The organism is Streptomyces sp. A0642, assembly GCF_004795105.1.
Classification (GTDB): Bacteria; Actinomycetota; Actinomycetes; order Streptomycetales; family Streptomycetaceae; genus Streptomyces.
Map to the genome: position 1 here is coordinate 345,317 of NZ_SSBL01000004.1, position 110,253 is coordinate 455,569.

Below are 110,253 nucleotides of genomic sequence, written 5' to 3' on the forward strand. Positions count from 1 at the left end.
CATGCATGCATGCCGTTTGCAGGTCCTGCACACGGCGTATACGGAGTCCTCCTGTCGCTCTACCGTGGAGGATGGCCCCGGACCGTGGTCAGGAGGCGGGCATGCATTCGGACTCCGTATGGCACTCCGCGCAGGTACGGGACCTGCTGGCCCGTCATGACGCCGGCGGCCTGATCCGGCTGGGCCGAGAATCGCTGGGATGGCGGCAGCACGACTTAGGGGCCGTGGTCGGGTGTTCGGCCTCCACCGTCTCCCGCTTGGAATCACGCGGCAGCCGTGCCGAGCTCCGGCCGATCAGGCAGGCAGCATCGGCGGTTGGTATGCCGTCAAATGTCCTATCGGCAGCTCTGGGCCTATCAGCCTCTCCCGCCACTAGAGTTGCGTCGGCCGGTCCGCGACCCGAGGAGGACCCATTGCGCCGCCGTACACTGCTCGCCACCGCTGGGGCGGCAGTACCCGCAACCCTGCTCCTTGCGATGGATGACGCCCTGGCCGGTCCGCTTGTTCCGTCCGGTGAAAAGGCGCCGCTCGATGGCCGTCTCGCCACCGCGCGGGACCTGTTCAACGCGGGTCGGCATGCGGCTCTCCTCGGCCTGCTGCCGGATCTGCTGGGCGATGCCCACGACGCGGCCCGTTCGCGGCAGGAGCTCGACCACGCACGCTTGTCGTCCTGCTATGCGCTGGCTTCACAAGTCCTGATCAAGATCGGGCGGCACGACCGGGCCAGGCTCACAGCCGACCGGGCCACAACCTACGCGGAGCTGTCCGGATCACCCCTCGCGACGGCGGCCGCCGCACGGGAGCTGTCCATCGTGCTGCGGCACCAGGACCAGCCCGCCGCCGCTCAGCGCTTGATCCTCCAGGCCGCCGCCGGGGTCGAGTCCACCGGACTTGGCACCGCCCCTCAACGGGCGGCGTACGCACAGATGCTGTGCACCACGTCCTACACCGCCGCCCGCGCGGGCGACCGGACACAGGCCCTGGCCATGATCGAGGAAGCCCGCCGCGCCGCCCGCAGTCTCCCCGAGCAGCCCCCGCGTGGTCGGCTGTTCCCGCTGACGCCGGCCGCCGTCGACCTGTACGCGGTCGGGGTTCACTGGGCGCTCGGAGACGCCGGTTCCGCGCTTCAAGCGGGCAGGAATCTGCGTGCCGCGCAGTTCGCGACCGCCGAACGCAGGGGCCGGATGCATACCGACCTGGCCCGTGCCTGGTGGCAGTGGGGCAAGCCCACGGAAACCGCGCGGGAACTCCTGGCTGCACTGCGAGCGAGCCCCGGCGAGGTACGTGACCGGCCAGCAATCCAGCGGATCGTCACCGAGCTTTCGTCACGGCACCCACGCACAGCGGGTGTGCGCGAGCTCGCGGGCGTCGCACCCAATCCGTAGGTCGCGATCACCAGCAGCTGCCGAACGGCTCACCCGGCTCGATTCAGGAGACGCGGGCCCTGCGTCATGCCGGGGAAGTCCCGACCGATCCGAAACACAGTCGGGCCGCCCCGTACACCCGGGAACGGGGTGCGGGACGGCCCTTTGCCGTGTCAGGGGGCGCCGCACCCCACGGCAGGGTATCGACGCGGCACCACTGCGCCTTTCAGTCCCGTCGCTCTTCGGCGTACACCGGCCTCATGGCTACCCCTGTCCGACGTCTAGGCGTCCCGGCGCCGTAGTGCCCACCAACCGGCCAGCAACGCCGCACCGGCCCACGCGGCGGTGACGGCCAGCCCCGCCCACGGCCCGATGCTGCTGTCCGGATGCTGGTGCAGTACCAACTGCCCGGCGCGGTCCGGAAGATAGTCAGCCGCACCTCCTGCGACATCACCCACGACGAACGAGACGATCAGGATGAAGGGGATGAGCAGGCTGAGGACGGCAACCGCACTGCGCACAAGGACGGTCAGGCCGGCGGCGAGGAGAGTCATCAAGCCGAGATACATGCCGCCGCCCACAGCGGCTCTCAGCGCGCCGGGTTCTCCCAGCCCGATGGCGTACTCCCCCATGAACAACTGACCGGTCAGAAACGAGCTGAAGCTGGTGACAAGCCCTACGGCCAGGGCGCTCCCGCCGAGCAGCGACATCTTGACTGTGTAGAAGAGGGTGCGGCGCGGCACCGCGGTCAGCGACATACGCAGCGCACCGTTGACGTATTCCGACGAGACCGCCGTGGCTCCGAAAGATATGGCCGCGATCTGGCCGAAGTTCAGTGCGTAGAAGGCTCCGAAGACGAGATCCGCGTCCGCGTTGTCCGCCTCGGCCTGGCCGACGGTGGCGAAGCTGAGGACGGTGACGGCCATGGTGACGAGGAAGACCGCCGTCAGAGAGCCGGCGACGGAGCGCACCGATCTGATCTTGATCCACTCGGAGTGCAGGACTGCGGTGGGTGACATGGTCAGGCCTCCTGTCGGATGGCGGACGCGGATGCGGAAGCGGACGCGGACGCGGCGGTCCCGAACTCCGCAGCTCCTGCGGTGAGATCCAGGTACGCCTGTTCCAGCGTGGTCTGCTCGTCCATGAGCTGAAGAACCGGGAGGCCCAGCGTGGCGGCGAGCGCGCCGATCTCGTGTGCTCTCGCCCCTTCCACGGTCCAGCGCCCGCCTTCACCCTGCTCAGCCCGGTATCCGCTGCGGGTGAGGGCGGCTTCGAGCCGAGCAGTATCAGACATGCACACCCGCACCAGCACCCGGCTCCGGCTCCGGGAGTCGAGGAACTCCCGCATCGGGAGGTCGGCGAGGAGGCGGCCCCTCCCCAGGACGATCAAATGGTCTGCGAACGACGACGTCTCGTTCATCAGATGGCTGGAGACGAGCACCGTGCGGCCCTCCCTGGCCAGCCGCTTCATCAACTCACGTATCCAGATGATGCCTTCCGGGTCCAGCCCGTTCGACGGCTCGTCGAGCATGACCACGTCCGGGTCGCCGAGCAACGCCGCCGCTATGCCGAGACGCTGACGCATACCCAGGGAGAACGTCTTGATCCGCCGGCCCCCGACGTGGCCGAGTCCCGTCTCCTCAAGGACTTGCTCAACTCTTGTGCCACCCATCCCATTGCTCACCGCCAGCGCGAGCAGGTGATGGCGCGCCGTCCGTGAGCCGTGGGCGGCCTGCGCATCGAGCAGCGCCCCGACACGGTGCAGCGGATCATCCAGCGCCGCGTAGGCCTGCCCGCCAATCGTGGCGGTGCCGCCGGTGGGCCGGTCCAGGCCGAGGACCAGTCGCATGGTGGTGGATTTCCCCGCCCCGTTCGGCCCGAGGAAGCCGGTGACCCGGCCGGGGCGCACGCTGAACGTGAGGCGGTCCACGGCGCGGGTCGCGCCATGGTCCTTGGTGAGTTCGTTGACGTCGATGCTGGTCATGACCTCAGCCTGGCCTCAGCGCGGGCAGCGGTCCTCCCCCGATGGGGTGGATCATCTCCCTCGCTCGGGGGAGCCGTCGCACCGAGTTCGCTGACACGATGGCAGCATGTCCAGCTTCCTCCGCCGCCTGTTGGCCTCGCCGGTCACCTACACCCGGTGGCTGCATCTCCTTCTGCCCGGCGCCGCCGTGAGCGTCTGGCTGTTCATCTCGACGGACACTCCGTGGGTGCCGGTGGTCCTCGCGGCTCTCGTGGGGCTGATTCCCGGAATGCGCCTTGCCGAGGGGGTCCAGGCACAGCTGCTGCTCACGCCCGAGCAGCGGGGCAACCCCCAGGCAACCATCTCGGCCGCTCCCTCCACTTCATGGTCGGAGCGGTGGCGGACCTCACTCTGGCTGGAAATACGGCTCGTGTGCGCCGCGCTGGCGGGGATGGCGACGGTATGGCTGTCGGCCACGGCGGTCGACCTCATCCGCTCAGCGCTCGGGGCAGAACCGAGCGCCGACTGGTTCGCCGCCGGGCTGGGCTCGCACTGGTGGGCGGCGCTCCTCGCGCCGGTCCCCTTGGTAATGCTGCTCGCCGTCGTCGTGAGCTGCGGGGAGCTGATCACCGCTGCAGCCCGGTGGCTGCTCGGACCAACCCCGAAACAGCGGATGACCGCGCTGGAGGAGCGCACGGAACAGCTGCTCGAACGCAACCGGATAGCGCGCGAGTTGCACGACTCGATCGGGCACGCCCTGACGGTCGCCGTCGTACAGGCCGGTGCGGCCCGGGCGGCGCATGACCCGGAGTTCACCGAGCGGGCGCTGGTGGCGATCGAGGAGACGGGCCGTGATGCACTGGACGACCTCGAACGAGTGCTGCGGGTGCTGCGCGAATCGGGCCCGCCATCGGGGCAGCGGCCGTCGTTGAGCGAAGCAGACCGTCTGCTGGACTCCGCTCGCGGTTCCGGGGCAAAGGTCGATGCCGATGTGTCCGGGCCACTCGAACAGGTACCGGCGCCCGTGTCCCGCGAGGGCTACCGCATCCTGCAGGAAGCGCTCACCAATGTCCTGCGTCACTCGGGATCGGTTGCTGTCCGGGTCCGCATCACCGTTGCCGACGGCCGGCTCGAGCTCCAAGTGACGAACCCACTCGCCGGTTTGACCGGTGCCCCGGGGGGCGGAAGCGGGCTGAGGGGGATCAGGGAGCGAGCCGCCCTGCTGGGCGGCAGTGCCAAGACCGGACCGCACAAGGGGGAATGGAGGGTGCACGCGAGCCTTCCTCTGCACCCCATACCTTGACTGGGGGCGTCTGCCTGGCTGCAGGCACATACCTGACCGGAAGCCGCATACCGCGACTGAGATGGCACATATCCTGGCGCGATGCCGGTTACCGTTCTTCTCGTCGACGACGAACCCCTGGTCCGCGCGGGACTGCGCGCGGTCCTGGAAGCCCAGCCCGACATCGAGGTCGTGGGCGAAGCCGGTGACGGCGCCGCGGTGATCCCGTTGGTGCGTCAACTGCGTCCTGATGTGGTGGCGATGGACGTTCGTATGCCACTGATGGACGGCATCGAGGCGACTCGGGTGGTGCTGCGGACGGTGCCGGATCCGCCGAAGATCCTGGTCGTGACGACGTTCGAGAACGATGAATACGTCTACGAGGCGTTGCGAGCCGGCGCGGACGGCTTTCTCCTCAAGCGTGCCCGGCCGGCCGAGATCGTGCACGCGGTACGGCTGGTGGCGGAGGGCGAGTCCCTGTTGTTCCCGGCTGCCGTCCGACAGCTGGCCGCGGAGTACGGCACGAGCAAGGCGCGGGAGGCCATGGAGCGGGCTTCCCTCACGGAAAGAGAAGCGGCTGTGCTGCGGCTGATGGCCCGGGGCCTCTCCAATGCCGAGATCGCGGCCCGCCTGGTGGTGGGCGTCGAGACGGTGAAGTCCCACGTCAGCGCTGTGTTGGCCAAGCTGGGCGCCCGCGACCGTACCCAGGCGGTCATCGCCGCCTACGAGTCCGGATTCGTCGCCCCGAGCTGATGCGGAAGTTACCGAACCTGCCAGTTGCCGAAACCGGGAGTCCCCGAAAAAACGAGAGCGGCCGACGGCCGGAGTGGCCGAAGCCCGGAGTGGCCGAAGCCCGGAGTGGCCGAAGCCCGGAGTGGCCGAAGCCCGGAGTGGCCGAAGCGAGAGTGGCCGAAGCCCGGAGTCGCCGAGCGGTTTCCCCGTGCTCTCGGAAGGCCTGATCGCCTGGGGTCGCCCATTCCTCCGCGCTGGCACCGGGTGGCGCCCGGTGGCCATACGGGCTGAGGCCACGCGGTCCTCGCGAACCGACACAGGGTCGTGCCTGCGGCCTTGACGCCCACGGTCGCCGCGGCCATGAGCAACGAGTACGATCCGCCTGACATGCGCACGAGCTGGGAGGACACACCGTGGGCCGGCTGACCGGTGGGGACCCGTCGTTGCTGCGTCGGATCAATTCCGCGGTGGTCCTGCACGCCCTTCGCGGTGCGGAATCCCCGACCCTTACCGACCTGACCCGGATCACAGGCCTTTCCCGGCCCACGGTCGAGGGCGTCGTGGAAGGACTGTTCGAAGCCGGGCTGGTCGTCGAGTCGGCTCCGGACGGCGCCGAGGCACGGCGCCAGGGGCGTCCGGCCCGGAGATTCCGCTTCCGGGCGGAGGCGGGGCATCTCCTGGGCATCGAGATCGGTCCGCACCGGGTCTCGGCGTTGCTGTCGGGGCTGGACGGCCGAATCATCGGCGCCGGTTCACGCGAGGTATCGGAGACCGCCTGCGCGGACGACCGCCTCGAAAAGGTGCGGACCGTGGTCGCGGACGTCCTGCGCCGGACGGGCGTGGCCCGCAGCAGTCTGCGAGCGGTGGGCGTGGGCAGCCCTGGCATCGTGGAGGCCGACGGCACCGTCCGGCTGGGAACCGCTCTTCCGGACTGGACGGGGCTGGCACTCGGCGAGCGCCTGAGACGCTCGTTCCGGTGCCCCGTGCTCGTGGAGAACGATGCGAACGCGGCAGCGGTCGCGGAGCATTGGAAGGGGGCGGCCACGGAGTCCGACGACATCGTGTTCGTGCTGGCGGGTCTGAGCCCGGGAGCGGGTTCCCTGATCGGCGGGCGGCTGCATCGCGGGTTCGGTGGAGCGGCCGGCGAGATCGGCGCCCTGCACCTCCTCGGTCGTAGTGCCACGCCGGAGAGACTTCTGTCGACGACGGACACCCCCCTCGACCCCCTCGACGAGCACGCGGTCGCGGCGGTGTTCGCCAAGGCGCGACGTGGCGACGAGCAGGCGCAGGCGGCTGTCGAGCGGTTCATCCAGCGTCTTGTGCACGACGTGGCGGCGCTGGTCCTCGCGCTCGATCCGGAGCTGGTGGTCATCGGCGGCTGGGCCGCCGGGCTGGACGGAGTGCTGGATCCGCTCCGCGATGAGCTGGCCCGCTACTGTCTGCGGCCCCCGAGGGTGACCCTGTCGCTGCTCGGCGAAGCTGCTGTGGCCACAGGTGCGCTGCGGCTGGCGCTCGACCACGTCGAGGAGCAGCTCTTCGCCGTAGAGGGAACGGTGACGGCCCGCCGCTGAAGGCGACGGGCCGTACGGTGCACTCCCCGGCGCGCGGTCATCGGGTAACCGGGTAACCGGGTAACCAAGTGTCCGGCAACCGCCATCCCGAAACCGCCCTTCGGCATGGGGCATCCGGAATCCCGCATGCGGGATCCGGCACCCAGCCGGAGCGGCAGGGATCAGGGCGCGTCAGGATGCCTGGCGGGGCTTGTCCTGGTGGCTGATCTGCAAGTCGCCCGAGTCGCCGAAGGTGAGGCGGCAGGTGTCGGCCCGGTACGTGGCGACGGAGACGGCTGCTGTACCACCGGCCGCGAGGTAGCGGGTCGTCACGACGAGGACGGGGGCGCCCGGGAGCCGGTCGAGCTCCTTGGCGTCGTCCGCGCGAGCCGAACCGAGCTCGACGGAACGGTCCTGTCCGTCGAGGCCGAGCCGGTGCAGTTCACGTACGACACTGCGGGCCCTTGCGGGACCGGACGGGGTCTCTATGGCCGAGAGGTCCGGAACGGAGGCCGCCGGTACATAGAGCAGCTCCGCCGCGACCGCCTGGCCGTGCGTGAGGCGGATCCTGCGCACGATGTGGACGGGCTCGTCGGCTGCCACGTCCAGCATGTCGGCCACGACGACGGGTGCGGCTGCCGTCCGGCAGTCCACCGACTGCCACGCCTCGCCGGCACCGCCCCCGGTCCAGTCGCGCTGCGCGGTGGAGACGGAGACGCCCACGCGCGGCGGCGCGACGGTGGTGCCCACCCCGCGGCGGCGTTGGAGCCGGCCTTCGAGTTCGAGCTGCTCCAGTGCCTGCCGGAGCGTGGCCCGGGCGACGCCGAACCGGGCGGCGAGCTCGCGCTCGTTGGGGAGGATCTCCCCCACCGCGAAGTCCGAGTCGAGTGCCTCACTGAGCACGGTCTTGAGGTGCCAGTACTTCGGCTCCTGCACCGTTTCCAGCTGCGTGGTCCCCACCCTGTCCTCCGCAATCGCCCAGCGGCTTTTCCGCGACGTTATTTATTAAAGGTTCCTGTCTTAACGTGGAGACCATAGGACGGCGCACCCCCTTGGTCAAGACCAATCCTCGGGCTCTGGGCGCACGAACCGGCGATTTGCCGCGCAGCGTTCACAGGACGTTCGTCCAAGACATGCGCCCTGGCGGGCGCTGGACAGCGCAAAGCTCCACGTCCGGAGAGGGTTTGCGGGTTTCGCATTCACGGCTGACCGGCCGGCACGGCCTTCCGCCCCTGAGGGGGCAGCGTTCTGCAGGGAGCACTCGGCGGCAGCGGCAACCGCTCGCTCCGCTCCGCCCGGCCGACCGACGACCGAGGGACCGACGACCGAGGGACCGACCGATCTGCCGATCTGCTGATCGTCCGGCCGCCCGACTACCTACCTACCTACCTACCTACCTACCTACCGCCCGCCCGTCCATCCGAGCGACTACTCGCCGGTCAACGTGGTGAGCTTGTCAGGGTTGCGCACGATATAGACACATTGGATGGCACCGTCTCGCACATCCACCTGGATCACGGAGTCCGGCTTTCCGCCGGAGAGGATGAGCACCGCCGGACCGCCGTTCAGCTCCAGGAAGCGGACCTCCAGGTCGGGGATCTGCCCCTGCGCGACGCCGACGAGGAACCGTCCGACCTTGTCCGCGCTCTCCAGAATCCGCAGCGGCGCCTTCGACCTCCCGCCGCTGTCCCCGACGAGCCGCACGTCCGGGGCGAGCACCGCGAGCAGTGCGTCGATGTCGCCGCCGGCCGCCGCGGCGAGGAAGCGTTCCGTGAGGTCACGTCGCCGGGCGGGATCGACGTCGTAGCGGGGCTTGCGCTCCTCGACATGACGGCGGGCCCGCCCGGCGAGCTGGCGGACGGCCACCTCGGTCCGGTCGAGCGTCGTGGCGATCTCCGCATACGGAAAGCCGAAGGCCTCGCGCAGGACGAAGACGGCACGTTCGAGCGGGGACAGCGACTCCAGGACGACGAGTACGGCGAGGGAAACGGACTCGGCGAGCACGGCCCGCTCGGCCGTGTCGGGCACGGTGGGGCCGAAGTCGGTGACCAGCGGCTCGGGCAGCCACGGTCCGACGTACGCCTCGCGCCGGGCTCCGATCCGGCGCAGCCGGTCGATGGCGAGGCGGGTGACGATACTGACGAGAAAGGCGCGCGGCTCCCGCACCTCCTCCCGAGAAGCCGCCGACCAGCGGAGCCAGCCCTCCTGGACCACGTCCTCGGCGTCGGCGATCCGGCCGAGCATGCGGTAGGCGACTCCGATGAGTACGGGCCGGTGCTCTTCGAAGACGTCGGTCGCGGTTTCCGTGGTCACCGTCCCATCCCAGCCGACGCGTCGCAGCGTGTCCAGTTCCCCTCCCCCGCCCCCTTGAACTCCAAGCTACCTGGCGGTAATTGTTGCTGACGGAATGTCTAAGCCGCTCGCAGGCGCGGAATCCTCGTGTCTCATCACCCGGGAGCACCTCCATGACCACCACGGTCTCGTTCACCGTCGAGTCACCCCGAGGACCGCGCACCGTGTCCGTCGCGTACGAGCGGTCGGGTTCCGGCGAGCCCCTGCTGCTGCTCCACGGCATCGGCCACCACCGTCAGGCCTGGGACCCGGTGGTCCCGGTCCTGATGCCGGAACGGGACGTCATCGCGGTGGATCTCCCCGGTTTCGGCGCCTCCCCCGGGCTGCCCGAGGGCCTGGCGTACGACCTGCCGACCGTGGCTCCGCTCCTCGGGGCCTTCTGCGCGGCGATCGGAGTGGACCGCCCCCACGTGGCGGGGAACTCGCTCGGCGGGCTGCTGGCGCTGGAGCTGGGGCGCCAGCAGCTCGCACGCTCGGTGACCGCGCTCTCGCCCGCCGGCTTCTGGACGGATTCCGAGCGCCGGTACGCGTTCGGAACGCTCCGCGCCATGCGGCTGGCGGCGGAATCGATGCCCCTGCCCCTCATCGAGCGGCTGTCCCGCACCGCCGCCGGCCGTACCGTCCTGACCAGCACCATCTACGCCAGGCCCGGGCGGCGCTCACCGGACGCCGCCCGCGCCGAGACCCTGGCGCTGCGGCACGCGGCCGGCTTCCACCTGACCCTGGCCGCCGGACGGGACGTCCGGTTCACCGACGACGTGCCGGGGCTACCGGTGACGATCGCCTGGGGCGGCCGCGACCGGCTGCTCCTGCGGCGCCAGGGCGTCCGGGCCAAGCAGACCCTGCCCGGTGCCCGGCTGGTCCGGCTTCCCGCCTGCGGCCATGTCCCGATGAACGACGACCCGGCTCTGGTGGCGCGGGTGATTCTCGACACCAGCCGCTGAATCCGCCGCCCGATCGCGGCTCCGGCGGCTCAGGACGCCCGAGCCGATCGCCACCCCGGCCCCCACGAGGCAGCTGCCCGCCGCCTGCGCGAGGCCGTACGAGCCGGAGCCGACGATGGGTGCGGTGAGCGCGGCGGCGACGGGGATCAGCCCGAGGAACAGCGTGGCGCGCTCCGCCCCGATGCGCTGCAGCCCGCGGTACCAGCAGACGAACCCGATGACGGTGACCACAGCGGCCTGCCAGACCAGCGCGGCCGCCTCGCCGGGCGTGGGGACACGCACGAACCCCGTGCCGTCGACCAGCAGGCCGAGAACCGTCGACTCCACCGCGGCGACCGCGCAGACCGTGGCGGACAGCAGCTTGGGTCCCAGCGGACGCAGCACCGGCACGGCGATCAGGGCGAAGCCCACCTCACCGGCCAGCGCCCCGACGGAGAAGACGATGCCCGCCGTGTCGGTCTGACCCCAGCCCTGCACGGTGAACGCGCCGATGGCGACCAGTCCCGCGGCGCAGAGCACGGCACGCGTGGGCCTGCGCCGGGATGCCAGCGGCACGAGTACCGCGACCAGGATCGGCGCGCATCCGACGAACACGCCCGGCACGGCCGGTTCCGCCGACCGTTCGGCGGCCAGGACGGCCAGGTTGAAACCGACCATGCCCACGGCGGCCAGGAGCGCGAGCCTCCCCCACTGCCTGCCGGTGAGGGCTCGGAGCACATCGGTCGGCGGGGGCTCACCGGCCCTGTTCAGCAGAGGCAGGAGCAGCAGGGCGGCGAGGCCGTAGCGCAGTGCCTGGCCACCGGCATACGGATAGTCGCCGAGAACACTGTTCGCGGTGAAGGAGGCACCGACGAGGACGGAGGCGAAGGCGGCGAAGGACGCGCCACGCAGATAGGTCACATTCATGACATTCACGCTAGGCGGCCGGGCGGCCCGGTTTAAGGTCCACATCCATGACGTCTTCGGGGACCACTTCCACATCGGCCACAGCCGGCGGCGCCCGGAAGGGCGCGACATCGGCCCGACGCGGCAGCACGAAGGAATCCCCCGCACCCACAGCCGGCGGCGCCCGGGACACCGCGGCATCGGCCCCACCCGTCAGCACGAGAGAATCCTCCGCGCCCGCAGCGGGCGGTGCCCAGGCATCGGTGTCGGCCGCCTGGGAGCTGTTGCTCCCGGCCGCGTCGGCCCCCGCGCGCGGGCGTGGCCGGGCCCTGCAGTCCGCGCTGCGCGAAGCGGTCCGCTCGGGCCGTCTCGTACCGGGCACGCGCCTGCCGTCCAGCCGTGCGCTCGCGGCCGATCTCGGCGTGTCCCGCGGTCTGGTCACGGAAGCCTATGAACAGCTGACCGCCGAGAGCTATCTGCGCAGCGGACACGGCTCGGGGACCTGGGTGAGCGGATCGGTGCGGGCCGCGAGGGGCGGGGCACGCGATCTCGCCCCGCGCGCCCCCGGCACCCGCATCGACTTCCGGCCGGGCACGCCGGACCTGTCCCTGTTCCCGCGCAGCGCCTGGGTCGCCACCCATCGTTCGGTTCTCGGGCGGCTGCCGCACAGCGCGCTGGGCTACCCGGACCCGCGCGGGCTGCCGGAGCTTCGTGACGCCCTGGCCGCGCTGCTGACGAGGCGCCGCGGTGTGGTGGCCGATCCGGAGCGCCTGCTGGTCTGTTCGGGCGTCGCCCAGGCCACGACGCTGCTCGGCTTCGTCCTGCGCGGGCGGGGTCTCGAGACCGTCGGCGTCGAGGATCCCGGGAGCCCCGAGCACGCCGCCCTCTTCGCGTCGGCGGGGCTGGCCACGGCGCGGCTGCCGCTCGACGACGAAGGGCTGGCGGTCGGGCCCCTCGTACGCTCCGGCGTGCGCGCCGTCGTGACCACCCAGGCTCATCAGTTCCCCACCGGCATCGCGTACTCCGCCACCCGCCGCAGCCGGCTTCTGGACTGGGCCCGGGAGACGGACGGTGTCATCGTGGAGGACGACTACGACGGCGACTTCCGTTACGACCGTGCCCCCGTCGGCGCTCTCCAGGGCCTTGACCCCGAGCACGTCGCGTACACCGGTTCGGTGAGCAAGTCCCTGGCGCCCGGCCTGCGGCTGGGCTGGCTGCTGGCGCCGGCCTCGATGACGGACGAGATCGTCGACCGCAAGCGGACCATGGACATGGGCAACCCGGCCGTCGACCAGGCGGTGCTGGCCGACTTCATCGTCCGGGGAGGCTACGACCGTCAGCTGCGCCGCTGTCAGCGCGCCTACCGGGAGCGTCGTGACGTCCTGACCACGGCGCTCGCCGAGCACTTCCCGGGCACCGAGGTCAGCGGTATCGCGGCGGGACTGCACGTCATCGCCCGGCTGCCCGCACGGTACGGACCCGAGGGGGATTTCGTGAGCCGTGCGGCGGAGAACGGGATCGCCCTGCGGCTCCTGAGCGACTGCGGCGACGCACGGTCCACCGACGGATACGTGGGCCTGGTGATCGGCTACGCACATCTGCCGCCGGCAGACATCGAGCGTGGCGTGAAACTACTCGCCGCCTGCTCGGCCGGCGGCGGCTGAACGGGCTTCGATGCACGGCGGACCCGGTATTCATCCCCCGTTGGTGTGCCCGCCTCCGCCGGAGGCGAGGGTGGGCCGGTCGCTCAGCAGTCCGTACGCCCGAACCGCCGGAGGCTCTCCGATGCCGTACCGTCCACGAATCCCGTCCCCGGACCGCCGCACCCTGCTGCGCGGCTCCCTGGTGGCCACGGCCGCTCTCACGCTCCCCGTGGCGGGTGCGGCGGCCCCCGCCTTCGCACGGTCCGGCCGTCCCGACGCGTCCTGGGGCGTGCAGGTGGGGGACGTCACGTCGTCCTCCGCTCTCGTGTGGGTGCGCTCCGACCGGCCGGCCCGGATGGTGGTGGAGACGTCGGCGACCGAGTCCTTCCAGCGTGCCCGCGTCTGGCACGGCCCGCTGCTGGGCCCGGGTACCGACTTCACCGGAACGACGCCGCTGTACGGCCTGCCGCCGGGCGAGCAGGTGCACTACCGGGTGACGCTCGCCGACCCGGACGACCCGCGCCGCACCGGTCGGCCGGTGTACGGCGCCTTCCGGACCGCGCCCGCACGCCGACGGGACGGGGTGCGCTTCCTGTGGTCCGGTGACATCGCGGGCCAGGGGTGGGGCATCAACCCGGACATCGGGGGCTACCGGGTCTACGACGAGATGCGCCGCCTCGACCCCGACTTCTTCCTCTGCAGCGGCGACAACATCTACGCCGACGGGGTCATCGAGCCGCGTGTGACGCTGCCCGACGGACGTGTCTGGCGCAACGTCACCACCGAGGAGAAGGCGAAGGTCGCCGAGACGCTCGCCGAGTACCGGGGGAACTTCCGCTACAACCTGCTGGACGACAACCTGCGGAAGTTCAACGCGCAGGTGCCCTCGGTGATCCAGTGGGACGACCACGAGGTGCGCAACAACTGGTACCCGGGACAGATCCTCGACGACGTCCGGTACACCGAGAAGAACGTGGACGTGCTGGCGGCTCGTTCGACGCGGGCCTTCCGCGAGTACTTCCCCGTGTCGACCCTGCACGGCTCCCCGGGCGGGGACCGGGTCCACCGGGTGGTGCGGCACGGCCCGCTGCTCGACCTGTTCGTCCTGGACATGCGGACCTTCCGCAACGCCAACTCTCCCGGCCGTCAGCCCGACGACACCACCGGGATCCTGGGAGCCGCCCAACTGGAGTGGCTCAAGCGCGAACTGTCCGAGTCCCGGGCGGTGTGGAAGGTGATCGCCGCGGACATGCCCCTCGGACTGGTCGTCGCCGACGGCGCCACGGACTTCGAGGCCGTGGCGCAGGGCGATCCCGGGGCTCCGCTCGGCCGCGAACTGCAGATCGCGGAACTGCTCCGGTTCATCAAGCACCGCCGGATCACCGGCACGGTGTGGCTGACGGCGGACGTGCACTACACCTCGGCCCAGCACTACGCCCCCGAGCGGGCGGCGTTCAACGATTTCGCGCCGTTCTGGGAGTTCGTCACGGGACCGCTGGCGGCGGGCCAATTCCCTTCCAACGCCCTCGACGGCACGTTCGGCCCCGACCGGGTGTTCGTTCAAGCGCCCGATCGGGCGAACGTGTCGCCGATGGAGACACCGGCGCTGTTCGGTGAGGTCGACATCGACGGTGAGAGCGGCGAATTGACGGTGCGCCTCCGCGAGCAGGGCGGATCCGTGCTGTTCAGCAAGGCCCTTCAGCCCGGGCGAGTGGGGCAGTGAGCAGGGCGCGCCGGCATCCGGCCACGCGCCCGGCCATGGTCGCGGGCTCCACGCCCCCCACCGCCCCCATCTCGCTGAAAATCGCCTTGCCAACCGGCCAAAAACAGACGATAGGCGACTAGATCCACACTTAACCCATCGGTCACAAGGCGTTCGTGATCAGGCAACACCGCTCGGTCAGTGTGGGGTCATGACTGATGTGACCTCCGCGAAGAGTGCCCGCCGCCCCCACCACTGGCGGCGGGACCTCATTGAACTCGCCGCCCTGTTCACGGCCGTCGCCATCGCCGACGCGATCGCCAACCTGATCGGACACCAGCCGGGCGGCCCGTCCCTGCTCATCGCCGCGGCGGTGGCGCTGAGCGCCACCGCCGCGTTCCACACCTGGTGGGCGCGACGCCACAGCCACGCACCGCCGCCGCCGGATGCCGACGGCCCGGCCGCCGCGTACGAGCCCTCCGCGCAGAAGGTCACGGCGGCCGGCGCCCCGTCGCCCGGCTCCGCGGCCGACGCCGAGACGGTCCTGTGGCGGATGCGCACCACGGTCCGGGACGCGCCCGGCAGCCTGGCGGCGCTCTGCACCGTGCTGGCCCGCCACCGGATCGACATCCTGACCCTGCAGACGCACCCGCTGGCGGAAGGCACGGTCGACGAGTTCCTGCTGCGTGCCCCGGCCTCGCTGCCCGCGGCGCAGCTGACCCGGGCGATCTCCGAGGCGGGCGGCCGCTCCACCTGGATCGAGCGCGCGGACACCCATGATCTGGTGGACGCTCCGACCCGGGTCCTCGGCCTCGCCACCCGCACCGCCCTGGACGCCGCCGAACTCCCCCTGGCCCTGCGCCAGCTGCTGGGCCGGTGCACCATCCACTCGCTGCCCGCCGTGTCGGTCACCGGACGCGCCACCGGTGAGAGCGCGCCCGTGGAGGGGGTGCTGGAGGAGACGGTGATGCGGCTGCGTGACCCGTCGGGCGGCGTCATCACCGTCGAACGCCCCTATCTGCCCTTCACTCCGACGGAGTTCGCGAGGGCGCGCGCCCTGGTCGAGCTCGACGCCCGGCTCGGCCCCCGCGTCCCGCGCAGCGAGCACGTACTCACCCTGCCCGAGGGCAACGCGATCACCGTGCGCCGGGCGGACCGCGATGACCTCGAAGCGGCCCGGGCCATGCACGACCGCTGCTCGGAACAGACCCTGCGGCTGCGCTACCACGGACCGGTCCGCGACGCCGACCGCTATCTCGAACACCTGCTGAGTCCGCGCTTCGGGCGCACCCTCGCCGTGCAGACGGCCTCCGGCCGGACGGTGGCCCTCGGCCATCTCCTCTGGGACGGCGACGAGACCGAGGTCGCCCTGCTCGTCGAGGACGACTGGCAGCGCCGCGGCATCGGCTCCGAGCTCCTCGGCCGGCTGGTGGCGCTCGCCGTCGAGGCCGGCTGCGAGAGCGTCTACGCCGTCACCCAGGCATCGAACACCGGGATGGTCGCCGCGATGCGCGCGCTCTCGCTGCCGCTCGACTACCAGATCGAGGAGGGAACGCTCGTGATCACCGCCCGGCTGGGCGCGACTCCGGTACGTTCCCTGCCACCGTACGAGCAGGCTGAGCGCTGACCACCTGCCGCACGGGCGCCTCGCCGCTCAGGGCCTGGCACAGATCGGCCCACAGGTCCTCGACGTCCTCCAGCCCGACCGACATGCGCAGCAGACGGTCGCCGACCCCCGAGGCCTGCCGGTCTCCTTCGTCCACGATGCGGTGGCTGATGGAGGCCGGGTGCTGGATGAGTGTGTCCACACTGCCGAGACTGACCGCCGGCGTGATCAGGCGCACCGCGGCGATCACCCGGTGCGGGTCCCCGTACACCTCGAAGGAGACCATCGCACCACCCAGTTCCGGGTAGTGCACGCGGGCGATCCGCGGGTCGGCGGAGAGGCGGCGGGAGAGCTCCGCGGCGTTCGCGGACGCGGCCCGGACCCGCACCGGGAGCGTGGCGAGACCGCGCAGCAGCAGGTACCCCGCCATCGGGTGGAGCACCCCGCCGGTCGCGAACCGCACCTGGCGCAGCCGGGCCGCGAACTCCTCGTCACAGGCGACGACCCCTCCCATCACGTCCCCGTGGCCGCCCAGGTACTTCGTCGCGCTGTGCAGCACGATCCGGGCGCCGTGCTCGACGGGCCGCTGAAGGATGGGGGTGGCGAAGGTGTTGTCGACCAGCAGCGGCACCGAACCGCAGGAGTGGGCGACCGCCCGGATGTCCACTTCGGCGAGGGTCGGGTTCGCGGGGGTCTCGACGATCACCAGTCCCGTGTCGGGGCGGATCGCCTCGGCGATGCCCGCGGGATCCGTCCAGGTCACCTCCGTGCCGAGGAGCCCGGCACCGAGGAGGTGGTCACTGCAGCCGTAGAGCGGGCGCACGGCCACCACGTGGCGCAGCCCCATGCTCGCGCGGGCGAGCAGGACGGCGGTGAGCGCGGCCATCCCGCTGGCGAACGCCACGGCGCTCGCGGTCCCTTCGAGCCGGGCCAGGGCCGTCTCGAAACGGGCGGTGGTCGGGTTGTCGAGCCGCGCGTAGACGGGCGGGCCGTCCAGCCGGGCGCCCGTGGAAGCGAAGGAGTCGATCCGTTCCGCCTCCCCCCTGGAGTCGTACGAGGGGTAGGTGGTGGACAGGTCGATCGGCGGGGCGTGCAGGCCGAGAGCCGCGAGGTCCTCGCGTCCGGCGTGCACGGCTTCGGTGGCCTGCGCCCGGTACGGGGGTATCGCCGAGGGCGCCATCGAGGAGTGGTTGTCCATGCACCCCACTCTGAACAAGGACCGGCACGGGTGGTCCGAAGCCCGTGCTACGTTCGGCGAATGACCGATTCTGTCGCTCTCGACACGGTGGATCTGCACATTCTGCGGCTGCTGCAGAACGATTCCCGGACCACGTACCGCGAGCTCGCCGCCGAGGTCGGGGTCGCCCCCTCGACCTGCCTGGACCGGGTCACCAGGCTGCGCCGTACGGGCGTCATCCTCGGACACCAGTTGCGTCTCGATCCGGCCAGGCTGGGGCGCGGTCTGGAGGCGTTCCTCTCGGTGCAGGTCCGGCCGCACCGCCGGGAGCTCATCGGCCCGTTCGTCGACCGGATCAGGACCCTGCCCGAGTCGCGCGCCCTCTTCCATCTGACCGGCCCCGACGACTACTTGGTCCATGTCGCGGTGACCGACACCGCGGATCTTCAGCGCCTGGTCCTCGACGAGTTCACCTCGCGGCGCGAAGTGGCCCGCGTGGAGACGCGGTTGATATTCCAGCAGTGGGAGTGCGGTCCGCTGCTGCCGCCTTCGGCCCGGACGGCCGAGGGCGGTCCGGGTCAGGCCCATGGTGCCGATCGGTAGTGACGCGGAGGCCCTCCCCGTACGAGGATGTCCACATGTCAGACACTTCCAGCAGCGCGCTGCCCCGCCAGGTCGCCGACACCTATGTCGACGCGTTCATCGAACTCGACCCCATCTCCGGCACCTATCTGGGTGTCGCGGAGAGCTCGCGCCGCCTTCCCGACTTCTCCCCCGCCGGCCAGGAGGCACTGGCCGACCTCGCCCGCACCACACTCGCGCGGCTCGACCGCGCGGAGCAGCTTCCCGGCGCGGCCGACGACGCCGAGCGTCGCTGCGGCCGTCTCCTGCGTGAGCGCCTGACGGCCGAACTCGCCGTCCACGAGGCCGACGAGGCGTTGCGGGCCGTTTCCAATCTGCACTCGCCGGCCCACTCGATCCGTGAGGTGTTCACGGTGACGCCCACCGATACGGACGAGGACTGGGCGGCCGTCGTCGAGCGGCTCGGGGCGGTTCCGGCCGCACTGTCCGGCTATCGCGAGTCCCTCGCGCTCGGCCTGGAGCGGAAGTTGTACGGCGGTCCGCGCGCCACGGCGACCTTCATCGGCCAGCTCGACGAATGGGTCGGGGGCGACGGCACGAAGGGGTTCTTCCAGGACTTCGCCGCCGCCGGCCCGGACTCGCTGCGCGCCGAGCTGGACGCCGCCGCCGCGCAGGCCACCCGCTCGCTGGAGGAGCTGCGGGAGTGGATGCGCGAGGTGTACGCGCCCGCGATCGAGGGTGAGCCGGACACGGTCGGACGCGAGCGGTACGCCCGCTGGTCGCGCTACTTCAACGGAACCGACCTGGATCTCGACGAGGCGTACGCCTACGGCTGGTCCGAGTACCACCGGCTGCTCGCCGAGATGCGCACAGAGGCCGAGAAGGTACTGCCGGGCGCGGGTCCCTGGGAGGCGCTGGCCCACCTCGATGTGCACGGCAAGCACATCGAGGGCGTCGACGAGGTCCAGGCCTGGCTGCAGGGGCTGATGGACGAGGCGATCGAGGCGCTGGACGGGACGCACTTTGAACTCGCCGAGCGGGTCCGCAGGGTGGAGTCCCGGATCGCTCCTCCCGGCGGCGCCGCGGCGCCGTACTACACGGGTCCCTCCGAGGACTTCTCGCGCCCCGGACGCACGTGGCTGCCGACGATGGGCGAGACCCGGTTCCCGGTGTACGACCTGGTCTCCACGTGGTACCACGAGGGTGTGCCCGGTCATCATCTCCAGCTCGCGCAGTGGGCCCATGTCGCCGAGAGCCTCTCGCGCTACCAGGCCTCAATCGGCATCGTCAGCGCCAACGCCGAGGGCTGGGCGCTGTACGCGGAACGTCTGATGGACGAGCTGGGTTTCCTGCCCGACGCCGAGCGCCGGCTGGGGTACCTGGACGCCCAGATGATGCGGGCCTGCCGGGTGATCGTGGACATCGGCATGCACGCGGAGCTGGAGATCCCGGCCGACTCCCCGTTCCATCCCGGAGAGCGGTGGACGCCGGAGCTGGCCCAGGAGTTCTTCGGCAACCACAGCGGCCGGCCCGCCGACTTCGTGGAGAGTGAGCTGACCCGCTACCTCTCGATGCCGGGTCAGGCCATCGGCTACAAGCTGGGCGAGCGTGCCTGGCTGCTCGGCCGGGAGAACGCCCGCGCGGCGCACGGGGACGCCTTCGACCTCAAGTCCTGGCACATGGCCGCCCTGTCCCAGGGGCCGCTGGGTCTGGACGACCTGGTCGACGAGCTGTCGAAGCTCTGACCGGACCGCCGGCGGGCCCCGGACGTGGAGACCGGGCCCGCCGGACGGTGACGGCACCGGCCCGTTGCCGGCGACGGGCCGGGTCAGCGGGAAACGGTGCCGGCGAGGGACGGGTCAGCACCCGCAGTCGCCGGATGCCTCCGGTGCCGTGAGCGGGTCGGCGGTGCGCCGCTCGCGCCCCTCCCACGTCTCGAACTCGAAGCCCTCGCGCGCCCAGTACTCGAAGCCGCCGAGCATCTCCTTGACCTGGTAACCGAGTTCGGCGAGGGCGAGCGCTGCACGGGTGGCGCCGTTGCAGCCGGGGCCCCAGCAGTAGGTGACCACCGGCACGGCGGGGTCGAGGAGTCGGGGGGCCTGCTCGGCGATGAGCGCCGTCGGCAGGTGTACGGCCCCGGGAACGTGCCCCTGGTCCCAGGACGCCGCGGAACGGGAGTCGAGCAGGACGAAGCCTGGGTCCCCGTCGGCGGCCAGGGCCGCGGCGACGTCCGAGACGTCGGCGTGGAAGGCGAGCGAGGCGCCGAAGTAGGCGGCGGCCGCGGCCGGAGCCGCGGGCGGGACGCGCAGGACGGGGTTGATGGCGGGGGCGTGAGCGGCGGGCTGCGTAGTCATGGGGGAAATCTACGGTCGGCGGCTGCCCATCGGAAGGAGAGATCCCCGGCACATCACTTGATCTGCCGGGCTATCCCCTGTTTTCTTTTCGCATGACCGACTATTCCCCGGACGACACCGACTGGCGCATTCTGGACGTCCTGCAGGGCGAAGGGCGCGCGACGTTCGCCGAACTCGCGCGGGCCGTCGCGATGTCGCCGAGCGCCGTGACGGAGCGCGTCCGCCGTCTGGAGGACGCCGGGATCATCAGCGGGTACGCCGCGGTGGTCGATCCGGAGCGCCTCGGGCTGCCGGTGCTCGCGTTCGTACGGCTGCGGTATCCGAACGGCAACTACAAGCCGTTCCACGATCTCCTCGATACCACGCCGGAGATCGTGGAGGCGCATCACGTGACGGGCGACGACTGCTTCGTACTGAAGGTGACCGCCCGTTCCATGAAGCACCTGGAGGCCGTGTCCGGGAAGATCGGTGCCCTCGGGTCCGTCACCACCAGCGTCGTCTACTCCTCGCCGCTGCCGAGGCGGGCCGTCAGCCGCTGAGCCGCCGCCGGCCAGGGTGCCGGACGCCGGCCCTCACTCGCCGGCCCCGTCGGCGACCCGGTGCCGGACCGCCGACCCGTGCCGTTCCTTCACCACTTCGAGCTGGGCGGGGATGCGGCGGCGCAGATCGCCGACGTGACTGACGATGCCGACGCTGCGGTCCCGTTCGCGCAGCGAGTCCAGCACGTCGAGGACCTCGTCGAGGGTCTGTTCGTCCAGGCTGCCGAAGCCCTCGTCGATGAACAGGGTGTCCAGCCGCACGCCACCCGCCTCGTCGGTCACCACGTCGGCGAGACCGAGTGCCAGAGCGAGCGAGGCGAAGAACGTCTCGCCCCCGGAGAGCGTGGCCGTGTCGCGTTCGCGCCCCGTCCAGGCGTCGATGACGTGCAGCCCGAGTCCGGCCCGGCGGCCTCCCGCCCGGGCGTCGGAGTGGACGAGCTGGTAGCGGCCGGAGGACATCCGTCCGAGCCGGGCGGTGGCGGCCGCCGCCACCTGTTCGAGACGGGCCGCGAGCACGTACGACTCCAGCCGCATCTTGCGCTCGTTGTCCGCGGACGTGCCCGCGGTGAGTCCGGCGAGCCGAGCGACCCGTTCGTGCTCCAAGCGCACCGGCCCCAGAGCCCGCACCTCGTCGGCGGCGCGGCGGGAGAGCCTGGCGAGTTCGGCGCAGCGTTCCCGGGCCGCCGCGAGCGCCGCCGAAGCGTCCCGCAGCAAGCGCTCCGCCGTGTCGTACGCGCGCTGCGCCTCGTCCGGTGCGGCGGGCGGGCGGCGGGCGGCGGCACGGGCTCCGGTCTCGGCGAGCCGGTCGGCCACCGCGGCCGCCTCGGCCTGCCAGGCGTCGATACGGTGCTGGAGCGCGCGCTGTGCGGAGTCGGCGAGCAGGGTGTCCGCCGCGGCCTGCGGCGTGTCGAAGCCGGCCCGGAACGCGGCGTCCGCGAGCCGGTCGTCGGCCTCCTTGAGCCGCGCCGCCGCGGTCTCCTCCTCGCGCACCGTCGTGGCCGCCTCGACGAGCAGAGCGACCCGGTTCTGGAGCACGGCGGCGTGTTCCGTGACGCTGTCCGACTCGCCGCGCGCCTGCGCCAGCGCCTCGTGGAGGGCGGTCTGTTCCGCGTCGAGGCCCTCGCGGCGGGAGGTACGGGCCGCGGCCCGGCGCTCGGCCTGCTGCCGGTCCTCGGCCCGCTGGGCGTGCTCGCGTTCGGCCGCCGCCAGGGCCTCGCGTGCGGCATGCGTGCCGGCCGCGGTCCGATGGGTGTGCGCGTGCTCGCGGGTCAGTGTGTCCACGAGTGCGGCGAGCGCCTCGGCCGTCGGGTCGGCCGTCCCGCCCGCGTCCGGGTCCGCCGCGCTGTCGGCGCCTGCCGCCTCCACGGCCTCGGCCCGGGCCGCCGCGTACCGTTCGCGTACGGCTCCGAGGGCGTGCTCCGCCTCGGTGCGCGCCCGCTCGGCGCGCCGGTGGGCGGCCTGCGCGGCGTCCTCCGTCGCCTGGTCGACGTGGCCGTCTCCGGCGCGGGCCGGCCGCGGATGGTCGGCGGAGCCGCAGACCGTGCAGGGCCGGCCCTCGACGAGTTCCCGCGCGAGTTCGGCCGCGATGTCGCGCAGTCGTCGCTCCCGCACGTCGAGCCAGTGCTCATGGGTGTCCAGGGCCTGTTCCCGGGCCTCGCTCAGCCGGCGCTCGGCGCGGGACGCCTCTTCCGCCAGCGCGTCCCGCCTGCGGGCCGCGTCCAGACGTCGTCGGGCCGGGTCCAGCCGGCCGGCCAGGAGTTCGGCGCGGGTGGCGGCCTCCTGCGCCCCTTCGATCCGGGCCAGCAGCTCGCCGCGGGTGGCTTCCCAGCCGGCCAGCCAGCCCTCGGCGTCGCGGATCAGTTCGTCGTCCGCCCGGGCCTGGCGTTCCAGCGCGGCGCGTTCGCTGTCGATCTCCGCGCTGCGCCGCTCGGCGCGGCGTGCGGCGTCCAGTCCACCGAGCTCTTCGCGCAGTCTGCGTTCCAGAGCGGCCAGTTGCTCGGCGCCGGCGTCGGCCAGGCTGTCCGGCAGCCCCTTCCGGGACCGGTCGCGGGCCTCGCTCGCGCGCCGGTAGGCCCGTTCGGCTTCGTCACGGAGCTCCAGTGCCGGGGCGACGCGGTCCGCCCGGCGGGCGCGCGCGAGCTGTTCCCGGGCGTCCTCGTGTCCGGACCGGCCCGCCTCCGACGCGGCGGCGCGGCGCGTGGTCTCGGCGTAGCGCTGCTGGAGCGCGGCCAGTTCCCGTTCCGCGTCCAGGGTGCGCCGGGCGGCCGCGTGGCGGCTCTCGGCCGCGGCCAGCACCGCGGCGGCGATGTCGAGGCGTTCCCGCGCGCCGCTGCGGGCCGTCGCGGCCCACTCCAGCACGGCGTCGGCGAGCCCGGGCTCCCCCGGCTGCACGTGGGGCATCGGGGCTTCGCGCCCGGCGGGGCCGGCGGCCTGGGCGATCCGCTGGGCCAGGGCCAGGATCTGTTCGTCCCCCGCCCTGACCTGGTTCTCGGCGACGCGGCGCAGGTCGGCCAGCCGCTCCTCGACGGCGGCGAAACGACGGGTGTCGAAGAGCCTGCCCAGCAGCTTGCCGCGCGCCTCCGCGTCAGCCCGCAGGAAGCGCGCGAAGTCGCCCTGCGGCAGGAGCACCACCTGGCAGAACTGTTCCCGGCTCATCCCGATGAGCTGGGTGATCTCCTCACCGATCTCCTGGTGCGAGCGGCTCAGCGCCTGCCAGCCCTCCTCGGGGTCGTAGGCGCGCAGCCAGCTCTGTGCCTTCTCGGTGGTGTGGCCGCCGCCCCGCTTCTTGGGGCGGGGCTGGGCGGGGCGCCGGGTGATCTCCAGGCGGCGGCCGCCCACGGTGAGTTCGAGCCGGACCTCGGTGGGCAGGTCCGCGGGGGCGTGGTCGCTGCGCAGCGAGGTGCCGGGGCTCTGCCGGGCGCCCGGCACGGCCCCGTACAGGGCGTAGCAGACGGCGTCGAGGACCGAGGTCTTGCCGGCGCCGGTCGGGCCGTGCAGCAGGAAGAGCCCGGCTGCGGAGAGTGCGTCGAAGTCGATCTCCTGGGGGGCGCCGAACGGGCCGAAGGCCGTGATGCCGAGCCGGTGGAGCCTCATCGGTGCACCTCGCGCACGGCCTCGTCGACGCGCACGTGGTCGAAGGCGCTGCGCAGCACCGAGCGCTCCTGTTCGTCGGTGCCGTACCCGCCGCGGACATGGGCCACGAAGTCCTCCGCGATGCTCTGGTCGTCGCGGCCCCGCAGCCGCTGGGCGTAGGACGTGTGCGGGTCGTCGGGCGTCCGGTCCGGTTCGAGGACGAGGCTGAGCGTGTGGGGGAAGCGCTCGGTGAGACGGGCCATCGGTTCGGAGGGGCGGACGGGGTCGGTGAGGGTGGCCTCGACCCAGGAGTGCTGGTGCCGGTCGAGGGCGGGGTCGTCGAGGAGGGCGTCGAGCCTGCCGCGGAGCCGGGCGAGGGGGCGGGGCACCGGGCAGTCGACCCGCTCGGCGGCGATCGCGCCCGTGGCGTCGAGGTCGATCAGCCACATCGTCTTGCGGTGGGCGGCCTCCGAGAAGGAGTACGCGAGCGGGGAGCCGGAGTACCGGACGCGCTCGGTGACGGTCTGGCATCCGTGGAGGTGGCCCAGTGCGACGTAGTCGACGCCGTCGAAGACCCCGGCGGGGACGGCCGCCACTCCGCCGACGGTGATGTCGCGTTCGCTGTCGCTCGGCTCGCCGCCCGCGACGAAGGCGTGGGCGAGGACCACGGACCGGGTGGTGGCCGGCCGCCCGGCGAGATCGGCACGGACCCGGTCCATGGCGGCGGTCAGCACGGCTTCGTGCCCGGCCCGTTCCGCCTTGAAGACGTCCTTGACGAGTGCGGGTTCGAGATACGGGAGGCCGTAGAACGCCACGTCGCCGTGCGCGTCCGGGAGGACGACGGGGGTGGCGCACCGGGCCGGGTCGGTCCGCAGGTGGATGCCGGCCCGGCCGATGAGGCCCGCGCCGACACCCAGCCGCCGGGCCGAGTCGTGGTTGCCGGAGATCATCACGGTGGGCACGCCGTCGGCGGCGAGCCGGTGCAGCGCGTCGTCGAAGAGTTCCACGGCGGACAGGGGCGGCACCGCCCTGTCGTACACGTCACCCGCGACGAGGACGACGTCGACCTCCTGGTCGCGCACGGTGGCCACCAGGTGGTCGAGGTAGGCGGCCTGCGCCTCGTGCAGGGAGACCCGGTGGAACGACCGGCCCAGGTGCCAGTCCGATGTGTGCAAAATCCTCAAGATCCGGCTCCGACCTGCATGTTTCGCTTCCTCGTCCGCCGGGTCGGGTGCGCCCGCGCGTCACGCCGGTCCCGGCGCACGGCGACGGCGCCCCTCACCCCCGCGCTCCCCCGCCCCTGTTCCCTCACGCGCCACAGTCTCCCACCACCGGGGAAGCCGCCGGGGCCGCAGCCGGGAAGACGGCCCCCTCGGCTCCGCCTCCCCCGGCATGTGCGGACGACCGCACGGTCAGGAGTCCCCGTACGCCTCGTCGCCCAGTTCCAGTTCCGCCTCGCCCGCGGTGGCGTCGGCCAGCCATCGCCGGAATTCCTCGACCTCGGCGTCCGGCAGCCCGATCTCGATGGTCACCGCCTCCGCGTACCGGACCTCGCGCACGACGTGTCCGGTGGCGCGCAGTTCGTTCTCCAGCCGGCCTGCGCGCTGGTGCGCGACGGTGACCGTCGCGATCCGGAACCGTCGGCGGGTGAGCGTGCCGAGGGCGTCGAGCGCCTCGCCGACCACACCTCCGTAGGCCCGGATCAGTCCGCCCGCGCCGAGCTTCACCCCTCCGTAGTAGCGGGTGACGACGGCGACGACGTACCGCATCTCGCGACGGGTGAGCATCTGCAGCATCGGCACTCCGGCGGTACCGCCGGGCTCGCCGTCGTCACTGGCCTTCTGTACGGAGGCGTCGGCGCCGATCACGTACGCGAAGCAGTTGTGCGTGGCGGTCGGGTGTTCCCTGCGGACGCGGGCGACGAACTCCTGGGCCTCCTGCTCGGTGGCCGCGGGGGCCAGCGCGCAGATGAACCGCGACCGGTTGATCTCGGCCTCGTGCACGCCCGCGCGGGCGACGGTGCGGTACTGGTCCTGCATCCGGTCACCCTATGCGCAGCCGCGGGAATGGTCCGGAGCGGGCGTCCGTTGTGCGGATCATGTACGCAGACACGGAGACGATCCGCAGGGTTCTCAAGGAGACGGGCGACACGTGGGCGGTGGTGGGGCTGTCCGGCAACCGCTCCCGCGCGGCCTACCGGGTGGCCGAGGTGCTCCAGCGCTTCGGCAAGCGGGTGGTGCCCGTCCATCCCAAGGCGGAGCGCGTCCACGGCGAGGAGGGCTATGCCTCCCTGGCCGACATCCCCTTCCCGGTCGACGTGGTGGACGTCTTCGTGAACAGCGAGCTGGCCGGCGCGGTGGCGGACGAGGCGGTCGCGATCGGCGCTTCGGCGGTCTGGTTCCAGCTCGGCGTGATCGACGAGGAGGCGTACGCGCGCACCAGGGCGGCCGGGCTGGACATGGTCATGGACCGCTGCCCCGCCATCGAGATTCCCGCGCTGATCGCGTAGCCGGTGTGCTCGAAGCCCCATCCGGCGCCCTGGGGGCGGACGGCGACGCTGCGCCGGCACTCACCGGACGGCCCACCGGCGCCCGTTCACATGTGCGGGGTATCACACCCCGCTCCGGCCTGGGAGAATGACCGGCTGTGAGTGCTGCCCACGCCGCGAGCGTGTCCACCCTTGCGCACGACCGGCGCCGCCTGGCCGCCCAGCTGACCTCACTGGGCGTCGAGCGGGGCGGCGTGCTGTTGGTGCACGCGTCCCTGCGCGCGGTCGGAGCGGTGGACGGCGGCGCGGATACGGTCGCCGCCGCCCTGCGGGATGCGCTGGGCCCCGGGGGCACGCTGGTGGTCCCGGCCTTCACCCCGGAGAACTCGGACACCTCCGCGCACTATCAGGCCCGGGTCCGCGGACTCGGCGATCGGGAGCGGGAGGCCGTCCGGACGGCGATGCCCGCGTTCGACCCGGCCACCACCCCGGCCCCGTCGATGGGCCGGCTGTCCGAGACGGTGCGCCGGACTCCCGGCGCCGTCCGCAGCGCGCACCCGCAGACCTCCTTCGCCGCCTCGGGTCCGCTGGCCGGCCACGTGGTGGAGGGCCATCACCCGGACTGCCACCTGGGCGAGGACTCACCGCTGGCCCGCCTGCACGGACTCTCGGCCCAGATCCTGCTGCTCGGCACCGGTTTCGGCTCGTGCACCGCCTTCCACCTCGCCGAGTACCGCGTTCCGTCCCCGCCCCGCCGCACCTACCGCTGCGTCGTGCGGGACGGCGGCGGGCGCCGGTGGTGGGAGTACGAGGACGTGGCCCTGGACGACAGCGACTTCACGGCGCTGGGCGCGGACTTCGAACGGTCCGGCCACGGCACGGCCGTCCGCACCGGCCCGGTGGGATCCGCCCCGAGCCGCCTGTTCGAGTTCGCGGCCGCCGTCGAGTTCGCGTCACAGTGGTTGCCGGCGCACCGCTCCGGCGAGCCCGCTTAGCCGTCTAACGGGCGGGAGGGCAGCCTCAGCCTCCGACGCCGAGACCTTCGACGACCACGGCGCCCGGCAGCGCCGCCAGGGCCTTGCCCGGCATGATCAGCTTGCCCCGGCGGGTGCCGCTTCCGATGAGGACCCACTCCTCGTCGATGACCGCCGGGTCGATCAACAGCGGCCAGCCGTCCGGGAGTCCGACGGGTGTGATGCCGCCGTACTCCATACCCGTCTCGCCGACCGCCGTGTCCATCGGGGCGAACGAGGCCTTTCGAGCGCCCAGTTGCCTGCGGACGGCGCCGTTCACATCGACACGGGAGTGGGAGAGGACGAGACAGGCGGCCAGGCTCACCTCGCCGCCGCGCTTGCCGGCCACCACGACGCAGTTGGCCGACCGGCGCAGCAGACCGGCCCCGTGGTGCGCGACGAAGGCCGCCGTGTCGGCGATCTCGGGATCCGTGTCGACATGGATGATCTGCTCCGAGGGGACCCCGCCCCAGCCCTCTCGTACCGCCCGGGCCACCGGGGCCGTGAGGAGTTCGAGGCGGTCGGCGGCGGGGCGGGCGTCCTCGAAGGAGCCGATGGGGGCGCGCATGCGCGCCACGCTAACAGCGCGCGTGGCCCTGTCCGTCGGGCGTCTCATCTGACGGGCGGGCGGGTGTCTCATCTGACGGGCGGGATGGATACGGCCATCGTGGCGTCGACGGGCTCGGAGCCCTCGTTGCGGTAGGCGTGCGGGTGGTGCGCCTCGAAGGTGGCGGAGGTGCCGGCGGGCACGGTGTACGGGGTGCCGTCGACGACGAGGGTGAGGGTGCCCGCGGTGACGTGGAGGAGTTCCACGGTGCCTTCGGGGTGCGGGTCGGATTCGCTGCCCTCGCCGGGCATCAGGTGCCAGGACCAGAGTTCCAGCGGGCCCCGGGCGTCGGCTCCGACCAGCAGGGCGGTGGAGCTGCCCGCCTCGGTGGACCACATGCGGACGGCCTGGCTCTCGTCGACCAGGCGGACCGGCGCGCCCTGTTCGTAGTCGAGCAGGGTCGTGATGCTGATCCCCAGCGCGTCGGCGAGCTTGACCGTGGTGCCGACGCTGGGGTTGGTGCGGGCCTGCTCGATCTGGATGATCATCCCCCGGCTGACCCCGGCACGGGAGGCCAGGGCGTCCAGGGTGAAGCCCCTCTCGCCGCGCCAGCGCTTGAGGTTCCGGGCGAGGGACTGGGTCAGCTGGTCGAGATCCGTCACATTCAGTCCAATATTTTGTCTTGCAGTCGAAGATAATGAACTACGGTGTGGTGTACCCACTCGTTCATCGCACTGTACTGCGAGGCCGCTGATGACCGCACTGTTCGCCCTGGCAACCAGCCTGTTGTGGGGGCTCGCCGACTTCGGCGGCGGGGTGCTGACCCGACGCCTGCCCGCGCTCACCGTGGTGGTCGTCTCGCAGGCGGTCGCGGCGGTCGTGCTGGGCGTCCTCGTGATCGCGACCGGCGGCTGGAGCGAAGCGGACGGCCGGCTGTGGTTCGCCGTGGCGGCGGGTGCGGTGGGGCCGGTGGTGATCCTGAGCTTCTACAAGGCCCTGGCGCTCGGCCCGATGGGCGTGGTGTCACCCCTCGGATCGCTGGGCGTCGCCGTCCCGGTGAGCATCGGACTGGCCGTCGGCGAGCGTCCGGGACTGCTGCAGGGCGCCGGGGTGGCCGTCGCCGTGGCCGGCATCGTGATGGCGGGCGGGCCGCAGCTGCGCGGGGCCCCGGTGCAGCGTCAGGCGGTCCTGCTGACCCTGTTCGCGGCGTTCGGCTTCGGGGCCGTGATGTCCCTCATCGCGGAGGCGTCCACCACGGTGACCGGACTGTTCCTCTCGCTCTTCGTCCAGCGGGTCGTCAGTGTCGCGCTAGGCGGCGCCGCGCTGTACGTCTCCGTGCTGCGCGGGGCCCGCGCCCTGCCCGAGGAGGGCGGCGCCGCCGTGGTGGCCGCCGCGCTGCCGGCGCTGACGTTCGTGGGTCTCGCCGATGTCGCGGCCAACGGCAGCTACGCGATCGCCGCACAGCACGGGCCGGTGACCGTCGCCGCCGTGCTCGCCTCGCTCTACCCGGTGGTCACGGCCCTGGCCGCGCGGGGAATCCTCGGGGAGCGGCTGCGCGGGGTACAGGCCGCGGGAGCCGGGCTCGCCCTCCTGGGCACGGTGCTGCTCGCGACAGGATGACGGGCCGGGGGGAGCCAGAGGCCGCCGACGCGAGGGCGCTCTCGCTCGGCGCACCGCCGAGCGACCTCAGCTCGTGCGCGGCGGCACCACCCGACGGCCTCAGCTCTCCTCCAGCTCCGCCACGGCCAGCAGTTGTTCGGGGGTCACGCCCGCCGGGATCGGGATCGGGGCCGGCGTCCGCAGGGGAGGCTGCCATCCCTTCTCGGCGTCCCAGCTCCGTACGACCCGGGCGGGCGCCCCGGCCACCACCGCGTGGTCGGGCACCTCGCCCCGTACCACCGCCCCCGCGGCCACCACCACGTTGCGGCCGAGCGTGGCGCCCGGGAGGATCACCGCTCCGGTGCCGATCCAGCAGCCGGGGCCGATGGTCACGGGCTCCATCCGCGGCCACTGCTTGCCGACCGGCTGCCCGGGGTCGTCGTAGCTGTGGTTGGTCGAGGTGATGTAGACGTACGGTCCGCAGTACGTGTCCGAGCCGATCGTCACCGTGGTGTCCGCGACCACATGGCTGCCGCGGCCCAGCACCACTCCGTCGCCGAGCGTCAGGACGGTGTCGGATCCGAGGTCGAGGCCCGGCATGAGCCCCGCGGTCAGGGTGACCTGTTCGCCGATGATGCAGTGGGCGCCCAGCTCGATCCACGGCTCGCCGAACACCGTGCCCTGCGGGAAGGCCAGCCGGGTACCCTCGCCGATTTTCCTGAACCGCAGCCCGCCGGGACGTGCCGCGGTGATCGCACCCGTCTCCTGCACCCAGCGCCGGCACCGGTGGAAGGCACCGGACAGGGCGCGCCGCCGCCAGGCGGTCAGGGAGGAGAACGTGTTTCTGTTCTTCGGCACCCGCACACGGTAGTCGGCGGGCCCTGGGGCGGCGGCCGGACCGGCCTGTGATCTTCACCCCACCGGATCACGCGGCGGCTCCCGCGTCGCATACCGTTTGCCGGGCGGGCCGTACGACGGCGTTCGGACGGCCGCGATCCACGGCACCGGAGCTCGGAGGGACGCGCGATGGCAGAGCAGGCGTTGATCACGGCCATGGGCGGCAAGGAGCCGGTCATCGACGCGGATGCCTTCACCGCACCGACCTCGGTCGCGATCGGGGACATCACGATGGCCGCGGGATCCAGCCTCTGGTACCACGCGGTGCTGCGGGCCGACTGCGGCCCGATCGTCATCGGCGCCGACTCCAATATCCAGGACAACTGCAGCGTCCACGTCGATCCGGGATTCCCCGTCACGGTCGGGGAGCGGGTCTCGGTCGGGCACAACGCCGTGCTGCACGGCTGCACCGTCGAGGACGACGTGCTGGTCGGCATGGGCGCCACCGTGCTCAACGGCGCCCACATCGGCGCCGGTTCGCTGATCGCCGCCCAGGCCCTCGTCCCGCAGGGGATGCGAGTGCCCCCGGGCTCGCTGGTCGCGGGCGTGCCCGCCAAGGTCAAGCGGCAGCTGACCGAGGAGGAGCTCGAAGGCATCAGGTTCAACGCCGTCGGATACGTGGAGCTGGCCAAGGCCCACCGACAGGCGCACGAGGACTGATCACCCGGCCCCGGCCGGACGGCCGGGGCCCGCCCCCGTCAGTCGGCGACCGGTACGGCCGACGGTTCGGACGCGGCCTCGGCCGCCTCGGCCCGCGCGGCCGCCTTCTTGGCCCGGTTCTTGAGGATGAGCATCGAGGCGAGCCCGATCAGGACCGCGATCGCCAGCCCCAGGTACGAGAACCGCTTGAGCCAGGCCTCCGCGACGACACCCACCGAGTAGATGACGGCCGTGGTGCCGCCCGCCCAGGCGATCCCGCCGAGCACGTTGGCGATCAGGAACTTCCAGTAGGGCATGTGCAGCACGCCGGCGAGCGGTCCGGCGAAGATGCGCAGCAGTGCGACGAAGCGGCCGAAGAAGACCGCCCACATGCCCCACTTCTGGAACGAGCGCTCCGCCATGGCGATCTGGCTCTCGCCGAAGTGCCGGGGGAACTTCCCGCCCAGCCAGGCGAGCAGCGGCCGTCCGCCCTTGCGGCCGATGGCGTATCCGATCGAATCGCCGATCACCGCCCCGGCCGTGGCGCAGGCGCCCAGGATCCACGGATTGATGCCGTCGTGGCTGGCGGCCAGCAGGGCCGCGCTGATCAGCACGATCTCGCCGGGCAGCGGAATGCCCAGGCTCTCCAGCCCGATGACGACGCCCACCAGGACGTACACGCTGATAGCGGGGACGGTCTCCAGCCACTCCTGGATGTGCAACGCCGGTTCCTCCGTAGTGATGGCCTCATCGCCCGCCGGACCACTCCTCGGCGCACGCCGGAAGCCTACCGGTCGCCGCGTCGCGGCGGGCAGTGCGAAGGGCCGGTACGGGGTGGGCCCGCTGCGTCGCGGGCCCACCCCGTACCGGCCCTGCCGGCCGCCCCGTTCCCTCCCGGATGCGGAGCGGCCCTGCCCGGGTTCCGCGGTGTCAGGCGTGCGGGCGCAGGGTCCAGATCACGGTCATCTCACCGGTCACGGCGCCGTCCGCGCGCCGGATCTCGATGGCCACCGGGAATTCGGGGCGACCGCCGGCGTCGAGTTCGGCGACGACGTCGGCCACCGGACGGCCGAGGGTGGCGGTCGCGGTGACCTCGCCCATCGCCAGCTTCTTGTAGGCGATCTGGGCGTTCACCGCGAGCGGGACGGCCCGCGTCAGCTGCTCGCCGAACGCCGCCATGACGATGGCCCCGCTCGCCGACTCCGCGAGTGTGAACATGGCGCCGGCGTGGGGGCCGCCGACGTGGTTGTGGAAGTCGGGCTGGTCCGGCATGCGGACCACCGCGCGGTCGGCTGTGGACTCGAGGAATTCCAGGTTGAGGGTCCGGACCATCGGGACCGACGCGGCGACCATGTCGCCCGCGGTCATCTGTTCAGCGCTCATGGGCCAGATGTTACTCACGAGTAGTGGTGTTTGGCCATGTCTCCGAAGCGATGCGCCCGCGCCCCGCCCGCATCTCCTTCACCGTCCGCTCACGGGGGCGGCCGTAGCCGCCCGGCCGGCGCCCCTCTATCGTTACTCGCCATGTGGCCAGGACAGCAGCCGCCCGGGGGCGAGCAAAACCCGCAGGACCAGAACCAGAACCCGTACCAGCAGCCGGGTTACCAGCAGCCGAACCCGTATCAGCAGCCGGGTTACCAGCAGCCCGGTGGGGAGCAGCAGCCCGGGTACGGCTACCCGCAGCAGGGCCAGCCCGGGCAGCAGCCCGGGTACGGCTACCCGCAGCAGGGCCAGCCGGGATACCAGCAGCCCAATCCGTACCAGCAGCCGACCGTCCCGCAGTACGCGGTGCCCGGTCCGCCCGGAGGTCCCCAGCCCGGCAACGACAAGAAGAAGACGACCGTCGTCGCCATCGTGGCGGCGATCGCGGTCGTGGTGGCCGCGGCGGTCACCGGTGTCGTCGTGCTGAACAAGGACGACGACAAGAAGGAGGGCAAGAACGTCGCCGACGACAAGAAGTCGTCCGCGCCCGCCAAGCCCTCCGACGCCGCGTCCTCGCCCGAGGCGAACCCGCGCGGCACCGACGGCGACGCCAAGCCGCTGATCGCGGGCTGGAAGGTCGTGACCAACCCCAAGTGGGGCACGCAGTTCGACGTGCCCGGCGACTGGGAGGTCGGGTCCCCCGGCACGTTCTCGTACTTCGAGGACGACGCCAAGGACGACGGCTCGCCGCTCATCGGCTTCTCCGCCCCGGCGGACCTCAAGAAGAAGTGGTGCGTCGACGACTTCGACAAGGACGGCACCAAGGAGAACTACAGCCTCGCCGGCACCGGCACCCGCGGCGCGGAGGGCGCCACGGACGCCGCCCTGAACGCCCGGAACGAAGCGGGGACCTGGGCGTGGGGCGCGTACGCCCAGCACATGCCGAAGAAGACCATCAAGATCAGCAAGGCGAAGCAGTACACCACCAAGTCGGGACTGACGGGCAGCGTGGTCACCGCCACCGCCCCGAACGTCACGAAGAAGAAGAAGTGCGACAGCGACGGGAAGACCATCGCCTTCACCTTCAAGAACAGCAGCGGGGCCTTCTCCTCCTGGGTGCTGTACGCCGCCGCCGGTGTCGAGGGCGAACTGCCGGACGCGACGATCCAGAAGATTCTGAGCACCGTGAGGCTGGTGAAGATCACCGAGTCCTGACCGGACGGGGACGATCCCGCGGCGCGTCCCGGTGGGACTGACTGGCGGGAACGGCCCGGCGGGAACGCATTTGGCACAACGGGCCCGCTGCCGCGATAGTCCCTGAGTGACTGACGCAGCCGATCCCGCCCCCCTCCCGGACCGCCCCGCCCCGGCGGGCCGCAACTACCGGCTGCTGACCGCCGCCGCGATCATCACGGGCCTGGGCACTCATGGCGCGCTGATCGCGGCGGCGTTCGCGGTTCTGCAGGCGGGCGGGGACGGCGGGGACGTCGGTCTGGTGGCCGCCGCCAGGACCGCGCCGCTGGTGCTCTTCCTCCTGATCGGCGGCGCGATCGCCGACCGGCTTCCGCGCCACCGCGTGATGGTCGCGGCCAACGCCCTCAACTTCCTCTCCCAGGGCGCCTTCGCCTGGCTGGTCCTGGCCGGCGCCCCCCAGCTCTGGCAGATGATGCTGCTGACCGCTCTGTGCGGCACCGGGCAGGCCTTCTTCAACCCCGCGGCCGAGGGCATGCTGATGTCCAGCGTCAGCGGTGAACAGGCCGGCCGGGCCTTCGCCCTGTTCAGGATGTCCATGCAGGGCGCGGCCATCGGCGGCGCGGCACTCGGCGGGGCCATGATCGCCGCGATGGACCCGGGCTGGGTGCTGGCCGTCGACGCCGCGGCCTTCGCCGTGGCGGGTGCGCTGCGCGCCTTCCTCGACGTCAGCCACATCCCCTCCCGGGAACCGGGCGGCGGTCTGCTCGCAGATCTGCGGGAGGGCTGGCAGGAGTTCACCGGGCGCCCCTGGCTGTGGGCCATCGTGGCGCAGTTCTCCGTGGTCGTCGCCGCCGTCGGGGCGGCGGAGGCGGTCTACGGGCCGCTGGTCGCCCGGGACGAGCTCGGGGGCGCCCGGCCGTGGGGTCTGGCGCTCGCCGCCTTCGGTGTCGGCACGGTCGCCGGGGGCCTGCTGATGGTGCGGTGGAAGCCGCGTCGGCTGCTGCTCGCCGGAACGCTCTGCGTCTTCCCGCTGGCGCTGCCCTCGGCCGGGCTCGCCGTCCCGCTGCCGGTGACGGGGCTCTGCGCGGTGATGTTCGTCAGCGGGGCGGCCATCGAGGTGTTCGGCGTCTCGTGGATGACGGCGATGCACCAGGAGATCCCGGAGGAGAAGCTGTCCCGGGTCTCGGCGTACGACTGGTTCGGCTCGGTCGCCATGGTGCCGGTCGCCACCGCGCTCGCGGGTCCGGTGGAGTCGGTGGTCGGACGCAGTGCGGCCCTGTGGGGCTGCGCGGGGCTGGTCGTGCTGGTCACCGGCGCGGTGCTGTTCGTCCCGGACGTCCGCAACCTGACCCGCCGGACCTCGTCCACCGAGGTGCGGGCCGTGATCCCGCCGGTGTCAGCCGATGCTGAAGGCGCCGTCGGGCGGCTCGGGTGAGGCGACCGCCTCGTCGTCGCCGACGGGTCGGGCGCCCTTGAGGAGAGCGGCCACCGCGTCGCCGTACTCCACCCGGGCGGGAAACGCGTCGGCGGCGCAGCGCCGGGTCAGGGCGGCCGTGTCCAGGGGGGACCGCGACGCGACGAGGACGATGTTGCCGAAGCGCCTCCCGCGCAGCACCCCGGGCTCGGCGATCAGTGCCAGCTCACCGAAGACGGTCGCGAAGGTGGCCAGCTGTGAGCGCAGGAAGCCGAAGGGCGCGCCGTCCGCCAGGTTGGCCGCGTAGATCCCGTCCGGGCGCAGAGCCCGTGCCGCGGCCTGCGCGTAGGGCACGGACGTGAGGTGGGCGGGCACCCGGGAACCGCCGAAGACGTCCGCGATCACCAGGTCCACCGTCCCGGGAGCGGTCTCCTCCAGCTGCTTGCGGGCGTCCACGCCGTGCACGGTGATCCCGCTGCGGTCCGGCAGCGGAAGGTGCCCGGTGACGAGGGCGAGCAGCGCGCGGTCCGCCTCGGCGACCTCCTGCCGGGAACCGGGCCGGGTCGCGGCGACGTAGCGGGGCAGGGTGAGCGCTCCTCCGCCGAGGTGCAGGACGTCCAGCGGGGAGCCCGGTGCGGCCGCGCAGTCCACGACGTGGGCGAGCCGTCGCGCGTACTCGAATTCGAGGTGCTCGGGCGCGTCCAGGTCGACGTACGACTGGGGAGCGCCGTCGACCGTGAGGAGCCACGCGCGCTCCCGGTCCACGTCGGGGAGCAGCCTGGCGGTGCCGTGGTCCACGTCGCGCACGACGGGTATCGACTCGTTCACTCCCCATTGTGCTGGGTGGGGCCGGCTGTTCCCGACCGTGAGCCGGGCGGCAGCGACGCCCGCCGCCGTGCGCAAGGCGGCGGGGCCCGCCTCCCGTGGGTACGGGAGGCGGACCCGGGAACGGCCCTGCGCCTCAGAGCAGTCCGGTGACGGTGCCCGCGCCGACGGTGCGGCCGCCCTCCCGGATGGCGAAGCCCAGACCCGGCTCCAGCGGCACGTCACGGCCCAGCTCGACGGTCATGGTGACCGTCTCACCGGGGCGCGCGACCGCCGCCGCCCCGAGGTCCACGTCGCCGACGACATCGGCGGTGCGGATGTAGAACTGCGGCCGGTAGCCGGTGGTGACCGCCGTGGTGCGGCCCCCCTCCCGCCCCGACAGGACGTACACCTGCGCGGTGAAGCGCCGGCTCGGGGTGACGCTGCCGGGCGCCGCCACGACGTGCCCGCGTCGCACCCGGTCGCGCTCGACCCCGCGCAGGAGCAGGGCGACGTTGTCGCCGGCCTCGGCGGACTCCATCGGCTTGCCGAAGGTCTCCAGACCGGTGACGACCGTCTCGATGTCCGCGCCGAGCACGGACACCCGGTCGCCGACGCGCACGGTGCCGCGCTCCACGGCGCCCGTGACGACCGTGCCCCGGCCGGTGATGGTCAGGACGTTCTCCACCGACAGCAGGAAGGGCGCGTCGGTGTAGCGCACCGGCATCGGCACGTATGTGTCGACCGCGTCGAGCAACGCCTCGACGGCCGCGGTCCAGCGCGGGTCCCCCTCCAGCGCCCGCAGACCCGATACCCGCACGACGGGCACGGTGTCGCCGCCGTACCCGTGCGCGGACAGCAGCTCGCGCACCTCCAGCTCGACCAGGTCGGTGAGCTCGGGGTCGCCCGCGTCCGCCTTGTTGAGGGCGACGACGATGTGGTCGACGCCCACCTGACGGGCGAGCAGCACGTGCTCCGCGGTCTGCGGCATGATCCCGTCCAGCGCGGAGACGACGAGGATCGCCCCGTCGAGCTGGGCGGCGCCGGTGACCATGTTCTTGATGTAGTCCGCGTGGCCGGGCATGTCGACGTGGGCGTAGTGGCGGGTGCCGGTCTCGTACTCGACGTGCGCGATGTTGATGGTGATGCCCCGCTGCGCCTCCTCCGGGGCCCGGTCGATGCGGTCGAACGGGATGTAGGAGGTGCTGCTTCCGGCGCGGTCGCTGAGGACCTTGGTGATGGCGGCGGTGAGGGTGGTCTTGCCGTGGTCGACGTGGCCCATGGTGCCGATGTTGAGGTGGGGCTTGGTGCGCACGTATGCCGTCTTGGGCATGGTTCATTCCTTGCGATACGAAGCTGTGTGAGGGGACCCCGGGGCCCGGCCGACCCTCCCCTTGCGGGGTCCGCCGGACAGTCGGGGGAGGGTCAGCTTCGGGTGCCGCCGAAGGGCGCTGCGGCAGCGCCGAAGGCTGCCGCGACCACTGCTGCGAGAGGGCTCACGGCAGCCTTCGGCGTGTCCGCGACTGCGGACTGCGCTGCGAGGAAGGCGTACCGGAACATGGCTCGATCATGTCCGACGGCCGCCGGACCGTCGAGCGAATTTCCACGGGCGGTACGGAGGTTGGGCCCCGCCCGCCTGATCCCGGGTGCGGGCGGCCTGGTCCGGCCTCACAAGGAGCGGGCGGGGGCTTGGCGACGGACGGCGGAGCGCCTTCGGCACGCACGGTCCTGAGACCCGCTCCGGGACCGGCGGGGCTGTCCACCCCGGGGGGCGTGCCGGCGACGTGGCCGCGCGCGGGGCGACGCCTGAAGTCGGCCTGGCCCGGGCGGCCTCCCGTGGAAGCGGCGAGGCCGGCGCGTCCGTGAGCGAGCGAGAGCCGCGACGGCCGGCGGGCGTCGATCGTCACGGCGCGGGCAAGGTGGCCGGCACACCGCCGTCGGCGCCATGGGCGCACCCGGGTCCCCGGTCAGCTCCCCCACGGTCCTCGGACACGGCAGCACGTCGACTTCGATGGACAGGGCGCCCTCGCAGCACCGCCTCAAGCGCCCGTGTGACCGGGGCGTGCGTCACAGGACGCGTCGGCGGCGAGCGTCTGTCCCCCGTGGTCGTCAGTCGCGTCCTCGGCGCTGAGGGACCGTAGATCAGCGTCCAGCAGACGTATCAGCTCACCCACCCGTCCGCCGCCACCGGGCGGCGCAGGGAACCGCTTGAGGACGTCAACGACGACCGGAGTCGCCTGACTCACCGCCCGCCGAAGGTGTGCGGCACCCACGCTCCGGTCGTCGCCGGCGACGAGTTCGGCCGCTCTGGCCGCGTAGGCGCCGGCTCCGAGGATGTGCTTGACCTGGGTGGCTTTGGCCAGCGGATGCAGATAGGCGGCGCCCGCCGCAGACATCGCCGCCCACGCGGCCTCGCGCGCCGCCGCACTGCGGGCACTCTTGGCTGCCTTGAGGGCGGCCGATGCCGTGTCGCGCAGGGACTTGCCGCGCTCGCCACCCCGAGCGAACGCCCATGCGGCACCGACAGCGTCTCGGGGTCGCGCGTCATCCGGCTGTTCGGCCTCGAATATCCCGAGCGCCGTCCCCGCGCACGCCGCTGCGAACGCGGTGACCTCACGGAGGTCTTGCTTGCTCAGAACGATCTCGTTCGCTTCCCCTGTCATGGACCCATCCTCGGCCACTGCCCCGAGCAGGAAGGCGTCATGGCCCACAAGCCCGGCGGAGAGAGGCAGTTGCAGTTGCCTCTCAGCCTCCCGAGATGTCTCCGATGTGCTTGACGGCCTCTCGAACGGTCAGGGGCGCCAGCCGGTCCCGGGCGCCGTCGACGAAGTCCCGTACGGCCCGCGGGTCCGTCTTGGCGTACTCGCGCAGGGCCCAGCCGATCGCCTTGCGGATGAAGAAGTCGGGGTGGTCCGCGCGGCGCAGGCAGTGGGCGAAGAGCCGGTGCGCGTCGGTGGCTTCCCCGAACCGGAGCTGGTGCAGGAGCGCCGTGCGGACGAGCCAGAGGTCGTCGTCCTCGATCCACTCGTCCATGGCCGGCCGGAGCCCCGGGTCGGCGGCCACCAGCGGTCCCGCGACATGGGCGGCGAGGACGTCGACGGTGTCCCACCAGGGAACGGTGGTGACCAGATGACGCAGGACCGGTACGAATCCGGAGGAACAGCGCGCGACGTGGCGGCGCAGGTAGTCGGCGGCGAAGTAGTGGTATTCGCGCTCGGGCAGGGCCCAGCAGCGCAGCGCGATCGCGGTGCAGTCCGTCTCCCGGGGCCGTGCGGTGCCTTCGAGGACGACCCGGGACAGAGCCCGGCGGCGGGGCATGGGAATGCCGAGGAACGGTGCGACGTGCTTCATGTAAGCGGCGGCCGAGCGGGCGCGCGCGGGGTCGGCGGCCGTCGGATACAGCAGAGTCAGCCGCTCCAGGACCGTGTCGGCGAGAACGCTGCGGGGCGGTCCGGGGGCCGGTTCGGCACTGTGGCTCATCACCATGACATTACGGCGATCACACCCGGCTGTCGGTTAGTCTCCCCGAATGCTCGACCCCGTCCCCGCCACCCGCCCCGCCGGTAGCCTCGCCGTGCGGTGCACGCGCGTGCTTCAGTCGCCCTGGTCCCGGCTCTCCCTGCTCGTGGCGGTTCTGCTGGCCGCCGCGACGACGATGCTGCTCCTGGAGCCCCAGCGGCTGCTGACCTCGGGCTGGCCGGCCCAGCTGAGCGGCGGGACCGCCGCGACCGTGTTCTTCGGCCTCGCGTACGGCGTCTGCACGGTGGCCTTCGTCCCGAGACCCCTGCTGAATCTCGCCGCCGGTGCGCTGTTCGGCTCGCAGGCGGGGCTGGCGGCGGCTCTGGCGGGCACGGTCCTGGGCGCGGGCATCTCGTTCATGCTCGGCCGGGTCCTGGGCCAGGAGGCGCTGCGTACGCTGCTGCGCGGGCGCTGGATGCGGGCGGCGGACGGTCAGCTGAGCAGGCACGGGTTCCGCTCGATGCTGGCGCTGCGGCTGTTCCCGGGAGTGCCGTTCGCCGCTGCCAACTACTGCGCCGCGGTCTCGCGCATGGGGTACCCGCCCTTCCTCTTCGCGACGGGCCTCGGATCGATCCCGAACACCGCCGCGTACGTCATCGCGGGAAGCGAGGCCGCCTCGCCCACCTCACCGGCCTTTCTGGCCGCGATGGGGTTCATCGTGCTGACGGGGGCCGGCGGGGCCGTCGTCGCCTGGCGCCGGCGCCACAGGCTGAGCGCGGAGTGATGCGGGGGCAGTCGTCACTGCGTTCACATGGGGGCGATACGCTGCCCGCGACCGACTGACGATCTCGGGCCCGGTGCGGCCCTGTCACCACACGACCGCAATCCGCACGCCGCCGACGGCTCGACGCCGTCGGCCGATGCATGATCACTCCGGGATGGCCCAAGCCCCATGAGCTGGTTCGAATCGTTCGTCCTCGGCCTCGTTCAAGGACTGACCGAGTTCCTGCCGATCTCCTCCAGCGCGCATCTGCGGCTCACCGCGGCGTTCGCCGACTGGCACGATCCTGGGGCGGCGTTCACCGCGATCACCCAGATCGGTACGGAGGCCGCAGTCCTCATCTACTTCCGCAAGGACATCGTCCGCATCGTCTCCGCGTGGTTCAGGTCCCTGACGGACCGTTCGATGCGCGGCGACCACGACGCGCAGATGGGCTGGCTGGTCATCGTCGGCTCGATTCCCATCGGTGTGCTCGGTGTGACGTTCAAGGACCAGATCGAGGGCCCGTTCCGCGATCTGCGGCTGATCGCCACCACGCTGATCGTGATGGGCATCGTCCTCGGCGTCGCCGACCGGCTGGCTGCGCGCGACGAGACGGGCGGCAAGCACCGGGCCATCAAGGAGCGCAAGTCGCTCAAGGAGCTCGGCGTCAAGGACGGCCTGATCTTCGGCTTCTGCCAGGCGATGGCCCTCGTCCCGGGCGTATCCCGTTCGGGCGCGACGATCAGCGGCGGGCTGCTGATGGGCTACACCCGTGAGGCGGCGGCGCGCTACTCGTTCCTGCTCGCCATCCCGGCGGTGCTCGCCTCGGGCTTCTTCGAGCTGAAGGACGCGGGCGAGGGCCACGTGGCGTGGGGCCCGACGATCTTCGCGACCTTCGTCGCGTTCGTCGTGGGGTACGCGGTCATCGCCTGGTTCATGAAGTTCATCACGACCAAGAGCTTCATGCCGTTCGTGATCTACCGGATCGTCCTGGGCATCGTGCTGTTCATCCTGATCGGTGCGGGGTCGCTGAGCCCGCACGCGGGTGAGTCCGGCGGCTGAACCTGGGCGGTAAAGGTAGCTCTATCGAGCCTTTCCTAGCGCCTGATCGCAGCACCCCGCCATGATCCTCTCCCACTTGTCTCCCACCGGGGAGCCGGGATACGCCCCAACAGGACGCGTGCGTCCGCAACGTAGGGAAATGACGTGGAAGGGCCCGCACGGCCCTTGAGTTCTAGTGGTCGTCGGGACCGACCACACAGCGGCTCACCCACCGCGCATCGCAACCATGTTCACGCAGCTCCTGTCGGACACCCGCAGGGGAGCCCGGCTCGCCCGGCTGCTCGCCGCGAACGAGCTCCGCGCCTGGCACCTCGCGCCCGGGGGTCACCGAGCGTGCCGAGCAGATCGTCGCAGAGCTCGCCGCCAACGCGGTGCTGCACGGGCGGGTGCAGGGACGAGGCTTCCGGCTCCGGTTGCTGCTCAACGACAACCCTCGCGCTCTCCGGATCGAGGTCACCGACGCACGGGGCGGCCGTCCGCCGCTCCTCGCCGAGAGCGCCCCGCCGACGACGGCGGGCGGGGGCTGCTCCTGGTGGCCGGGCTCGCCGACCGGTGGGGGGGTCGTGCCGTTCCCGCCGGCCCGCAAGACAGTGTGGTCCGCTATCCACCTGGAATCCGATCCGGGTGCCGGTCTCAATGGGTGAGCTGGGCGTTCTCCTCCTGTTCGGCGAAGGCCGGCCCGCCGATCTCGGCATGCTTCCCATCGGCCACCCCCTGCCAGTAACCCGTGCCCTTGAACTTGGTCGGGCGCGCCTTGGCGAGCTTCGGGTAGCGGGCGGAGACCTGCGCCTCGACGACGGCCGAGCGGTCCGCGAGGACGAGGGCGACGCTGCGCCCGCCGGAGTCTGCCGGGAGCGGGTCGGCCTGCTGCTCGTCGGCGGCCGCCCGTGCCGCCCGCTGGGCCGCCCCGATGCGCGCCGTGACCTCACGCATGAAGCCGAGCATCCAGGACCGCTTGTACGCGCGCACGTCCTCGCCCTCGGGCCGGTGCAGGGCGTCCGCCGTGTCCGCCCCGCTCAGCATCTGGAAGCGCAGGCTCGTGAACAGGACCTCGGTGGCGTGGAGATCCGCGTCGAAGCCGAAGAGGTGCACCCGGTGACGATTGTCCTTGCCGCCGGGGTAGATCGCGTGGCACCGCATCTCGTGCGCGATCCAGCTGAGGAGCCGCCTGGCCTCCTTGACGTACGGAGGGTGCACGTCGACGACCTTGTCCACCGGCCGCCCCGGTTCGGAGACGTCGTCGAGCATGGCCTGTTCGATGCCGTACTTGGCCATGAGCTCGGTGGCCTTGTCGAGGAAGACGCGGGCCTCCTCCTCCGTGACGCCCGAGTTCTCCGCCTGCCGCAGCAGCGCCCTCACCTTGCCGAGCAGCGCGGCCGGCAGACCTCCGGCGGCCGGACTTACGACCGGTTCCTCGGATGTCCTGCCCGCCTCAGGGCCGTCGTCGTCCAACCGGTCGTCCCCGTCGCCGTCGCTGTCGCCGTCCTGCCGGGCGAGCGCGTCAGCCAGATCGTCGGGATCGGGAGCCAATTCCGCGAGCGACGCCAGCGCCCACCGCCGCCAGGCCAGGGCGTCCTCTTCCCGTACGCGTGCGAGGACCGTACGCAGCCGCTGAAGTCCGCCGTCGGCCCCCACGGTGAAGAACTGCAGTCGTGCGTAACCGAGTCGCGCGACGGCAAGGAGCGCACAGAGGTCGAAGGCGTTGTCGGCCGCGTAGCGGACGTCGATCCCGGGTTCGGGGTACCACTCGGGCTCCTGCGCCGGGGACGCGCCCCCGCCTGCATCCGCGAAGAGGTCGGAGGACTCCTGAACGGGTTCGGCCCCGGTCCTTACGCGCAGGACGGACGTCGACGGCTCACCCGAGTAGGCCTTCGCCGCCGCTCGCTCCTGCGGAGAGGTGACGATGTGGGACCAGACGGGCAGCGAGCCGTCCATCCCGTGCCAGGTGGGCCTGCCCTGCTCCACGAGGTCCGCTGCCTCCACGACCTCGGCGTCGTCCGGGGCTTCGCCCTGCCAGTCGAGGAAGTCGAGGAAGGCATCCAGATAGTCGGCGGCGGAGCGTCGAGGGCCGTGCCTGCTGTCGCTCAGGAGGGCGCGCTCGCAAGCGGAGAGCGCGCCGGTCACGGGATGGAGGACACCCGTCGTGTACCGCTTGACGGCCTCGGACAGCTCCGCGAGGAACGCCCTGGTGGCGTCCGAGCCGCCGGCCTGATGCGCACGCCGCCAGGCTTCGAGCGCTTCGGCGCACGCCTCCTGCTTGGCCAGCCACACCAGGTGCCCGGCGGCCTGCAGGTGCTCCTCGCGCAGGAGCACGGCGTCCTGAACCGTCGCGGCGGTCTCCGGAGCGTCGAGCACGGCTCGCGCGAGGAGTCCCACCGGCTCGGGCTCGTGGGCGAAGAACTCCGCCAGGGTGAGGAGCTCCCGACCGTGATGGCGCGGAGCACGCTCCGGGGTGTCGACGGGCCCGTTCCCCGGAACCTCCGCCGACCAGCGGGAGCCCCATTCGGCGAAGTCCCGGTCCATGTCTCCGGTGCCGGCCTGGTTACGCCTCCACCACCAGAGCAGCATCTGCTCCCAGACCTCGGCGTTCCAGGACCACAGGGCCGGCTCGTCGCCCGGGGCGAGACGGGAGCGCAGCTCCCGCACCGCATCGGTCAGGTCGTGGGGGTGGGCGCCCGGAAGCAGCCGCTCCAGCCAGTGGACGGTCTCGGCCACGGACCGGGCCCGCGCCCGGTCGGCCGCCACACGCGCGACCGTGGCGGCTGCCAAGCGGTGTTGATCGCCGAAGTCCGCCGGAAGCAGCCGGGACAACTGAGCTCCGTCGATCTCCAGCGCCTTGGCGAGGTCTTGGACGCGGGCCTCCAGCCATTCCCTGCGGATCTTCCTGAAGAGCCGCTCCGTCGGCGATGCCGGGCCCCAATAGCTCACATGATCCCCCTTGTTGTCAGTACGGCCGCCTAGTCTTCCGTATGAGATCGATGTCTACGGACGGGGAGGCCGTGACCATGGCCGAGGAGTATCCGGAGTTCCGCCTGCGGCTGCCCAACGGCGGGCCGTCGGCCGGCGGACGGCAGACGAACGAGATGGGGACGAACGGCAGCCGGAGGTTCACCGTCGGGCCGGGGCAACCCGTGCGCATGGACGTAGTCCCCTCCTTCCCCACACGCGTGCCATCCGCCTACCGACTGCGCGAAAGCCTGATCGAGGCCGGTGCGATCAGGCCCTCGGACAAGTGGCCCGATTGTCTGGAAACAGCGGAGGAACTCACCTTCAACTCCCCCACCGAAGCTGCGAACGTCCTCGTCGGCAGCAGCATCAATGGCTGGGTCGCTTGGAAGACCGAGGACGGCCGCCAGCTCGGAGACTTCATGCCCGGCGCATCGTGGGGGCCCAACCGCGCCTGGCTCGTCCGCGGCTCCCACGTCACCGGTCTCGACCTCGTGCGCCGCATGTGGCTGCCGGAGGAGCGGGTGACCCTGGCGGCCCCCCGGCTGCGCCAGGGCATCGAGCAGGGCGTCAGCAAGGACCAGGTGCGGACCTTCGTGGAGGAGGACTACGAGTCCACGGCGACGTACAGCCAGAAGCAGCAGCTGGCCGATGACGTGCACGCCTTCCTGTCCCGGATGAAGGAGGGCGACACGGTCTGCACCATCTCCGACGGTCGCCTCTACGTGGGTCAGATCACCGGTGAGGTCCAGCAGATCGATTCCGAGGACCGCCGGTCCAACCTTCGCCGGCCGGTGTCGTGGCAGGAGGCCGGACACCCGTACGGCGATCTGCCCGAGGAGCTCAAGCAGAAGCTCTCCATCCAGCACGACGTGGTGGAGCTGACCTCCGTTCAGGCGGTGATCGACGGGCTCGGGCTCACCGACGAGGAGCTGGCCGACGAGGCCGAGGCCATAGAGCGCGACCCAAGCATGGAGCTTCCGGCGATCACCGTGCGACGGGAACTGGAGCTGCCCGAGCCGACGGACGCGCTGGCCGCGGAACTGCTGGTCCACGACATGGACTGGCTGCGCGAGCTCCGTGATCTTCTATGGGACGAGCGGCAGCTGGTGCTCTACGGTCCGCCGGGCACGGGCAAGACCTTTCTGGCCCTCAAACTGGCGGAGTTCCTGGGCGGCGGGCCCGAGCAGGTGAAACTGGTGCAGTTCCACCCCTCGTACGCCTACGAGGACTTCATCGAAGGCATCCGCCCGAAGGAGGACCCCAAGACCCACGAGGTGGCCTTCCGCCTCACCGCCGGGCCCCTGCGGGACCTGGCCGACCTCGCCAACAAGGAGGGCAACCGGCACATCCCGCACTTCCTGATCATCGACGAGATCAACCGGGCCAACCTGGCGAAGGTCTTCGGCGAGCTGTACTTCCTCCTGGAATACCGGGACAGGGGGGTACAGCTGCCCTACTCCGGCGACGACTTCGCGCTGCCGCCGAACCTGTTCGTCATCGGCACCATGAATACGGCCGACCGTTCGATCGCGCTCGTGGACGCCGCCATGCGGCGCCGGTTCGCGTTTGTGGAGCTGTCCCCGCGGACCGAGCCGACCAGCGGACTCCTCCGGCGCTGGCTGACATCCCAGGGACGGGACTCAGGGCCCGCCGACCTCCTTGACGCGCTCAACTCCCGTATCGCAGACGCCGATTTCCGGATCGGACCCTCGTACCTGATGAAGAAGGGCGTGTACCGGGCCGGCGGCCTGGAGCGGACCTGGCGGACGAAGATCCTCCCTCTTCTCGAAGAGCACCACTACGGCGAAGGCGTCGACATCGAGCAGCGGTACGGGCTCTCCGCACTGCGGCAGTCCCTGCCAGCCCTTGCGGGGCCGCCCGCGTGAGCGTCACCGTCGAGCTTGTCGAGCACGCGCCCCCCACCGGTCACATGCTGCCGGACGCGGTGGGACGGGCGCTGGCGGCTTCCCGAATCGTGGATGCCTCCCCCGATCCGTACACGCCGGGCACCTGGCTACTGCGGGCCGGCAGCAAGGTCGGAACAGTCAGCGTCGACGGCCCTGGGCTCGGCTCCCCCGTCACTGTCCGGATCACGCCGAAGGTGCCCATCGCCAGATTGTTCTTCCTGCTCGGCTACAGCCGCGATCCGCGCGGCGGGTGGCGCGACGGCCAGGTCGACGTGGCCGAACACCGCGACCTGCTGCCCGCCCTGGCCCACGCGGTGGAGCGGCAGATCGACCGGGCGCTGCGACAGGGGCTGCTCCAGGGGTACCGGGAGACCGAGGAGTCCGCTCTGGTCGTACGGGGACGGATCCGGGAGACCGACCAGTTGCGACGGCATTTCGGTGTCCCGCTGCCCGTCGAGGTGACATACGACGAGTTCACCACGGACATCGCTGAGAACCGGATCCTGCGGAGCGCGGTGGAGCGGCTGTTGCGCCTGCCCGCCGTGCCACGGGACGTGCGGCACCGGCTGTCGCACCACCGGTTGCGGCTCGCCGACGTCACACCGGTCGTCCGGGGGCAGCTACTCCCCGCCTGGCAGCCGTCCCGTCTCAACGCCCGCTACCAGCACGCCCTGCACCTCGCCCGCGCCGTCCTCGACGACGCATCACCCGAACACGCCCCGGGCGGGCTGCGCATCGAGGGCTACCTGTTCAACATGAACACGCTCTTCGAGGACTTCGTGACGGTCGCGCTGAGAGAGTCCCTGCGCGGGACGGACCTCGGATGCCGCTTGCAGGACTCCCACCATCTCGACGAGGCGGCGGCCATCCGCATGAAGCCCGACTTCGTGCTGTACCGGCCGGACGCCATGCCGCTGGCGGTCGCCGACGCCAAGTACAAGGCGGAGAAACGCGACGGTTACCCGGACACCGACCTGTACCAGATGCTGGCCTACTGCACGGCTCTCGGCCTCCCCGAGGGCCATCTGATCTACGCGAAGGGGAACGAGCCCCACGCGGCGTACCGGGTACGGAACGCAGGGGTCGTCATCCACCAGCACGCCCTGGATCTCGGCCAGGCACCCGCCGCCCTGCTCGCCGACATCGCGTCCGTCTCCCGGTACATGCGGGCCGGCTGGTCCGTATGATCGACGGCGGAGCGTCCGTCCAGGGTGGGGAGTTCACTCGTACCGCAGCTCGCGTTCGCCAACAGCTTCTGGGAGAGTTACAACGCTCTGGAGCAGCCCGTCAAGGCCGACGTACGCAAGGCGATGGCGAAGTTCCAGCTCCTCACCGTCGCCGGACTCCACGCGGACAAGGGACTGCACTTTGAGTCCGTGGACAAGGCCCGCGATCCCCGTATGCGCACCATCCGCATCAACGACTTCTGGCGGGGCGTCGTCCTCGCCCCCGACGACGGCAGTGACGTCGTCCTGCTAGTCAACGTCGTAACGAACGACGACGCGTACACCTGGGCGGTCAAGCGGCTCTACACGACGAACAAGGCGCCGCGCGGTCTCGACGTGCGCAACGTCGTCGCGCTCGAACAGCTCACCCCTGCCCTGGAGAAGGCGGCCGCAAGCGCCCCGTCCCTGTTGTTCGCGGCGTACTCGGACACCGGGCTGAGGGATCTCGGCATCGACGAGAAGGTGCTACGGGCCGTGCGTACCGTCATCGACAGGCCGCAGTTGGAGGCGTTCGGAACGCTGCTGCCGGAGGACCAGTTCGAGGCTCTGCATATCTCGCCGAGGGGTTCGGCCTGGACGAGGTCTACCGGGATGTCGTCACCGTGCGCCGCCCGGTCGATGCCGGACCGGATCCCGACGAGAGTCGCGCCCTGGTCATCGTCAACACCGCGAGCCGCATCACCCTGGTCACGGGCCCGGACGAGCTGACCGAGATCCTGGAGAAGCCGTTCGCCGCGTGGCAGGTGTTCGGTCGCCGCAACCCGGCTCGGTACCCGCCCGTGGGGGCGCCCGGAAGACTTCTTCCGGGCGCCCCCACGGGCGGTGGTGCTTCGGCTTCGGCGTTACGGGCGGCGGTGACTGTGGTAGTAGCCGCCGACCTGCTCGTGGTACCCGGCATCGCCGACGTGCTTGTCCTTGTCGAACTCCGGGGAGTCCTTGATCTGGTCCTTGGTGAGGGCGACGAAGATCTTCCGTTCCGCCTCGTCGATGGCCTGCACGGTGCCGGCCGGCAGCAGGACGTGCTTGCCGAAGATCCAGACACCGGTGTCGACCACCAGGTACGAGGAGTTGACGTCGTCCGAGTGCTTGTCGACCTTGCCGATGCTTCCGTCGGTGGCCTCGACCTTGTAACCGATCAGGTCGGTGCCCGCGGTGCGGCCGACGGTCGGCTGGTAGCCCCAGATGTTGTCACTCATAAAACGGCTCCTTCATCAAATAGCTTCCCATTCCTCGGCCGAAGCCGTGAAAATGGCTGGGCGCCTCCGGAATCCCGGTGACGCGTTCTCAGGAACTCACCTGCCCGGCATCCTCGACCCCATGCATCCCATTTCCGGAATGGAAAGGGCCCCTCAGTGACCGGAGGCCCCCTCGTCGGAGGCCGTGGTTCGTGACAGAGTCCCCGGCCACGTTCCCCTGGTGCCCCGAAGTGCACCGGCCATGGCTGCCCCGCTCCCCTCGCCTGGGCCCGCAGCGGCAGAGGAACGTGCGGGTGGGCCGTGACGACGGTTCGTCACGGCCCACCCGCACACTCAGGACCCTGTTTGAGTGAGAGTCACCAGCGGTACCAGCGACCCCGCTTTCCACCACGTGCAGTCGGCCTGATCACGAAGCCGAGCAGCCAGACCACCAGCACGATGACGGCGATCCACCACAAAGCCTTCAGTGCGAAACCGGCACCGAAGAGAAGCAGGGCGAGCAGAAGAACAAGAATAATGGGAACCATGATTATCAACCTCCGAGACGTCGTGTGCCCCGGCCTCGCACGACCACACCCCCAATTCTTATGAATTCCCTACAGGGTGTGGCTCGGGTGCGGAGAGGAAACGACGCAGGGCCGCGCCGGCCGGCCCGTGGGCTGACGGCACCCGTCCGGTCACTCACGCACCCGCCTTGCGGGGGCCGATCGGCGAACCGACCGACGGGGCTCCGTGCCAACGCTCCCCTGGGCTCCCGGCTACGACGCCCGTGATCCGAAGGAGCATCCCTGCCCCGGCCCGCTCACGACGAAGGGCCGGTCAGATCGATGGTGAGTACGTCCTCGTCGCGCGTGGGATGCTCGATCGTGATCGAGCCCGAGGCGCCGTCGTAAGCTCCGGTACCTCCGGTGATCGCGAACACGTGGGACCACTGCCGTGCGTCGACCGGCGGCTCGGTCACGGCGGGAAGCGGCCGCTGGAAGGCAGTGGCAGCCGTGATCATTCCGTTGTCGAGGCTCAGCACGAGCGTCGCCACGACGAACGATCCGTCCAGTCCCACGGCGACGGGCAGGCAATGCGCGTTCTCGGTGCCCACACTGCGGCCCTGCGCGTCCGACAGGTCGTACCGGACGAAATAGGGCGTACCCGTTGTGAGCACGTCCGGGATGTTCGCGCCCGTGCGCCTGCCCCTCAGAACGATCTGGCGAGCGGCCTCGGGCGCCGCGTGGGCGGCCCCGCCCGTCGCCCCCACGAGCAGCCCTCCGGCCATCGTCGCCGCCGAGGTCAGCTGCAGAAGGCTCCTGCGATCCATGTCGGTCATCGCCTGTTCCACGCCCTTGTCCGTCGTACGTCCACGTCCGGGCGCGTTCGCGCCCCACGGGTAACCCCTTCTCGCGACGGAACGGATCGCCCCGCGACCGTAATTCGCCGGAACGGAGGAGCGCACGGAGTACACGGGGTAGCGGACGGAACTGCGGCACCTCATCACCGTGCGGGCGCTGACAGGCCCACCAGCGCCTCGCAGCGCCTCCGCGCGGAGCGGGTCCGGCAGCCGGGCACAGGGGCGCGCGTATTGCCGCGCCGCCCCTGCGTCACCCGTTGCGGCCCGCAGAGTCACCGCGTGGCAACGCTGCGGGCCCAGCCGACCGGCGCGCCTCCGCAGCGTCCCCGCGAGTGCGCCGTCGAGGCGCCGGCCGTGCGGGAGGCGACGGAGACGCCCCTTTGCCCCGATGCCGCCCTTGCGCGAGCCGGGGGGCGCCGCGCCTGCGGGACCGGTTCGGTCCTCCGGGTGCGCATCCGTTCAGTCCTCCGGGTGCGCATCCGTCTTCAGCGCCCACGCGCGGCCCGCACAGCCCGCCGGAAAGGGCGGGAAGCGGTGGCCCTTCACGTCCGTGCTCCAGTGATGGCCCGCACCGCAGTCACACTCGTAGATGCCGCTCTCGGGCACGATCTCGCCCGAATGCCATGTGGTCCGGTCTTCGCTCATACCTTCTGTGTACGTCCCCCGGCGACCACCCGCGACCCAGGAAGGCCCTGCGCCCGCCCGAGTCCGAACCGGATGCGCGCGGGAGCGCCCGGGGCCACGCTGGATGTATGGCTACTCCCCCGATTGTGATCCACCGACCGACCCCGTCCGGCGCTCGGCTCGTCACCGTGCACATCGCCGGCCGCGAGGAAAGACTCGGGCTCGCCCACAGCGATCACGATGTCATCGTGTTCCTCGCCGACGCCGGGATGGCGGACCCGGCGCGGGCCCTCGACACCCCGTCCCTCGTCGAATGGCAGGGCGCCGCCGCCCATGACTTCGCGGCCGCCTGAGCCGCGGGGGGGGAGCATCGGATGCCGCGCTGCCCCCGCCCCGCCTGGGCGGGTACGGGGGCAGCGCGGGCCTCGACTCGGGTGGGGTCACTCGGTCTCGACGAAGGGCGGAAGATCGGGTTCGACGAAAAGCCCCTGGTAGCGCGGTGTCGGCATGGCCTCGACACGGCCGGGGGCCTCGGACGCCGAGCCCGCCTCGCTCTCGTCCGAGCGCCGCTGCACCTGGCGGGGCGGGGTATCAGCCATCGGGTCTCCTGTTGCTTCGCAGTTGCTTATGAGGGCCCCGGGGACGCCGTCCGGAACTCGGAACGCGGCGGCGACGGGGTAGGGCACCGTCCCGGCCCCACACCCACCAGGGGCACCGGTATCCGACGAGCCATGCTGAGGGTATCCGCTGCGCCGGGCCGAGCGTTCGGCACCGTCGCCCGGGCCGCCCGCCCTTCGCCTGCTCAGCCGCGTCAGCGGGCGTCCCTGTCCTCCTGCCACCGGGCGTAAGGGACGCGGGAGATCTCCCGCACGCCTCCGAAGGTGCCCCACTCGTCCTTGCCGAGCCTGGTCAGCGGGCGCAGCGCGGTGACCTCCGGATGCCCGTCGGTCATGACGTCCTCGTCGACCGCCGCGTGGAGCACCCGGCCGAACACGACCGTGGAGTCGCCGAGCAGGACCGTGCTGTGCAGCTCGCATTCCAGCGCGACCGGCGATCCGGCCACCCGCGGCGGCTTCACCCGGAGGCTGGGTTCCTGTGCGAGGCCCACGGCCTCGAACTCGCTGACGCCGCGCGGGAAGTCGGTCGCCGTGGCGTTGATCTGCTCGAAGAGGTGCTCCGGGGCGAAGTTCACCACGAAGGAGCCCGTCGCCTCGATGTTGCGCAGGGTGTCCTTGCGCCCGACCGAAGTGAACTGCACGACGGGCGGGCTGACGCAGGCGATCGTGAAGAAGGAGTGGGGGGCCAGGTTGGCCGTCTCGCCGTCCGGGGTGACGGTGGAGATCCACGCGATGGGCCGGGGGACGACCACAGCGGTGAGCAGCCGGTAGAACGTGCCGGTATCGGTGGCCCCGGGGTCGAAGTCGATGCGCATGACGCCGAGTATGGCGTCCGGCCCGCCGGGCGGCCCCACCGCCCTCCTACACCTCCGGCTCTCCCGGGTCCCCCGGTCCCTCGGCGCCGAACTGTTCCGCCCGGAGGGCGAGGTCCTGGAGCACGTCGGCGGACGACACGTCCGTCTGTCCCGAGTCGTGCACCTGCGCCAGCATCGCGAACGCCAGGGTGAACGCGCCGACGAGTTGCTCGACCGCGCCGCCGACCTCCCGGCCGACCAGGACCACCACGTCCTCGATCGTGGCGCCCTCGGGGATCGCGATCCGCGGCATCGTCTCGTTGAGAAGGGCGGTCACCACGGTCGAATCGGTGCTGGGGTCGTCACGGTCCGGGTCCTCCTCCAAGAGGCGGCGCATCTCGCCCGCTTCGGTGAGGATGCCGATCACACGTTTCACGACTTCGCTCTGCTCCATTACGCGAGCATAAGTGCAGGCGCACCGCCCGACGAGGACAACCGGCCGCCACCGGCCGCCGTGCCGGGCACCGCACGCCCCTTGGCCCCTGGCGTCCGTGGGCCCACACTGACCCGATGACGCAGCGTGTGGATCTCTCGACCGTGATGGACCGGCTCTCCATCGATGCAGTGATCACCGGCTACGCGGTGGCGGTGGACGACGGTGCGTGGACGGATTACCAAGCCCTGTTCACCGCGGACGGCCGCGCCGACTACCGCACCGCGGGCGGCATTGAGGGCCCCGCCGGGGATGTCGCGCAGTGGCTGTCCGAGACGATGCGTATGTTTCCCGTCCGGCAGCATCTGATCGTGAACCGGCGCCTGGACCTCCAGGACCTCGGCGGCTATCCGGGCGACCGCGCCCGGGTACAGGCCGACTACGTGAACCCGATGCGGCTCGTGAGCGACGCGGACGGGGGCCGGAGCGGGGGCGGCGGCAGGGACGGCCGTCCTGCCGCACCGAACTTCGTGTCCGGTGGGCGTTACGCCTTCGAACTGCTGCGTACCGACGGTGGCTGGCGCGTCCAGGGCGTGACGGTCCATGAGAAGTGGCGGAACCGGTCAGGGGCCCTCGCCGAGTAATCCGCTCCCGCCCGGCGTGGGCCCTCGCCGGGCGATCCGCTCCGGCCCGGCGTGGGCCCTCGCCGGGCCGTCCGCTCCGGCCTGCTTCGGTTGCCCCACACTGGGGGAACAAGAGCGGGAACTGGTTCCGGATGATGCCTGCCGGCCGGCAGGACGAGGAGGGGCGCTATGCCGAGCGGTTCCGTGGGGCACGCGTGGGGTGAACGGATACTCGGCTCCGCCCTGTGGCGCGCCGGCGCCGCGCTCCTGGCGGGCGCGTTGCCCGCGCTCGCCTTCCCCGCACCGGGGCTGTGGTGGCTCGCCTACGCCGCCCTGGTGCCGTTGCTTCTGCTGATCCGGTCCGCCAATACGGGGCGCAGGGCGGCGCTCGACGGCTGGCTCGGCGGGACGGGCTACATGCTGGCGGTCCACCACTGGCTGATGCCGAGCCTGCACGTGTTCATCGTGGTGCTGGCGGGCCTGCTCGGTCTGCTGTGGGCCCCATGGGGGCTGCTGGTCTCCCGGCTCCTGCGCGGGCGGCCGTCCGGGGCGGGAGTCGTAGCGGCCGTGATCGTGGTCCCGTCCGGGTGGCTGATGATCGAGGCGGTCCGGTCCTGGGAAGGGCTCGGGGGCCCCTGGGGACTCCTCGGCGCGAGCCAGTGGCAGGTGACGCCTGCGCTCAGGCTGGCCTCGGTGGGCGGGGTGTGGCTGGTGAGCCTGCTGGTGGTCGCGGTGAACACCGTCCTGGCCCTGCTGCTCACGGCTCCGGCCGCACGCGCGGTGGGCGTCGGCACGCTGGTCGTGGGCGCCGTGGCCGTGGGAGCGGTGGGGGTGTGGGCGCCGCAGCCCGAACGCTCGGGTACGGCCCGGATCGCCGTGGTGCAGCCCGGTGTCGTCGAGGGGCCGGGCAGCGTGCAGCGCCGTTTCGCGCGGAGCGAGGAGCTGACCCGCTCGCTGGCGGGCAGGGAGCTCGATCTGGTCGTGTGGGGGGAGAGCAGCGTCGGCGTCGATCCGGTCCGGCGGCCCGACGTCACCGCACGGATCGCCGCACTGGCGCGCCTGGTGGGCGCGGACGTGCTGGTGAACGTGGACGCCCGGCAGACCGACGCGACGGGCCGGACCGGAATCTTCAAGAGCGCCGTGCTGGTGGGCCCCGACGGGCTGACCGGGGACCGTTACGACAAGATGCGCCTGGTGCCGTTCGGGGAGTACATCCCCGCCCGTTCTGCGCTCGGCTGGGCCACCTCGATGGGCAAGGCGGCGGGCGAGGACCGGCTGCGCGGCGCGGGGCCGGTGACGATGACGCCGCCCGGCGCGCACGGACTGCACATCGGTCCGCTGGTCTGCTTCGAGTCCGCGTTCCCCGACATGAGCAGGCGGCTCACCCGCGACGGAGCCCAGCTCCTGATCGCCCAGTCGTCGACGTCCTCCTTCCAGAACGGCTGGGCCCCCGGCCAGCACGCCTCGCTGGGGGCGCTGCGCGCCGCCGAGAACGGCCGCCCGATGGTGCACGCCACGCTGACGGGCATCAGTGCGGTCTACGGGCCACAGGGGCAGCGCATCGGTGCTCCCCTCGGTACGGACGCGAGCGCGGCCGCGGTGTACGGCGTACCGCTGGCCCGTGGCACGACGCTGTACGTCCGGCTGGGCGACTGGCCGCTGTACGGCGCGCTGGGCGTGCTGGCGGCCTTCTGTGCCGTCGAGGGCCTGCGGGCCGTGCGCAGGCCCGGGGACGGGCCGGTGGGGGCGGCGGGGGCTCCAACCCCGCCGCTCGCGGCCGGCGGTCCGGCGGCGCTGGGCTCCACCCCTGCGGCCGAGGCCAAGGAGACCCCGACGGAGTCGGCGCCGCAATGAGCGCGGCTCGCTCTCGGGCGCGGTGCGGGATCCCGGCGTGCGGCATCCCTGCGTGCGGGATCCCGGCGTGCCGTTTCGGGCTCCGGGCCGCGGGCCTCAGAACCTGAGACGCACAGCACCCGGGACCCGCAGGACCCGAGACGGCAGAAGCCGGGACCCCAGAACCCGAGCCCCGCTACGCGCAGTCCAGGTCCCGCAGCACGCGCTCGCACAGTTCATGCGTCTCCAGGGCGTCCCGGGCACTCAGCAGCTTCCCGGCCCGGACGGCGTCGAGGAACGACAGGACGCTCTGCTCGATACCGCGCTGACGGGCCACCGGCACCCAGTCGCCGCGCCGGCGCAGGCTCGGCTGGCCCTTGTGGTCGATGACCTCGGCGAGGTTGACCACTTCGCGCTTGGAGTCCTGGCCGGAGACCTCCAGCCGCTCCTCGGTCGAGCCGCTGAGCCGGTTCATCGCGCCGATGGCGGTGAAGCCGTCCCCGGACAGCTGGAGCACGACGTGATGCATCAGGCCGTCGCGGATCCTGGCCCGTACGACGGTGTGCTCGACCGGGCCCGGCACCAGGAAGCGCAGGGTGTCGACCACGTGGATGAAGTCGTCGAGGACCATGGTCCTCGGGTCCTCCGGCAGCCCGACGCGGTTCTTCTGCATGAGGATCAGCTCGCGCGGGTGCTCGGCGCACTGCGCGTAGCCGGGCGCCACCCGGCGGTTGAAACCGACGGCCAGGGTGACACCGCGTGCCTTGGCGAGCTCCACCAGGCGCTCGGACTCGGCGAGTTCGTAGGCCAGGGGCTTGTCGACGTAGGTGGGGACACCCGCTTCGAGCAGCCGGGTGGTGATCTCCGGGTGCACGGCGGTCGGGGCGTGCACGAACGCCGCGTCCAGGCCCTGGGCGAGCAGCGAGTCGAGGTCGGTGTGGCATTGCCCGGCGGGGATGCGATGGGCTGCGGCGACCGAGTCCAGGGTCGCGGGGGTGCGGGTCTGCAGATGCAGTTCGACCCCCGGCAGGGTCGTGAGCACCGGCAGGTACGCCTTCTGCGCGATGTCGCCGAGCCCGATGCAACCGACCTTCACAGGGTCTCCTTCTCGCTGTTCAGCGCGGCACGTCGCGGTTCTCCTCCATGGAGACCGGCCGCGGCCGGATCTGCGCATCCTTCGTCCGGGCAGCATACGTGTGCTGGGGCGGGCGCCAGTCGGCGATGCCGTCGAAGGTGCGCAGGACGAGCCCCGGGCCGAGCCGGGAGAGCGTGGACATCGCGAAGTCCCGTGCGGCGACGGCCGGGGCGGACGTCAGCCGCATCAGCCGGCCGACCTGTGCGGCCTTGCGGACGACGGCCGTGGTCCGCGGCAGCCGGTCGGCGGTGTATGCGGCCAGGCCCGCGCCGAGGTCCGCCCCCGGTGCCGCGTGGTGGGCGAGGACGATCCCGTCCTCGATGGCCTGATTGCCCCCCTGCCCCAGGGTGGGCGCCATCGCGTGGGCGGAGTCGCCCAGGAGGACGGTGCGGCCGCGATGGTGGGAGGGCAGCGGCCGGGTCATCTCGTACACGTCGTTGCGCAGCACGCCCCCGGGCCGGGCGGCGGTGATGATCTCGGGGACCGGGGCGTGCCAGTCGCCGAAGCGGCGCAGCAGTTCCGCCCGTTCGTCGGCGGCGCGTTCCCCGGCCGGGGCGGCGGCCGCGGCGTAGGCGTAGATGCGGCCGTCCTTGAGCGGCTGGGTGCCCCAGAGGGCGCCGCGGCCCCATGTCTCATGCGGGGCGAAGGGCTCGGGGGGTGCGGGGACGACGACGCGCCAGGTGGTGAATCCGGCGTAGGAGGGGCCGGGGTGGTGCGGGAAGAGAGCCCCGCGTACGGCGGAGTGGATGCCGTCGGCGCCGACGACGAGATCCGCCTCGATCGTCCCGTCCGGCGTGCGGACCGTCGCGGGCCTGCCTCCCGCGACGCCCGGGTCCACGAGAGAGGCGGGGCAGCCGGTGCGGAGGGAGGATCCGGGGAGCCCGGAGACGAGGCAGTCGATCAGGGTGGCCCGGTGGACGAGGACCAGCGGGCCGCCGAACCGCTCGGCGGCGGCGGTGCTGTCCGTCCGGGAGAGCCAGCGGCCGTCGGGCCTGCGCATGCCTCCCTCCCCCTGCCAGGCGGCCAGGGACCTGATCGTGTCACCGAGCCCGATGACGTCGAGCGCGCGCTGGGCGTTGGGGGCGAGGCCGATGCCGGCCCCGACGGGCGCGAGCGAACCGGCCCGCTCCAGGACCGTGACCCGCCAGCCGGAACGGTGCAGCGCCACCGCTGCCGTGAGGCCACCGATTCCACTGCCGATGACGACCGCGCGGGGAGCGTCCATGGCTCCTCCTCCCGTGAGCAACTACACCTGTAGTGACACGGCCACGCTACTACAGGTGTAGTCACGGCGGTAGGTTGGCCCCATGTCCCCACGCACTCCCGCCGGTTCCTCCCGGGTCACGCTCATCACCGACGCCGCACTCGCGCTTCTCGCCGAACGCGGCATGCGAGGACTTACCCACCGAGCGGTGGACGAGCGCGCGGGCCTCCCGCAGGGGTCGACGTCCAACTACGCCCGCACCCGGCAGTCCCTCCTGGAGGCGACGGTGCGACGGCTGGCCGAGCGCGAGGCCCAGGTGCTCGCACCGGGGGATCTCCCGGTCCCCGGCGAGCGGCGGGCGGCGAGCGACACGGCGTCGGGGGCGGACGGCACGGCCGGGATCGCACGGGGACCCGCCGCCGCGGCCACGCCCGGCGATCCGGCCGCACCGCCCGCCACCCCGGGCCCCGACGCCCTGGTCGCCGCACTCGCGCTGGCCCTCCACCGCTATCTGACCCACCATGCGGACCTGCTCGTCTGCCGCTACGAGCTCGCCCTGGAGGCCACGCGCCGCCCCGGACTGCGCGCGTTCTACGACGCCACAGGCCGCCAGTTCCGCGAACCGCTGGAGGCACTCATGGCGGCGGCCGGATCGCCGGAGCCGGAACGGCACGCACTGTCCCTGGTGGCCTGGTGCGAGGGGCTGATGTTCTCGTGCGCCGCGGGCGCCTACCACCGCTCCGTCCCGACCGAGGCGGAACTGCGCACCGGCTTCGGCGAGCTGTTGAGCGGCATGCTGGGCGCCGCCGACGCCCCCGGCCGGGCGGAGCCGCCCGGGGCCGCGACACGCGAGGCGTCACGCTGACCGGGTCACTCGTGCGGAGCAATCCGGGCTCACCGGTTCGCCCGACGGCCCGTCCGCACCCCAGAGTGGATCAGGTGCATCGAACCAGAACCACCGTGAAACTCCTGGTCGGCGTGGCCGTCACGGCCCTGTCCGGGTGCGTCTCCGTGCCACCGCAGCCGAGCGCACCGCCGCGCCCGGAGAGCAGCCGGCCGGCGCAGGACCTGGCCCCGCAGGTCGTCCGGCCCCCGGTACGCGACACCCTGGAAGCGCTGCCGGAGCCGAAGTCCTCGCCTTCGGCCTCCCGGAGGACGGCCCAGGCGCCTCCCGCCACACGCCGCGAGGGCCCGCGGCCCCCGCGGCAGCCGCGCCCCGGCCAGATCCGCCCGCAGCCGCGCCGGGCCGCGCCGCCCGTCCCCGCGCCCGCGTTGCCGGCGCCCGTCACCCCGGGGGAGGTGTGCGCGCTCGGCCGCGGGTACGGGCACTGGCCCGCGGGCAGCCCGCAGTCCCGGATCTGCGACGACACCTACGGCCGCCGCTGAGACGGCGGGCCGGCAGATCCGCGGGCGGAACCCGGGCGGGCCACCGGTCAGAGCTCCCGCAGCCGCCGCTCCAGCCGTCCGATGGCCGCCCGGACGCCTCCCCCGTACCCGTCGTCCATGCCGTCGTGTGCGAGGACGTCCGACGCCGCCCGGGCCCGCTCCAGGTGGATCCGGGCGGCGGCGGGACGCCGGAGCTTCACGTAGTCCGCCGCGAGGTTGAGGTGCAGCGAGGGGAAGAAGGCCCGCACCGCGAGCGCGTCCCGGTGCCGGGCCCTGCCCTCACCGGTCAGCACCTGTGCGGCCGAGAAGGCCCGCAGGTCCCAGACCAGTTCGTCGCACGGATCGTCCTGGGTGTCGGCCATGTAGTGCGCGAGAGTGCACCGGTGCAGGGCGTCGCCGCTCTCGCCGATCTCCGCCCAGAGCGCACCGAAGCGGTTGCGGGCCTCCTCCCGGTCACCACCGTGGAGCAACATGATCGCCTGGCCGATTCTGGTCATGACGACGTCCTGCGACGCCTGCTGCTGCTCCGTCACGCGGTCTCCCTCGCACCTGTCCGCCCATGACCGGCCGATCGGTTTCGGCCTGCCCCGGCTGACCACCGGCGGAACCGCACCATGTGTGACGATTCCGCCCGGTCGCAGCCGGTTCGACGCTAGTCTCCGTGGCGGACATCCGCATGCAGGCTCCGGCGCGCCCTCAGCCCAGGTCGGGGATGCGCCAGTCGATGGGCCGGTGCCCCTGCGCCGCGACCGCCTCGTTGATCTGCGTGAACGGGCGCGAGCCGAAGAACTTCTTCGCGGAAAGCGGCGAGGGGTGCGCACCCTTCACCACCACGTGGCGCTCCTCGTCGATCAGCGGAAGCTTCTTCTGCGCGTAGTTGCCCCAGAGCACGAAGACCGCGGGGTCGGGCCGGACGGCGACGGCGCGGATCACGGCATCGGTGAACTTCTCCCAGCCCTTGCCCTTGTGGGAGTTGGCCTCGCCCGCGCGCACCGTCAGCACCGCGTTGAGGAGCAGCACGCCCTGCTCGGCCCAGGGCATCAGATACCCGTTGTCCGGGACCGGCAGGCCGAGCTCCTCCTTCATCTCCTTGTAGATGTTGCGCAGGGAGGGCGGCGTCTTCACACCCGGCCGCACGGAGAAGCACAGGCCGTGCCCCTGCCCCTCGCCGTGGTACGGATCCTGGCCGAGGACCAGGACCTTCACCCTGTCGTACGGGGTCGCCTCAAGAGCCGCGAACACCTGCTCCCGGGGCGGGTAGACCGGCCCGTCGGCCCGCTCCTTCTCGACGAATTCGGTGAGCTCCCTGAAGTAGGGGCTCTCGAGCTCCTCGCCGAGGACGCCGCGCCAGGACTCGGGCAGCGGGTAGGTGTCGGTCACGTCAACAACCTCCGGTAAGCAATCGTTTCCTGCCTCAGAACCTACCGGGGGCCACTGACAACGGACTCCGGGGAGCCCGCCGGGGCGGGGAGGGCCTGGCCGCGCCCCGACCCTCGGCCCGCTACCAGCTGGCCTTGCGGTACAGCTCCCACATCTGCATCACCGTCTGCGGGTCCAGGGCGCGCTCGCCGCCGCCGATGTCCTCGCGAGCCGCGACGTAGAGCTTGCCCTGCCACAGCGGCAGCAGCCGGACGTCGTCGACCAGGATCGCCTGGGCCCGTTCGAACTGCTGGCTGACCGCGCCGCGGTCGCTCTCCTTGCGGGACTGGGGCAGCACCTCGTTCGTGATCTCGTTCTTCACGTAGGGCATGCCCGTGACGCTGTCCTTGCCGACGAACGGGGCGATGAAGTTGTCGGGGTCCGGGAAGTCCGGGAACCAGCCTCGGCCGAAGACGGGGTACTCACCCTTGGTGAAGCCTTCCTGGAAGGTCTTCCACGGCTTGCTCTTCAGGGTGATCCTGAACAGTCCGGAAGCCTCCAGCTGGCGCTTGAGCTCGGCGAACTCGGGCGCCGTCGACGAGCCGTAGCGGTCGGTCGTGAACCAGAACGTCAGGGCGACGGGCTCGGTGATGCCCGCCTTGGTGAGGATCTTCTGCGCCTTCTTGCGGTCCGGGTCGCCGAACGTGTCGAAGAAGCTGGTCGTGTGCCCCGCGATGCCCTTGGGGACCATGGAGTAGAGCGGCTCGGCGGTCCCTCGGTAGACCTTGGCCACCAGGGCGTCACGGTCCACGAGCTGGGCTATCGCGCGCCGGACGGCCGGGTTCCCGGCCGCCGGGTCCTCCGGGTTGAACACCAGGAAGCGGATGTCGGCGCCGACCGTCTCGACGAGTTGGAGATCGCTGTTCTTCTTCTTGTTGTCCTCGAGATCGACGACCTCCTCGGCGGACAGCCCGCGGTAGGTGGCGTCGATCTCGCCCTTCCTGAGGGCCGGGACCAGAGCGGCGGAGTCCTTGAAGTACCGGATGGTCACCGCGTCGTTCTTGCGGTCGGCGAAGCCCTTGTAGTCGGGGTTCTTCACCAGCTCCGAGCGGTCCCCCGGCTCGTACGCGTCCAGCAGGTAGGGTCCGGACCCGGTCACCTTGCCGTCGTCGCGGATCTTGTGCGCCGAGTAGGCGCTGGGCGCGACCAGCGACATGGCGGGCGTGGCCAGCACGAACGGGAAGGTGGCGTCCGGCTTGCTGAGGTGGAAGATGACGACGTCGTCGCCCTTGGTCTCCACCCGGTCGAGCGAGCCGAGCATTCCGACCGGGCCGCCCTTGACCGCGATGGACCTGATCCGGTCGATGGAGAACTTCACGGCCTCGGCGTCGAGCTTGTCGCCGTTGGAGAACTTCAGCCCGGCACGGAGCTGACAGCGGTAGGCGGTGCTGGTGTTGTCCGTGAACCGGCAGTTGTCCGCGGCGTCGGGCTCGGGGCTCGTGCTGCCGGTGGGGAAGCTCACCAGAGTCTGGAATACGTTGCGCATCAGCTCCCAGGAGCCGTCCCAGGCCGCGGCGGGATCGAGCGTGGACGGCGAGCTGGTGGTCCCGACCGCCAGCTTCTGTTCGACGTCCGAACCACCGCCGGGAAGCAGACCGCATCCGGCCAGCAGAGAAAGGGAAGCAAGGGCTGCAGCAGCCTGCAGACTGGCCCGGTAGAACACGCGCACGCTCCTCGATCAGCCATGGGTCGGCAGACCATACCGCAGTGCCCCGCCGGGTCAATCCGGTGGCCCGACGGGGCACTTGAGTCAATCAGGGCCAAACCGGCCCAGGCCGATCTCAGCCCACGCCGGCATTCAGGAAAATCCCGCCGTCGACCACGAGGGTCTGGCCGGTGATCCAGTCGGACTGGCTCGACGTGAGGAAGGCGGCGGCCCCGCCGATGTCCGCCGGGACACCGAGCCGGCCCAGCGGGTAGGCGGCCGCCGCCTCGGCCTCGCGGCCCTCGTACAGCGCCTGCGCGAACCTGGTCTTCACGACCGCCGGGGCGATCGAATTGACCCGGACGACCGGCGCGAACTCGTGCGCGAGCTGCAGGGTCAGATTGACCATGGCCGCCTTGCTGATGCCGTACGCGCCGATGAACGGCGAGGCCGAGAGACCCGCGACGGAGGCGATGTTGACGATCGCCCCGCCGTTCTCCTTCTGCCACGCCTTCCAGGTCTGCTGCGCGAAGCCGAGCGCCGAGATCACGTTCGTCTCGAAGACCTTGCGGACCACCTGGAGATCGAGCTCGGCGATCGGTCCGAAGACCGGGTTGGTGCCGGCGTTGTTGACCAGGAAGTCGACCCGGCCGAACGCCTCCATCGTGCGCTCGACGGCCGCCGCCTGGTGCGCCTCGTCGTGGGCCTTGCCGGGGACGCCGATGACCCGGTCGGATCCGAGCGCCTCGACGGCCTCCTTCAGCGCGTCCTCGCCGCGTCCGGTGATGCATACCCGGTCGCCGCGTGCGACGAGCGCCTCGGCGATGCCGTAACCGATCCCCCGGCTCGCACCGGTGATCAGCGCGACCTTGCCACTGTCCTGCACAGTCATGATGTCCGCAGCCCTTCGGGTCAGTTGAGCGGTCCGCCGGCGACGTACATGACCTGGCCCGAGACGAAGCCCGCGTCGTCGCCCGAGAAGAAGGCGATGGCGTTGGCGATGTCCTCGGGGAAGCCGACGCGCTGCACCGGGATCTGGGTGGCGGCGGCGGCCTGGAACTCCTCGAAGCCCATGCCGACGCGGGCCGCGGTCTGCGCGGTCATCTCGGTGACGATGAAGCCGGGCGCGACGGCGTTGGCGGTGATGCCGAACTTGCCGAGCTCCTTGGCGAGCGTCTTGGTGAAGCCCTGCAGACCCGCCTTGACGGCGGCGTAGTTGGCCTGGCCGCGGTTGCCGAGGGCCGAGGAGGAGGACAGCGAGACGATCCGGCCGAACTTGGCGTCCACCATGTGCTTCTGGACGGCCTTGGCCATCAGGAACGCGCCCTTGAGGTGCACGTTCATCACGATGTCCCAGTCGGACTCGCTCATCTTGAAGAGCAGGTTGTCGCGGAGCACGCCCGCGTTGTTGACGAGGATCGTGGGGGCGCCGAGCTCGGCGGCGACGCGTGCGACGGCGGCCTCGACCTGGGCGCTGTCCGACACGTCGCAGCCGACGGCGAGGGCCCGGCCGCCGGCGGCGGTGATCTTCTCGACGGTGTCCTTGCAGGCCGCTTCGTCGAGGTCGAGTACGGCGACGGCGCGGCCCTCGGCCGCCAGGCGTACCGCGGTGGCGGCACCGATGCCCCGTGCGGCTCCCGTCACGATGGCTACGCGCTGCTCGGTGGTGGACATGCTTGGCTCTCCTCGCCCTTGGGTCGCGGCTCAGCGGACGTCAGGTCGTTCCCGCGAGAACGTTCCCGATAACTGAGCAACCGCTTAGTACCTTCAGCAGACGAGACGCTAGAAGCCCTGGCACCCGGTGTCAACGGCCCACGGACGCAGCGGCGCATGTCACACCGGACGGCGCCGCCCCCGCGGGGGCGGAGGCGGCGCCGGAGGGGTGAGCTCAGCGCACCAGCAGGTCGAGGAGTCGTTCGACCTCGGCGGCCGGATCGGTGGTCAGGCCGCTGTGCACCGGGCTCGGCTGGATGACGGTCGAGCGCGGGGCGATGAGCCAGCGGAAGCGCCGTCCGGCGTCGTCCCCGGCCGCCTGGCCCGCGTCCGTACCACCGCGGCAGACGCCCTCGACGGCGTACAGGGCGGCTCGTACCCCGGTCACGTCGGCGCCGGGGTCCAGCGCCCGGAGCTTGGCCTCGTCGAGTACGGTGCGGGCGGCGACGAACCCCTTGGCGCGGCAGTAGACCACCACCCCGGCGTTGAAGAACTCGCCGCGATGGACCCGCGGCACCACGCGCAGGAGGGCGTATTCGAAGACATCGCGCTTGCTCACGGCCGGCCGCCCTTTTCGCTGTTCTCGTGGTCATGCCGCGGGGGAAGGCGTTCGGTGAGCCAGCCCGGTGCCTGGGACGGCTTGGACGCGGTCGGCGCGTCCAGGGTGATCCGCTCGTGGATGGTGGCGGCACGCGGCAGCAGCGCCTCCACGTAGGCCCGGCGCAGCTGGTCCGTCGACTCGAAGCCCGGCTCGTCCACCAGCCACGCGTCGGGGACGTCGGCCGCGACCTCGGTGAGCAGCTCCTCGGTCACCAGCGGGGCGAGCTCGGCCGCGGCCGCCGCGACGTCGGGCCGGAAGGGTGCCAGCGCGTGGTCGGACGCGTTGTACGGCTTGGCCGCGGAGGCCTGGGCGCCGGGCCAGTTGTGGTGCCAGATCATGGTGGCGCCGTGGTCGATGAGCCACAGGTCGCCGTGCCAGACGAGCATGTTCGGATTGCGCCAGGAGCGGTCGACGTTGTTGATCAGCGCGTCGAACCAGACGACGCGTCCGGCCTCGCGCGGGTCCACCTGGTAGGCCAGCGAGTCGAACCCGAGGGATCCGGGAAGGAAGTCCATCCCGAGGTTGAGCCCGCCGCTGGCCTTGAGCAGCTCCTGCACCTCCTGGTCGGGTTCGGCGAGACCGATCACGGGGTCCAGCTCGATCTGCACGAGATCGGGGACGCGCAGCCCGAGCCGCCGCCCGAGCTGTCCGCAGATGACCTCGGCGACGAGCGTCTTGCGGCCCTGCCCGGCTCCGGTGAACTTCATGACGTACGTACCGAAGTCGTCGGCCTCGACGATCCCGGGGAGCGAGCCGCCCTCACGCAGGGGCGTGACGTAGCGGGTCGCGGTGACTTCTGTCAGCATTTCGCCAGGCTATACGGCTCGGCGCCGCGGAGATCGTCCCCGTCGTGGCCGTCACGGCGCTCCGCGCGTACGGTCGGCCGCGTCCGCCCCTGGCCGGCGGTCAGTCCCGGGGCAGGAGACTCCCGAGGGGCCCGAGGTCGAGGTTGAGATCCTCCGGACGCACTCCATGCTGCTCGCACAGCTCGGTCATGCGCTGGTCGAGCAGCATGAGCGTGGTGCCGATCTCCTCGGTCTGCTCGTCGGTGAGGTCGCCCTGGTCGATACGGCGCAGCGCCTGCCGTTCCATGAGCTGACGAAGCAGCTCGACCACGGTGAGGACCAGGGTGACGAGGTCCCGCCCCATCTGCTCGGAGTCGAGGTCGACTCGTGAGGACGTCACAGCGGCCCGCTGTCCGCCCACGGCGCGGGCACGCGTTCGTTGACGGACGAGAGCAGCGCATGCAACGACAACCGTACGAGCGGGACGTCGGCGATGGCGATGACCAAGTCCCCGCTGATGACGACCCCCGTCGCCAGGACCCGGTCCAGAAGATCCACCAACGGCACCCCGATGGGACCGCTGAGGGCGCCCTGGCTGTCCCATGGAACGGCATCGTGCGTCATGAATCACACCTCGCCCACGAAGGAGTAGGGGACCCACGGGCCGGAGACCTCGATGTCCGCGCCGGTGCGTGCTCGCAGACCAGCTGCCAGTGCCTGAAGTTCGTCGGACCGGTCCTCGGCGACCAGATAGGTGGCGTTGAGCACCTGAACCCTGGTCCCGCCCGCGGTTCCCTGGCCGTGCGGCCGGAGCCGACGGGACGCTTTGGCGAGACGGCTCACGTCCGCGTCCACGGCTTCCGCGATGCGGAGGGAGTCCTCCTGCCGCTGTTCACGGTGCGCCCGCTGGTTCCGTTTGCGATCGAGATACGCCCGTCCCGCTCCCGGGGCCGGACGGGCCCGCTCGACGGGGGCGCTCGGCCGGAGCGCCGGAGCGGCGTCCCCGCCGCCCGGCAGCGACGGCGCGAACACCTTCACGCCCCACTCGGCATGGTGCTCGATCCGCTTCAGGGCGGTGTGGAAGCGCGCCGCCTCGTCGTTCAGCGCGCGTCTGGCCCGGTCTTCCCCCTGGTACAGGGTGGCCAGCGGCAGAGGCACCGTGGGCGCGTGGCCGGCGACCGCGGACACGACCGCGTGGTGGGCGCGGGCGTACCGCTCGAGTTCGACCGCGTCCGAGAGCCGCTCCTGCCAGGCCGCGTCCGTGAACTCGGCCGCCGCCACGGTCTGTACGACCGCGGTGAGAGGCCCCAGGGAGAGCGTACGGACAGGCTCGTCACGGGTGACCCCGGTGACCGCACCGAGGGCCAGGGGGGCCTCGGTACGGCAGACCGCGTACACGTAGATGGCGTGCGCACCCGGAGTCCCGGGGCCGCGCTCCGGCATGTGCTTCCGTCCTTCCTCGGTCATCACTCGGACGAAGACCTCTCATCGGACTTGGATTCGAGTGCCTCCAGGCGCTCACGCAGTTCGCGGTTCTCGTCCTGCAGGGCGTTGCGTGCCGCCTTGGAGCTGAGCGCCGGATCGGTTTCCCACCAGTCGATGCCGGCCTTCTTCGCGGTGTCCACGGACGCCACGAACAGGCGCAGCCGGATCGTGAGCAGCTCGATGTCGAGCAGGTCGATCTTGATGTCGCCGGCGATCACGATGCCCTTGTCGAGGACGCGTTCGAGGATGTCGGCGAGATTGGTGGTCTGCGGCCCGGGGACAGGGGACACGTCGTGCCTGAAGTCGAGGTCGGTCACCGGGCCCTCCGCGAGCGCTGCTTGGCCGCCCGCCTCCGGGGCGGCGCCTCGTCTTCTTCGTCCTCTTCGTCCTCGTCCTCGTCCTCCTCGTCCTCGTCCTCTTCGTCCTCGCCTTCTTCTTCCTCCTCCTCGTCCTCGTCCTCGTCCTCCTCGTCCTCTTCGTCTTCGTCTTCGTCCGTCAGCTGGCCGTCCTCTTCGTCCTCTTCATCCCACTCGCCCTCGTCCTCGCCCTCGCCCTCGTCCTCGTTCTCAGCCCCGTCCTCGTTCTCCTCGTCCTCGCCGTCCGCACCTTCCTCGTCCTGCGCTTCTTCCTCTTCCATGGCCTCGTCGTGGGACTTGACGACCTCTCCGTCGCGGATCTCACCGCGCCACGCTTCCGGTTCCTCGTCGGTGAGGGTGACGTACCGCTGGAAGTGCTTGAAGTCGAGCCGCACGCGGCGCCCTTGTGCGCGCCAGAGGTTTCCCGTCTTCTCGAAGAACCCCGACGGGTAGTACTCCATGACCAGAACGATGCGTGTGAGGGAGGGGGCGAGCTCGTGAAAGCTGACGGCGCCCCGCGTGGTGCCCTTGGCCCCCTCGGACGTCCATACGATGCGTTCGTCGGGCACCTGTTCCTGAACGGTGGCCTTGAAACTGCGGGACGACGGACCGACCTTGACCTTCCAGTCGCTGGACGTCTCGTCCTCCGTCGAAACGTCCCGCACGCCCTTGGCGAAACTGCTGAACTTGTCGTACTGGGTCCAGTGGTCGTAGGCGGTCCGCAGGGGTACTCCCACATCGAGCACCTCGACGATGTTCATGACCTTGCCACCGCTCGCCTTGCGCTTGCCCTTCCCCCCGCCGCCGAAGGTCTCCTTCGCCTTGTCGACGACGTTGTCCTTGACGCCCTTGGCCTTCTCCGAGACGAAGGCCTTCACCGGGGAATCACCCTGGAGGACGCGGGAACCGATAGCGGGCAGAGAGCCGCCGTTCTCCGCGGAATCGGTCAGCTGTCCCGTGAGGTCCGTCAGCTTCTCCCCCGCCTTTCCGGCGAGTTTCTCCACCTGCGCGCTGAGGAATGCGGACAGTTCCTCGCGGAGCCTGTCCGCGCCGGACTCTTCTGACTCGGGCTGTGCGTTCTCTGTCCTGGCCATGACTCGCTACCTCCGAGGGCTCGTGCGCTTGGATGCAGCCCGCTTCGCTGACGACGAGCCACCCGCTGCTGTCTTCTTGGCGGCCGTCTTCCTGGCCGTGCCCTTCTTGGCCGGGGCCGTCTTCTTCGCCGTCGTCTTCTTCGGCGTCGTCTTCTTGGCCGGGGCCGTCTTCTTGGCGGCCGTCTTCTTGGCAGCCGTCTTCTTGGCGGGGGCGGACCTCTTCGAAGCCGCCTTCTTGGCCGGCGCCGACTTCTTGGCCGCAGCCTTCTTGGCCGCACCCTTCTTGGCAGGGGCGGTCTTCTTGGCCGGGGCCGTCTTCTTCGCAGCCGTCTTCCTGGCCGGGGCGGACCTCTTCGACGCCGCCTTCTTCTCCTGGGAGGCCTTGCCGTCCTCAGCGCCCTTGGCCCTTCCCGATCCGGTCTGCCGGGAGGAGCGCTTTCTCGGCCGTTCCTCGGCGGGCTCCTCCTCGGGCTCTTCCTCTTCCTCTTCCTCCTCGGGCTCCTCTTCCTCCTCGGGCTCCTCTTCCTCGGGCCCTTCCTCCTCGGGCTCCTCTTCCTCGGGCCCTTCCTCCTCGGGCCCTTCCTCCTCGGGCCCTTCCTCCTCGGGCTCCTCCGCGTCCTCGTACTCGTCCTCCGGGGCGCCCTCGTCCACGGGCTCCTCTTCGTCCTCGTACTGGTCGTCCTCGCCCTCGTACTCGTCGTCGTACTCAGCGCCTTCTTCGTCCGGCGCCTCTTCGTCCTCGTACTCGTCGTCCTCGCCCTCATCGCCCTCGTCACTCGGCGGTTCGGTGAGACGGGCGGTGCGGTCGCTGATCGCGTCGGCCAGCGAGCCCATGCTCCGGTTGGCAGCAGCGGTCACGGCCTTACGGCCGGCGTCGAGGAGTTCGCCCCGCAGCTGATCCTGAAGCTCCGCGAACTGGGGAACCTCTCCGAGGCGTCGCATGCCCTCGGCGGCGAGCTGGCGGGGCTCCAGGCCGAACCGCCGGCCGGCCAGATAGGTGCCGACGGTAAGGGCGAGTCGCCCCTTCTTGGTCCGGCCCAGCACATAGCCGCCCACCAGCGCGGCCGCGAGAGTCACTTTGGTCTGGTCTTCCATGAGCACGTCACCTTCGATCTAGGTGCGCCGGTCCGACCCGTGCGGCGTGAAGCCGGTCCAGCAGCCGTTCTTCTTCCCGTTCGAACTCCTCGAGACTGATGTCTCCGGCCTCCAGTTCCTGGTTGAGTACGGCCAACTGCGTACGCAGGACGGCTGGGTCGTGCAATTCGCGCTCAGCGGCGTCGTTGAGCTTCTCCGCCACCCAGACCACGCCCCGCACCGGTGCGAGGGGGAGGGTGAGCAGCCCGGTGATGAGTCCCACGTCAGACCCCGCCCACCGGCACGGGGCGCGCCCCGGGCGAAACGAAGCTGTAGCAGGGGAGCGGGCCGGCAAGGCGGAGTTCCACGTGCTCCCGATGGACCTCCGCGAACTTCCGTGCCCTGCCGAGGAAGGCGTCGGCATCGGCGTGGTCCACGAGGAACGACATGTTGAGCGCGCATCCCGAGACCTCCGGGCCGGCGGCCACCGCCCGCGCACGGGAAGCCAGTTCACGCGCGATGCGCTGGCCTGCCGTGGCCGCCCTGCGCGTGAGGGCGGCGGCGATGGCTTCGCCCAGCCGGAGGCTGGCCTCGTAGCCGGGGTGGCGCCGCGCGGCCTCGCGGAGCTGCCGTACGTTCTTCTCCTCGGCGACGAGGGCCGGCAGCGCGTTCTGCGCCGGAAGTGCCTTGAGGTTGATCTCGGTGCGGCCCGCAAGACGGTCCAGGGTGGCGGCGTGCTCGCTTTCGGCCGAGACCACCTGCTGGAGGACCGTCCCCTCGTCCGGAGCGACCATGCCGAACCGCATGGGCAGCACCGGCCCCTCGGCGGACAGCCGCAACAGCAGGTCCTGGTGCGCCAGGAGGTCGCGGCGCCGTGCCCGGAGCTGCGGGGGCGCGTCGCTGACGACCGCGCCGAGGAGCCCCTGTCTGATCATCCGCACGGGCGCGGGCGGGGATCCCACGCCACCGGCCCCGTGCGGGAGCGCCGTCGCCGCCCGCACGATCGCGTAGACGTACACGCCCTCGGCCACCACGCTCAGGCCTCCACACGTCGTCGGCCGCTGCTGCTGCTCCGCGCGGGAGCCCGCCGCTTCTTCGGCCGCTCGCGAGACTCGTCCTCGTCCTCGTCGTTCGCCCCGCCGCCCACGGCCTTCTTCACGGTGTCGCCCACCGTCTCGGCGGCGCCGCGCACCTTGCGCTTGCCGACGGACTTGGCCACACCGCCGCCGAGGAGTTCGGGGATGGTGGTACTGCCGGAGTCACGTTCCAGGTCCAGGCGGTTGCACGCCTCGGCGAACCGCAGGTACGTGTCCACACTCGCGACGACGATGCGCGCGTCTATCTTCAGGATCTCGATCCCGACCAGCGAGACGCGGATGAACACGTCGATGACCATGCCGCGGTCGAGAATCAGTTCCAGTACGTCGTACAACGTGCCGGCGCGGGGCGGGCAGGCCACAACTTCGTCGGAGTACGTGGTCGCGCTCATGGAACGTCCTTCCAGCAGGGGAGCGGAAACGGATCACTCGTCGGCTGCACCACGTCGGTAGCGCCGGACCCTGCGGTATTCCAGGAGCTCACCGGCCCGATCGAGCTGCACCTCGTACGAGGCGAGGAGGCTTGTGGTGTCGGGAATCCGTGGAACTTCCAGAACGTCCACCACCACACACCAGCCGTCGTCGGAACGCCGGACAGCGGACACACCCTCCGTGGGGTGACCGATCAGCCCCTCCAGGGTCTGGCAGGCAGCGTTGGCTGCGTGCTCGGGGCCCCGGGCCGATTCCGCGCGGCTGGCGGCCGCCGTCTTGGAACTCCCGGCGTGTGTGCGACGTTCTTGTGCCATAAAGCCAGTCTGGCCACTCCCACGCGTCCCGCATCTTGAGCGAAGCCATCGGAGCGGGAGGGTGCCCGGTGGCGGCGGTGCGGGTGCGGGCGGGCGCGCCGCCGCGTGTCAGGAGGCGCCGTACACCGGCTGCGGGGGCTCGGCCGCGGCCAGCAGACCGGACACCGCCTCTCCGGCCTCCGCCGGGGTCCAGCGGGCGCCCCTGTCGGCGGTGGGGCCGGGCCGCCAGCCCTCCATCACGGTGATCCTCCCGGCCTCGGTCTCGAAGACCCGGCCGCTCACCCCGGCGGACGCGGCGGAGCCCAGCCACACGACGAGCGGGGAGACGTTCTCCGGGGCCATCGCGTCGAAGACGCCCTCTCCGGGGGCCGCCATCGTCTCGGCGAACGTCGTCTCGGTCATCCGGGTCCGGGCGGCCGGGGCGATCGCGTTGACCTGGACTCCGTAACGCCCCATCTCGGCGGCGGCCACCAGAGTCAGCCCGACGATGCCCGCCTTGGCGGCCGCGTAGTTGCCCTGGCCGACACTGCCCAGCAGCCCAGCCCCGGAACCGGTGTTGACGACCCGGGCCACCGGCGTCCGTCCGGCCTTCGCCTCGGCGCGCCAGTGCACCGCCGCGTGCTTGAGCGGCAGGAAGTGACCCTTGAGGTGGACGCGCATCACCGCGTCCCAGTCGCACTCCTCCAGGTTGACCAGCATCCGGTCACGGAGGAATCCGGCGTTGTTGACGAGCGTGTCGAGCCGGCCGAAGGAGTCGAGCGCGGTGGCGACGAGCGAGGCGGCGCCCTCGGACGTGGCGATGTCCCCGTGGTGGGCGACCGCCTCGCCGCCGGCCGCCCGGATCTCCTTCACGACCTCCTGGGCGGGGCCGGCCCCCCGGCCCGAGCCGTCGAGGCCGACGCCCAGATCGTTGACGACGACTTTCGCGCCCTCCGCGGCGAAGGCCAGGGCGTGGGCACGGCCGAGTCCGCGGCCGGCGCCGGTGACGACGGCGACGCGGCCGGCGCACAGGGCGGTCGGTGAGGTCATGACGAGTGTCCTTTCGCTGGACGGCGAGGGGCGACGGCGGGCGGCGGGCGGAAGGAACACGGCGCCGGTGCCGCGGAGCGGCATGACGCCCTCCCGCGGCGTTCGTATCGCTGCTACCTTTTGGACCTAACAAACGTTAGGTCGAAAGGCGGCACTGGAAAGGTAGCTGATCTGCCCATGGGTGTCTCCACCTCCGTCCCGGACGATGGCGTCGCCGTCGTCACCGTGGACTACCCTCCGGTCAACGCCCTGCCCGTACAGGGCTGGTACGACCTGGCCGCGGCGGTACGCGCCGCCGGCGCCGACCGGAACATCCGCTGTGTGGTGCTCACCGCCGAGGGGCGCGGCTTCAACGCGGGCGTGGACATCAAGGAGATGCAGCGCTCCGAAGGACCCGAGGCGTTGATCGGCGCCAACCGGGGCTGCTTCGAGGCCTTCGCGGCGGTCTACGAGTGCGAGGTCCCCGTCGTCGCCGCCGTGCACGGCTTCTGCCTGGGCGGCGGCATCGGTCTGGCCGGCAACGCGGACGTGATCGTGGCGGCGGACGACGCGGTCTTCGGCCTCCCGGAACTCGACCGCGGGGCGCTCGGCGCCGCCACCCACCTGGCCCGGCTGGTCCCGCAGCACCTGATGCGGACCCTGTACTACACCTCGCGCACCGTTCCCGCCGGGGAACTGCACCGGCACGGCTCGGTGTTCAGCGTCGTGCCGCGCGAGCAGCTCACCGGGGCCGCACTGGAGCTCGCCGGGGAGATCGCCGCGAAGGACGGCTACCTCATCCGGCTGGCCAAGGCCGCCATCAACGGCATCGACCCCGTCGACGTACGCCGCAGCTACCGCTTCGAGCAGGGCTTCACCTTCGAGGCCAACCTCAGCGGCGTCGCCGGCCGGGTGCGCGACACCTTCGGTGCGGACAAGGAGCAGCAGACGTGACCCAGGACAAGACGATGACGGCCGACGACGTCGCCGGCCGGCTGGAAAGCGGCATGACGATCGGGATCGGCGGCTGGGGGTCGCGCCGCAAGCCGATGGCCCTGGTACGGGCGCTGCTGCGCTCGGATCTCACGGAGCTGACCGTGGTCTCGTACGGGGGCCCGGACGTGGGTCTCCTCGCGGCGGCGGGCAGGATCCGCAAGCTCATCACGGCCTTCGGGACGCTCGACTCGATCCCGCTGGAGCCGCACTTCACGGCGGCCCGGCAGCGCGGCGCCTTCGAGATGGTCGAGCTGGACGAGGCGATGATGATGTGGGGCCTGACGGCGGGCGCGCAGCGGCTGCCGTTCATGCCGGTCCGCGCCGGACTGGGTTCGGACCTGATGAGGGTCAACCCGGCGCTGCGCACGGTCACTTCCCCCTACGACGACGGGGAGACGCTGGTCGCGGCCCCGGCGCTGCGGCTGGACGCGGCCCTGGTCCACCTCAACCGTTCCGACGCGCAGGGCAACGCCCAGTACCTGGGCCCCGACCCCTACTTCGACGACCTGTTCTGCGAGGCCGCCGACCAGGGTTTCGTGTCCTGCGAACGGATCGTGGAGACGGCGGATCTGCTGAAGGAGCAGGGACCGCAGACGCTCCTGATCCAGCGGATGTTCGTGGACGGGGTCGTCGAGACACCCCGCGGCGCGCACTTCACCTCCTGCGTGCCCGACCACGACCGCGACGAGACCTTTCAGCGCGCCTATGTCCGGGCCGCCCGCGACCCCGGGGCCTGGCCCGCCTTCGTCGCCCGGTTCCTGTCCGGGGACGAGGCCGCCTACCAGGCCGCCGTCACGGCGTTCCACGAGGAGGAAGCATGAGCGGCACCGGAACGACCGGCATCCCCCCGGCGACGCGCGCCGAGTACTGCGTGGTGGCCTGCGCCGAGGCCTGGCGGGGCGCGGGCGAGATACTCGCCAGCCCGATGGGCATCGTTCCGGCCATCGGGGCGCGGCTGGCGAGGCTGACGTTCTCCCCCGGACTGCTGCTGACCGACGGGGAGGCGCTGCTGATGGCCGACACTCCCGCGATGGGAGTGCGGCCGGGGAGCGTCGAGGGCTGGCTGCCGTTCCGCCGGCACCTGACGCTGACCGCCACCGGCCGCCGGCACGTGATGATGGGCGCCGGCCAGATCGACCGGCACGGCAACCAGAACATCTCCTGCATCGGGGACTGGGCCCGCCCCGCGCGCCAGCTGCTCGGGGTGCGCGGAGCCCCCGTCAACACCCTGAACAACCCGACGAGTTACTGGGTGTCCAAGCACTCGGCGCGGGTGTTCGTGGAGCACGTCGACATGGTCAGCGGGGTCGGGTACGACCGGGCGGCCGAGGCCGGCCCCTCCGCGACCCGTTTCCACCGGATCCCCGAAGTCATCAGCGATCTGGGCGTCTTCGACTTCGAGACCCCCGACCGCACGATGCGGCTGCGCTCCCTCCACCCCGGGGTCGGCCTCGAACAGGTCGCCGAAGCGACCGGGTTCGTACTCACCGTCCCCGACGAGGTGCCCTTCACCCGGGACCCCACGGAGGACGAACTCCGGCTGATCCGCGACGTCATCGACCCGAAGGGGCTGCGCGAGCGCGAGGTGCCGGCGTGACCGGGCCCGCCCCGTTCCCGACCGCACTCACCGAGCTGACCGGGGTGCGGTACCCGATCGTGCAGACCGGAATGGGCTGGGTGGCCGGCCCCCGGCTCGTGTCGGCCTCCGCCAACGCGGGGGCACTCGGCATCCTGGCCTCCGCGACGATGACCGTCGGGCAGCTCCGCACGGCGGTCCGCGAGGTCAAGTCCCGTACCGGCGCCCCGTTCGGCGTCAATCTGCGGGCGGACGCGGGCGACGCGGGCGAGCGGGTCAAGATCCTCATCGACGAGGGGGTCCGGGTGGCGTCCTTCGCACTGGCCCCCTCACGGGACCTCATCGTGCGGCTCAAGGACGCCGGCGTCATCGTCATCCCCTCCGTCGGCGCCCGCCGGCACGCGGAGAAGGTCGCCGCGTGGGGAGCCGACGCGGTGATGGTGCAGGGCGGCGAGGGCGGCGGACACACCGGCGAGGTGGCCACCACGGTGCTGCTCCCCCAGGTGGTGGACGCCGTCGGCATCCCGGTGATCGCGGCGGGCGGCTTCCACGACGGCCGCGGTCTGGTCGCGGCGCTCGCCTACGGGGCGGCCGGCATCGGCATGGGCACCCGCTTCCTGCTGACCTCCGACAGCACCGTCCCCGACGCGGTGAAGGCGAAGTACCTGGCCGCCACCGTCAAGGACGTCACGGTGACGGACCGGGTGGACGGCCTGCCGCACCGCATGCTGCGTACCGCCATGGTCGACTCGCTGGAGCGGTCCGGCCGGGCCGCCTCCCTGCTCCGGGCGCTGCGGCACGCCTCGGCCTTCCGGAGGGAGACCCGGACCAGCTGGCACCGGCTGCTCCGCGACGGGATGGCGATGAGGCACGGCAGGGAACTGACCTGGAGCCAGGTGCTGCTGGCCGCCAACACCCCGATGCTGCTCAAGGCCTCGCTGGTCGAGGGACGGACCGACATCGGGGTGATGGCCTCGGGCCAGGTGGCGGGCGTGATCGGGGATCTGCCGTCCTGTTCGGAGCTGGTCGCACGCGTCATGGACGAGGCGCGGGCCGTACTGAAGGCGCTGCCCGCGCCGGGCTGACCGCGTGTGCGGGGGGCGGTCCCGGACGGTCAGGGCCTCACAGCTTCTCCGTCAGCAGCTCGTGCATCGTCGCGATGAACGGGTCCGTCCTGTGCACCCGCCGGGTGCACATCGCGGCCAGGGCCGTACCGGTGTCGGGGCGGAAGCCGAGGAACATCTGCTGTCCGAGCGTGGCCCCCGCGTGAAAGCAGACGGGCCCGCGCGGTGACGGATGGCGGAACCAGGTGAGCGTGTGCGTATGGGCGTGCCGCAGTCCGCGCCGCAACAGCGGGGTGCGTACGTCCGCGAACGCGGCGGTCAGCGGATGCGTGGGCGCGGCGGTCCCCGGGAGGTGGGCTTCCAGGAACGTGAGCAGGTCCGTGGGCGTCGCCCGGACCGCTCCGGCGGCGTGGAAGCCGCCGGTGTCCAGGGCGGGCAGCGGTCTGCCGTCGCGCCGGTGCCCCACGGCGTCGCCGGGCGGCGGCCCCGGGCGCAGTCGCGTGCCGTGCAGGCGGAGCGGGTCCAGCACCTCCTGCTGGAGCAGCGTCTCCCAGGGCGTGCCGGTGGCTGCGGCCAGGGTGTGGCCGAGTACGGAGACCGCGAAGTTCGAGTAGTGCCAGCGGGTGCCCGGCCGGTGGCGGGGGCGGGCGCGCAGGAAGGCCCGGACGACGCGGTCGGCCGGGTAGCGGCTGTAGGGCGCGGTGGTCCACCGGGGTAGCGCCTGCGGGTAGAAGTCGGCGGGCAGCGACGGGAGGCCCGAGGTGTGCGTGATCAGATGGCGCAGGGTGATGGCGTGCACGGAGGGGTGCACCGGGTGGCCGGGGGCCAGCAGTTCGGCCGCCGAGTCCTCGTACCGCAGACGGCCCGCCGCGACGAGTGCGGCCAGGAGCAGCCCGGTGAAGGGCTTGGACGCGGAACCCAGCTCGTAGCGGGGCGCGTCGTCCGGCGTCACGGGCCCGTCGAGCCGGTAGGTGCGCCGGGACCGGTGGCTGAGAGCGATCACGAGGCCGGGTGCGTCGACCGTCCGGGCGGCATCGGCCAGCAGGCGGGCCCGCTCCCCGTCGCTCTGGGACGGACGGCCCGCGGAGGTCCGGCGGACCTCCTGGGGGGCCGTCACGCGGAGACCGGGGCAGCGAGGTCCGACAGGGCGCGGGACAGGGCCAGCGCCGACGCGAACGCCGCCACCAGCGTGGGGTGGTAGACGAGGTCGAAGACGGAGCCCTCGTCGCCTTCGGGCATGCCGCCCATCACCGGCATCGCCCCGTCCGGCTGCTGGGCCCCGGCGAATCCCTCCCAGGCCGCCGGGTCGAGGGTCGGCTCCGGGAGGCAGGCGTCGACGACGAGCAGTTCGCCCAGCAGGTCCCAGCGCCCGAGGTCGAGCCAGTCGTCGAGCCACACCGGCAGCCAGAGGGCGAGGTAGTCCGCCACGTCGGCGGGCAGCCCGGCCGGGTTGGCGCCCCAGTCGGTCAGATGGAAGACCGTGTGGGTGATGTCGTAGCCGATGTTCCCCTCGACCGTCCAGGGTTCGGGCCGCTTGGACAGCCAGGTGCGCCGGTACGCCTCGTCGGCCGGCATGCTCGGCTCCAGCCCGAACCGCCGCTCCATGTTGCTGAGTCCGAGCCGGCGGACCGGGACGACCTCCAGCGCGCCCCAGCTGTTCAGCTGGTGGTTCAGCCGGACGGCCGCCTCCAGGGACGGCTCGCGGTACCCCAGCTCCCGGAACGGTACGTAGACCTCCATCGGTACGGGACAGAGCGGTTCGCGCCGCTGGCCGTCGAGCAGCCGGCTCCCCGAGCCCAGCAGTTCGTGCCAGGCGTGGTCGAGGAGCTTGCGTGCCAGGTCGGCCTGGCGGGAGCCCGCGACCCCTTCCCGGAAGATGACCGTGCTGATGAGAGCCAGTTCGCCGAGCGGCTTGAACCGGTCCAGGACGCCCACCTCGGGAGGCGGGTCGTCGTCCAGCCGGAATCCGGCCCGGTGCTCGTACAGCCAGTCCAGGGCCCGCGCCCCCACGTCATGGATCTGCTGGATGCCGCTCATGCGGCAGCTCCCTTCGTGCGGCCGGTGCGGCTCGTGCGACGGCTCCCGTCCCCCGCTGGGGCGGCATCCGCCCGGTGGGTGGTGAGCCGCTTGAGGGACAGCGCGGCGGCGAACGCGGTCACCAGGGTGGAGTGGTAGCAGGCGAGGAAGGGGTACGGGTCGGGACCGGGACCCGCGTCGCCCTGCCGGGCCGTCTCCGGCCGGTCGTCTGCGTACGCGGCCTGCTTGGCGGTGTCCGGCCGGTCGTCTGCGGCAGGCGTCGGGGCCGGCGGGACCGTGGGGCCCGTCTCCGGTACGGCACCGCTCGGGGCCTGCGCGGCGGCGAGCGCGGGCCAGGCCGCGTCCAGCAGCTCCGTGGGCGGCGGCCCCGGCAGGGCCGCGGCGACCGCGAGCAGTTCGCCGGTCAGATCCCACTGCCGGCTCTCCAGACAGCCGTCGATCCAGGGCGGCAGCCAGGCTCGCAGGTAGGCGTCGACGTCGACGGGCATCCGCTCGGGGAGGCAGCACCAGTCCGTGATGTGGAAGACGGTGTGGGTCAGCGCGTACCCGGACGGCCCCTCGAACATCCACGGTTCGGACAGCCCGCCCAGCCAGGTGCGCGCGAGGACCTCGCCGGCGTCGGCGTGCGGGGCGGCGCCGACCCGGCGCTCCGAGTTGATGAGTCCCAGTTCCCGGTTGGCCTGCTGCTCGGTGTGGGCCCATCCCCTGGTCGCGGAGAGCGTCCCGGCCAGACGCTCGAAGCCCTCGTTGCGCAGTCCGTATCCGGCGAAGGCCGCGTAGATCTCGTACGGGTACGCGGCGAAGGGCTCGGCGCGCAGCAGCTCCAGCAGCAGGTCCCCCGCGTGCACCTGGTCCCACGCGAACGCGATGAGGTCCCCGGCCGCCTGGTGTTCAGGGGCGTCCGGGGTGGTGCTGCGGTGGATCGTGGTGGAGAGCTGGGCCAGTTCGCCGAGGGGTTTGAGGGTGCGGTTGACCTCGATGTGCGGCTCCAGCACGTCCGGGGGGAGTTCGAAACCCGAACGGTGGGCGTCGGCCCATCCGAGCGCCTTGCGCAGGACGCCGGGCAGGACGGACAGCGCCGCGCCGGTCGTGCCGCCGGGGGCGATGGCCACCGATGCCGTCACCGCGCCCGCCCTTCGCTCATCAGCCGGGCGGCCCGGACGTGCAGCGCGACCCGGGGGTCCGGGCCGCCCATGAGCTCGACGAAGTCGAGTCCCCGGTCCAGGCCCAGGGTGTCGGGCAGGCCGTCCAGCGCGGCCAGCCAGCGGCCGACGCCCGCGGCCTGGAGCCAGTTGCGCCGCCGCACCGCGCGGACGAACCCCCGGGACAGGTCCACGACCCGGTGGGCGGCCGCCCGGTGCACGGCCGACGAGGCGGCGGGGACGGCGAGGGGGGCCAGCACGGAGAGCTGATGGCTGAAGGCCTGCCAGGCGGCCCCTTCGAGCCACGCGGCGTTCGGCTCGTCGCCGCCGGGTGCGACGGCCGGCGGGCGGCCCGGGACCGACGCCGTCCGGTGCAGGGCGGACAGCATGCCCCAGTGGCTCCAGACCGCGGCGTCGGAGGCGTCCGGCCGGGGCGGGAACTCCCGCACGGCACGGTGGAGCACGGCGATGTCTCCGGGATGCGGATGGTGCCCGTGGAGCACACTCGGCAGAAGCAGATCGGCCCCGATGACGCGGACCGCGGCGATTCCCGTCCGGTTGTCCTCGTCGATTCCGGCCGCACCGCACACCGTGGCGAGGTGGTCCCCGCTCCGAAGAGCGAGGACCACCTCTGTTGCCAGGTCATGCACGGCACCCGCCAGGGGGGACGAAGCATGTGACTGGTTCATGTGCTACCGACTAGCCCTTCTTCGGGCGGGGGGTCGGCGGCGAGAGAAGCAGCGCGGAGCCGCCTCCGAGGAGGGCGAGATAGGCGCACTCGCGGGAGTCGCGGTAGAACCCTTCGGCCTCGCCCGGGTTGAGCGCCTCGTCGAGGTCCAGCTCGATGTCGGTGCTCGTGGTTTCAGTCGTGTACATGGTGTTGCCCCGTCCTGTGGTGAGTGGGGTTGACGTACGTTTCGAGTGGAATGCATGGAATGCGATGCCGCAAATCCAAGGGACCTGTCAGAGAATTTCCTCATTCAATTGAACAGAGAAATCAAGGGAGTCACGACAGGGCGCTGACCTGCCAAAACATTGATGGCACTCACCGAAATGGCGGGTCGTGCGCGGGGCGCATTCAGCGTGCACGGGATGCATCCGGGCGATCGGCGGATCGCCCCTCCCCCGCGTCGGTCCTCGATACGGGCCCCGTTCCGAGGGCCGGGCCGCCCCCGTCCGCCGAAGCGTCCGGGGGAGACTGGGCGGATGGACACATGGAGCCGGTCCGGCCGAGAGCCCGCCCCCGCGCTGTACGGGCGCCTGCGCGTCGTCAGGGAGGATCTCGGGCCGGCCCGGTGGCTGACCGAACGCCGCCCCGGCCACGGCGACTTCGCGACCGTCGCCGGTGTCGCCGCACCGGGCTTCCCGGCGTACGCGCGGCTCCTTCACCCGGCGGCTCTCGACGAGCGCCCCGTCCGCTGGGACACGGTCGCCACCGCTTACGGGCGACGGGTCGAAGCGCTGACGGGCTGGCACGAGGTGATCGGCGTGGAGCGGTTCTACCAGAACAGAGAGGACTACGGGCTGCCGGGCGTCTGGGACGAACACCCGGCCGAGGGGCCCACGCCCGGCCGGGTCGCGCGCGCCCTGATCCCCGTCCTGGCGCGGCACACGCGTACGGCGGAGCGGTGCCTGTTCGGGCTGTGGGAGGGATACGGCCGCTGGGAGTGGGAGGGAGTCCCCACCTTCCCGACCCCGGGCCGGGACGAGATCCTGCTGTCGGGGCCGCTGGCCGACGCCGTGTCCCCCGAGCTCCTGGACGAGTTCGCCGAGCTGCCCGATCTGTGGTGGCCGCAGGACCGCGCCTGGTGCGTGGGCGGCGACGTCGACCTGGTGAGCACCTACGTCGGCGGTTCCGAGGAACTGATCACCGGCCTGCTCGCCGCTCCCGGCCTGGAGGCCCACCGGGTCGCGGCGACCGACGGGGTCTGCTGACGGGGGGCGGGGCAGGACAGAAGCGCTCGATGACGGTGACGTGGAGGCGCCGGGCAGGTCAGAAGCGCTCGATTCGGTGACGTGGAGGCGCGGGACAGGTCAGCGGCGCTCGATGACGGTGACGTGGAGGCGCCGCGCCCGTCAGAGGCGCTCAATGATGGTGACGTTGGCCTGGCCGCCGCCCTCGCACATGGTCTGCAGGCCGTAGCGGCCGCCGGTGCGCTCCAGTTCGCACAGAAGCGTCGTCATCAGCTTCGCGCCGGTGGCGCCCAGCGGGTGGCCGAGCGCGATGGCCCCGCCGTTGACGTTGACCTTGCCGGGGTCGGCGCCGGTCTCCTTCAGCCAGGCCAGGACGACCGGGGCGAACGCCTCGTTGATCTCCACCAGGTCGATGTCGCCGATCGACATGCCGGCCTTCTTCAGGGCGTACGCCGTCGCCGGGATCGGGGCCGACAGCATGCGGATCGGGTCCTCGCCCCGCACCGAGAGGTGGTGGATGCGGGCGCGGGGGGTGAGGCCGTGCTCGGCGACGGCCCGCCCGGAGGCGATGAGCAGCGCCGAGGCGCCGTCGGAGACCTGCGAGGAGACCCCCGCGGTCAGCCGGCCGCCCTCGACGACCGGTTCGAGGCCGGCCATCTTCTCCAGCGACGTGTCCCGGCGGGGCCCCTCGTCCACCGCCACCTCGCCGTACGCGACGGTCTCGCGGGTGAACCGGCCCTCGTCGATGGCGCGCACGGCCCGCTGGTGGGAGCGGAGGGCGAAGTGCTCCATGGCCTCACGGGAGATCCCCCACTTCTCCGCGATGAGTTCGGCGCCGTGGAACTGGTTGACGGGCGCGTCCCCGTAGCGGGCCCGCCAGCCGACGGAGCCGGCGTACGGGCCCTCGGTCAGACCCAGGGGCTCGGCGGCCCGGCGGCCGGCGTACGCGATGGGGATCATCGACATGTTCTGGGTGCCGCCCGCGACGACGAGGTCCTGGGTGCCGGACATGACGCCCTGCGCGGCGAAGTGGACGGCCTGCTGGGAGGAACCGCACTGCCGGTCGACGGTGGTGCCCGGCACCTCCTCGGGGAGGCCGGCGGCGAGCCAGGCTGTGCGGGCGATGTCCCCGGCCTGCGGCCCGACGGTGTCCAGGCAGCCGAAGACGACGTCCTCCACCGCGGCCGGGTCGATCCCGGTGCGCTCGACCAGTGTCTTGATGACATGGGCTCCGAGGTCGGCGGGGTGGACGGCGGCGAGCCCGCCGTTGCGCCGGCCGACCGGGGTGCGTACCGCTTCGACGATGTAGGCCTCGGCCATGGCAGCTCCTCAGTTGGTGATATGACGATGCGTCACCCGAGGGGTGACATCCGCGGGCCGGATCGCGTTCATGCCCTCTGGCTGCTGACGGAGACGGTCTCCCCGGTCATGTACGAGGAGTAGCCGCTGGCCAGGAAGACGATGACGTTGGCGACCTCCCAGGGCTCCGCGTACCGGCCGTAGGCCTCGCGCGCGGTGAGTTCGGCGAGGAGTTCGGGGGTGGTGACCTTCACCAGGTGCGGGTGCATGGCCAGGCTCGGGGCGACGGCGTTGACGCGTACGCCGAAGCCGGCCGCCTCCAGGGCGGCGCACCGGGTGAGGGCCATGACACCGGCCTTCGCGGCGGCGTAGTGGGCCTGGCCGCACTGGGCGCGCCAGCCGACGACGGAGGCGTTGTTGACCACGACGCCTCCGGTGCCGCGCGCCTTGAAGTGGCGCAGGGCGGTGCGGGTGCAGCGGAAGGTGCCGTTCAGGGTGACGTCGAGGACCTTCGACCACTGGTCGTCGGTCATGTCCACGAGGTCCGCGGTGCCGCCGAGACCGGCGTTGTTGACGACGATGTCGAGGCCGTCGTGGCGTTCGGCTGCCAGCGCGAAGAGGGCGTCGACCTGCTGCTGGTCGGTGACGTCGCAGGGCAGCGCGGCGACACCGTCCGTGCCGAACTCCTCGGCGAGGGCGGCGGCACTCTCCTTCAGACGGCGTTCGTGGGCGTCGCCGATGACGATCCGGGCGCCCTCCTCCAGGAACCTGCGGGCGGTCGCTCCCCCGATGCCGGCGCCCGCCGCCGCGGTGATCACCGCGGTGCGTCCGGCCAGGAGGGAATGGCCCGTTACGTAGGACGGCTGCGAGGTCACGGGCGGATCTCCCTGGGAAGGCCGAGGACGCGCTCGGCGATGATGTTCCGCTGGATCTCGTTGGATCCGGCGTAGAGGGTGTCGGCACGGGAGAAGAGGAACAGCCGCTGCCACTCGTCGAGTTCGTAGGGGGCCTCGGGGGCGGTCATGCCACCGGCGCCCAGGACGCTCATGGCCAGTTCGCCGAGTTCCCGGTGCCAGGTGGCCCAGTAGATCTTCCCGATGGACGCCTCGGGGCCCGGTGCGCCGGCCGCCACCCCGTCGAGCATGCGCAGGGCGTTGCACCGGATGGTCTCCAGTCCCGTCCACGCGCGGGCGAGCCGGTCGCGGATCAGCGGGTCGTCGGCGGCGCCGTTGCCGCGGGCGAGGCCGATGAGGGCTTCCAGTTCGCGCCGGAAACCGACCTGCTGGCCGAGGGTGGAGACGCCGCGCTCGAAGCCCAGGGTGGCCATGGCCACGCGCCAGCCGTCGCCGGGTTCGCCGACGACGTGTTCGGCTCGGGTGCGGGCCCCGTCGAAGTAGACCTCGTTGAATTCGGAGGTGCCGGTCAGCTGCCGGATCGGCCGGATCTCCACGCCGGGCTGGTCGAGTGGGACGAGGAGGTAGGACAGTCCGGCATGGCGGGAGGATCCCGGCTCGGTCCGGGCGACGACGAAGCACCACTGGGCGTCCTGGGCGAGTGACGTCCAGATCTTCTGCCCGGTGACGACCCAGTCCCCGCCGTCCCGCTCGGCCCGGGTCCGCACGTTCGCCAGGTCGGACCCGGCGTCCGGCTCGCTGTAGCCCTGGCACCACAGCTCCTCGGCGGCGACGATCGGCGGCAGGAAGCGGGCCCGCTGCCCGGGCGTGCCGAACGCCATCAAGGTCGGGCCGAGCAGCTGCTCCCCGATGTGGTTGACCCGCGCGGGGGCTCCGGCCAGGGCGTACTCCTCATGGAAGGCGACCTGCTGCCCGATGGCCGCGCCCCGGCCGCCGTGCTCCCGCGGCCAGCCCACGCAGGCCCAGCCCTCAGCGGCCATGTGCCGTTCCCAGGCGAGCCGTTCGGCGAAGGACTCGTGCTCGCGACCGGGCCCGCCGCGGCCGCGAAGGCCCTCGAAGGCGCCGGTGAGGTGGGCGGTCAGCCAGCCGCGGATCTCGGCGCGGAACTCCTCGACGCTGCTCATGGGGGTACGTTAATCTACCAAACACTTGTTAGGGAAGGAGCGGCCGATGTCCGCTGCCCACGACGAACCGGTGCTGTACGAGAAGCGGGGCCCGGTCGCGACGGTGACCATGAACCGGCCCGGCTACCGCAACGCGCAGAACTCCGCGATGACCTACGCCCTCGACGACGCGTTCTACCGCGCGGCCGACGACGGCGAGGTGAAGACCGTCGTCCTGGCGGGGGCGGGCAAGCACTTCTCCGCCGGCCACGACATCGGGACCCCCGGGCGCGACGCGCATCTGCCCTTCGAGCGCCGGGCGGGGCTGTGGTGGGACCACTCGGACAAGGAGGGCGCGGAGAGCCGGTTCGCGCGGGAGTCCGAGGTGTACCTGGGGATGTGCCGTCGCTGGCGCGAGCTGCCCAAGCCGGTCATCGCGTCCGTGCAGGGCGCGTGCGTGGCCGGTGGTCTGATGCTGGCCTGGGTGTGCGACCTGATCGTGGCCTCCGAGGACGCGTTCTTCGCGGACCCCGTGGTCCGGATGGGCATCCCCGGCGTCGAGTACTTCGCCCACCCGTGGGTGATGCCGCCGCGGATCGCCAAGGAGTTCCTCTTCACCGGCGACCGGATGAGCGCCCGGCGCGCCTACGAGGTCGGCATGGTCAACCGAGTCGTACCGCGCGAAAAACTCACCGCGCACACCGAAGAGTTGGCACTGCGCATCGCGGAAATGCCGCGCATGGGACTGGCGCTGGCGAAGCGGGCGGTCAATCAGGCCGAGGACCTGCAGGGCATGCACACCGGGATGGACTCGGTGTTCGGGCTGCACCACCTGGCGCACGCGCACAACGCCGAGACCGCACCGGACGCGCTCGGCGGCATGGACATCCGGGCGATGAAGGAGGCGGGCGGCTGATGGACCTGGATTTCGGCGCGGCCGACGACGCGTTCCGCGCCGAGGCACGCGACTGGCTGGCCGCTCATGTCCCTGCCCGCGCCCTGCCCTCCCTGGAGACCGCCGAAGGCTTCGCCGCACACCGGGACTGGGAGGCCACCCTGGCCGCCGACCGCTGGTCGGTGGTCTCCTGGCCCGACGAGTTCGGCGGGCGCGGGAGTTCCCTGCTGCACTGGCTGGTCTTCGAGGAGGAGTACTACGCCGCCGGGGCGCCCGGCCGGGTCAGCCAGAACGGCATCAACCTGCTGGCCCCGACCCTCTTCGAGCACGGCACGGACGAACAGCGGGCCCGTGTCCTGCCCCCGATGGCGAGCGGTGAGGTCATCTGGGCACAGGCCTGGTCCGAGCCGGAGTCCGGCTCCGATCTGGCTTCGCTGAGATCGAGGGCCGTACGGACCGGGGGCGGCTGGCTGATCAGCGGCCAGAAGACGTGGTCCTCCCGGGCGGCCTTCGCCGACCGCGCCTTCGGCCTGTTCCGCAGCGACCCCGACGCGGACCGGCCGCACCGGGGGCTCACCTATCTGATGTTCCCGCTGGACGCCGAGGGCGTGACCGTGCGGCCCATCGGGCGGCTCGACGGGAAGCCCGCCTTCGCCGAAATCTTCCTGGACCAGGTGTTCGTACCCGACGAGGACGTCATCGGCGAGCCCGGCCGGGGCTGGCGGGTCGCGATGAGCACCACGGGCAACGAGCGCGGGCTGACCCTGCGCAGCCCGGGCCGCTTCACCGCGGCCGCGGACCGGCTGACCGCCCTGTGGCACGCGTACGGCGACCCGGCGGACACGGCCCTGCGGGACAGGGTGGCCGACGCGGTGATCGGGGCCCGCGCCTACCGGCTGTTCTCGTACGCGGGTGCCTCCCAGGTCCTGCACGGCGGGGGCGGGCCCGCAGGGGCCGCGTCCAGCCTCAACAAGATCTACTGGTCCGAGCTGGACATCGCGCTGCACGAGACGGCGCTCGACCTGCTCGGCCCCTGCGGCGAACTCGCCGACCACGCCGCCGAATCGCCGGACCGCGGCGGCTGGTCCGAGGGCTACACCTTCTCCCTGGCCGGCCCCGTCTACGCGGGCACGAACGAGATCCAGCGCGACATCATCGCCGAGCGGCTGCTCGGTCTGCCGAAGGGACGCCGCTGATGCGATTCCTCCTCGACGCCGAGCAGCGGGAGTTCGTCCGCTCCCTCGATGCCCTGCTCGCCTCGGTCGACACCCCGGCCGCCGTACGGTCCTGGGCTGCCGGTGACCACGGTCCGGGGCGTGCCGTCTGGGCACGGCTGGCCGAGGCCGGGGTGTTCGCGCTCGCGGTCCCTGAGAAGCACGAGGGGTTCGGCCCCCTGCCGCTCGAACTCACCCTCGCCTTCGAGGCGGTGGGGCGGCACGCCGTCCCGGGGCCCCTGGTGGAGACGGTTGCCGCGGCGGCCCTTCTCGGGCGGCTCGGCGACGAGGGCGTCGCCGCCGAGCGACTGCCGGGCATCGCCTCGGGGAAGTCGGTCGTCTCCCTCTGTCTGACCTCGCTCGGCCCGTACGCCCTGGACGCCGACGCGGCGGACGCGGTGTTCGTGGTGGACGGCGGCACCTTGCGCCTCGCCACCGCTTCCGGTCCCGTACAGCCCTCGGCCGACCCGGGGCGGCGGCTGTCACGGCCGTCGGGCGGGACGGCCCTGGCTCGGGGACCCGCGGTGACGGCCGCCGCCGGATACGCGGCCGAGGTCGCCGCGCTCGCCACGGCGGCGCAGGCACTCGGCGTCGGCCGGACCCTGCTGGCCCGTACCGTGGAACACGTCAGGCGGCGGCGCCAGTTCGGGGTGGCGATCGGCTCCTTCCAGGCGGTCAAGCACCGGCTCGCCGACACGCTGCTGGCCCTGGAGTTCGCCGGACCGCTGGTGCACGGCGCCGCGCTCGCGCTCGCCGCCGGCCACGAAGGCGCGGGCCGCGACATCGCCGCGGCCAAGGTCGCGGCGGGCGAGGCGGGGTACACGGCGGCGCGCACGGCCCTCCAGCTGCACGGCGCCCTGGGCTACACCGACGAACTCGACCTGTCCCTGTGGATCCGCAAGGCCCGCCCCCTGCGCGACGCGTGGGGAACCCCGGCGGCCTGTCGCGCCCGCGTCATGGGAGCGGCCCGATGAGACCGACCCGGGAGCAGGAGGAGCTGCGGTCCGCGTTGCGGTCCCTGCTGACCGAGCATCAAGGATGCGACGCCTACGCCCCGTTGACCGCTCAGGTCGGGGCCGCCGGTCTCGCCGTGCCCGAGGAGTACGGCGGAGCGGGTGGCGGCGCCCGCGATGTGCAGGTGCTGATGGAGGAGCTGGGCCGGTGCCTGAGCCCGCTGCCGTGTCTGGGCTCCTCGGTGCTCACGGCGGGAGCGCTGCTGGTGTCCGGCGACGAGGAGGCGTGCGGGCGGCTGCTGCCCGCCCTGGCCGACGGCAGCGCGGTGGGCAGCCTCGCCTGGGCCGAGCAGGGTTCCTGGGAGCAGGAGGCCGTGCGCGCCGAGGCCGTGCCGGGGCCGGGTGGTGGCCGCCATCTGATCACCGGGGCCAAGGAGCACGTACTGGACTGGAAGGACGTGGACGTCCTTCTCGTCGCGGCCCGCACGGCACACGGGGTCTCGCTCTTCGAGGTGGCGCCCGAAGCCGCCGGTGTGCGCCGGGAAGCCGTCGTGACCATGGACCAGACCCGGGCCCAGGCCCGGTGGCTGCTGGACGGAGCCGAGGGACGCCTGCTGGGGACGGACGGCGACGGCGGGCGGTATCTGGAGCGCGTACGGGACCTGGCGTGCACGGCGCTCGCGGCGGAGCAGGTGGGCGCGGCGGAGCGCTGCCTGGAGCTGACCGTCGAATACGCCGGGAACCGGGTCCAGTTCGGGCGGCCCATCGGCTCGTTCCAGGCGGTCAAGCACCGGCTGGCCGACGCCTACGTCCTGGTGGAGTCCGCGCGTTCGGCGGCGCTCGGCGCGGCGTTCGCCGCCGACGAGGACCCGGGCGCGCTGCCGCGGGCCGCGGCCGTCGCGAAGTCCGTCTGCTCCGAGGCGTTCTCGGCGGTGGCCGGCGAGATGATCCAGCTGCACGGCGGGATCGGCATCACCTGGGAGCACGACGCACACCGCTACTTCAAACGCGCCCACGGGGCGGGGGAACTGCTCGGACCGCCCGCCCTCCATCGGGCGCGGCTCGCCGCCGATCTGGGCCTGGCCGCCCGCTGAGCGGCTCCGGAGACACCGAGAGACAGACCGAAAGAGGGGATCAACGCATGGATCCGGGCGCGCCGTGGGACTTCACGGGGCAGGTGGCCGTGGTCACCGGCGGCACCAAGGGCATCGGCGCCGCCGTCGCCGCGGCGTTCCTGGGCGCGGGCGCGGAGGTGGTCGTCTGCGGCCGCACCACCCCGGACACGCTGCCGGAGTCCCGCGGCCGGGCAGCCGTCTTCGTCCCGGCCGACGTGCGCGATCCGGCGGCGGCCTCCTTGCTGGTGGACGCCGCGGTGGAACGCTTCGGCAGGCTCGACGTCCTGGTCAACAACGCGGGCGGTTCCCCGGACGCCGACGCGGCCACCGTCTCGCCGCGTTTCGTGGAGAAGATCATCGCGCTCAATCTCCTCGCGCCGTTCTATGTGGCGCAGGCGGCCCACCGTGTCATGCGGGCCCAGGACAGCGGCGGTTCGGTCATCAACATCGGCAGCGTCTCCGGCCGGCATCCCCAGCCGGGCACCGCGGCCTACACGGCGGCCAAGGCCGGACTGCTGGCCCTCACCAGGGCGCTGGCCCTGGAATGGGCGCCGGCGGTCCGGGTCAACCACATCACCACCGGGCTGGTCCGCACCGCGGGCGCGGCGTCCGTCTACGGCGCGGACGGCGGCGCGGCGGTGGCGGGCGTCATCCCGATGGCGCGCATGGCGGTGCCCGAGGACGTCGCCCACGCCTGCCTGTTCCTCGCGGGCGGTCTGTCCGGATACGTCAACGGCGCCGACCTCGCGGTGCACGGCGGCGGCGAGTTCCCCGCCCGCTACCTGGCGGTCAGGGCGGCGGAGGCGGCCGGCCGACCGCCCCGGTAGCGGCGCGCGAAAGAATTTTGCCCAGCGCGCAAAATTGCATAGCATGCATCTTCATGAGTGCCGACGACCCTTCCCCCGGTCTGCGCGAACGCAAGAAGCGCGCGACACGCGACGCCCTTGCGGGCATGGCGCTGCGCATGGCCGCGGACCAGGGGATCGAGAACGTGACCGTGGAAGCGGTCACCGACGCGGTCGGCGTCTCCGTACGCACGTTCTTCAACTACTTCCCGTGCCTGGAGGACGCGATCATCCGCCCCGGCCGGCACCATGCCGAGCGGACCCGCCGGGCCGTGCTCAACGCCCCGGAACACCTCACGGCGCTCGAAGCCCTCAGCGAGGCGCTCGCCCAGGAACTCGCCCCCATCGAGGAGGGCCATGAACGCTGGGCGCTCCAGATGAAGGTGCTCAGGTCGAGCCCCTCGCTGCTTCCGGCCTTCCTCGCCGCCCAGGGCGCCGACGAGCGCGCCCTCGTCGCCGCCGTGGCCGAGCGCCTGGGCCAGGACCCCGAGACCGATCTCTACCCGCGGCTCCTGGCCCACGCGGCGATCGCCGCCGTGCGCGCCGCCGCGGAGGTCTGGGTGGCCTCCGGCCGCACCCGTACGTTCCAGAGCCTGTGCCGCGACGCCTTCGCCTCGCTGGCGGCGGGGCTGGCCGTCTGAAGCACGTCCGGCCCGGACCCTCCGCGGCCCCCACCACCGCTCACCGCAGAACCCGTCACCACAGAACCAGTCACGTCACCAGAGAATGAGGAACGTCAGCCGATGACCGCTGCCGTCACACCCGAGACCGGTACGGCCGGTGCGCCCGAGGGGGACGCATCCGGCATGACCCGCCGCCAGATACTCCAGGCCATGTCCGGCCTGATGGCCGGCATGTTCGTGGCCATCCTGGCCTCCACCGTGGTCTCCAACGCCCTGCCGAGGATCATCTCCGATCTGCACGGCAGCCAGTCCTCCTACACCTGGGTCGTCACCGCCGAACTCCTCGCCATGACGGCGACGGTCCCGATCTGGGGCAAGCTGTCCGACCTCTACGACAAGAAGCTGCTCATCCAGCTCTCGCTGTCGATGTTCATCGTCGGTTCGCTCGTCGCCGGCTTCTCGCACAGCATCGGGCTGCTCATCGTGAGCCGTGTCGTCCAGGGGATCGGCGCGGGCGGCCTCACCGCGCTCGCCCAGGTCGTCATGGCGGCGATCATTCCGCCCCGCGAACTCGGCCGCTACTCCGGCATCTTCGGCGCCGTCTTCGCCGTCGGCACGGTCGCGGGACCGCTCATCGGCGGTGTGCTCGTCGACACCTCGTGGCTCGGCTGGCGCTGGTGCTTCTTCATCGGCGTGCCGTTCGCACTGCTCGCCATCGTGCTGCTCCAGCTGACCCTGAGGCTGCCCACCGTCCGCAGGGAAGTGAAGATCGACTATCTCGGCGCCGTGCTCATCATGAGCGGTGTCAGTGCCCTGCTGCTGTGGGTGACCCTCGCGGGCAACCGGTTCGACTGGGCCTCGTGGCAGACCGCCGCGCTCGTCAGTGGCGGCGTGCTCCTGCTGGCCGCCGCGGTCCTGGTCGAGTCCAGGGTCCAGGAACCGATCATCCCGCTGGACATCTTCCGCAACCGCACCGTGGCGCTGACGACGATCGCGAGCCTCCTCGTCGGCGTCGCCATGTTCGGCGGCACGGTGTTCCTCTCGCAGTACTTCCAGACCTCGCTCGGCAAGTCGCCGACCACCGCGGGTCTGATGAGCCTGCCGATGATCCTCGGTCTGATGGTCTCCACGACCGTCGCCGGGCAGATCATCTCCTCCCGGGGCAAGTGGAAGGGCTTCCTGATCGCGGGCGGCATCATCATGACGGCGGGCATGGGCCTGCTGTCCACGATCGGCGCCGACACGTCGTTCACCGTGCTCAGCCTCTACATGGTCGTGCTCGGCGTGGGCGTCGGCATGCTGATGCAGAACCTGGTGCTGGCCGCACAGAACGACGTTCCCGCTTCCGAACTCGGTGCGGCGACCTCGGTCCTCTCGTTCTTCCGCAGTCTCGGAGGCGCGATCGGCACGAGCGCGCTGGGCGCGGTGCTCGCCCACCGGGTGGCCCAGGAGTTGGAGAAGGGCTTCGGCGGTGCGGCGGACGGCGGGGGTGCCGGAGAGAGCGTTCCCGACCTCGGCAGCCTGCCCGAAGGGGCCCGCCAGGTGGTCGAGCAGGCGTACGGCGCCGCGACCGCGGACGTCTTCCTGATCGGCGCCCCCTTCGCGTTCCTCGCCCTGATCGTGGTCCTCTTCATCAAGGAGAAGCCGCTCAGGACCCAGAGCGGCATGGAGCGGCTCGCGGAGGAGACCGCCGCGGCGGCGAAGCCGGTCACCACGACGCACTGATCACCGGTCACGGAGCCCCGCACCGCACGCGCCTGTCGCGCGTCGGCGCGGGGCTCCGTCGTGACCGCGCCGCGCCCGAGGGGGCTCCTGCACCGCCGAGCCTTGCATCATATGAGGGCGGACCAGGATGGATCGAACCTATTTCGGCCTGTCATGGTGTCGCCATGACTCCCCCCTTCGACACCCCTGCCGCCGCGTCCACGACCGCCGTGGAACGCTTCCCCCTCCAGTTCGCACGCACCCGTCGCTTCTCGCTCGGTGTGCCCCGGCAGTTCACCGTCTCCCCCGACGGCGAACGGGTGCTGTTCGTCCGGACCACCTCCGGCACCGACCCCGTGAGCCGGCTCTGGCTGTACGAGGATGGCGCGGAGCGGATGCTCGCCGACCCCCTGGGCCCCGGCTTCGCGGACGACGTCCCGGGCGAGGCGCCGCCGGAGGAAGCGGCCCGGCGGGAGCGCGCCCGCGTGACCTCCTCCGGGGTGGTCTCCTACGCCGCCGACGCCTCGGTACGGCTGGCCGTCTTCGCCCTGGGGGGTGTCCTGTGGGCAGTCCGCACCGACGGCGGCGCCCCGCGCAGGATCGCCACGGCCGGACCGGTCGTCGATCCGCGTCCCTCACCCGACGGCTCCCTGATCGCGTACGTCTCCGGGGGCGCTCTGCGGACCGTACGGGTGGACGGAACCGGCGACCGGCCGCTCGCCGAACCGGAGGGGGAGCAGGTCACGTACGGGCTGTCCGACTACGTCTCGCAGGAGTCGATCGGACGCTCGCGCGGCTACTGGTGGTCGCCCCGCGGTGACGCGCTCCTCGTCGCCCGGGTGGACACGGCGGAGGTCCGGCGCCGGTACATCGCCGACCCCTCGGACCCGGAGCGTCCGCCCCGCGTGGTGGCATATCCGGCCGCCGGTACGGCGAACGCGAAGGTGTCGCTGCATCTGGTGGGGGTCGGCGGGGAGCGGACCGGCGTCCGCCTCCCCGCCGAGGCCGGCGAGGGACACCCCGAAGGGGCCTGGACGGACCGGGCGTTCGAGTACGTCGTGGCGGCGGGCTGGGACCGTCACGGGCCGCTCGTCTCCGTACAGACGCGGGACCAGCGCTCGGTGTACGTACTGGAGGTGGACGAAGCCTCCGGGGCGACCCGGACCGTGCACCGGACCCACGACCCGGCCTGGGTCGCCCTTCGTCCGGGCACCCCGTCGCGTCTCGGCTCCGGGGCGCTCGTCGTCCCCGCGCGGCCGGGCGGCGACACCCAGGGGCTGGACATCGGCGGTACCACGACACCGCCTGGCCTGGAGGTCCGCGAGGTGATCGGCACGGCGGGCGGCCGGGTGTTCTTCACCGGGGGCGAGGAGCCGACCGAGATCCACGTCTGGTCCCACGCCTGCGGTGCTCCCGGCGAAGGCCCCGTACGCGTCAGCGGCACACCCGGTGTGCACACGGCGGCGGTCGGAGGCCCGACCGTGGTCCTCGACAGCAGGACACCGGACGGCCATACCGTGACGGTGCTCCGCGACGGCGTGCCGGCGGGCCGCATCTCCGTGATGGCCGAGACGCCCCTCGTCATCCCGCGGCCGCTGGCCCTGAGCCTGGGCGACCGGGAACTGCGCAGCAGGCTCTACCTGCCGTCCTGGCACCGGCCGGGCGACGGCCCGCTGCCGGTGCTGCTCAGCCCCTACGCCGGCCATGGCATGCAGATCGTGCTGGAGGTGCGGACCTGGTGGGTCGCGGTCGCCCAGTGGTTCGCCGAGCAGGGGTTCGCGGTGCTGGTCACGGACGGACGGGGCACGCCGGGCCGCGGCGAGGCGTGGGAGAAGTCGGTGTACGGGGACCGCCTGACGGCCGTCCTGGAGGACCAGATCGACGCCTTGCGCGCGGCTGCCGCCCGCCACCCCGACCTCGACCTGACCCGGGTGGCGATGCGCGGCTGGTCGTTCAGCGGGTATCTGGCGGCGGCGGCCGTGCTGCGGCACCCCGAGGTCTTCCACGCGGCGGTGGCGGGTGCGGCCCCCGCCGACCGGCGGCTCTACGACACCCATTGGGAGGAGCGCTTCCTCGGCCACCCGGACGTCCAGCCGGGGAACTACGCCCGCAATTCGCTCCTGGACGAGGCGGCGGGGCTGACGCGGCCGCTCATGCTCGTCCACGGTCTTGCCGATGACAATGTGGCCGTGGCGCACACGCTGCGGTTCTCCGCAGCACTGCTCGCCGCGGGCAGGCCGCACACGGTGCTGCCGCTTTCGGGCGCCGGTCACCTGGTCGGCCAGGAGCGCACCGCGAGCGGCCTGCTGCTGCTGGAGCTGGATTTCCTGAGGAAGTCCCTGGGTCTTTGAACACAGCTCACCGGCCGCGCGTACCCCTGGACGAAGCGTCGGAGCCGAGAACACCGTGGAAGGAACAGCCAGCATGAGCGCATCGCAGGACCACGAGGTCCGCATCGGACGCCGGACCGTCGTCACGGCGGCCGGCGCCGTCTCCGCGGCCGCCGTACTGACCGCGTGCGGGGGCTCGAAGGAGGCGGCCGGCTCCGGTGTCGTCGAGCAGTCCGACGACGGTGGGGGCGGCGGGGGCGGCGTCCTCGCGAAGACCGCCGACATCCCGGAGGGCGGCGGCAAGGTCTTCGCGGATCAGGGGGTCGTGGTGACGCAGCCCGCGGCCGGTGAGTTCAAGGCGTTCTCGTCCAAGTGCACCCACCTGGGCTGCGCCGTGTCGAGCGTCTCCGACGGGACCATCCACTGCCCGTGCCACGGCAGCGCTTTCGACGTGGCCACCGGAGCCGTCAAGGGGGGCCCGGCCACCAAGCCCCTGCCCCCCGCCGCGATCACGGTCGAGGGCGACTCGATCAGCCTGACCTCCTAGCCTCCGGCCCGCCCCGCCCTCCCCCGGACCGTCCGCCTCCTCTCAGCCAGCAGCCGAGCAGGTCGTCGGTCGCGGTCACCGTGGCGACCAGGGCGAGGGTGTTGCGGATCATCGCGGGGGTGTAGTCGGCGGGCACCCCCGCGATGGCATCGGAGGGCACCACCGCCGTGTAGCCGAGGTTCACGGCGTCGAAGACCGCGTTGGGAATGGCGACGTTCGCCGAGACGCCGGTGACGACGAGGGTGCGACAGCCGAGATTCCGGAGCAGCGCGTCCACGTCCGTCCCCGCTATCGGCGACAGCCCGTGCAGCCGGCGGACGACGAGGTCCTGCTCCGCCACCTCGATGGGCTCGGCGATGCGCACCGCCGTGCTGCCGGAATGCTGCTGTACGGGGAGCCGCTCCGCGGCACGGAAGAGGCGGGCGTTGCTGTTGGCGCCGCGGCCGTCCGGGCGGCGTTCGGCCACCGCGTGGATGACCTGGACGCCGGCCTCGTGTGCTGCGGAGACCAGCCGCGCGACGTTGTGCAGGGCCCCGGACGACCGGGCCTCCCTGGCCAGTTCGGGCAGCGCGCTGCCGGGACCCACCACCCCCTGCTGGCATTCCACCGTCAGCAGGACGGTGGTCGCGGGTTCGGTCTGTCCGGCCAGCTGTTCCCTGGTCGCCACGGCTGCCCCTCTCGGTGACGGATCGAGCGCGCGAGGCTAACCCTCATTGCGCAATGAAGGAAGAGGCCCCATGATTCCTGCCACACAGTCAGCTGTCGGGCCGCCCAGTGCCGTGCCGGGCGATGCCTCCCCCGCGACGGTCCACGGGCCGCGGCGAGGGGCGCCAGCGGCTCCGGCTCACAGGAAGGGGTCTTCCCATGGCACTCGGTCAGCGGCGGGGCCGCCGGATCATGATGACGGACGAGGAGCGCGACGCGTACCTCGCCGATCAGCGCACCTGCCGGGTCGCCACCGTCGGGGCGGACGGCCGCCCGCACGTCGGCGCCCTCTGGTTCTGCTGGGACGGAACCTCGCTGTGGCTCTACTCCATCACCCGGAGCCTGCGCTGGTCGCAGCTGAGCCAGGACCCGAGGATTTCCGTGGTCGTCGACGACGGGGTGGAGTACGGAGAGCTGCGCGGCATCGAACTCGCGGGCGACGCCGTCTTCGTCGGCGAGGCCCCGCGCACCGGCGAACCGTGTCCCGAACTCACCGTTCCGGAGCGGCTGTTCGCAGCGAAGTACTTCGGCATGGAGACGATGCCGCACGACGGCCGACACGCCTGGATGCGGCTCACACCCGACACCGTCACCTCGTGGGACTTCGGCAAACTGGCCGGCCCGGCCGGCACCTGAGCCTCGCGGCTACTCGTCCCCCAGGGGATCGTCCAGCTCCCGCCCCGCCTCCCGGAGTGCCGCGACCGCGGCCCTGATCGACGGACGCCGGTCGGCGTCCGCCCGCCACACGGCGTGGACGTGCCGTCGCATCTTCTGCCGGACCGGTACCAGGCGCACGCCGTCGGGCACCGGCCCGCGGCCCAGCCGGGGCGCCACGCAGACCCCCATTCCCGCGGCGATCAGGGAGAGTTGGGTGTGGTGCTCGCCGGCGAGGTGGGCGATGCGCGGCTCGATCCCCTTGGAGCGGAGGGTGAACATCAGCCAGTCGTAGCAGAATTCACCCTCGGGCCACGACACCCAGTCGTCCTCGGCGAAGTCCTCCAGGTCGACCGTGTCGCGCTCCGCGAGCGGATGACCGGCCGGCATGGCGATGTCCGGCGCGTCGTCGAGCAGGTGGGCACGGGCGAGGCCGCCCGGGACCGGCAGCCGCTTGTTGCTCCAGTCCAGCACCACGGCGAGATCGATGTCCCCCCTGAGTACCGCCCGGATCCCGTCCTCGGGCTCCAGTTCCCGGGTCCGCGCCCGGAGTTCGGGGTGGGCCGCGCGCAGCGCCAGGAGCGTGGCCGGAAAGAGTCCGCGCGCCGCGGTGGGGAACGCGCCCAGCCGGATCTCGCCCACCACCTCGCCCCGCTGCGCCTCGATGTCGGACTGGGCGAGCTCGACCTGCGAGAGGATGCGGGCCGCGTGGTCGGCGAGCAGTTGTCCGGCGTCGGTGAGCCGGACGCCCCGGCCGTTCCTGGCCAGCAGTTGCTGGCCCACCTCACGCTCCAGCTTCGCCATCTGCTGGGAGACGGCGGAGGTGGTGACGTGCAGCCCCTCGGCGGCGCCGCTGACGGAACCGAGCCGGGCCAGGGCATCGAGGGTGCGCAGGCGCTCCAGGTTCAACATGTAAGCAATGCTACGCGGGAGCCGACACAAAGTCTCACTTGTGCTACGAGATAACCTTCGTCATCGTTGCCCTCATGAGCGCACCGCCCGCACCGGCAAGCCCGGCCACCGTGACACCGGGAGTCAGCCAGCCCCCTCCGGTCTCCCCACCCACCGGATCCGACGGTCCCACCGCCACCGCCCGTCCGGCGCTGGACTGGCGGCTGCGTTTCGCGGCACTCTCCCTCATCTGGGGCTTCAGCTTCCTCCTGATCAAGGTCGGAACCGAGGGCTACGCGCCGTTCCAGGTCACGCTCGGGCGGCTCCTGTCGGGGACCGCGGTCCTGGCCGCGGCCATGGTGGTGAAGCGGGAGCGGCTGCCGCGCACCGCCCGCACCTGGGGCCATCTGGCCGTCGCGGCCTTCTTCCTCAACGCCCTGCCGTTCTCCCTGTTCGCCTACGCGGAACTCACCATCCCGTCGACCCTGGCCGGCATCTGCAACGCGACCTCACCGCTGTGGGGCATGGCGCTGTCCCTCGTCGCCCTCTCCGAGGACCGCCCGACCCGTCGGCGCGTCGCCGGTCTCGGGCTCGGATTCCTCGGCGTACTGACCGTGCTGGGCGCGTGGCAGGGCTTCACGGGTCTGGACGTCAGCGGTACGGCGATGGCGCTCCTGGCCTCCCTCAGCTATCCCGTCGGCTGGATCTACGTCCGGAGGACTCTGGCGGGCAGCGGTTCGTCGGCCCTCTCCCTCACCGGCAGCCAGCTCTTCCTCGGCACGGTGCAACTCACCCTGGTCACGCCGCTGTTCACCTCGGCACCGGATGGATTCCCGCTCCGGCCCACCCTGGCCGTCGTCGCCCTGGGGGCCCTGGGAACGGGGCTCGCCGTGCTGCTCCAGTACGGCCTGGTCACCGAGGTCGGCCCGACGACCGCCCAGATGGTCACCTACTTCATCCCGGTGATCGCCACCGCCGCCGGAGTCGCCGTGCTCGGCGAGCAGCTGAGCTGGAACACCCCGGTCGGCGCGGTCGTCGTCCTGGCGGGCGCCGCACTGACGCAGAGCAGGCCGCGCGCCGCCGGGGCTTCCGCGCCTCCCGAGCCCGCCGCGGCCCCGCACCGGGAGTCGTCGTAGCTCATCCGTAGCTGCGCGGGGCGGCGGGCCCCGCCGCTGACGCCACCGCGTCCGCGAGCGGCCCGATGTCCTCGTCGGTGAGCGGCGACACGGTGATCCGGATTCCCTGGGGTGCGGTCATCCGGAAGCGGGATCCGGGCGCCACCGCCCAGCCGGCGTGCAGCAGTCGCGCCACGGCCCCCGTCTCGTCGCTCACCGGGACCCACACGTTCATCCCGCTGCGTCCGTGGGCCTCGACGCCCCGGTGCGCCAGGGCCCCGACGAGCGCGTCCCGGCGGCGCGCGTACGACCGGGCCACCTCCCGGGAGTCGACCGCGCCGGTCACCCACAGGTGCACCACCGCCCGCTGCAGCAGCCGGCTGACCCAGCCGGGACCCAGGCGCTGCCGTCCGGAGACCCGGTCGGCGGTGACCGCGTCCCCGGTCAGCACGGCGACCCGCAGGTCGGGCCCGTACGCCTTGGCGACGGAGCGCACGAACGCCCAGCGGTCCGTGACGCCGGCCAGGGGGTGCAGCGGCAGGTCGACGATGGCGTGTCCGTGGTCGTCCTCGATCAGCAGCACGTCCCGGTGCCGGGCCAGGACCGCCCGCAGTTCGGCCGCGCGCCCGGCGCCGATCGCCGCCCCGGTCGGGTTCTGCGCCCGGTCGGTGATGACGGCCGCACGCGCACCCGCCTCCAGGGCCGCGCCGAGGGCGTCCGGCAGCGGGCCGTCGTCGTCGACGGCGACCGGTACCGCCCGCATGCCCAGCGCCGGGACGAGATCCAGCAGGCTGCCCCAGCCGGGATCCTCCACCGCGACCGCGTCGCCCGGCCGGAGATGGGCGACCAGCACCCTTTCGATCGCGTCCAGCGAGCCCGAGGTGGCGATCACCGGCCCGGCCGGGACGCCGTCCGCGTCGAACCCGGCGCGCGCCAGAGCGGCGAACTCGGGGTCCACGGACTCCTGCGCATACATGCCGGGCGCCTGCGCGTAGGACTCGGTGACCGAGGCGAAGGCTTCCGCGAGCCCGGGGAGCAGTGCCGCGTCGGGATTGCCCTCGCCCAGGTCCCGCACACCGGGCGGCGCCTCCACCCTGACCGAGCCGCGCGCGGTGCTCGCCGGCCGCGGCCGGACCCTGCTGCCCCGGCGCCCGGCCGTCTCGATCACGCCCCGCTCCCGCAGGGTGCGGTAGGCGGCCGCCACCGTATTGGGGTTCACCCCCAGCCGGCTCGCCAACTCCCGCAGAGGAGGCAGCACTTGCCCGGGCGCCAGGTCGCCCGACCCGACGGCCCGCTCCACACTGGCGGCGATTTCCGATGCACGCCGCCCACTGATCCGATACTCTCCTAGCACAAAGAACAGTATGCACTAGTGCAATGGAGTACGCAATGCCGGAGACCGCACCCCAGCAGACCACGGCCCCGGACGCCGCAGCCGCCTACGCCCCGACCGGACGCACGGTCCCGACCCGCTCGCGCGACCGGGCCTCCTACGACCGGGAAACGGTCCACTCGATACTCGACGAGGCGTACGTCTGCCACCTGGGCTTCGTACGGGAGGGCGCCCCCGTGGTCCTTCCCACCCTCTTCGGCCGGGTCGGCGAACGGCTCTACGTACACGGCTCGACCGGCTCCCGCCCGCTGCGGGCGGCGGGCGGCGGCGCGGAAGGACTGCCCGTCTGCCTGACCGTGACGCATGTCGACGGGCTGGTGCTCGCCCGGTCCGCCTTCCACCACTCGCTCAACTACCGCTCCGTGGTCGTCCACGGCGTGGCGCACACGGTGACCGACCCCGAGGAGCGGCGCGTCGCCCTGGACGCGATCGTGGAGCAGGCCGTACCCGGGCGGTCCGAGGACTGCCGGCCCGCCGACGAGAAGGAACTCGCGGCCACCGCCGTGATCCGGCTGGACCTGCGGGAGGTGTCCGCCAAGGTCCGCACCGGCGGCACGAACGACGAGGAGCGGGATCTCACCCTGCCCCACTGGGCGGGCGTCGTCCCCCTCACGCGCGGTTACGCCGAGCCGGTCCCCTCGGACGACCTCGATCCGTCGATCTCCGTCCCCGAGTACCTGAAGGCGCTCTGAACCGGTCCCGCCGGAGCGGGGGCTGAGCGGCGGCACGCCGGCCGGCCCCCGCTCACCGGTCACGCCGCGACGGCCACCTCCCCGCGGGCGCGCGCGACCCCGCGCGTCTCGGCGACGGCCAGCCCCACCACCGCCGTGAGCAGCAGCAGGGTCCCGGCGACCGTGGCCGCCGTGAGCCGCTCATGGAGCACGACGACGGCGATCGCCGCGGCACTCACCGGTTCGAGCAGCATGATCACGGACACGGTGGCGGCCCGCACCGCAGCGGCGCCCGCGAAGTACAGCGCGTAGGCGAGGGCAGTGGGGATCGCCGCGACGTACAGCAGCAGAGTCACCACCTGCGCCACGTGCTCCGTCCGCGGCACGAGCCCCTCACCGGCCGCCATCGGCAGCAGGAGGACGGCGGCGATTCCGAACGCCCAGGCGCTGGTGGCGAGCGGGTCCGCGCCGCCGCCGTCCCGGCCGAGCCGGCGGGTGAGGAGGGTGAGCGCGGCGTAGCCGGCCGCGGACAGCAGGGCCGGCGAGATCCCGGCAGGCCGTACCGTCCCCGTGTCACCGCCGAGCACCAGGACGGCGAGACCGGCCACCGCTCCGGCGATCGCGGCGAGGCCGCCGAGGCCGAGCCGCTCCCCCATCGTCAGCCGGGCGCCGACGGAGATGAGGACGGGCCCCGCGCCCAGGGTCACCACGGTGGCGACGGCGAGGCCGGTGGCCTGGACGGCGGCGAAGTACGCGGTCTGGAAGACGGTGAGGCCGATGCCCGTGCCGCCGACGCGCAGCAGCCGGCGACGCGCGGACTCGGCGACGGCGGCCGGGCGCCCGGGCCGCAGCGCGAGCGCGGCGAGCAGGAGGACGAGGCCGCCCGCACAGCGCCAGAACGACAGGGCGAGGGGGCCGAGATCGCTGGCCGCGAAGAGCAATGAGGCGGCGGCACCGGCCGTGCCCCAGGCCACTCCGGCGATGATCAGATAGCACAGGCTCCGCCCGACGGGCAGGCCGGAAGCAGGGTTCGACACGTGACTTCTCCAGAGGAAGACAGAAAGGCGGTCGCTCGGCTCCGCACGCGGGCAGCGACGAACCGCTCGGGGACTGCCCGAGCCCGGTCTTCGTCAGGTGGGGCCGCCCGCGTCAGGCGGCAGGCGGCGGAAGCACGGTCACACGCATGATCGTCACCCTAGGAGGCGGCACGCCCGGTGGGCAACTGCTCCTCGGCCGCCGCCCGCTCCCCACCGGGGCCGGATGCGAGGGGGCCGGAGGGCGCCTTGGGCGTGGACGACTGCGCGATGAAGGCCCCGGTCAGCACGAGCGCGCCCCCGATGAGCTGCGGTGCGGCCAGATGCTCCCCGAGCAGCACCCACGCCAGCACGGTGGCGATCACGGCTTCCAGACAGGCGACGACGCCCGCCACGGCGGGCGACAGCAGACGCACCGAGATCACGCCGGTCACGTAGGCGATGACGGTGGCGAGCAGCACGATCCAGGCGAGGAGCAGCCAGGCGGGCACATGCGTGCCGTTCATGGCGGTGTCCCTGCCGAGTACGGACCAGTCCATGCCCCACGGCCGCGCCACGACGGTGAGCACGGCGGCCCCGACCAGTAGTCCGTAGGCGATGACACCGACCGGATGCGGCGGCTCGGAACCGCCGGCCGCGTCCGCGCTCCCCTGATCGGAGAGGACGAAGTAGCCGACCTGGCAGCAGGCCGCACCGAGGGCGAGCAGCAGTCCGAAGGCGTCGAAGCTCAGCCCGGACCACGCCTCGACCACGCAGGCCAGGCCGCCGACCGCGAGGACGACGCCGACGGCGGCCGCCCTGGTCACCGGTCGGCGCTGGACGAAGCGCACCCAGCAGAGGACCAGCGCCGGTGCCAGGTACTCGACGAGCAGCGCGACACCCACCGGGATGCGGGAGATGGCGGCGAAGTAGCAGGCCTGGACGCCCGCGACGGCGAGGAGGCCGAAGCCCAGGAGCAGCACGGGCCGGCTGCGCACCAGGTCCCGGTGGCGCCAGGCGACGGGCAGCATGACGAGCGCGGCGCCCGCCACGCGGAGCCACACCACGTGGAGCGGGTCGAGACCCGCCTCGATGAGCGGCTTGGCCGCCACTCCGGAACCACCGAATGCGAAGGCCGAGGCGAGGGCGAGCCCCAGGCCGGCGCTTCTCCCCTGAGACGCGTGCATCGGCACATCATGACAGCCGACGTCAGGAGCGTCACCCCTGTGACGCCTGACGCGAGTAACACTCTGATGTCATTGACGCCCCTGACAGGAGCAAAAGGGGCGCCTGCATCGGTCCTCGGCCGTCCACCCCGCGCCGCGGCGCTCCATCCGGTCGCCCCGCCGGCGGGCGACGGCGACGGCATCCACGCAGTCGCGTCCGGGCGATCAGTCCGTCCACGACGTGGAGACCCGCCAGCCGGGGGACGCCCGCGCGGCCCCGTCGCTCGCTCGATCCCGGCCCCCTGCCTGGCTATGACCGTGAACTGAGCGTTCGGCGGCGTGGGCGGCCACGTCACCGGCTTCGCGGCACGAGGGGAACCCGGGAGCGGAGAACGGGGCTTCGTGTCCGGCGGTCACCCCCGGCCGGACACCTGCACGATCCGGCTCGCGAGCAGGGCCGCGTCGACGCCCGCCCGCTCCAGCACCTCGACGGCCCGGCTCCCCGGGTCCGCGGCCAGCGCCGCCAGCAGGTCGAGCCCGCCGGCCTGTTCACGTCCGCGGTCCCGGGCCCGACGGGACGCACCCGCCATCGCGGACGCGACCGAGGGCGACCAGCCCTCGGCACCCCCGTCCGTGACCGACGGGGTGGCACCCGAGTCCTCCACCGCACCCTGCCAGCGGAGGCCGTACCCGATGCTGCGCTGCACGAGGTAGCCGAGCACTCTGGCCAACTGCGGGCCGCCGTCGAAAGCCGCGCGGACCTCGGGGTCCGACTCGATGAGGGAATGCAGCAGGTGAGCCGTGTCGATCTGCCGGTCACCGTCACGCAGGGCGCGCCTGCGCGCACTCGTCACCACGGCGGCCAGCGCATCCGCGAGTCCGATGCCGGGCTCGGCACTGTGGTCGGGAGCGGGCTGTCGAGGGGTCTGCGGGGGCCGGTTCTGCACCTTCCCACCCCATCAGCCAGAACGGCCCGGAGCGTCCCCGGAGAGTCTCATTGCCGCCTCCCACCCGAGTTGGGCACAGAGGAGCGAGACCTCCTCCTTACGGATGAGATCGCGCCGTTCGGGGTCGGGATTCGGGCAAACGGCGCGCGCCGCCTTGCCTTGCGCTCCCGGAGCAACCGGAAGCCCGCCCCTTTACGTCTCACAGACGGGAACACCGTTACGGCGGCGGAGGGGGGTGCCGGAGGTGAGCTGGCTCGTCTCCCTGCCGGCGCTCGACGGGCGCGATTACGTCTACCGCGTCCACGCGCCGTCCGACGCGCTGCGTGCGGACCTCTTCTGGGCGGCGTTCCACTGCCATGACGACGGGCCGCATCCCCGTGCCTCCGACCGGTTCGACGCGGCCCTGATCTGGCGCGCCGGAACCGACCGGCAGATCTGACGCTTCATCAGTATTGAATGTTCTGGCCGCTGCCGCTACGTTCCGCGACACCGTTACCCGTCGAGAAGGGGTGGTCGCATGGCCGAAGTCAGTGCAGAGGCGCGCATCGCAGCACCGGCCGGGAAGGTCTGGGACCAGCTGACGGACTTCAGCACGTACGGCGAGTGGAACGCCACCCACACCAGCTTCCCCAAGGGCGGCCCGGCCACCCTCGAACTCGCGGGCACCTACGAGGAGAACATGAAGCTCATGGGGTTCCCCGCCGAGGTGACCTGGACGGTCTCGGAGCTGGAGGACGGCCGCCTGCTGACGACCACAGGCAAAGGGCCGATGGGCGTCAACCTGAAGATGAGCTACGTGCTGACACCGGACGGGGAAGCGACCACGATCCGCATCGACGGCGAGTTCACCGGGGCAGCGGTCTCGTTGATGGCCGGCAAGCTGAAGGATTCGGCCACCGCGGCGCTCATCGAGTCGCTGCGCAAGCTGGACGGCCTGATCGTCGCCTGACCCCCGCACGACTGCCGCCGCACTCGGCGAGCAGGGACCCAACCCGCTGCCGGGCGGGGCGGCATGGCGCGACTCCCGGCGGGCCGGGCAGGGGCGATGAAGCGACTCCCCCTGCCCGGACGGGCTAGGGCGTGTTTCGAAAGTAGCGCTGTCCGCCCGGAGGGCGGGCTCGGCGGCGTCTGGTGCGTGCGATCGCAAGGCGGAGGGGCGCCCCGATACTGGTTGCATCGGGGCGACCCCGACAACGCGGCGAGCAATGGGGTCTCCCCTGCTCGAGCGAAGCCGAGAGCTCGGGGAAGTGCCAGGCGTCGCCGAGCAGGCGGGACTTTCGAAACACGCCCTAGCGGCATCAGGCGCACGAGTAGCCCCGCCGGAGACGAACACCCGTCACCGCAGCGGGAATTGCCGTTCCACAACAGGCCCTGACGGCGCACCCCGCACCCCTGCCGCGTCACCCCGGCCCGGGCGCTGCGCTCCGAGCCGTGAAGGCGGAGTCGACCCGCCCTCGCGCCGCTCCGGCGGCTCCGGCAGCCCCGGCCGTCGCGCGGCCGTGCACACACGAGCGGGCACCGGGGCGGCCGAGGCCGGCCGCACCCCACGGGACCTCCGCGGGCCATCCGGGAGCCCGCGGGTGCGGCGCCTCCACGCCACGCGGCCGGAGCTCCCCGCCCCGCGGACCCCCGGCGCGATCGCAGGCGCCGAGCAGCGCCCCCGGGTCGCCCACCGGCCTCTCCCCCGCCAGAGAGCACGGACGTTCCCGGCCAAGGGGCACACACACCGTCCACCCCCGCCTGAGATCACCCATTCTGGCGCACTATCGGCTACTCAGGGTATTCCTCGGCGTTTTGTCGGTGTTGGCTCGCATTTCTCCCCGGAGTCATGGCATCTCTTAGGCGATCGGTTGATCAGTACGACAATCATCCCGGCTCGAAGGAGTTCAGCATGCGCATTTCCGCTTCCATCCGTTCCCGCAGCGCCCGCGCAGGCGCCGCCGCAGTCGCTGCGGTCGCGATCGCCGGAGCCACGCTGGCCGGGGCGACCACCGCCTCCGCACTGGGCGAGAGCGGTGACATCGATGTCCGCTCGAGCGGCTGGAGCTCCCGCGGCGGCGACGGCCTCGAGGTCTGCAAGTTCGTCCTCACCGCCAGCAACTTCGGGGATCTCCCGTTCGTTCCGTGGACGATCACCGCGCAGCCCCCGACCGTCCCCCCGGGCAACATCCTGCAGAGCACGCTGCCGCTCGTGAACGGTTCGGCGCGCAGCCAGGAGTACCTGCTCCCTGAGGGCACGTACCAGCTGACGTGGGTCGCCGGTCCGGTGAAGACGAAGACCTTCAAGGTCGACTGCACCAAGCCCGCCGAGAGGGGCGGCCGCGGAGAGGGCGGCGCCCAGGGCTCGTCCGCGGGCGACTCCCGGGGCTCGTCCGAGGGCGGCTCCGAAGGCTCGTCGAATGCGGGTTCCGACGCCGGATACGAGCGGCCCTCGGGCGGCGTTCCCGCCGGCGGCGGTGGCGTGCCGGACATGGAGAGCGCCGGCTCCGAGAGCGACTCGAACGTCGGCACCACCGCTGCGCTGGCGGCCGGAGCGGCCGGCGCCGCGGGGCTGATCATGGTCCGCCGATCCGCACGCCGCCGTGCCCGTCACGAGGCATAGTCCCCGCAGCAGACGGCGGCGACGAGGGCCTACGCGCGCATGTCGCCTCACGATGACCCTGTGCGTGTTCTCCTCGGTGGTGACCGGCGTCGTCTGGGCGAGCTCCGGCTCGCCCGACGACCAGTCGGTCACCGCCGCCCGCGACGGTGACGCCGCGGGGGGCGGCGACCGGCCGGCCCCGCGGGCTTCACATCCACCCCTGGTGCGCTCACGCCCGGTGAAGGTCTCCGTGCCCGCCATCTTCATCGAGGCTCCGGTCACCGGTCTGGGGCTCGACAAGAAGGGGCACCTCGGCGCCCCGCCGTTGAGCAGGCCGAAGGAGGTGGGCTGGTACCGGAACGGCCCCTCGCCCGGCGAGGCGGGCACCTCCCTGATCGTCGGTCACCGCGACACGGAGACCGGGCCGGCGATCTTCCTCAACCTCAACGCCCTGCACCGGGGCGACACGGTGAAGGTCGCGCGGGCCGACCGGGTGACCGCGGTCTTCACCGTTGACGAGGTCAAGACGTACACGAAGGACAAGTTCCCGGACGACAAGGTGTACGGGCCCACCAAGCGCCCGGAGCTGCGGCTCATGACGTGCGGTGGGCGTTTCAACAAGAAGAAGGGCTACTCGGCCAATGTGGTCGTCTTCGCCCATCTGACCTCACTGAAGAAGCAGGCGGCCTGAGAGCCGTCGGCGGCAGGGAAGCGGCCGGTGCCTCGGGGGCGAGGCACCGGCCTTCCGCATTCCTTCCCGGCCGTGGCGGGCCCGGGGCCGAAGCCCGCAGGGCCGTCCGCCCCCGGCCCCGACCGGGCACGACACCTCCACACCCCCCGACGCGATCACGCGACAACCTCGAAGGGTCCCGCGGCCATGCCGCGGGACCCTTCGGTTCTCCCTGCTCGGTTCTTCCGCCACCGGCTCAGCGCTCGCCCCGGCGTCAGTCCTCGTCGGCGAGGATGAGGTAGAGCTTCTTGCGCGCCTCGTTCACGACCGCGAGCGCCTTTTCCCGCTGCTCGGGCGTGCCGGTCTTCCATACCTGGCCGAACGCCTCCATCAGGCCGAAACCGGTCTGCCGGATCTCGTTGACGGTCTCCCAGTCGACCCCGCGGCCGGCTTCCTCCCACGGTGCGTCCGCCGCCGAGTCCGCTTCGGTGCGGCCCGCGTCGGTGAGGGTGAACAGCTTCTTGCCGCCCTCGCTCGCACTGACGATCAGGCCCTCGTCCTCCAGCAGCTGAAGGGTCGGGTACACCGAGCCGGGACTGGGCCGCCAGGCACCCCCGCTGCGCTCGCCGATCTCCTGGATCATCTCGTAGCCGTGCATCGGCCGGTCCTTCAGCAGCGCGAGGATCGACGCGCGTACGTCACCGCGGCGCGCCCTCCCCCGGCCGCCGCCGCGGCCGCGCCCTCCGCCGAACGGGCCGCCCCCGAAGGGGCCGCCACCGAACGGCGGGCCGAACTGCCCGAAGGCCGCCCGGCGCCCCTCGAAGTCACCCCGCTCGTACTGACCGGGCCCGAAGGGGCCCCGCCCCTTGCCGCGTCCGTGTCCATGCTCATGTCCGTGTCCACGCATGACCGTAGTCCTCCTCAGACTGATCGTTCATCTATCACCGCACTGTCGCGATGCGTCAACGATATATCGGAACCTGTCGTTCGGACAACCCCTTGCGCCGGTTCTCGAGCCGCCGACCCGGAATTGGCCTTGGCCTGCCGCCTGGCCGCGCCTCTACCGTCGGATCATGAGAATTCGCATCGTGGACGCCTTCACCGACCGCCCCTTCTCCGGCAATCCCGCGGGCGTGCTGCTCCTCGGCCCGGACGGCTTCCCGGACGACAGCCGGCTCCAGCAGATCGCCGCGGAGCTGAACCTCTCCGAGACCGCGTTCGCCCACCCGCTGCCGCCGGGCGGCGCGGCCGACTGGGCGCTGCGCTGGTTCACGCCGTCCACGGAGGTCGACATGTGCGGCCACGCCACCCTCGCCACGGCCCACGTCCTGCACACCACCTCGACCGCGAGCGGCACGGTGCGCTTCGCCGCCCGGTGCGGGATCCTCACCTCGACCGTGACCCGGGACGGCTCCGTCACGCTCGATTTCCCCACCGCCCCCCTCACCCCCGAAGCCCCGCCGCAGGGCCTGGCCGCCGCTCTGGGGGCGGACATCGTCTCGGTGCACGACACGGGCCCGCACGTCTGCGACCTGCTCGTGGAACTGACCGACGAGGCAGCCGTACGAGGACTCGCACCGGACTTCGCGGCGCTGACCGCCCACGCGCGGCGCGGCGTGATCGCGACGGCGGCCGCCGCCTCACCCGACCGCGGCTACGACTTCGTCTCCCGTGGCTTCTTTCCCGCCGTGGGCATCGACGAGGACCCGGTGACGGGCAGTGCCCACACCGCCCTCGCACCGTTCTGGTCGGCCCGGCTCGGCCGCGACGAACTGACCGGCCTCCAGGCATCCGCCCGGTCAGGACTGGTCCGCACGTCACTGCGCGGCGACCGCACCCTGCTGACGGGCAGCGCCGTGACGGTCGTGGACGGTGAACTGCTCGTCACCCTGTGATGAGGACGGACGACGGGAGGGGGTGGGCGGTTCGTCCCGCCCACCCCCTCCCGTCGCACACCCGGCCTCACGGCGTCGGCAGCCACCCCACCTTCCCCGCGAGCAGGGCGTAGCCGACGAACGCGCCGATGTCGAGCAGGGCATGCGCGGCGACCAGCGGTCCCACCCGCTGCCAGCGGCGGTACAACAGGACGAAGACGACGCCCATCACCATGTTGCCGACGAAGCCGCCGATCCCCTGGTACAGGTGGTAGGAACCCCGCAGGACCGAACTCGCGACCAGTGCGGCCATCGGAGTCCACCCCAACTGCCCGAGCCGGCGCAGCAGATACCCGACGACGATCACTTCCTCCACCACGGAGTTCTGGATCGCCGACAGGATGAGAACCGGGAACTTCCACCACACGTCGGGCAGCGACTCGGGAACGACCGTGAGGTTGAACCCCGCCGCACGGGCGACGAGATAGAAGGCCAGACCCGCGCTGCCGATCCCCGCCGCCACCAACACCCCGCGCCCCAGGTCGGAGGACGGCCTCGTGCGGTCGAAACCGATCACCCGCAGCCCGGCGCCCTCCCTGATCAGCAAGTGCGCCACAAGAGCGACCGGCACCAGCGCGGTCGTGATTCCGAAGAGCTGCCAGGCGAGATCCAGCCAAGGGCGTCCCGGCGCGTAGGAACTGTTGAGGGTGGCCGCCTGATCCTTCAAACCCCCTGGTTTCGTCAGGGATCCGACAAAACTGATCAGCGCAGACACCCCGCTGGCGCCCAGCGAGAGGGCCAGCACCAACACCGTCTCGGACCGCAGGATCCGTTGTGACACGGCCTCCTGAGGCAAAGAATCAGCCACACGCCCCGCCTCCACCTGTACACCTGCCTTCAGTTGTGCATTCACGTCCCAAGCCGCTCCCCGCCCCGCTAGGGTCTCGAATGCAGGTACGAAGATCATGCGCGACAGGCCGGGGGGCGGGCGCCATTGCCGAGGGCGTGGTCCCCCTTTTCCTTGTTCATCCTCAAGGAGGGGCACCACCGACATGGGACGTCACAGCTTGCCCGACGACTACGCCAGAGGCGGAAGCGGGGACCGTCCACCGCGTCGCCGGCGCACCGTAGCCATCGCCACCACGCTCGTTCTCGCCGTGGCCGCGGGAACGGCGGTCGCGGCGCAGGGCGGCCTGCTGTCGTTCTCGAAGTCCTGCCAGGACACCGCCGTGCACCTCTCCATGATGACCTCACCGGACATCGCCCCCGCCGTGCGCGCCGTCGCCGACAAGGCGCGCGAGGACGATCTGAGATCCGACGGCCACTGCGTGGACGTGGAGGTGGTGGCCCGTGACTCGTACAAGGTCGCGGACGCGCTCGCCCGCGGCACCCGTGCACCGGACTACCAGATGTGGCTGCCCGATTCCGATCTCTGGCTGAACCGGGCGAAGGGCATGGGAGACGCCATCCCGATCACGCCGGGCGATTCCGTCGCCTCCTCACCCGTCACCCTCGCGATGGTGCCGTCCGCCGCCAGGAGTCTCGGCTGGCCCGGGAAGAAGTACTCCTGGGCCGAACTGACCGCGGCGGCCATGGAGTCCGACAAGGTGCGTCTGGGCTCGGCGGACCCCGCGCGCAGCGCCACCGGACTGCTGGCGCTCACGAGCATCGGCGTCTCCTCAGACAAGCTGGGCGGGGACAGCGACACGAGGGCCGCGGCGACCGCCAAACTGCTCGCCCAGCGCATGTCGGACGGCGACACCCAGGTCGTCGAAACCCTGCCGCAGGACAGTTCCGGGGCCGAGCAGGGAAATCCTGCACGCAACCAGGCGGTGCTCCTCTCGGAGCAGGCCGCGTTCGCCCACAACGCCGAGTCGACGGGCGAGGGCAAGCTCGACCTGTTCTATCCCGAGGACGGCGCCCCGCTCCTCGACTACCCGTTCACCCTGGTCAACGAGGAGGAACAGACGACGGACGAGAGCCGGGCCGCGCTGCGGTTCATGACGCTGCTGTCCGAGGACGCCTCCCAGCGCACCCTGGAGGAGCACGGCTTCCGGACGGTCGACGGCACGGCGGACGCCGCCCTGGTCGCCGCGGCCGGCGGCAGGTCGCCGCAGCCGTACGCCACGGCGCCCGGCGCGGCCCCCTCGGACGAGACCCTGCAGAAGACGCTCGGCATGTGGACGATCACCGTCCAGAGCGCGCGGCTGACCACCGTCGTCGACGCTTCGGGGTCGATGGCCACGCTCGTGCCCGGCCGCAACCAGTCCCGGATGGACGTCACCAAGGCGTCCCTGATCCAGGCCCTCAACCAGTTCACGCCGAACGACGAGATCGGGCTCTGGGAGTTCGCCACCCGGCTCGACGGCGACAAGGACTACCGCAGGCTGGTGGCGACCAGCCGGCTCGGCGACCCGGCCAAGGGGGGCGGCACCCACCGCGACAAGCTCGCCGCGGCGTTCTCGTCGCTGCAGCCCGTCCCCGACGGTGCGACCGGTCTGTACGACACCGCGCTGGCCGCCTTCAAGGAGGCGCAGCGCACCTACGTGAAGGGCAAGTTCAACGCCGTGGTGATCCTGACCGACGGCTCGAACCAGGACGACCGCTCCCTCACCCGCTCCGCCCTGATCGCCGAACTCAAGAAGATCTCCGACCCGGAGCGCCCGGTACCGCTCCTCGCCATCGCGGTCGGCCCGGACGCCGACCGGGAAGAGGTGAACGACATAGCGAAGGTGACCGGTGGCGGCGGCTACCAGGTCAGCGACCCGGCCGAGATCCAGGCGGTGATCCTGCAGGCGGTCATGACCGCGGGACAGAGCGGCGGCGCGGCCGAGGAATAGGGCCGCACCGGCGTGCGTCCGGCTGCCGGACCCGGGAGACGGACGTCCCGGGCCGTCAGCACACCCGGTTCCCCCTGGCAGCACAACCGGTCCCCCGCGAGGCGCAGCCCGCCTCAGCTCGC

General features: G+C 72.0%; 112 protein-coding genes and 3 pseudogenes (1 of these 115 running past the window's edge). 51 read left to right on the plus strand and 64 right to left on the minus strand.

Annotated elements, in window-relative coordinates; translation table 11 throughout:
- The first annotated feature begins 101 nt into the window (after positions 1–101).
- Entirely contained in the window at positions 102–1,385 is a 1,284-nt protein-coding gene (locus E6R60_RS10960) for a helix-turn-helix transcriptional regulator (RefSeq protein ID WP_136326271.1), read from the plus strand.
- A gap of 260 nt (positions 1,386–1,645) precedes the next feature.
- On the opposite strand, the gene E6R60_RS10965 is transcribed toward E6R60_RS10960, so the two are convergent.
- Positions 1,646–2,383 (minus strand): ABC transporter permease, encoded by a 738-nt coding sequence (locus E6R60_RS10965; protein WP_206309375.1) that lies wholly within the window; start codon positions 2,381–2,383, stop codon positions 1,646–1,648.
- 2 nt (positions 2,384–2,385) lie between these two features.
- Positions 2,386–3,348: an ATP-binding cassette domain-containing protein gene (locus E6R60_RS10970; RefSeq protein ID WP_136326273.1), complete on the minus strand. Its 963-nt coding sequence runs from the start codon at positions 3,346–3,348 to the stop codon at positions 2,386–2,388.
- Positions 3,349–3,454: 106 nt separating this feature from the next.
- Between E6R60_RS10970 and E6R60_RS10975 the strand changes: the two genes are divergently transcribed.
- The 3 genes from E6R60_RS10975 to E6R60_RS10985 all read left to right on the plus strand — a co-directional run bounded on the left by E6R60_RS10975 (position 3,455) and on the right by E6R60_RS10985 (position 6,912).
- A complete protein-coding gene (locus E6R60_RS10975; RefSeq protein ID WP_136326274.1) occupies positions 3,455–4,630 on the plus strand; it encodes a sensor histidine kinase in 1,176 nt (391 codons plus the stop codon).
- Positions 4,631–4,711: 81 nt separating this feature from the next.
- Entirely contained in the window at positions 4,712–5,362 is a 651-nt protein-coding gene (locus E6R60_RS10980) for a response regulator transcription factor (protein ID WP_136326275.1), read from the plus strand.
- A 392-nt stretch (positions 5,363–5,754) separates the two neighbouring features.
- The gene (locus tag E6R60_RS10985; protein ID WP_136326276.1) at positions 5,755–6,912 is read left to right on the plus strand and encodes an ROK family transcriptional regulator; all 1,158 of its coding nucleotides are present in this window, start codon (positions 5,755–5,757) and stop codon (positions 6,910–6,912) included.
- 171 nt (positions 6,913–7,083) lie between these two features.
- On the opposite strand, the gene E6R60_RS10990 is transcribed toward E6R60_RS10985, so the two are convergent.
- The gene (locus E6R60_RS10990) at positions 7,084–7,851 is read right to left on the minus strand and encodes a GntR family transcriptional regulator (protein ID WP_136326277.1); all 768 of its coding nucleotides are present in this window, start codon (positions 7,849–7,851) and stop codon (positions 7,084–7,086) included.
- A 468-nt stretch (positions 7,852–8,319) separates the two neighbouring features.
- The gene (locus tag E6R60_RS10995; RefSeq protein ID WP_136326278.1) at positions 8,320–9,204 is read right to left on the minus strand and encodes an RNA polymerase sigma-70 factor; all 885 of its coding nucleotides are present in this window, start codon (positions 9,202–9,204) and stop codon (positions 8,320–8,322) included.
- Between the two features lie 152 nt (positions 9,205–9,356).
- Between E6R60_RS10995 and E6R60_RS11000 the strand changes: the two genes are divergently transcribed.
- The gene (locus E6R60_RS11000; protein WP_136326279.1) at positions 9,357–10,187 is read left to right on the plus strand and encodes an alpha/beta hydrolase; all 831 of its coding nucleotides are present in this window, start codon (positions 9,357–9,359) and stop codon (positions 10,185–10,187) included.
- A 57-nt stretch (positions 10,188–10,244) separates the two neighbouring features.
- Here the strand turns inward: E6R60_RS11000 and E6R60_RS11005 are convergent.
- Positions 10,245–11,273, minus strand: a pseudogene (locus E6R60_RS11005) (DMT family transporter); the annotation flags it as partial.
- An 80-nt stretch (positions 11,274–11,353) separates the two neighbouring features.
- Here E6R60_RS11005 and E6R60_RS11010 point away from each other — a divergent pair.
- From E6R60_RS11010 to E6R60_RS11020, 3 genes are all read left to right on the plus strand, one after another.
- On the plus strand, positions 11,354–12,736 hold the full coding sequence (locus E6R60_RS11010; RefSeq protein WP_136326415.1) for a PLP-dependent aminotransferase family protein: 1,383 nt from the start codon (positions 11,354–11,356) through the stop codon (positions 12,734–12,736).
- 121 nt (positions 12,737–12,857) lie between these two features.
- Complete coding sequence (locus tag E6R60_RS11015; RefSeq protein ID WP_136326280.1) at positions 12,858–14,438, plus strand: alkaline phosphatase D family protein; 1,581 nt, start codon at positions 12,858–12,860, stop codon at positions 14,436–14,438.
- Between the two features lie 199 nt (positions 14,439–14,637).
- Entirely contained in the window at positions 14,638–16,044 is a 1,407-nt protein-coding gene (locus E6R60_RS11020; RefSeq protein ID WP_136326417.1) for a GNAT family N-acetyltransferase, read from the plus strand.
- Here the strand turns inward: E6R60_RS11020 and E6R60_RS11025 are convergent.
- Positions 15,980–17,221 (minus strand): aminotransferase class I/II-fold pyridoxal phosphate-dependent enzyme, encoded by a 1,242-nt coding sequence (locus tag E6R60_RS11025; protein WP_206309376.1) that lies wholly within the window; start codon positions 17,219–17,221, stop codon positions 15,980–15,982. The two genes, E6R60_RS11020 and E6R60_RS11025, sit on opposite strands and share 65 nt — an antisense overlap.
- A gap of 60 nt (positions 17,222–17,281) precedes the next feature.
- Here E6R60_RS11025 and E6R60_RS11030 point away from each other — a divergent pair, with 60 nt between their 5' ends.
- A complete protein-coding gene (locus E6R60_RS11030; RefSeq protein ID WP_136326281.1) occupies positions 17,282–17,803 on the plus strand; it encodes an Lrp/AsnC family transcriptional regulator in 522 nt (173 codons plus the stop codon).
- Between the two features lie 35 nt (positions 17,804–17,838).
- The gene (locus E6R60_RS11035; RefSeq protein ID WP_136326282.1) at positions 17,839–19,527 is read left to right on the plus strand and encodes a DUF885 domain-containing protein; all 1,689 of its coding nucleotides are present in this window, start codon (positions 17,839–17,841) and stop codon (positions 19,525–19,527) included.
- A 114-nt stretch (positions 19,528–19,641) separates the two neighbouring features.
- Here the strand turns inward: E6R60_RS11035 and E6R60_RS11040 are convergent, their stop codons facing one another.
- On the minus strand, positions 19,642–20,136 hold the full coding sequence (locus E6R60_RS11040; RefSeq protein WP_136326283.1) for a rhodanese-like domain-containing protein: 495 nt from the start codon (positions 20,134–20,136) through the stop codon (positions 19,642–19,644).
- Between the two features lie 92 nt (positions 20,137–20,228).
- Between E6R60_RS11040 and E6R60_RS11045 the strand changes: the two genes are divergently transcribed.
- Positions 20,229–20,675 carry an Lrp/AsnC family transcriptional regulator gene (locus tag E6R60_RS11045; RefSeq protein ID WP_136326284.1) on the plus strand — a complete coding sequence of 149 codons (447 nt, stop codon included), beginning with the start codon at positions 20,229–20,231 and terminating at the stop codon, positions 20,673–20,675.
- Positions 20,676–20,708: 33 nt separating this feature from the next.
- Here the strand turns inward: E6R60_RS11045 and E6R60_RS11050 are convergent, their stop codons facing one another.
- The 3 genes from E6R60_RS11050 to E6R60_RS11060 all read right to left on the minus strand — a co-directional run bounded on the left by E6R60_RS11050 (position 20,709) and on the right by E6R60_RS11060 (position 25,786).
- Positions 20,709–23,768 (minus strand): SMC family ATPase, encoded by a 3,060-nt coding sequence (locus E6R60_RS11050; protein WP_136326285.1) that lies wholly within the window; start codon positions 23,766–23,768, stop codon positions 20,709–20,711.
- Positions 23,765–24,931, minus strand: a complete 1,167-nt coding sequence (locus E6R60_RS11055; protein ID WP_136326286.1) for an exonuclease SbcCD subunit D — start codon at positions 24,929–24,931, stop codon at positions 23,765–23,767. The genes E6R60_RS11050 and E6R60_RS11055 overlap by 4 nt, the downstream gene beginning before the upstream one ends.
- Positions 24,932–25,159: 228 nt before the next feature.
- A complete protein-coding gene (locus E6R60_RS11060; RefSeq protein WP_136326287.1) occupies positions 25,160–25,786 on the minus strand; it encodes a YigZ family protein in 627 nt (208 codons plus the stop codon).
- Between the two features lie 59 nt (positions 25,787–25,845).
- Here E6R60_RS11060 and E6R60_RS11065 point away from each other — a divergent pair, with 59 nt between their 5' ends.
- On the plus strand, positions 25,846–26,256 hold the full coding sequence (locus E6R60_RS11065) for a CoA-binding protein (RefSeq protein ID WP_136326288.1): 411 nt from the start codon (positions 25,846–25,848) through the stop codon (positions 26,254–26,256).
- A 137-nt stretch (positions 26,257–26,393) separates the two neighbouring features.
- Positions 26,394–27,230 (plus strand): AAC(3) family N-acetyltransferase, encoded by an 837-nt coding sequence (locus E6R60_RS11070; protein WP_240802498.1) that lies wholly within the window; start codon positions 26,394–26,396, stop codon positions 27,228–27,230.
- Between the two features lie 25 nt (positions 27,231–27,255).
- Here the strand turns inward: E6R60_RS11070 and E6R60_RS11075 are convergent, their stop codons facing one another.
- Both E6R60_RS11075 and E6R60_RS11080 read right to left on the minus strand, forming a co-directional pair.
- Positions 27,256–27,816 carry a YbaK/EbsC family protein gene (locus E6R60_RS11075; RefSeq protein WP_136326289.1) on the minus strand — a complete coding sequence of 187 codons (561 nt, stop codon included), beginning with the start codon at positions 27,814–27,816 and terminating at the stop codon, positions 27,256–27,258.
- Positions 27,817–27,884: 68 nt separating this feature from the next.
- Positions 27,885–28,457 (minus strand): XRE family transcriptional regulator, encoded by a 573-nt coding sequence (locus E6R60_RS11080; protein WP_136326290.1) that lies wholly within the window; start codon positions 28,455–28,457, stop codon positions 27,885–27,887.
- Between the two features lie 91 nt (positions 28,458–28,548).
- Between E6R60_RS11080 and E6R60_RS11085 the strand changes: the two genes are divergently transcribed.
- Positions 28,549–29,415 (plus strand): EamA family transporter, encoded by an 867-nt coding sequence (locus E6R60_RS11085; protein ID WP_136326291.1) that lies wholly within the window; start codon positions 28,549–28,551, stop codon positions 29,413–29,415.
- Between the two features lie 99 nt (positions 29,416–29,514).
- Here the strand turns inward: E6R60_RS11085 and E6R60_RS11090 are convergent, their stop codons facing one another.
- On the minus strand, positions 29,515–30,252 hold the full coding sequence (locus E6R60_RS11090) for an acyltransferase (RefSeq protein WP_136326292.1): 738 nt from the start codon (positions 30,250–30,252) through the stop codon (positions 29,515–29,517).
- A 168-nt stretch (positions 30,253–30,420) separates the two neighbouring features.
- Between E6R60_RS11090 and E6R60_RS11095 the strand changes: the two genes are divergently transcribed.
- A complete protein-coding gene (locus E6R60_RS11095; protein WP_136326293.1) occupies positions 30,421–30,951 on the plus strand; it encodes a gamma carbonic anhydrase family protein in 531 nt (176 codons plus the stop codon).
- 38 nt (positions 30,952–30,989) lie between these two features.
- On the opposite strand, the gene E6R60_RS11100 is transcribed toward E6R60_RS11095, so the two are convergent.
- Both E6R60_RS11100 and E6R60_RS11105 read right to left on the minus strand, forming a co-directional pair.
- A complete protein-coding gene (locus E6R60_RS11100; protein ID WP_136326294.1) occupies positions 30,990–31,652 on the minus strand; it encodes a DedA family protein in 663 nt (220 codons plus the stop codon).
- Positions 31,653–31,860: 208 nt separating this feature from the next.
- A complete protein-coding gene (locus E6R60_RS11105; protein ID WP_136326419.1) occupies positions 31,861–32,298 on the minus strand; it encodes a DUF4442 domain-containing protein in 438 nt (145 codons plus the stop codon).
- 156 nt (positions 32,299–32,454) lie between these two features.
- Between E6R60_RS11105 and E6R60_RS11110 the strand changes: the two genes are divergently transcribed.
- Both E6R60_RS11110 and E6R60_RS11115 read left to right on the plus strand, forming a co-directional pair.
- Positions 32,455–33,567, plus strand: a complete 1,113-nt coding sequence (locus E6R60_RS11110; RefSeq protein WP_136326295.1) for a hypothetical protein — start codon at positions 32,455–32,457, stop codon at positions 33,565–33,567.
- A 106-nt stretch (positions 33,568–33,673) separates the two neighbouring features.
- Positions 33,674–34,981 carry an MFS transporter gene (locus tag E6R60_RS11115; RefSeq protein ID WP_136326296.1) on the plus strand — a complete coding sequence of 436 codons (1,308 nt, stop codon included), beginning with the start codon at positions 33,674–33,676 and terminating at the stop codon, positions 34,979–34,981.
- Here E6R60_RS11115 and E6R60_RS11120 read toward each other — a convergent pair.
- From E6R60_RS11120 to E6R60_RS11135, 4 genes are all read right to left on the minus strand, one after another.
- Positions 34,943–35,788: a fused MFS/spermidine synthase gene (locus E6R60_RS11120; protein ID WP_136326297.1), complete on the minus strand. Its 846-nt coding sequence runs from the start codon at positions 35,786–35,788 to the stop codon at positions 34,943–34,945. The genes E6R60_RS11115 and E6R60_RS11120 overlap by 39 nt on opposite strands.
- A gap of 133 nt (positions 35,789–35,921) precedes the next feature.
- Positions 35,922–37,097, minus strand: coding sequence for an elongation factor Tu (gene tuf, locus E6R60_RS11125; RefSeq protein ID WP_136326298.1), 1,176 nt, complete (start codon positions 37,095–37,097; stop codon positions 35,922–35,924).
- A 706-nt stretch (positions 37,098–37,803) separates the two neighbouring features.
- Positions 37,804–38,427: a putative immunity protein gene (locus E6R60_RS11130; protein WP_240802499.1), complete on the minus strand. Its 624-nt coding sequence runs from the start codon at positions 38,425–38,427 to the stop codon at positions 37,804–37,806.
- Between the two features lie 82 nt (positions 38,428–38,509).
- Complete coding sequence (locus E6R60_RS11135) at positions 38,510–39,244, minus strand: DNA alkylation repair protein (RefSeq protein ID WP_136326299.1); 735 nt, start codon at positions 39,242–39,244, stop codon at positions 38,510–38,512.
- 49 nt (positions 39,245–39,293) lie between these two features.
- On the opposite strand from E6R60_RS11135, the gene E6R60_RS11140 reads away from it, so the two are divergent.
- From E6R60_RS11140 to E6R60_RS37340, 3 genes and pseudogenes are all read left to right on the plus strand, one after another.
- A complete protein-coding gene (locus E6R60_RS11140; RefSeq protein WP_136326300.1) occupies positions 39,294–40,007 on the plus strand; it encodes a TVP38/TMEM64 family protein in 714 nt (237 codons plus the stop codon).
- A gap of 168 nt (positions 40,008–40,175) precedes the next feature.
- Positions 40,176–41,048: an undecaprenyl-diphosphate phosphatase gene (locus E6R60_RS11145; RefSeq protein ID WP_136326301.1), complete on the plus strand. Its 873-nt coding sequence runs from the start codon at positions 40,176–40,178 to the stop codon at positions 41,046–41,048.
- Positions 41,049–41,274: 226 nt separating this feature from the next.
- Positions 41,275–41,692: pseudogene (locus E6R60_RS37340) on the plus strand (ATP-binding protein).
- On the opposite strand, the gene E6R60_RS11155 reads toward E6R60_RS37340, so the two are convergent.
- The gene (locus tag E6R60_RS11155) at positions 41,682–43,976 is read right to left on the minus strand and encodes a DUF2786 domain-containing protein (RefSeq protein ID WP_136326302.1); all 2,295 of its coding nucleotides are present in this window, start codon (positions 43,974–43,976) and stop codon (positions 41,682–41,684) included. The pseudogene E6R60_RS37340 and the gene E6R60_RS11155 sit on opposite strands and share 11 nt — an antisense overlap.
- Positions 43,977–44,026: 50 nt before the next feature.
- Here E6R60_RS11155 and E6R60_RS11160 point away from each other — a divergent pair, with 50 nt between their 5' ends.
- Genes E6R60_RS11160 through E6R60_RS11170 form a run of 3 tightly spaced genes read left to right on the plus strand, consistent with a single transcriptional unit; the run spans position 44,027 to position 47,838 of the window.
- Entirely contained in the window at positions 44,027–45,883 is a 1,857-nt protein-coding gene (locus E6R60_RS11160; protein ID WP_240802500.1) for a DUF4357 domain-containing protein, read from the plus strand.
- Positions 45,880–47,091: a restriction endonuclease gene (locus E6R60_RS11165; protein ID WP_136326303.1), complete on the plus strand. Its 1,212-nt coding sequence runs from the start codon at positions 45,880–45,882 to the stop codon at positions 47,089–47,091. Before E6R60_RS11160 ends, E6R60_RS11165 begins: the two co-directional genes overlap by 4 nt.
- Before the next feature lie 24 nt (positions 47,092–47,115).
- Positions 47,116–47,838, plus strand: a complete 723-nt coding sequence (locus tag E6R60_RS11170) for a hypothetical protein (RefSeq protein ID WP_240802501.1) — start codon at positions 47,116–47,118, stop codon at positions 47,836–47,838.
- A gap of 134 nt (positions 47,839–47,972) precedes the next feature.
- Here E6R60_RS11170 and E6R60_RS11175 read toward each other — a convergent pair whose 3' ends face one another.
- From E6R60_RS11175 to E6R60_RS11190, 4 genes are all read right to left on the minus strand, one after another.
- Entirely contained in the window at positions 47,973–48,326 is a 354-nt protein-coding gene (locus E6R60_RS11175) for a PRC-barrel domain-containing protein (protein WP_136326421.1), read from the minus strand.
- Positions 48,327–48,682: 356 nt separating this feature from the next.
- Complete coding sequence (locus tag E6R60_RS11180; protein ID WP_136326304.1) at positions 48,683–48,853, minus strand: hydrophobic protein; 171 nt, start codon at positions 48,851–48,853, stop codon at positions 48,683–48,685.
- A gap of 275 nt (positions 48,854–49,128) precedes the next feature.
- A complete protein-coding gene (locus E6R60_RS11185) occupies positions 49,129–49,647 on the minus strand; it encodes a hypothetical protein (protein WP_136326305.1) in 519 nt (172 codons plus the stop codon).
- Between the two features lie 480 nt (positions 49,648–50,127).
- Positions 50,128–50,313 (minus strand): hypothetical protein, encoded by a 186-nt coding sequence (locus tag E6R60_RS11190; RefSeq protein ID WP_136326306.1) that lies wholly within the window; start codon positions 50,311–50,313, stop codon positions 50,128–50,130.
- A gap of 107 nt (positions 50,314–50,420) precedes the next feature.
- Here E6R60_RS11190 and E6R60_RS11195 point away from each other — a divergent pair, with 107 nt between their 5' ends.
- A complete protein-coding gene (locus tag E6R60_RS11195) occupies positions 50,421–50,645 on the plus strand; it encodes a hypothetical protein (RefSeq protein ID WP_136326307.1) in 225 nt (74 codons plus the stop codon).
- Between the two features lie 87 nt (positions 50,646–50,732).
- Here the strand turns inward: E6R60_RS11195 and E6R60_RS36660 are convergent, their stop codons facing one another.
- The 3 genes from E6R60_RS36660 to E6R60_RS11205 form a co-directional block, all read right to left on the minus strand.
- Positions 50,733–50,891 carry a hypothetical protein gene (locus tag E6R60_RS36660; protein WP_168713581.1) on the minus strand — a complete coding sequence of 53 codons (159 nt, stop codon included), beginning with the start codon at positions 50,889–50,891 and terminating at the stop codon, positions 50,733–50,735.
- 212 nt (positions 50,892–51,103) lie between these two features.
- Positions 51,104–51,724 carry a flavin reductase family protein gene (locus E6R60_RS11200; protein ID WP_136326308.1) on the minus strand — a complete coding sequence of 207 codons (621 nt, stop codon included), beginning with the start codon at positions 51,722–51,724 and terminating at the stop codon, positions 51,104–51,106.
- A gap of 46 nt (positions 51,725–51,770) precedes the next feature.
- Positions 51,771–52,157 carry a hypothetical protein gene (locus E6R60_RS11205; RefSeq protein WP_136326309.1) on the minus strand — a complete coding sequence of 129 codons (387 nt, stop codon included), beginning with the start codon at positions 52,155–52,157 and terminating at the stop codon, positions 51,771–51,773.
- Between the two features lie 116 nt (positions 52,158–52,273).
- Between E6R60_RS11205 and E6R60_RS11210 the strand changes: the two genes are divergently transcribed.
- Together E6R60_RS11210 and lnt are read left to right on the plus strand one after the other, a co-directional pair.
- The gene (locus E6R60_RS11210) at positions 52,274–52,780 is read left to right on the plus strand and encodes a nuclear transport factor 2 family protein (protein WP_136326310.1); all 507 of its coding nucleotides are present in this window, start codon (positions 52,274–52,276) and stop codon (positions 52,778–52,780) included.
- A gap of 168 nt (positions 52,781–52,948) precedes the next feature.
- Positions 52,949–54,613, plus strand: a complete 1,665-nt coding sequence (gene lnt, locus E6R60_RS11215) for an apolipoprotein N-acyltransferase (protein WP_136326311.1) — start codon at positions 52,949–52,951, stop codon at positions 54,611–54,613.
- A gap of 175 nt (positions 54,614–54,788) precedes the next feature.
- Here lnt and E6R60_RS11220 read toward each other — a convergent pair whose 3' ends face one another.
- Together E6R60_RS11220 and E6R60_RS11225 are read right to left on the minus strand one after the other, a co-directional pair.
- The gene (locus tag E6R60_RS11220) at positions 54,789–55,688 is read right to left on the minus strand and encodes a Gfo/Idh/MocA family oxidoreductase (protein ID WP_136326312.1); all 900 of its coding nucleotides are present in this window, start codon (positions 55,686–55,688) and stop codon (positions 54,789–54,791) included.
- 19 nt (positions 55,689–55,707) lie between these two features.
- A complete protein-coding gene (locus tag E6R60_RS11225) occupies positions 55,708–56,952 on the minus strand; it encodes an FAD-dependent monooxygenase (RefSeq protein ID WP_136326313.1) in 1,245 nt (414 codons plus the stop codon).
- 82 nt (positions 56,953–57,034) lie between these two features.
- Here E6R60_RS11225 and E6R60_RS11230 point away from each other — a divergent pair, with 82 nt between their 5' ends.
- The gene (locus E6R60_RS11230; protein ID WP_136326314.1) at positions 57,035–57,796 is read left to right on the plus strand and encodes a TetR/AcrR family transcriptional regulator; all 762 of its coding nucleotides are present in this window, start codon (positions 57,035–57,037) and stop codon (positions 57,794–57,796) included.
- Between the two features lie 74 nt (positions 57,797–57,870).
- Positions 57,871–58,317, plus strand: coding sequence for a hypothetical protein (locus tag E6R60_RS11235; RefSeq protein WP_240802502.1), 447 nt, complete (start codon positions 57,871–57,873; stop codon positions 58,315–58,317).
- 47 nt (positions 58,318–58,364) lie between these two features.
- Here E6R60_RS11235 and E6R60_RS11240 read toward each other — a convergent pair whose 3' ends face one another.
- From E6R60_RS11240 to E6R60_RS11325, 18 genes and pseudogenes are all read right to left on the minus strand, one after another.
- Positions 58,365–58,850 carry a hypothetical protein gene (locus E6R60_RS11240; RefSeq protein WP_136326315.1) on the minus strand — a complete coding sequence of 162 codons (486 nt, stop codon included), beginning with the start codon at positions 58,848–58,850 and terminating at the stop codon, positions 58,365–58,367.
- A 163-nt stretch (positions 58,851–59,013) separates the two neighbouring features.
- Entirely contained in the window at positions 59,014–59,697 is a 684-nt protein-coding gene (locus E6R60_RS11245; protein WP_136326316.1) for a uracil-DNA glycosylase, read from the minus strand.
- 121 nt (positions 59,698–59,818) lie between these two features.
- Positions 59,819–61,399, minus strand: a complete 1,581-nt coding sequence (locus E6R60_RS11250; protein WP_136326317.1) for an ABC transporter substrate-binding protein — start codon at positions 61,397–61,399, stop codon at positions 59,819–59,821.
- Positions 61,400–61,517: 118 nt separating this feature from the next.
- Entirely contained in the window at positions 61,518–62,273 is a 756-nt protein-coding gene (locus E6R60_RS11255; protein WP_136326318.1) for an SDR family oxidoreductase, read from the minus strand.
- Positions 62,274–62,293: 20 nt separating this feature from the next.
- Positions 62,294–63,055: a 3-oxoacyl-ACP reductase FabG gene (fabG, locus tag E6R60_RS11260; protein WP_136326319.1), complete on the minus strand. Its 762-nt coding sequence runs from the start codon at positions 63,053–63,055 to the stop codon at positions 62,294–62,296.
- Between the two features lie 214 nt (positions 63,056–63,269).
- Positions 63,270–63,653, minus strand: coding sequence for a DUF3037 domain-containing protein (locus tag E6R60_RS11265; protein ID WP_136326320.1), 384 nt, complete (start codon positions 63,651–63,653; stop codon positions 63,270–63,272).
- Positions 63,650–64,501: a HipA family kinase gene (locus E6R60_RS11270; protein WP_136326321.1), complete on the minus strand. Its 852-nt coding sequence runs from the start codon at positions 64,499–64,501 to the stop codon at positions 63,650–63,652. Before E6R60_RS11270 ends, E6R60_RS11265 begins: the two co-directional genes overlap by 4 nt.
- 100 nt (positions 64,502–64,601) lie before the next feature.
- Positions 64,602–64,880, minus strand: a complete 279-nt coding sequence (locus E6R60_RS11275; RefSeq protein WP_136326322.1) for a gas vesicle protein K — start codon at positions 64,878–64,880, stop codon at positions 64,602–64,604.
- A gap of 102 nt (positions 64,881–64,982) precedes the next feature.
- A pseudogene (locus E6R60_RS37940) lies at positions 64,983–65,084 on the minus strand (hypothetical protein); the annotation flags it as partial.
- A gap of 23 nt (positions 65,085–65,107) precedes the next feature.
- Positions 65,108–65,923 carry a GvpL/GvpF family gas vesicle protein gene (locus tag E6R60_RS11285; RefSeq protein WP_136326324.1) on the minus strand — a complete coding sequence of 272 codons (816 nt, stop codon included), beginning with the start codon at positions 65,921–65,923 and terminating at the stop codon, positions 65,108–65,110.
- Between the two features lie 23 nt (positions 65,924–65,946).
- Positions 65,947–66,282 (minus strand): gas vesicle protein, encoded by a 336-nt coding sequence (locus E6R60_RS11290; RefSeq protein ID WP_136326325.1) that lies wholly within the window; start codon positions 66,280–66,282, stop codon positions 65,947–65,949.
- A complete protein-coding gene (locus E6R60_RS11295; RefSeq protein WP_136326326.1) occupies positions 66,279–67,415 on the minus strand; it encodes an SRPBCC family protein in 1,137 nt (378 codons plus the stop codon). The genes E6R60_RS11290 and E6R60_RS11295 overlap by 4 nt, the downstream gene beginning before the upstream one ends.
- 6 nt (positions 67,416–67,421) lie before the next feature.
- Complete coding sequence (locus tag E6R60_RS11300; RefSeq protein ID WP_136326327.1) at positions 67,422–68,510, minus strand: histone protein; 1,089 nt, start codon at positions 68,508–68,510, stop codon at positions 67,422–67,424.
- A 7-nt stretch (positions 68,511–68,517) separates the two neighbouring features.
- Positions 68,518–68,772: a gas vesicle protein GvpG gene (locus tag E6R60_RS11305; protein ID WP_136326328.1), complete on the minus strand. Its 255-nt coding sequence runs from the start codon at positions 68,770–68,772 to the stop codon at positions 68,518–68,520.
- 1 nt (position 68,773) lies between these two features.
- The gene (locus E6R60_RS11310; protein ID WP_136326329.1) at positions 68,774–69,523 is read right to left on the minus strand and encodes a GvpL/GvpF family gas vesicle protein; all 750 of its coding nucleotides are present in this window, start codon (positions 69,521–69,523) and stop codon (positions 68,774–68,776) included.
- A gap of 2 nt (positions 69,524–69,525) precedes the next feature.
- Positions 69,526–69,978 carry a gas vesicle structural protein GvpA gene (locus E6R60_RS11315; RefSeq protein WP_136326330.1) on the minus strand — a complete coding sequence of 151 codons (453 nt, stop codon included), beginning with the start codon at positions 69,976–69,978 and terminating at the stop codon, positions 69,526–69,528.
- Between the two features lie 33 nt (positions 69,979–70,011).
- Positions 70,012–70,332 carry a gas vesicle protein gene (locus tag E6R60_RS11320; RefSeq protein WP_136326331.1) on the minus strand — a complete coding sequence of 107 codons (321 nt, stop codon included), beginning with the start codon at positions 70,330–70,332 and terminating at the stop codon, positions 70,012–70,014.
- A 108-nt stretch (positions 70,333–70,440) separates the two neighbouring features.
- Positions 70,441–71,361, minus strand: coding sequence for an SDR family oxidoreductase (locus E6R60_RS11325; RefSeq protein WP_136326332.1), 921 nt, complete (start codon positions 71,359–71,361; stop codon positions 70,441–70,443).
- A gap of 177 nt (positions 71,362–71,538) precedes the next feature.
- On the opposite strand from E6R60_RS11325, the gene E6R60_RS11330 reads away from it, so the two are divergent.
- Genes E6R60_RS11330 through E6R60_RS11345 form a run of 4 tightly spaced genes read left to right on the plus strand, consistent with a single transcriptional unit; the run spans position 71,539 to position 74,997 of the window.
- Complete coding sequence (locus tag E6R60_RS11330) at positions 71,539–72,294, plus strand: enoyl-CoA hydratase family protein (protein ID WP_136326333.1); 756 nt, start codon at positions 71,539–71,541, stop codon at positions 72,292–72,294.
- Positions 72,295–72,308: 14 nt separating this feature from the next.
- Positions 72,309–73,157, plus strand: coding sequence for a CoA-transferase (locus tag E6R60_RS11335; protein ID WP_136326423.1), 849 nt, complete (start codon positions 72,309–72,311; stop codon positions 73,155–73,157).
- On the plus strand, positions 73,154–73,933 hold the full coding sequence (locus tag E6R60_RS11340) for a CoA-transferase (RefSeq protein WP_136326334.1): 780 nt from the start codon (positions 73,154–73,156) through the stop codon (positions 73,931–73,933). The genes E6R60_RS11335 and E6R60_RS11340 overlap by 4 nt, the downstream gene beginning before the upstream one ends.
- Positions 73,930–74,997: a nitronate monooxygenase gene (locus E6R60_RS11345; protein ID WP_136326335.1), complete on the plus strand. Its 1,068-nt coding sequence runs from the start codon at positions 73,930–73,932 to the stop codon at positions 74,995–74,997. The genes E6R60_RS11340 and E6R60_RS11345 overlap by 4 nt, the downstream gene beginning before the upstream one ends.
- A 37-nt stretch (positions 74,998–75,034) precedes the next feature.
- On the opposite strand, the gene E6R60_RS11350 is transcribed toward E6R60_RS11345, so the two are convergent.
- The 5 genes from E6R60_RS11350 to E6R60_RS36665 form a co-directional block, all read right to left on the minus strand.
- Positions 75,035–76,021: a beta-lactamase family protein gene (locus tag E6R60_RS11350; protein ID WP_240802512.1), complete on the minus strand. Its 987-nt coding sequence runs from the start codon at positions 76,019–76,021 to the stop codon at positions 75,035–75,037.
- A gap of 68 nt (positions 76,022–76,089) precedes the next feature.
- Positions 76,090–77,013: a hypothetical protein gene (locus tag E6R60_RS11355; protein WP_136326337.1), complete on the minus strand. Its 924-nt coding sequence runs from the start codon at positions 77,011–77,013 to the stop codon at positions 76,090–76,092.
- Positions 77,010–78,137 carry a hypothetical protein gene (locus E6R60_RS11360; RefSeq protein ID WP_240802503.1) on the minus strand — a complete coding sequence of 376 codons (1,128 nt, stop codon included), beginning with the start codon at positions 78,135–78,137 and terminating at the stop codon, positions 77,010–77,012. The genes E6R60_RS11355 and E6R60_RS11360 overlap by 4 nt, the downstream gene beginning before the upstream one ends.
- Positions 78,134–78,844, minus strand: coding sequence for a hypothetical protein (locus tag E6R60_RS11365; RefSeq protein ID WP_136326338.1), 711 nt, complete (start codon positions 78,842–78,844; stop codon positions 78,134–78,136). Before E6R60_RS11365 ends, E6R60_RS11360 begins: the two co-directional genes overlap by 4 nt.
- A 10-nt stretch (positions 78,845–78,854) precedes the next feature.
- On the minus strand, positions 78,855–79,031 hold the full coding sequence (locus E6R60_RS36665) for a hypothetical protein (protein WP_168713582.1): 177 nt from the start codon (positions 79,029–79,031) through the stop codon (positions 78,855–78,857).
- A 330-nt stretch (positions 79,032–79,361) separates the two neighbouring features.
- On the opposite strand from E6R60_RS36665, the gene E6R60_RS11370 reads away from it, so the two are divergent.
- A complete protein-coding gene (locus E6R60_RS11370; protein WP_136326339.1) occupies positions 79,362–80,090 on the plus strand; it encodes a hypothetical protein in 729 nt (242 codons plus the stop codon).
- A gap of 141 nt (positions 80,091–80,231) precedes the next feature.
- On the opposite strand, the gene E6R60_RS11375 is transcribed toward E6R60_RS11370, so the two are convergent.
- The 3 genes from E6R60_RS11375 to E6R60_RS11385 form a co-directional block, all read right to left on the minus strand.
- Positions 80,232–81,389, minus strand: a complete 1,158-nt coding sequence (locus tag E6R60_RS11375; RefSeq protein WP_136326340.1) for an acetyl-CoA C-acetyltransferase — start codon at positions 81,387–81,389, stop codon at positions 80,232–80,234.
- A gap of 68 nt (positions 81,390–81,457) precedes the next feature.
- Complete coding sequence (locus tag E6R60_RS11380) at positions 81,458–82,243, minus strand: SDR family oxidoreductase (protein ID WP_136326341.1); 786 nt, start codon at positions 82,241–82,243, stop codon at positions 81,458–81,460.
- Positions 82,240–83,406, minus strand: a complete 1,167-nt coding sequence (locus tag E6R60_RS11385) for an acyl-CoA dehydrogenase family protein (protein ID WP_136326342.1) — start codon at positions 83,404–83,406, stop codon at positions 82,240–82,242. Before E6R60_RS11385 ends, E6R60_RS11380 begins: the two co-directional genes overlap by 4 nt.
- A 46-nt stretch (positions 83,407–83,452) precedes the next feature.
- On the opposite strand from E6R60_RS11385, the gene E6R60_RS11390 reads away from it, so the two are divergent.
- The 9 genes from E6R60_RS11390 (at position 83,453) to E6R60_RS11430 (ending at position 93,611) form a co-directional block, all read left to right on the plus strand.
- Entirely contained in the window at positions 83,453–84,301 is an 849-nt protein-coding gene (locus tag E6R60_RS11390) for an enoyl-CoA hydratase (RefSeq protein WP_136326343.1), read from the plus strand.
- A complete protein-coding gene (locus E6R60_RS11395) occupies positions 84,301–85,476 on the plus strand; it encodes an acyl-CoA dehydrogenase family protein (RefSeq protein WP_136326344.1) in 1,176 nt (391 codons plus the stop codon). The genes E6R60_RS11390 and E6R60_RS11395 overlap by 1 nt, the downstream gene beginning before the upstream one ends.
- The gene (locus E6R60_RS11400) at positions 85,476–86,468 is read left to right on the plus strand and encodes an acyl-CoA dehydrogenase family protein (RefSeq protein WP_136326345.1); all 993 of its coding nucleotides are present in this window, start codon (positions 85,476–85,478) and stop codon (positions 86,466–86,468) included. Before E6R60_RS11395 ends, E6R60_RS11400 begins: the two co-directional genes overlap by 1 nt.
- Positions 86,465–87,541 carry an acyl-CoA dehydrogenase gene (locus E6R60_RS11405; RefSeq protein ID WP_136326346.1) on the plus strand — a complete coding sequence of 359 codons (1,077 nt, stop codon included), beginning with the start codon at positions 86,465–86,467 and terminating at the stop codon, positions 87,539–87,541. The genes E6R60_RS11400 and E6R60_RS11405 overlap by 4 nt, the downstream gene beginning before the upstream one ends.
- Before the next feature lie 47 nt (positions 87,542–87,588).
- Entirely contained in the window at positions 87,589–88,389 is an 801-nt protein-coding gene (locus E6R60_RS11410; RefSeq protein ID WP_136326347.1) for an SDR family oxidoreductase, read from the plus strand.
- Between the two features lie 53 nt (positions 88,390–88,442).
- On the plus strand, positions 88,443–89,048 hold the full coding sequence (locus E6R60_RS11415; protein ID WP_136326348.1) for a TetR family transcriptional regulator: 606 nt from the start codon (positions 88,443–88,445) through the stop codon (positions 89,046–89,048).
- A 102-nt stretch (positions 89,049–89,150) separates the two neighbouring features.
- The gene (locus tag E6R60_RS11420) at positions 89,151–90,755 is read left to right on the plus strand and encodes an MDR family MFS transporter (protein ID WP_136326349.1); all 1,605 of its coding nucleotides are present in this window, start codon (positions 89,151–89,153) and stop codon (positions 90,753–90,755) included.
- A gap of 164 nt (positions 90,756–90,919) precedes the next feature.
- Positions 90,920–93,085, plus strand: a complete 2,166-nt coding sequence (locus E6R60_RS11425) for a prolyl oligopeptidase family serine peptidase (RefSeq protein ID WP_136326350.1) — start codon at positions 90,920–90,922, stop codon at positions 93,083–93,085.
- Between the two features lie 73 nt (positions 93,086–93,158).
- Positions 93,159–93,611, plus strand: coding sequence for a Rieske (2Fe-2S) protein (locus tag E6R60_RS11430; protein WP_136326351.1), 453 nt, complete (start codon positions 93,159–93,161; stop codon positions 93,609–93,611).
- Here the strand turns inward: E6R60_RS11430 and E6R60_RS11435 are convergent.
- A complete protein-coding gene (locus E6R60_RS11435; RefSeq protein WP_136326352.1) occupies positions 93,595–94,278 on the minus strand; it encodes a cysteine hydrolase in 684 nt (227 codons plus the stop codon). The genes E6R60_RS11430 and E6R60_RS11435 overlap by 17 nt on opposite strands.
- A 197-nt stretch (positions 94,279–94,475) precedes the next feature.
- On the opposite strand from E6R60_RS11435, the gene E6R60_RS11440 reads away from it, so the two are divergent.
- On the plus strand, positions 94,476–94,952 hold the full coding sequence (locus E6R60_RS11440) for a pyridoxamine 5'-phosphate oxidase family protein (RefSeq protein ID WP_136326353.1): 477 nt from the start codon (positions 94,476–94,478) through the stop codon (positions 94,950–94,952).
- Positions 94,953–94,961: 9 nt separating this feature from the next.
- Here the strand turns inward: E6R60_RS11440 and E6R60_RS11445 are convergent, their stop codons facing one another.
- Complete coding sequence (locus E6R60_RS11445; RefSeq protein WP_136326354.1) at positions 94,962–95,882, minus strand: LysR family transcriptional regulator; 921 nt, start codon at positions 95,880–95,882, stop codon at positions 94,962–94,964.
- A gap of 38 nt (positions 95,883–95,920) precedes the next feature.
- Here E6R60_RS11445 and E6R60_RS11450 point away from each other — a divergent pair, with 38 nt between their 5' ends.
- Positions 95,921–96,997: a DMT family transporter gene (locus tag E6R60_RS11450; RefSeq protein ID WP_136326355.1), complete on the plus strand. Its 1,077-nt coding sequence runs from the start codon at positions 95,921–95,923 to the stop codon at positions 96,995–96,997.
- A 1-nt stretch (position 96,998) separates the two neighbouring features.
- On the opposite strand, the gene E6R60_RS11455 is transcribed toward E6R60_RS11450, so the two are convergent.
- Positions 96,999–98,330, minus strand: coding sequence for an aminotransferase class I/II-fold pyridoxal phosphate-dependent enzyme (locus E6R60_RS11455; protein WP_136326356.1), 1,332 nt, complete (start codon positions 98,328–98,330; stop codon positions 96,999–97,001).
- Between the two features lie 35 nt (positions 98,331–98,365).
- Between E6R60_RS11455 and E6R60_RS11460 the strand changes: the two genes are divergently transcribed.
- The gene (locus tag E6R60_RS11460; protein WP_136326357.1) at positions 98,366–99,061 is read left to right on the plus strand and encodes a pyridoxamine 5'-phosphate oxidase family protein; all 696 of its coding nucleotides are present in this window, start codon (positions 98,366–98,368) and stop codon (positions 99,059–99,061) included.
- Between the two features lie 59 nt (positions 99,062–99,120).
- Here E6R60_RS11460 and E6R60_RS11465 read toward each other — a convergent pair whose 3' ends face one another.
- From E6R60_RS11465 to E6R60_RS11475, 3 genes are all read right to left on the minus strand, one after another.
- A complete protein-coding gene (locus E6R60_RS11465) occupies positions 99,121–100,077 on the minus strand; it encodes an EamA family transporter (RefSeq protein WP_136326358.1) in 957 nt (318 codons plus the stop codon).
- 158 nt (positions 100,078–100,235) lie between these two features.
- Positions 100,236–101,240 carry an EamA family transporter gene (locus E6R60_RS11470; RefSeq protein ID WP_136326359.1) on the minus strand — a complete coding sequence of 335 codons (1,005 nt, stop codon included), beginning with the start codon at positions 101,238–101,240 and terminating at the stop codon, positions 100,236–100,238.
- Positions 101,241–101,632: 392 nt separating this feature from the next.
- Complete coding sequence (locus E6R60_RS11475) at positions 101,633–102,166, minus strand: Clp protease N-terminal domain-containing protein (protein ID WP_136326360.1); 534 nt, start codon at positions 102,164–102,166, stop codon at positions 101,633–101,635.
- A 244-nt stretch (positions 102,167–102,410) separates the two neighbouring features.
- Between E6R60_RS11475 and E6R60_RS11480 the strand changes: the two genes are divergently transcribed.
- The 4 genes from E6R60_RS11480 to E6R60_RS11495 all read left to right on the plus strand — a co-directional run bounded on the left by E6R60_RS11480 (position 102,411) and on the right by E6R60_RS11495 (position 105,438).
- Entirely contained in the window at positions 102,411–102,605 is a 195-nt protein-coding gene (locus tag E6R60_RS11480) for a hypothetical protein (RefSeq protein WP_136326361.1), read from the plus strand.
- Positions 102,606–102,683: 78 nt separating this feature from the next.
- The gene (locus E6R60_RS11485) at positions 102,684–103,115 is read left to right on the plus strand and encodes an SRPBCC family protein (protein ID WP_136326362.1); all 432 of its coding nucleotides are present in this window, start codon (positions 102,684–102,686) and stop codon (positions 103,113–103,115) included.
- Between the two features lie 942 nt (positions 103,116–104,057).
- Complete coding sequence (locus tag E6R60_RS11490; RefSeq protein ID WP_136326363.1) at positions 104,058–104,768, plus strand: hypothetical protein; 711 nt, start codon at positions 104,058–104,060, stop codon at positions 104,766–104,768.
- A 52-nt stretch (positions 104,769–104,820) separates the two neighbouring features.
- Positions 104,821–105,438: a class F sortase gene (locus E6R60_RS11495; protein ID WP_136326364.1), complete on the plus strand. Its 618-nt coding sequence runs from the start codon at positions 104,821–104,823 to the stop codon at positions 105,436–105,438.
- Between the two features lie 253 nt (positions 105,439–105,691).
- Here E6R60_RS11495 and E6R60_RS11500 read toward each other — a convergent pair whose 3' ends face one another.
- Positions 105,692–106,324: a PadR family transcriptional regulator gene (locus E6R60_RS11500; protein ID WP_136326365.1), complete on the minus strand. Its 633-nt coding sequence runs from the start codon at positions 106,322–106,324 to the stop codon at positions 105,692–105,694.
- 166 nt (positions 106,325–106,490) lie between these two features.
- Here E6R60_RS11500 and E6R60_RS11505 point away from each other — a divergent pair, with 166 nt between their 5' ends.
- Complete coding sequence (locus E6R60_RS11505; RefSeq protein WP_136326366.1) at positions 106,491–107,312, plus strand: PhzF family phenazine biosynthesis protein; 822 nt, start codon at positions 106,491–106,493, stop codon at positions 107,310–107,312.
- Positions 107,313–107,379: 67 nt separating this feature from the next.
- Here the strand turns inward: E6R60_RS11505 and E6R60_RS11510 are convergent, their stop codons facing one another.
- Complete coding sequence (locus E6R60_RS11510; protein ID WP_136326367.1) at positions 107,380–108,159, minus strand: type II CAAX endopeptidase family protein; 780 nt, start codon at positions 108,157–108,159, stop codon at positions 107,380–107,382.
- Between the two features lie 184 nt (positions 108,160–108,343).
- On the opposite strand from E6R60_RS11510, the gene E6R60_RS11515 reads away from it, so the two are divergent.
- Positions 108,344–110,131, plus strand: coding sequence for a substrate-binding and VWA domain-containing protein (locus E6R60_RS11515; protein ID WP_136326368.1), 1,788 nt, complete (start codon positions 108,344–108,346; stop codon positions 110,129–110,131).
- A gap of 113 nt (positions 110,132–110,244) precedes the next feature.
- Here E6R60_RS11515 and E6R60_RS11520 read toward each other — a convergent pair whose 3' ends face one another.
- Positions 110,245–110,253: the 3' portion of a glutamate-cysteine ligase family protein gene (locus E6R60_RS11520; protein ID WP_136326369.1), read on the minus strand. The gene runs 1,497 nt beyond the window's last position; the window shows 9 of its 1,506 coding nt (coding positions 1,498–1,506); its start codon lies beyond the right edge, outside the window — the gene reads right to left on this strand; it ends in the stop codon at positions 110,245–110,247.

Coding starts and splice junctions, on each gene's coding strand:
- E6R60_RS11105 (WP_136326419.1), bottom strand. CDS start 32,298: ATGACCGCGGGCGACATGGTCGCCGCGTCGGTCCCGATGGTCCGGACC.
- E6R60_RS11370 (WP_136326339.1), top strand. CDS start 79,362: ATGGACACATGGAGCCGGTCCGGCCGAGAGCCCGCCCCCGCGCTGTAC.
- E6R60_RS11130 (WP_240802499.1), bottom strand. CDS start 38,427: ATGACAGGGGAAGCGAACGAGATCGTTCTGAGCAAGCAAGACCTCCGT.
- E6R60_RS11375 (WP_136326340.1), bottom strand. CDS start 81,389: ATGGCCGAGGCCTACATCGTCGAAGCGGTACGCACCCCGGTCGGCCGG.
- E6R60_RS11515 (WP_136326368.1), top strand. CDS start 108,344: ATGGGACGTCACAGCTTGCCCGACGACTACGCCAGAGGCGGAAGCGGG.
- E6R60_RS11460 (WP_136326357.1), top strand. CDS start 98,366: ATGCCGGAGACCGCACCCCAGCAGACCACGGCCCCGGACGCCGCAGCC.
- E6R60_RS11415 (WP_136326348.1), top strand. CDS start 88,443: ATGAGTGCCGACGACCCTTCCCCCGGTCTGCGCGAACGCAAGAAGCGC.
- E6R60_RS11335 (WP_136326423.1), top strand. CDS start 72,309: ATGACGGCCGACGACGTCGCCGGCCGGCTGGAAAGCGGCATGACGATC.
- E6R60_RS11145 (WP_136326301.1), top strand. CDS start 40,176: ATGAGCTGGTTCGAATCGTTCGTCCTCGGCCTCGTTCAAGGACTGACC.
- E6R60_RS11085 (WP_136326291.1), top strand. CDS start 28,549: ATGACCGCACTGTTCGCCCTGGCAACCAGCCTGTTGTGGGGGCTCGCC.
- fabG (WP_136326319.1), bottom strand. CDS start 63,055: ATGTCCACCACCGAGCAGCGCGTAGCCATCGTGACGGGAGCCGCACGG.
- E6R60_RS11395 (WP_136326344.1), top strand. CDS start 84,301: ATGGACCTGGATTTCGGCGCGGCCGACGACGCGTTCCGCGCCGAGGCA.
- E6R60_RS11355 (WP_136326337.1), bottom strand. CDS start 77,013: ATGAGCGGCATCCAGCAGATCCATGACGTGGGGGCGCGGGCCCTGGAC.
- E6R60_RS10975 (WP_136326274.1), top strand. CDS start 3,455: ATGTCCAGCTTCCTCCGCCGCCTGTTGGCCTCGCCGGTCACCTACACC.
- E6R60_RS11325 (WP_136326332.1), bottom strand. CDS start 71,361: ATGACCTCACCGACCGCCCTGTGCGCCGGCCGCGTCGCCGTCGTCACC.
- E6R60_RS36660 (WP_168713581.1), bottom strand. CDS start 50,891: ATGGCTGATACCCCGCCCCGCCAGGTGCAGCGGCGCTCGGACGAGAGC.
- E6R60_RS11000 (WP_136326279.1), top strand. CDS start 9,357: ATGACCACCACGGTCTCGTTCACCGTCGAGTCACCCCGAGGACCGCGC.
- E6R60_RS11315 (WP_136326330.1), bottom strand. CDS start 69,978: ATGAGCGCGACCACGTACTCCGACGAAGTTGTGGCCTGCCCGCCCCGC.
- E6R60_RS11505 (WP_136326366.1), top strand. CDS start 106,491: ATGAGAATTCGCATCGTGGACGCCTTCACCGACCGCCCCTTCTCCGGC.
- E6R60_RS10970 (WP_136326273.1), bottom strand. CDS start 3,348: ATGACCAGCATCGACGTCAACGAACTCACCAAGGACCATGGCGCGACC.
- E6R60_RS11110 (WP_136326295.1), top strand. CDS start 32,455: ATGTGGCCAGGACAGCAGCCGCCCGGGGGCGAGCAAAACCCGCAGGAC.
- E6R60_RS10965 (WP_206309375.1), bottom strand. CDS start 2,383: ATGTCACCCACCGCAGTCCTGCACTCCGAGTGGATCAAGATCAGATCG.
- E6R60_RS11025 (WP_206309376.1), bottom strand. CDS start 17,221: ATGGACAACCACTCCTCGATGGCGCCCTCGGCGATACCCCCGTACCGG.
- E6R60_RS11045 (WP_136326284.1), top strand. CDS start 20,229: ATGACCGACTATTCCCCGGACGACACCGACTGGCGCATTCTGGACGTC.
- E6R60_RS11485 (WP_136326362.1), top strand. CDS start 102,684: ATGGCCGAAGTCAGTGCAGAGGCGCGCATCGCAGCACCGGCCGGGAAG.
- E6R60_RS11135 (WP_136326299.1), bottom strand. CDS start 39,244: ATGAGCCACAGTGCCGAACCGGCCCCCGGACCGCCCCGCAGCGTTCTC.
- E6R60_RS11390 (WP_136326343.1), top strand. CDS start 83,453: ATGTCCGCTGCCCACGACGAACCGGTGCTGTACGAGAAGCGGGGCCCG.
- E6R60_RS11035 (WP_136326282.1), top strand. CDS start 17,839: ATGTCAGACACTTCCAGCAGCGCGCTGCCCCGCCAGGTCGCCGACACC.
- E6R60_RS10980 (WP_136326275.1), top strand. CDS start 4,712: ATGCCGGTTACCGTTCTTCTCGTCGACGACGAACCCCTGGTCCGCGCG.
- E6R60_RS11015 (WP_136326280.1), top strand. CDS start 12,858: ATGCCGTACCGTCCACGAATCCCGTCCCCGGACCGCCGCACCCTGCTG.
- E6R60_RS11180 (WP_136326304.1), bottom strand. CDS start 48,853: ATGGTTCCCATTATTCTTGTTCTTCTGCTCGCCCTGCTTCTCTTCGGT.
- E6R60_RS11060 (WP_136326287.1), bottom strand. CDS start 25,786: ATGCAGGACCAGTACCGCACCGTCGCCCGCGCGGGCGTGCACGAGGCC.
- E6R60_RS11340 (WP_136326334.1), top strand. CDS start 73,154: ATGAGCGGCACCGGAACGACCGGCATCCCCCCGGCGACGCGCGCCGAG.
- E6R60_RS11205 (WP_136326309.1), bottom strand. CDS start 52,157: ATGGAGCAGAGCGAAGTCGTGAAACGTGTGATCGGCATCCTCACCGAA.
- E6R60_RS11320 (WP_136326331.1), bottom strand. CDS start 70,332: ATGGCACAAGAACGTCGCACACACGCCGGGAGTTCCAAGACGGCGGCC.
- E6R60_RS11385 (WP_136326342.1), bottom strand. CDS start 83,406: ATGAGCAGCGTCGAGGAGTTCCGCGCCGAGATCCGCGGCTGGCTGACC.
- E6R60_RS11255 (WP_136326318.1), bottom strand. CDS start 62,273: ATGACTGTGCAGGACAGTGGCAAGGTCGCGCTGATCACCGGTGCGAGC.
- E6R60_RS11140 (WP_136326300.1), top strand. CDS start 39,294: ATGCTCGACCCCGTCCCCGCCACCCGCCCCGCCGGTAGCCTCGCCGTG.
- E6R60_RS11200 (WP_136326308.1), bottom strand. CDS start 51,724: ATGCGCATCGACTTCGACCCCGGGGCCACCGATACCGGCACGTTCTAC.
- E6R60_RS11050 (WP_136326285.1), bottom strand. CDS start 23,768: ATGAGGCTCCACCGGCTCGGCATCACGGCCTTCGGCCCGTTCGGCGCC.
- E6R60_RS11490 (WP_136326363.1), top strand. CDS start 104,058: ATGCGCATTTCCGCTTCCATCCGTTCCCGCAGCGCCCGCGCAGGCGCC.
- E6R60_RS11225 (WP_136326313.1), bottom strand. CDS start 56,952: ATGGACGCTCCCCGCGCGGTCGTCATCGGCAGTGGAATCGGTGGCCTC.
- E6R60_RS11365 (WP_136326338.1), bottom strand. CDS start 78,844: ATGAACCAGTCACATGCTTCGTCCCCCCTGGCGGGTGCCGTGCATGAC.
- E6R60_RS11030 (WP_136326281.1), top strand. CDS start 17,282: ATGACCGATTCTGTCGCTCTCGACACGGTGGATCTGCACATTCTGCGG.
- E6R60_RS11330 (WP_136326333.1), top strand. CDS start 71,539: ATGGGTGTCTCCACCTCCGTCCCGGACGATGGCGTCGCCGTCGTCACC.
- E6R60_RS11095 (WP_136326293.1), top strand. CDS start 30,421: ATGGCAGAGCAGGCGTTGATCACGGCCATGGGCGGCAAGGAGCCGGTC.
- E6R60_RS11075 (WP_136326289.1), bottom strand. CDS start 27,816: ATGCGCGCCCCCATCGGCTCCTTCGAGGACGCCCGCCCCGCCGCCGAC.
- tuf (WP_136326298.1), bottom strand. CDS start 37,097: ATGCCCAAGACGGCATACGTGCGCACCAAGCCCCACCTCAACATCGGC.
- E6R60_RS11185 (WP_136326305.1), bottom strand. CDS start 49,647: ATGACCGACATGGATCGCAGGAGCCTTCTGCAGCTGACCTCGGCGGCG.
- E6R60_RS11065 (WP_136326288.1), top strand. CDS start 25,846: ATGTACGCAGACACGGAGACGATCCGCAGGGTTCTCAAGGAGACGGGC.
- E6R60_RS11470 (WP_136326359.1), bottom strand. CDS start 101,240: ATGCACGCGTCTCAGGGGAGAAGCGCCGGCCTGGGGCTCGCCCTCGCC.
- E6R60_RS36665 (WP_168713582.1), bottom strand. CDS start 79,031: ATGTACACGACTGAAACCACGAGCACCGACATCGAGCTGGACCTCGAC.
- E6R60_RS10960 (WP_136326271.1), top strand. CDS start 102: ATGCATTCGGACTCCGTATGGCACTCCGCGCAGGTACGGGACCTGCTG.
- E6R60_RS11405 (WP_136326346.1), top strand. CDS start 86,465: ATGAGACCGACCCGGGAGCAGGAGGAGCTGCGGTCCGCGTTGCGGTCC.
- E6R60_RS11175 (WP_136326421.1), bottom strand. CDS start 48,326: ATGAGTGACAACATCTGGGGCTACCAGCCGACCGTCGGCCGCACCGCG.
- E6R60_RS11295 (WP_136326326.1), bottom strand. CDS start 67,415: ATGGCCAGGACAGAGAACGCACAGCCCGAGTCAGAAGAGTCCGGCGCG.
- E6R60_RS11270 (WP_136326321.1), bottom strand. CDS start 64,501: ATGCTGACAGAAGTCACCGCGACCCGCTACGTCACGCCCCTGCGTGAG.
- E6R60_RS11195 (WP_136326307.1), top strand. CDS start 50,421: ATGGCTACTCCCCCGATTGTGATCCACCGACCGACCCCGTCCGGCGCT.
- E6R60_RS11300 (WP_136326327.1), bottom strand. CDS start 68,510: ATGGAAGACCAGACCAAAGTGACTCTCGCGGCCGCGCTGGTGGGCGGC.
- E6R60_RS11445 (WP_136326354.1), bottom strand. CDS start 95,882: ATGTTGAACCTGGAGCGCCTGCGCACCCTCGATGCCCTGGCCCGGCTC.
- E6R60_RS11410 (WP_136326347.1), top strand. CDS start 87,589: ATGGATCCGGGCGCGCCGTGGGACTTCACGGGGCAGGTGGCCGTGGTC.
- E6R60_RS11190 (WP_136326306.1), bottom strand. CDS start 50,313: ATGAGCGAAGACCGGACCACATGGCATTCGGGCGAGATCGTGCCCGAG.
- E6R60_RS11495 (WP_136326364.1), top strand. CDS start 104,821: ATGACCCTGTGCGTGTTCTCCTCGGTGGTGACCGGCGTCGTCTGGGCG.
- E6R60_RS11425 (WP_136326350.1), top strand. CDS start 90,920: ATGACTCCCCCCTTCGACACCCCTGCCGCCGCGTCCACGACCGCCGTG.
- E6R60_RS11040 (WP_136326283.1), bottom strand. CDS start 20,136: ATGACTACGCAGCCCGCCGCTCACGCCCCCGCCATCAACCCCGTCCTG.
- E6R60_RS11160 (WP_240802500.1), top strand. CDS start 44,027: ATGTCTACGGACGGGGAGGCCGTGACCATGGCCGAGGAGTATCCGGAG.
- lnt (WP_136326311.1), top strand. CDS start 52,949: ATGCCGAGCGGTTCCGTGGGGCACGCGTGGGGTGAACGGATACTCGGC.
- E6R60_RS11400 (WP_136326345.1), top strand. CDS start 85,476: ATGCGATTCCTCCTCGACGCCGAGCAGCGGGAGTTCGTCCGCTCCCTC.
- E6R60_RS11430 (WP_136326351.1), top strand. CDS start 93,159: ATGAGCGCATCGCAGGACCACGAGGTCCGCATCGGACGCCGGACCGTC.
- E6R60_RS11230 (WP_136326314.1), top strand. CDS start 57,035: ATGTCCCCACGCACTCCCGCCGGTTCCTCCCGGGTCACGCTCATCACC.
- E6R60_RS11210 (WP_136326310.1), top strand. CDS start 52,274: ATGACGCAGCGTGTGGATCTCTCGACCGTGATGGACCGGCTCTCCATC.
- E6R60_RS11440 (WP_136326353.1), top strand. CDS start 94,476: ATGGCACTCGGTCAGCGGCGGGGCCGCCGGATCATGATGACGGACGAG.
- E6R60_RS11420 (WP_136326349.1), top strand. CDS start 89,151: ATGACCGCTGCCGTCACACCCGAGACCGGTACGGCCGGTGCGCCCGAG.
- E6R60_RS11285 (WP_136326324.1), bottom strand. CDS start 65,923: ATGCCGGAGCGCGGCCCCGGGACTCCGGGTGCGCACGCCATCTACGTG.
- E6R60_RS11500 (WP_136326365.1), bottom strand. CDS start 106,324: ATGCGTGGACACGGACATGAGCATGGACACGGACGCGGCAAGGGGCGG.